Annotated in this window: 127 protein-coding genes, 7 pseudogenes and 1 riboswitch; of the genes and pseudogenes, 34 read left to right on the top strand and 100 right to left on the bottom strand. The window is 36.9% G+C overall.

Features of this window, described 5'->3' with window-relative positions:
* Positions 1-40 precede the first annotated feature (40 nt).
* From JCM12304_RS06235 to JCM12304_RS06195, 9 genes are all read right to left on the bottom strand, one after another.
* The gene (locus tag JCM12304_RS06235; protein WP_060679144.1) at positions 41-1,165 is read right to left on the bottom strand and encodes a Ger(x)C family spore germination protein; all 1,125 of its coding nucleotides are present in this window, start codon (positions 1,163-1,165) and stop codon (positions 41-43) included.
* Between the two features lie 10 nt (positions 1,166-1,175).
* Positions 1,176-2,603 carry a spore germination protein gene (locus JCM12304_RS06230; protein WP_060679142.1) on the bottom strand — a complete coding sequence of 476 codons (1,428 nt, stop codon included), beginning with the start codon at positions 2,601-2,603 and terminating at the stop codon, positions 1,176-1,178.
* Entirely contained in the window at positions 2,600-3,673 is a 1,074-nt protein-coding gene (locus tag JCM12304_RS06225) for a GerAB/ArcD/ProY family transporter (protein ID WP_019378926.1), read from the bottom strand. Before JCM12304_RS06225 ends, JCM12304_RS06230 begins: the two co-directional genes overlap by 4 nt.
* Before the next feature lie 125 nt (positions 3,674-3,798).
* A complete protein-coding gene (locus JCM12304_RS06220) occupies positions 3,799-5,289 on the bottom strand; it encodes a PH domain-containing protein (protein WP_060679141.1) in 1,491 nt (496 codons plus the stop codon).
* Positions 5,286-5,792 (bottom strand): PH domain-containing protein, encoded by a 507-nt coding sequence (locus JCM12304_RS06215; RefSeq protein WP_060679139.1) that lies wholly within the window; start codon positions 5,790-5,792, stop codon positions 5,286-5,288. The genes JCM12304_RS06220 and JCM12304_RS06215 overlap by 4 nt, the downstream gene beginning before the upstream one ends.
* A 119-nt stretch (positions 5,793-5,911) precedes the next feature.
* Positions 5,912-7,405 carry a peptide MFS transporter gene (locus JCM12304_RS06210; protein WP_019378929.1) on the bottom strand — a complete coding sequence of 498 codons (1,494 nt, stop codon included), beginning with the start codon at positions 7,403-7,405 and terminating at the stop codon, positions 5,912-5,914.
* Positions 7,406-7,552: 147 nt separating this feature from the next.
* Positions 7,553-8,155: a Dph6-related ATP pyrophosphatase gene (locus JCM12304_RS06205; RefSeq protein ID WP_060679137.1), complete on the bottom strand. Its 603-nt coding sequence runs from the start codon at positions 8,153-8,155 to the stop codon at positions 7,553-7,555.
* A gap of 78 nt (positions 8,156-8,233) precedes the next feature.
* A complete protein-coding gene (locus tag JCM12304_RS06200) occupies positions 8,234-8,482 on the bottom strand; it encodes a stage VI sporulation protein F (protein WP_019378931.1) in 249 nt (82 codons plus the stop codon).
* A 103-nt stretch (positions 8,483-8,585) separates the two neighbouring features.
* Complete coding sequence (locus JCM12304_RS06195) at positions 8,586-8,816, bottom strand: YppG family protein (protein WP_060679135.1); 231 nt, start codon at positions 8,814-8,816, stop codon at positions 8,586-8,588.
* A 137-nt stretch (positions 8,817-8,953) separates the two neighbouring features.
* On the opposite strand from JCM12304_RS06195, the gene JCM12304_RS19715 reads away from it, so the two are divergent.
* Positions 8,954-9,100 carry a hypothetical protein gene (locus JCM12304_RS19715; RefSeq protein WP_218185772.1) on the top strand — a complete coding sequence of 49 codons (147 nt, stop codon included), beginning with the start codon at positions 8,954-8,956 and terminating at the stop codon, positions 9,098-9,100.
* 73 nt (positions 9,101-9,173) lie between these two features.
* Entirely contained in the window at positions 9,174-9,950 is a 777-nt protein-coding gene (locus JCM12304_RS06190; protein ID WP_060679132.1) for a DUF2268 domain-containing putative Zn-dependent protease, read from the top strand.
* 97 nt (positions 9,951-10,047) lie between these two features.
* Here JCM12304_RS06190 and JCM12304_RS06185 read toward each other — a convergent pair whose 3' ends face one another.
* The gene (locus JCM12304_RS06185; RefSeq protein ID WP_369813140.1) at positions 10,048-10,398 is read right to left on the bottom strand and encodes a hypothetical protein; all 351 of its coding nucleotides are present in this window, start codon (positions 10,396-10,398) and stop codon (positions 10,048-10,050) included.
* Between the two features lie 196 nt (positions 10,399-10,594).
* Between JCM12304_RS06185 and JCM12304_RS18990 the strand changes: the two genes are divergently transcribed.
* Together JCM12304_RS18990 and JCM12304_RS20310 are read left to right on the top strand one after the other, a co-directional pair.
* A complete protein-coding gene (locus JCM12304_RS18990) occupies positions 10,595-10,699 on the top strand; it encodes a YjcZ family sporulation protein (protein ID WP_019378935.1) in 105 nt (34 codons plus the stop codon).
* Positions 10,700-10,783: 84 nt separating this feature from the next.
* A pseudogene (locus tag JCM12304_RS20310) lies at positions 10,784-10,867 on the top strand (YjcZ family sporulation protein); the annotation flags it as partial.
* 79 nt (positions 10,868-10,946) lie between these two features.
* Here the strand turns inward: JCM12304_RS20310 and JCM12304_RS06175 are convergent.
* Positions 10,947-13,670 carry a UPF0182 family membrane protein gene (locus tag JCM12304_RS06175; RefSeq protein ID WP_060679131.1) on the bottom strand — a complete coding sequence of 908 codons (2,724 nt, stop codon included), beginning with the start codon at positions 13,668-13,670 and terminating at the stop codon, positions 10,947-10,949.
* Positions 13,671-13,865: 195 nt separating this feature from the next.
* Between JCM12304_RS06175 and JCM12304_RS06170 the strand changes: the two genes are divergently transcribed.
* Together JCM12304_RS06170 and JCM12304_RS06165 are read left to right on the top strand one after the other, a co-directional pair.
* Positions 13,866-14,099 (top strand): TM2 domain-containing protein, encoded by a 234-nt coding sequence (locus JCM12304_RS06170; RefSeq protein ID WP_060679129.1) that lies wholly within the window; start codon positions 13,866-13,868, stop codon positions 14,097-14,099.
* An 86-nt stretch (positions 14,100-14,185) separates the two neighbouring features.
* On the top strand, positions 14,186-15,178 hold the full coding sequence (locus JCM12304_RS06165; protein WP_326480896.1) for a sodium:calcium antiporter: 993 nt from the start codon (positions 14,186-14,188) through the stop codon (positions 15,176-15,178).
* Positions 15,179-15,281: 103 nt separating this feature from the next.
* On the opposite strand, the gene JCM12304_RS06160 is transcribed toward JCM12304_RS06165, so the two are convergent.
* The 6 genes from JCM12304_RS06160 to JCM12304_RS19510 all read right to left on the bottom strand — a co-directional run bounded on the left by JCM12304_RS06160 (position 15,282) and on the right by JCM12304_RS19510 (position 21,127).
* Positions 15,282-16,520, bottom strand: coding sequence for a metal-dependent hydrolase family protein (locus JCM12304_RS06160; RefSeq protein WP_060679124.1), 1,239 nt, complete (start codon positions 16,518-16,520; stop codon positions 15,282-15,284).
* 15 nt (positions 16,521-16,535) lie between these two features.
* Positions 16,536-17,699, bottom strand: a complete 1,164-nt coding sequence (locus tag JCM12304_RS06155; protein WP_060679122.1) for a hypothetical protein — start codon at positions 17,697-17,699, stop codon at positions 16,536-16,538.
* Between the two features lie 336 nt (positions 17,700-18,035).
* Positions 18,036-18,191, bottom strand: a complete 156-nt coding sequence (sspO, locus tag JCM12304_RS06150; RefSeq protein WP_019378942.1) for a small acid-soluble spore protein SspO — start codon at positions 18,189-18,191, stop codon at positions 18,036-18,038.
* A gap of 57 nt (positions 18,192-18,248) precedes the next feature.
* Complete coding sequence (locus tag JCM12304_RS06145; RefSeq protein WP_256200775.1) at positions 18,249-19,721, bottom strand: alkaline phosphatase family protein; 1,473 nt, start codon at positions 19,719-19,721, stop codon at positions 18,249-18,251.
* A 306-nt stretch (positions 19,722-20,027) separates the two neighbouring features.
* Positions 20,028-20,804, bottom strand: a complete 777-nt coding sequence (ytvA, locus tag JCM12304_RS06140) for a YtvA family blue-light photoreceptor (protein WP_060679119.1) — start codon at positions 20,802-20,804, stop codon at positions 20,028-20,030.
* 161 nt (positions 20,805-20,965) lie between these two features.
* Positions 20,966-21,127, bottom strand: a complete 162-nt coding sequence (locus JCM12304_RS19510) for a hypothetical protein (RefSeq protein WP_019378945.1) — start codon at positions 21,125-21,127, stop codon at positions 20,966-20,968.
* A gap of 182 nt (positions 21,128-21,309) precedes the next feature.
* Between JCM12304_RS19510 and JCM12304_RS18985 the strand changes: the two genes are divergently transcribed.
* On the top strand, positions 21,310-21,417 hold the full coding sequence (locus JCM12304_RS18985) for a YjcZ family sporulation protein (RefSeq protein WP_019378946.1): 108 nt from the start codon (positions 21,310-21,312) through the stop codon (positions 21,415-21,417).
* Positions 21,418-21,513: 96 nt separating this feature from the next.
* On the opposite strand, the gene JCM12304_RS06135 is transcribed toward JCM12304_RS18985, so the two are convergent.
* The gene (locus tag JCM12304_RS06135; protein WP_060679118.1) at positions 21,514-21,951 is read right to left on the bottom strand and encodes an antibiotic biosynthesis monooxygenase family protein; all 438 of its coding nucleotides are present in this window, start codon (positions 21,949-21,951) and stop codon (positions 21,514-21,516) included.
* 117 nt (positions 21,952-22,068) lie between these two features.
* Positions 22,069-22,569: a metallophosphoesterase family protein gene (locus JCM12304_RS06130; protein ID WP_019378948.1), complete on the bottom strand. Its 501-nt coding sequence runs from the start codon at positions 22,567-22,569 to the stop codon at positions 22,069-22,071.
* A gap of 178 nt (positions 22,570-22,747) precedes the next feature.
* Here JCM12304_RS06130 and JCM12304_RS06125 point away from each other — a divergent pair, with 178 nt between their 5' ends.
* Both JCM12304_RS06125 and JCM12304_RS06120 read left to right on the top strand, forming a co-directional pair.
* A complete protein-coding gene (locus tag JCM12304_RS06125) occupies positions 22,748-23,101 on the top strand; it encodes a hypothetical protein (protein WP_256200774.1) in 354 nt (117 codons plus the stop codon).
* Positions 23,102-23,179: 78 nt separating this feature from the next.
* Positions 23,180-23,785, top strand: coding sequence for a C39 family peptidase (locus JCM12304_RS06120; protein ID WP_060679113.1), 606 nt, complete (start codon positions 23,180-23,182; stop codon positions 23,783-23,785).
* Between the two features lie 118 nt (positions 23,786-23,903).
* Here the strand turns inward: JCM12304_RS06120 and JCM12304_RS06115 are convergent, their stop codons facing one another.
* Both JCM12304_RS06115 and JCM12304_RS06110 read right to left on the bottom strand, forming a co-directional pair.
* Positions 23,904-24,320: a universal stress protein gene (locus tag JCM12304_RS06115; RefSeq protein WP_060679111.1), complete on the bottom strand. Its 417-nt coding sequence runs from the start codon at positions 24,318-24,320 to the stop codon at positions 23,904-23,906.
* Between the two features lie 29 nt (positions 24,321-24,349).
* Positions 24,350-25,996 carry a SulP family inorganic anion transporter gene (locus JCM12304_RS06110; protein ID WP_369813139.1) on the bottom strand — a complete coding sequence of 549 codons (1,647 nt, stop codon included), beginning with the start codon at positions 25,994-25,996 and terminating at the stop codon, positions 24,350-24,352.
* A 118-nt stretch (positions 25,997-26,114) separates the two neighbouring features.
* Here JCM12304_RS06110 and JCM12304_RS06105 point away from each other — a divergent pair, with 118 nt between their 5' ends.
* The gene (locus tag JCM12304_RS06105) at positions 26,115-26,297 is read left to right on the top strand and encodes a helix-turn-helix domain-containing protein (protein WP_019378953.1); all 183 of its coding nucleotides are present in this window, start codon (positions 26,115-26,117) and stop codon (positions 26,295-26,297) included.
* Between the two features lie 967 nt (positions 26,298-27,264).
* On the opposite strand, the gene JCM12304_RS06100 is transcribed toward JCM12304_RS06105, so the two are convergent.
* Both JCM12304_RS06100 and JCM12304_RS06095 read right to left on the bottom strand, forming a co-directional pair.
* Positions 27,265-27,462, bottom strand: coding sequence for a hypothetical protein (locus tag JCM12304_RS06100; protein ID WP_060679109.1), 198 nt, complete (start codon positions 27,460-27,462; stop codon positions 27,265-27,267).
* 129 nt (positions 27,463-27,591) lie between these two features.
* Positions 27,592-28,248, bottom strand: coding sequence for a DUF4396 domain-containing protein (locus tag JCM12304_RS06095; RefSeq protein ID WP_060679107.1), 657 nt, complete (start codon positions 28,246-28,248; stop codon positions 27,592-27,594).
* 160 nt (positions 28,249-28,408) lie between these two features.
* Between JCM12304_RS06095 and JCM12304_RS06090 the strand changes: the two genes are divergently transcribed.
* Positions 28,409-28,792 carry a TIGR02328 family protein gene (locus JCM12304_RS06090; protein WP_060679105.1) on the top strand — a complete coding sequence of 128 codons (384 nt, stop codon included), beginning with the start codon at positions 28,409-28,411 and terminating at the stop codon, positions 28,790-28,792.
* 50 nt (positions 28,793-28,842) lie between these two features.
* On the opposite strand, the gene gvpU is transcribed toward JCM12304_RS06090, so the two are convergent.
* The 16 genes and pseudogenes from gvpU to JCM12304_RS06010 all read right to left on the bottom strand — a co-directional run bounded on the left by gvpU (position 28,843) and on the right by JCM12304_RS06010 (position 37,480).
* On the bottom strand, positions 28,843-29,250 hold the full coding sequence (gene gvpU, locus JCM12304_RS06085) for a gas vesicle accessory protein GvpU (RefSeq protein ID WP_060679103.1): 408 nt from the start codon (positions 29,248-29,250) through the stop codon (positions 28,843-28,845).
* Between the two features lie 29 nt (positions 29,251-29,279).
* A complete protein-coding gene (gvpT, locus tag JCM12304_RS06080) occupies positions 29,280-30,068 on the bottom strand; it encodes a GvpT/GvpP family gas vesicle accessory protein (protein WP_060679101.1) in 789 nt (262 codons plus the stop codon).
* Positions 30,069-30,071: 3 nt separating this feature from the next.
* Entirely contained in the window at positions 30,072-30,407 is a 336-nt protein-coding gene (locus JCM12304_RS06075) for a gas vesicle protein (RefSeq protein WP_060679099.1), read from the bottom strand.
* A gap of 63 nt (positions 30,408-30,470) precedes the next feature.
* Positions 30,471-30,755 (bottom strand): gas vesicle protein K, encoded by a 285-nt coding sequence (locus tag JCM12304_RS06070; protein ID WP_060679097.1) that lies wholly within the window; start codon positions 30,753-30,755, stop codon positions 30,471-30,473.
* Positions 30,721-30,999, bottom strand: a complete 279-nt coding sequence (locus JCM12304_RS06065; protein ID WP_060679095.1) for a gas vesicle protein — start codon at positions 30,997-30,999, stop codon at positions 30,721-30,723. Before JCM12304_RS06065 ends, JCM12304_RS06070 begins: the two co-directional genes overlap by 35 nt.
* Before the next feature lie 10 nt (positions 31,000-31,009).
* Complete coding sequence (locus JCM12304_RS06060; RefSeq protein ID WP_060679093.1) at positions 31,010-31,828, bottom strand: GvpL/GvpF family gas vesicle protein; 819 nt, start codon at positions 31,826-31,828, stop codon at positions 31,010-31,012.
* Positions 31,829-31,833: 5 nt separating this feature from the next.
* Positions 31,834-32,094 (bottom strand): gas vesicle protein GvpG, encoded by a 261-nt coding sequence (locus JCM12304_RS06055; RefSeq protein ID WP_019378727.1) that lies wholly within the window; start codon positions 32,092-32,094, stop codon positions 31,834-31,836.
* Positions 32,094-32,858, bottom strand: coding sequence for a GvpL/GvpF family gas vesicle protein (locus tag JCM12304_RS06050; RefSeq protein ID WP_060679091.1), 765 nt, complete (start codon positions 32,856-32,858; stop codon positions 32,094-32,096). Before JCM12304_RS06050 ends, JCM12304_RS06055 begins: the two co-directional genes overlap by 1 nt.
* A gap of 27 nt (positions 32,859-32,885) precedes the next feature.
* Complete coding sequence (gene gvpN, locus JCM12304_RS06045) at positions 32,886-33,794, bottom strand: gas vesicle protein GvpN (RefSeq protein WP_060679089.1); 909 nt, start codon at positions 33,792-33,794, stop codon at positions 32,886-32,888.
* A gap of 22 nt (positions 33,795-33,816) precedes the next feature.
* Positions 33,817-34,076: pseudogene (gene gvpO, locus JCM12304_RS06040) on the bottom strand (gas vesicle protein GvpO).
* Between the two features lie 77 nt (positions 34,077-34,153).
* A complete protein-coding gene (gvpJ, locus tag JCM12304_RS06035; RefSeq protein WP_019378723.1) occupies positions 34,154-34,414 on the bottom strand; it encodes a gas vesicle protein GvpJ in 261 nt (86 codons plus the stop codon).
* A 25-nt stretch (positions 34,415-34,439) separates the two neighbouring features.
* Positions 34,440-34,904, bottom strand: coding sequence for a gas vesicle protein GvpQ (gene gvpQ, locus JCM12304_RS06030; RefSeq protein ID WP_019378722.1), 465 nt, complete (start codon positions 34,902-34,904; stop codon positions 34,440-34,442).
* A 15-nt stretch (positions 34,905-34,919) separates the two neighbouring features.
* On the bottom strand, positions 34,920-35,405 hold the full coding sequence (gvpT, locus tag JCM12304_RS06025) for a GvpT/GvpP family gas vesicle accessory protein (protein WP_060679087.1): 486 nt from the start codon (positions 35,403-35,405) through the stop codon (positions 34,920-34,922).
* A gap of 295 nt (positions 35,406-35,700) precedes the next feature.
* Positions 35,701-36,729, bottom strand: a complete 1,029-nt coding sequence (gene splB / locus JCM12304_RS06020) for a spore photoproduct lyase (protein ID WP_019378720.1) — start codon at positions 36,727-36,729, stop codon at positions 35,701-35,703.
* The gene (locus tag JCM12304_RS06015) at positions 36,722-36,982 is read right to left on the bottom strand and encodes a transcriptional regulator SplA domain-containing protein (RefSeq protein ID WP_060679086.1); all 261 of its coding nucleotides are present in this window, start codon (positions 36,980-36,982) and stop codon (positions 36,722-36,724) included. Before JCM12304_RS06015 ends, splB begins: the two co-directional genes overlap by 8 nt.
* A gap of 111 nt (positions 36,983-37,093) precedes the next feature.
* A complete protein-coding gene (locus tag JCM12304_RS06010) occupies positions 37,094-37,480 on the bottom strand; it encodes a DUF302 domain-containing protein (RefSeq protein ID WP_060679084.1) in 387 nt (128 codons plus the stop codon).
* A gap of 154 nt (positions 37,481-37,634) precedes the next feature.
* Here JCM12304_RS06010 and JCM12304_RS06005 point away from each other — a divergent pair, with 154 nt between their 5' ends.
* On the top strand, positions 37,635-39,281 hold the full coding sequence (locus JCM12304_RS06005) for a CoA-disulfide reductase (RefSeq protein ID WP_060679081.1): 1,647 nt from the start codon (positions 37,635-37,637) through the stop codon (positions 39,279-39,281).
* 140 nt (positions 39,282-39,421) lie between these two features.
* Here JCM12304_RS06005 and JCM12304_RS06000 read toward each other — a convergent pair whose 3' ends face one another.
* Positions 39,422-39,970 (bottom strand): GNAT family N-acetyltransferase, encoded by a 549-nt coding sequence (locus JCM12304_RS06000; protein ID WP_019378716.1) that lies wholly within the window; start codon positions 39,968-39,970, stop codon positions 39,422-39,424.
* Positions 39,971-40,212: 242 nt separating this feature from the next.
* Between JCM12304_RS06000 and JCM12304_RS20305 the strand changes: the two genes are divergently transcribed.
* Positions 40,213-40,299 carry a putative holin-like toxin gene (locus JCM12304_RS20305; protein ID WP_223280644.1) on the top strand — a complete coding sequence of 29 codons (87 nt, stop codon included), beginning with the start codon at positions 40,213-40,215 and terminating at the stop codon, positions 40,297-40,299.
* 222 nt (positions 40,300-40,521) lie between these two features.
* Here the strand turns inward: JCM12304_RS20305 and JCM12304_RS05995 are convergent, their stop codons facing one another.
* The 7 genes and pseudogenes from JCM12304_RS05995 to JCM12304_RS05965 form a co-directional block, all read right to left on the bottom strand.
* Complete coding sequence (locus tag JCM12304_RS05995) at positions 40,522-42,102, bottom strand: peptide chain release factor 3 (protein ID WP_060679079.1); 1,581 nt, start codon at positions 42,100-42,102, stop codon at positions 40,522-40,524.
* 404 nt (positions 42,103-42,506) lie between these two features.
* Positions 42,507-44,018, bottom strand: a complete 1,512-nt coding sequence (locus tag JCM12304_RS05990) for a multicopper oxidase family protein (RefSeq protein ID WP_060679077.1) — start codon at positions 44,016-44,018, stop codon at positions 42,507-42,509.
* A 442-nt stretch (positions 44,019-44,460) separates the two neighbouring features.
* Positions 44,461-46,569 (bottom strand): heavy metal translocating P-type ATPase, encoded by a 2,109-nt coding sequence (locus JCM12304_RS05985; RefSeq protein ID WP_060679075.1) that lies wholly within the window; start codon positions 46,567-46,569, stop codon positions 44,461-44,463.
* Positions 46,570-46,601: 32 nt separating this feature from the next.
* Positions 46,602-47,277, bottom strand: a pseudogene (locus JCM12304_RS05980) (response regulator transcription factor).
* A complete protein-coding gene (locus JCM12304_RS05975) occupies positions 47,270-48,661 on the bottom strand; it encodes a sensor histidine kinase (RefSeq protein ID WP_060679073.1) in 1,392 nt (463 codons plus the stop codon). Before JCM12304_RS05975 ends, JCM12304_RS05980 begins: the two are co-directional and overlap by 8 nt.
* A 15-nt stretch (positions 48,662-48,676) precedes the next feature.
* Entirely contained in the window at positions 48,677-49,408 is a 732-nt protein-coding gene (locus JCM12304_RS05970) for an urease accessory protein UreH domain-containing protein (RefSeq protein WP_060679071.1), read from the bottom strand.
* A 21-nt stretch (positions 49,409-49,429) separates the two neighbouring features.
* Positions 49,430-50,338, bottom strand: coding sequence for a F510_1955 family glycosylhydrolase (locus tag JCM12304_RS05965; protein ID WP_060679069.1), 909 nt, complete (start codon positions 50,336-50,338; stop codon positions 49,430-49,432).
* A 230-nt stretch (positions 50,339-50,568) separates the two neighbouring features.
* Here JCM12304_RS05965 and JCM12304_RS05960 point away from each other — a divergent pair, with 230 nt between their 5' ends.
* The gene (locus JCM12304_RS05960; RefSeq protein ID WP_060679067.1) at positions 50,569-51,777 is read left to right on the top strand and encodes a dicarboxylate/amino acid:cation symporter; all 1,209 of its coding nucleotides are present in this window, start codon (positions 50,569-50,571) and stop codon (positions 51,775-51,777) included.
* A gap of 499 nt (positions 51,778-52,276) precedes the next feature.
* On the opposite strand, the gene JCM12304_RS05955 is transcribed toward JCM12304_RS05960, so the two are convergent.
* Together JCM12304_RS05955 and JCM12304_RS05950 are read right to left on the bottom strand one after the other, a co-directional pair.
* Positions 52,277-54,808 (bottom strand): heavy metal translocating P-type ATPase, encoded by a 2,532-nt coding sequence (locus JCM12304_RS05955; RefSeq protein WP_060679065.1) that lies wholly within the window; start codon positions 54,806-54,808, stop codon positions 52,277-52,279.
* 13 nt (positions 54,809-54,821) lie between these two features.
* The gene (locus tag JCM12304_RS05950; RefSeq protein ID WP_060679063.1) at positions 54,822-55,142 is read right to left on the bottom strand and encodes an ArsR/SmtB family transcription factor; all 321 of its coding nucleotides are present in this window, start codon (positions 55,140-55,142) and stop codon (positions 54,822-54,824) included.
* Between the two features lie 188 nt (positions 55,143-55,330).
* Here JCM12304_RS05950 and JCM12304_RS05945 point away from each other — a divergent pair, with 188 nt between their 5' ends.
* The 4 genes from JCM12304_RS05945 (at position 55,331) to JCM12304_RS05930 (ending at position 57,718) form a co-directional block, all read left to right on the top strand.
* Positions 55,331-56,002: a DsbA family protein gene (locus JCM12304_RS05945; protein WP_060679061.1), complete on the top strand. Its 672-nt coding sequence runs from the start codon at positions 55,331-55,333 to the stop codon at positions 56,000-56,002.
* A gap of 3 nt (positions 56,003-56,005) precedes the next feature.
* Entirely contained in the window at positions 56,006-56,422 is a 417-nt protein-coding gene (locus tag JCM12304_RS05940; protein WP_060679060.1) for a disulfide oxidoreductase, read from the top strand.
* Between the two features lie 178 nt (positions 56,423-56,600).
* On the top strand, positions 56,601-57,509 hold the full coding sequence (locus JCM12304_RS05935) for a YIEGIA domain-containing protein (RefSeq protein ID WP_060679058.1): 909 nt from the start codon (positions 56,601-56,603) through the stop codon (positions 57,507-57,509).
* Between the two features lie 2 nt (positions 57,510-57,511).
* A complete protein-coding gene (locus JCM12304_RS05930; RefSeq protein WP_060679056.1) occupies positions 57,512-57,718 on the top strand; it encodes a capping complex subunit for YIEGIA in 207 nt (68 codons plus the stop codon).
* Positions 57,719-57,749: 31 nt separating this feature from the next.
* Here the strand turns inward: JCM12304_RS05930 and JCM12304_RS05925 are convergent, their stop codons facing one another.
* Positions 57,750-58,568: a ZIP family metal transporter gene (locus JCM12304_RS05925; protein ID WP_060679053.1), complete on the bottom strand. Its 819-nt coding sequence runs from the start codon at positions 58,566-58,568 to the stop codon at positions 57,750-57,752.
* A gap of 214 nt (positions 58,569-58,782) precedes the next feature.
* On the opposite strand from JCM12304_RS05925, the gene JCM12304_RS05920 reads away from it, so the two are divergent.
* Positions 58,783-59,235, top strand: a complete 453-nt coding sequence (locus tag JCM12304_RS05920; RefSeq protein WP_060679051.1) for a YndM family protein — start codon at positions 58,783-58,785, stop codon at positions 59,233-59,235.
* A gap of 124 nt (positions 59,236-59,359) precedes the next feature.
* Here JCM12304_RS05920 and ribH read toward each other — a convergent pair whose 3' ends face one another.
* The 5 genes and pseudogenes from ribH to JCM12304_RS05895 form a co-directional block, all read right to left on the bottom strand.
* Positions 59,360-59,827 carry a 6,7-dimethyl-8-ribityllumazine synthase gene (gene ribH, locus JCM12304_RS05915; protein ID WP_019377264.1) on the bottom strand — a complete coding sequence of 156 codons (468 nt, stop codon included), beginning with the start codon at positions 59,825-59,827 and terminating at the stop codon, positions 59,360-59,362.
* Positions 59,828-59,841: 14 nt separating this feature from the next.
* Positions 59,842-61,036: pseudogene (locus JCM12304_RS05910) on the bottom strand (bifunctional 3,4-dihydroxy-2-butanone-4-phosphate synthase/GTP cyclohydrolase II).
* Positions 61,037-61,104: 68 nt separating this feature from the next.
* Complete coding sequence (gene ribE, locus JCM12304_RS05905; protein WP_060679049.1) at positions 61,105-61,755, bottom strand: riboflavin synthase; 651 nt, start codon at positions 61,753-61,755, stop codon at positions 61,105-61,107.
* Positions 61,740-62,852 (bottom strand): bifunctional diaminohydroxyphosphoribosylaminopyrimidine deaminase/5-amino-6-(5-phosphoribosylamino)uracil reductase RibD, encoded by a 1,113-nt coding sequence (ribD, locus tag JCM12304_RS05900; protein WP_060679048.1) that lies wholly within the window; start codon positions 62,850-62,852, stop codon positions 61,740-61,742. The genes ribE and ribD overlap by 16 nt, the downstream gene beginning before the upstream one ends.
* Before the next feature lie 224 nt (positions 62,853-63,076).
* Positions 63,077-63,224: riboswitch (FMN riboswitch) on the bottom strand.
* A 100-nt stretch (positions 63,225-63,324) separates the two neighbouring features.
* Entirely contained in the window at positions 63,325-64,098 is a 774-nt protein-coding gene (locus JCM12304_RS05895; protein WP_019377268.1) for a cupin domain-containing protein, read from the bottom strand.
* A gap of 194 nt (positions 64,099-64,292) precedes the next feature.
* Here JCM12304_RS05895 and JCM12304_RS05890 point away from each other — a divergent pair.
* Both JCM12304_RS05890 and JCM12304_RS05885 read left to right on the top strand, forming a co-directional pair.
* Positions 64,293-64,577, top strand: a pseudogene (locus JCM12304_RS05890) (hypothetical protein).
* A gap of 161 nt (positions 64,578-64,738) precedes the next feature.
* Entirely contained in the window at positions 64,739-65,248 is a 510-nt protein-coding gene (locus JCM12304_RS05885) for a ferritin (RefSeq protein ID WP_172675259.1), read from the top strand.
* A 141-nt stretch (positions 65,249-65,389) separates the two neighbouring features.
* On the opposite strand, the gene JCM12304_RS05880 is transcribed toward JCM12304_RS05885, so the two are convergent.
* The gene (locus tag JCM12304_RS05880) at positions 65,390-66,364 is read right to left on the bottom strand and encodes an NAD-dependent epimerase/dehydratase family protein (protein WP_060679046.1); all 975 of its coding nucleotides are present in this window, start codon (positions 66,362-66,364) and stop codon (positions 65,390-65,392) included.
* A 342-nt stretch (positions 66,365-66,706) separates the two neighbouring features.
* Between JCM12304_RS05880 and corA the strand changes: the two genes are divergently transcribed.
* On the top strand, positions 66,707-67,660 hold the full coding sequence (gene corA, locus JCM12304_RS05875; RefSeq protein ID WP_060679044.1) for a magnesium/cobalt transporter CorA: 954 nt from the start codon (positions 66,707-66,709) through the stop codon (positions 67,658-67,660).
* Positions 67,661-67,809: 149 nt separating this feature from the next.
* Here the strand turns inward: corA and JCM12304_RS19955 are convergent, their stop codons facing one another.
* The 3 genes from JCM12304_RS19955 to JCM12304_RS05865 all read right to left on the bottom strand — a co-directional run bounded on the left by JCM12304_RS19955 (position 67,810) and on the right by JCM12304_RS05865 (position 68,782).
* Positions 67,810-67,953, bottom strand: a complete 144-nt coding sequence (locus JCM12304_RS19955) for a hypothetical protein (RefSeq protein ID WP_256200773.1) — start codon at positions 67,951-67,953, stop codon at positions 67,810-67,812.
* 89 nt (positions 67,954-68,042) lie between these two features.
* Complete coding sequence (locus JCM12304_RS19950; protein WP_256200772.1) at positions 68,043-68,351, bottom strand: DinB family protein; 309 nt, start codon at positions 68,349-68,351, stop codon at positions 68,043-68,045.
* A 5-nt stretch (positions 68,352-68,356) separates the two neighbouring features.
* Positions 68,357-68,782 carry an RDD family protein gene (locus JCM12304_RS05865; protein ID WP_060679041.1) on the bottom strand — a complete coding sequence of 142 codons (426 nt, stop codon included), beginning with the start codon at positions 68,780-68,782 and terminating at the stop codon, positions 68,357-68,359.
* 141 nt (positions 68,783-68,923) lie between these two features.
* On the opposite strand from JCM12304_RS05865, the gene JCM12304_RS05860 reads away from it, so the two are divergent.
* The gene (locus tag JCM12304_RS05860) at positions 68,924-69,241 is read left to right on the top strand and encodes a DnaJ family domain-containing protein (protein ID WP_256200771.1); all 318 of its coding nucleotides are present in this window, start codon (positions 68,924-68,926) and stop codon (positions 69,239-69,241) included.
* A gap of 140 nt (positions 69,242-69,381) precedes the next feature.
* Here the strand turns inward: JCM12304_RS05860 and JCM12304_RS05855 are convergent, their stop codons facing one another.
* From JCM12304_RS05855 to JCM12304_RS05810, 10 genes are all read right to left on the bottom strand, one after another.
* Complete coding sequence (locus tag JCM12304_RS05855; protein WP_082387991.1) at positions 69,382-70,032, bottom strand: Type 1 glutamine amidotransferase-like domain-containing protein; 651 nt, start codon at positions 70,030-70,032, stop codon at positions 69,382-69,384.
* A gap of 180 nt (positions 70,033-70,212) precedes the next feature.
* The gene (pflA, locus tag JCM12304_RS05850) at positions 70,213-70,944 is read right to left on the bottom strand and encodes a pyruvate formate-lyase-activating protein (protein WP_060679038.1); all 732 of its coding nucleotides are present in this window, start codon (positions 70,942-70,944) and stop codon (positions 70,213-70,215) included.
* 41 nt (positions 70,945-70,985) lie between these two features.
* Positions 70,986-73,238 carry a formate C-acetyltransferase gene (gene pflB, locus JCM12304_RS05845; RefSeq protein ID WP_060679036.1) on the bottom strand — a complete coding sequence of 751 codons (2,253 nt, stop codon included), beginning with the start codon at positions 73,236-73,238 and terminating at the stop codon, positions 70,986-70,988.
* A gap of 283 nt (positions 73,239-73,521) precedes the next feature.
* Positions 73,522-73,941 carry an arsenate reductase (thioredoxin) gene (gene arsC / locus JCM12304_RS05840; protein ID WP_019377279.1) on the bottom strand — a complete coding sequence of 140 codons (420 nt, stop codon included), beginning with the start codon at positions 73,939-73,941 and terminating at the stop codon, positions 73,522-73,524.
* 18 nt (positions 73,942-73,959) lie between these two features.
* Positions 73,960-75,258, bottom strand: a complete 1,299-nt coding sequence (locus JCM12304_RS05835; protein ID WP_060679034.1) for an arsenic transporter — start codon at positions 75,256-75,258, stop codon at positions 73,960-73,962.
* 15 nt (positions 75,259-75,273) lie between these two features.
* Positions 75,274-75,612, bottom strand: a complete 339-nt coding sequence (locus JCM12304_RS05830) for an ArsR/SmtB family transcription factor (protein ID WP_060679032.1) — start codon at positions 75,610-75,612, stop codon at positions 75,274-75,276.
* A 139-nt stretch (positions 75,613-75,751) separates the two neighbouring features.
* Positions 75,752-77,593 carry an LTA synthase family protein gene (locus JCM12304_RS05825; RefSeq protein ID WP_060679030.1) on the bottom strand — a complete coding sequence of 614 codons (1,842 nt, stop codon included), beginning with the start codon at positions 77,591-77,593 and terminating at the stop codon, positions 75,752-75,754.
* A complete protein-coding gene (locus tag JCM12304_RS05820; RefSeq protein WP_060679028.1) occupies positions 77,590-79,200 on the bottom strand; it encodes an aminotransferase class V-fold PLP-dependent enzyme in 1,611 nt (536 codons plus the stop codon). Before JCM12304_RS05820 ends, JCM12304_RS05825 begins: the two co-directional genes overlap by 4 nt.
* Entirely contained in the window at positions 79,197-79,748 is a 552-nt protein-coding gene (locus tag JCM12304_RS05815; RefSeq protein ID WP_060679026.1) for a glycerol-3-phosphate acyltransferase, read from the bottom strand. Before JCM12304_RS05815 ends, JCM12304_RS05820 begins: the two co-directional genes overlap by 4 nt.
* Positions 79,749-79,969: 221 nt before the next feature.
* Entirely contained in the window at positions 79,970-80,533 is a 564-nt protein-coding gene (locus JCM12304_RS05810; protein ID WP_026041397.1) for a GNAT family N-acetyltransferase, read from the bottom strand.
* 189 nt (positions 80,534-80,722) lie between these two features.
* On the opposite strand from JCM12304_RS05810, the gene JCM12304_RS05805 reads away from it, so the two are divergent.
* Entirely contained in the window at positions 80,723-81,616 is an 894-nt protein-coding gene (locus tag JCM12304_RS05805) for a DMT family transporter (protein WP_019377286.1), read from the top strand.
* A gap of 37 nt (positions 81,617-81,653) precedes the next feature.
* Here the strand turns inward: JCM12304_RS05805 and JCM12304_RS05800 are convergent, their stop codons facing one another.
* The 4 genes from JCM12304_RS05800 to JCM12304_RS05785 form a co-directional block, all read right to left on the bottom strand.
* On the bottom strand, positions 81,654-82,157 hold the full coding sequence (locus JCM12304_RS05800; RefSeq protein WP_060679023.1) for a DUF1648 domain-containing protein: 504 nt from the start codon (positions 82,155-82,157) through the stop codon (positions 81,654-81,656).
* Between the two features lie 42 nt (positions 82,158-82,199).
* Complete coding sequence (locus tag JCM12304_RS05795) at positions 82,200-82,427, bottom strand: hypothetical protein (protein WP_060679021.1); 228 nt, start codon at positions 82,425-82,427, stop codon at positions 82,200-82,202.
* Positions 82,428-82,531: 104 nt separating this feature from the next.
* On the bottom strand, positions 82,532-82,960 hold the full coding sequence (locus JCM12304_RS05790; RefSeq protein WP_060679019.1) for a hypothetical protein: 429 nt from the start codon (positions 82,958-82,960) through the stop codon (positions 82,532-82,534).
* A gap of 77 nt (positions 82,961-83,037) precedes the next feature.
* Positions 83,038-84,309: a S41 family peptidase gene (locus JCM12304_RS05785; protein WP_060679017.1), complete on the bottom strand. Its 1,272-nt coding sequence runs from the start codon at positions 84,307-84,309 to the stop codon at positions 83,038-83,040.
* A gap of 224 nt (positions 84,310-84,533) precedes the next feature.
* Here JCM12304_RS05785 and JCM12304_RS05780 point away from each other — a divergent pair.
* Positions 84,534-85,762, top strand: a pseudogene (locus JCM12304_RS05780) (dicarboxylate/amino acid:cation symporter).
* A gap of 562 nt (positions 85,763-86,324) precedes the next feature.
* Here the strand turns inward: JCM12304_RS05780 and JCM12304_RS05775 are convergent.
* Positions 86,325-87,017, bottom strand: coding sequence for a nuclease-related domain-containing protein (locus tag JCM12304_RS05775; RefSeq protein ID WP_256200770.1), 693 nt, complete (start codon positions 87,015-87,017; stop codon positions 86,325-86,327).
* Positions 87,018-87,129: 112 nt separating this feature from the next.
* Positions 87,130-88,347: a formaldehyde dehydrogenase, glutathione-independent gene (fdhA, locus tag JCM12304_RS05770; protein ID WP_060679015.1), complete on the bottom strand. Its 1,218-nt coding sequence runs from the start codon at positions 88,345-88,347 to the stop codon at positions 87,130-87,132.
* A gap of 216 nt (positions 88,348-88,563) precedes the next feature.
* On the opposite strand from fdhA, the gene JCM12304_RS05765 reads away from it, so the two are divergent.
* On the top strand, positions 88,564-88,977 hold the full coding sequence (locus JCM12304_RS05765; protein ID WP_060679013.1) for a GlcG/HbpS family heme-binding protein: 414 nt from the start codon (positions 88,564-88,566) through the stop codon (positions 88,975-88,977).
* Between the two features lie 496 nt (positions 88,978-89,473).
* The gene (locus JCM12304_RS05760; RefSeq protein WP_082387990.1) at positions 89,474-89,809 is read left to right on the top strand and encodes an antibiotic biosynthesis monooxygenase; all 336 of its coding nucleotides are present in this window, start codon (positions 89,474-89,476) and stop codon (positions 89,807-89,809) included.
* Between the two features lie 87 nt (positions 89,810-89,896).
* On the opposite strand, the gene JCM12304_RS05755 is transcribed toward JCM12304_RS05760, so the two are convergent.
* From JCM12304_RS05755 to JCM12304_RS05740, 8 genes are all read right to left on the bottom strand, one after another.
* Complete coding sequence (locus JCM12304_RS05755) at positions 89,897-90,142, bottom strand: GNAT family N-acetyltransferase (RefSeq protein WP_060679011.1); 246 nt, start codon at positions 90,140-90,142, stop codon at positions 89,897-89,899.
* The gene (locus tag JCM12304_RS05750) at positions 90,139-90,414 is read right to left on the bottom strand and encodes a hypothetical protein (protein ID WP_060679009.1); all 276 of its coding nucleotides are present in this window, start codon (positions 90,412-90,414) and stop codon (positions 90,139-90,141) included. The genes JCM12304_RS05755 and JCM12304_RS05750 overlap by 4 nt, the downstream gene beginning before the upstream one ends.
* A 380-nt stretch (positions 90,415-90,794) precedes the next feature.
* The gene (locus tag JCM12304_RS20300) at positions 90,795-90,866 is read right to left on the bottom strand and encodes a putative holin-like toxin (protein WP_367946473.1); all 72 of its coding nucleotides are present in this window, start codon (positions 90,864-90,866) and stop codon (positions 90,795-90,797) included.
* Positions 90,867-91,046: 180 nt separating this feature from the next.
* Positions 91,047-91,217, bottom strand: a complete 171-nt coding sequence (locus JCM12304_RS19325) for a hypothetical protein (protein WP_157360436.1) — start codon at positions 91,215-91,217, stop codon at positions 91,047-91,049.
* Between the two features lie 13 nt (positions 91,218-91,230).
* Entirely contained in the window at positions 91,231-91,401 is a 171-nt protein-coding gene (locus JCM12304_RS19320; RefSeq protein ID WP_157360435.1) for a hypothetical protein, read from the bottom strand.
* Between the two features lie 140 nt (positions 91,402-91,541).
* Positions 91,542-92,561 carry an MFS transporter gene (locus JCM12304_RS05745; protein ID WP_256200769.1) on the bottom strand — a complete coding sequence of 340 codons (1,020 nt, stop codon included), beginning with the start codon at positions 92,559-92,561 and terminating at the stop codon, positions 91,542-91,544.
* Positions 92,561-92,785, bottom strand: coding sequence for a hypothetical protein (locus JCM12304_RS19945; RefSeq protein ID WP_256200768.1), 225 nt, complete (start codon positions 92,783-92,785; stop codon positions 92,561-92,563). Before JCM12304_RS19945 ends, JCM12304_RS05745 begins: the two co-directional genes overlap by 1 nt.
* 16 nt (positions 92,786-92,801) lie before the next feature.
* The gene (locus JCM12304_RS05740) at positions 92,802-93,383 is read right to left on the bottom strand and encodes a TetR/AcrR family transcriptional regulator (RefSeq protein ID WP_060679007.1); all 582 of its coding nucleotides are present in this window, start codon (positions 93,381-93,383) and stop codon (positions 92,802-92,804) included.
* A gap of 188 nt (positions 93,384-93,571) precedes the next feature.
* On the opposite strand from JCM12304_RS05740, the gene JCM12304_RS05735 reads away from it, so the two are divergent.
* A complete protein-coding gene (locus JCM12304_RS05735; protein WP_060679006.1) occupies positions 93,572-94,036 on the top strand; it encodes a staygreen family protein in 465 nt (154 codons plus the stop codon).
* On the opposite strand, the gene JCM12304_RS05730 is transcribed toward JCM12304_RS05735, so the two are convergent.
* Positions 94,031-94,444 carry an NUDIX hydrolase gene (locus tag JCM12304_RS05730; RefSeq protein WP_019377303.1) on the bottom strand — a complete coding sequence of 138 codons (414 nt, stop codon included), beginning with the start codon at positions 94,442-94,444 and terminating at the stop codon, positions 94,031-94,033. The genes JCM12304_RS05735 and JCM12304_RS05730 overlap by 6 nt on opposite strands.
* Positions 94,445-94,826: 382 nt before the next feature.
* On the opposite strand from JCM12304_RS05730, the gene JCM12304_RS05725 reads away from it, so the two are divergent.
* Positions 94,827-95,153, top strand: a complete 327-nt coding sequence (locus JCM12304_RS05725; protein WP_060679004.1) for a four-helix bundle copper-binding protein — start codon at positions 94,827-94,829, stop codon at positions 95,151-95,153.
* 59 nt (positions 95,154-95,212) lie between these two features.
* Here the strand turns inward: JCM12304_RS05725 and JCM12304_RS05720 are convergent, their stop codons facing one another.
* The gene (locus JCM12304_RS05720; RefSeq protein ID WP_060679002.1) at positions 95,213-96,064 is read right to left on the bottom strand and encodes a deoxyribonuclease IV; all 852 of its coding nucleotides are present in this window, start codon (positions 96,062-96,064) and stop codon (positions 95,213-95,215) included.
* A gap of 55 nt (positions 96,065-96,119) precedes the next feature.
* Positions 96,120-96,458 carry a DUF4363 family protein gene (locus JCM12304_RS05715; RefSeq protein WP_060679000.1) on the bottom strand — a complete coding sequence of 113 codons (339 nt, stop codon included), beginning with the start codon at positions 96,456-96,458 and terminating at the stop codon, positions 96,120-96,122.
* An 87-nt stretch (positions 96,459-96,545) separates the two neighbouring features.
* On the opposite strand from JCM12304_RS05715, the gene JCM12304_RS05710 reads away from it, so the two are divergent.
* Complete coding sequence (locus JCM12304_RS05710) at positions 96,546-97,406, top strand: DUF421 domain-containing protein (RefSeq protein ID WP_060678998.1); 861 nt, start codon at positions 96,546-96,548, stop codon at positions 97,404-97,406.
* Positions 97,407-97,532: 126 nt separating this feature from the next.
* On the opposite strand, the gene JCM12304_RS05705 is transcribed toward JCM12304_RS05710, so the two are convergent.
* The 5 genes and pseudogenes from JCM12304_RS05705 to JCM12304_RS05685 form a co-directional block, all read right to left on the bottom strand.
* Positions 97,533-98,531 (bottom strand): M23 family metallopeptidase, encoded by a 999-nt coding sequence (locus JCM12304_RS05705; RefSeq protein ID WP_060678996.1) that lies wholly within the window; start codon positions 98,529-98,531, stop codon positions 97,533-97,535.
* Between the two features lie 208 nt (positions 98,532-98,739).
* On the bottom strand, positions 98,740-99,432 hold the full coding sequence (locus JCM12304_RS05700; RefSeq protein ID WP_060678994.1) for an OmpA family protein: 693 nt from the start codon (positions 99,430-99,432) through the stop codon (positions 98,740-98,742).
* Entirely contained in the window at positions 99,422-101,251 is a 1,830-nt protein-coding gene (locus JCM12304_RS05695; protein ID WP_060678993.1) for a MotA/TolQ/ExbB proton channel family protein, read from the bottom strand. Before JCM12304_RS05695 ends, JCM12304_RS05700 begins: the two co-directional genes overlap by 11 nt.
* 184 nt (positions 101,252-101,435) lie before the next feature.
* Positions 101,436-101,666: a cation transporter gene (locus tag JCM12304_RS05690; protein ID WP_019377311.1), complete on the bottom strand. Its 231-nt coding sequence runs from the start codon at positions 101,664-101,666 to the stop codon at positions 101,436-101,438.
* 354 nt (positions 101,667-102,020) lie between these two features.
* Positions 102,021-103,530, bottom strand: a pseudogene (locus JCM12304_RS05685) (DHA2 family efflux MFS transporter permease subunit).
* 179 nt (positions 103,531-103,709) lie between these two features.
* Here JCM12304_RS05685 and JCM12304_RS05680 point away from each other — a divergent pair.
* Complete coding sequence (locus JCM12304_RS05680; protein ID WP_019377313.1) at positions 103,710-104,594, top strand: TetR/AcrR family transcriptional regulator; 885 nt, start codon at positions 103,710-103,712, stop codon at positions 104,592-104,594.
* 306 nt (positions 104,595-104,900) lie between these two features.
* On the opposite strand, the gene JCM12304_RS05675 is transcribed toward JCM12304_RS05680, so the two are convergent.
* The 6 genes from JCM12304_RS05675 to JCM12304_RS05650 all read right to left on the bottom strand — a co-directional run bounded on the left by JCM12304_RS05675 (position 104,901) and on the right by JCM12304_RS05650 (position 109,441).
* Positions 104,901-106,487 carry a BCCT family transporter gene (locus tag JCM12304_RS05675; RefSeq protein WP_060678991.1) on the bottom strand — a complete coding sequence of 529 codons (1,587 nt, stop codon included), beginning with the start codon at positions 106,485-106,487 and terminating at the stop codon, positions 104,901-104,903.
* A 146-nt stretch (positions 106,488-106,633) separates the two neighbouring features.
* The gene (locus tag JCM12304_RS05670; protein WP_060678989.1) at positions 106,634-107,389 is read right to left on the bottom strand and encodes an STAS domain-containing protein; all 756 of its coding nucleotides are present in this window, start codon (positions 107,387-107,389) and stop codon (positions 106,634-106,636) included.
* Positions 107,373-108,035, bottom strand: coding sequence for a cobalamin B12-binding domain-containing protein (locus tag JCM12304_RS05665; protein WP_060678987.1), 663 nt, complete (start codon positions 108,033-108,035; stop codon positions 107,373-107,375). The genes JCM12304_RS05670 and JCM12304_RS05665 overlap by 17 nt, the downstream gene beginning before the upstream one ends.
* A gap of 29 nt (positions 108,036-108,064) precedes the next feature.
* Complete coding sequence (locus JCM12304_RS05660; RefSeq protein ID WP_060678985.1) at positions 108,065-108,403, bottom strand: hypothetical protein; 339 nt, start codon at positions 108,401-108,403, stop codon at positions 108,065-108,067.
* The gene (locus JCM12304_RS05655; RefSeq protein WP_060678984.1) at positions 108,403-108,708 is read right to left on the bottom strand and encodes an antibiotic biosynthesis monooxygenase family protein; all 306 of its coding nucleotides are present in this window, start codon (positions 108,706-108,708) and stop codon (positions 108,403-108,405) included. Before JCM12304_RS05655 ends, JCM12304_RS05660 begins: the two co-directional genes overlap by 1 nt.
* Before the next feature lie 115 nt (positions 108,709-108,823).
* Positions 108,824-109,441, bottom strand: a complete 618-nt coding sequence (locus JCM12304_RS05650) for a hypothetical protein (RefSeq protein ID WP_060678981.1) — start codon at positions 109,439-109,441, stop codon at positions 108,824-108,826.
* Between the two features lie 152 nt (positions 109,442-109,593).
* On the opposite strand from JCM12304_RS05650, the gene JCM12304_RS05645 reads away from it, so the two are divergent.
* Positions 109,594-110,220 (top strand): metal-dependent hydrolase, encoded by a 627-nt coding sequence (locus tag JCM12304_RS05645; protein ID WP_060678979.1) that lies wholly within the window; start codon positions 109,594-109,596, stop codon positions 110,218-110,220.
* 108 nt (positions 110,221-110,328) lie between these two features.
* Positions 110,329-111,153: an alpha/beta fold hydrolase gene (locus tag JCM12304_RS05640; RefSeq protein WP_060678977.1), complete on the top strand. Its 825-nt coding sequence runs from the start codon at positions 110,329-110,331 to the stop codon at positions 111,151-111,153.
* Here JCM12304_RS05640 and JCM12304_RS05635 read toward each other — a convergent pair.
* Both JCM12304_RS05635 and JCM12304_RS05630 read right to left on the bottom strand, forming a co-directional pair.
* Positions 111,150-111,806, bottom strand: a complete 657-nt coding sequence (locus JCM12304_RS05635; protein WP_060678976.1) for a DNA-3-methyladenine glycosylase family protein — start codon at positions 111,804-111,806, stop codon at positions 111,150-111,152. The two genes, JCM12304_RS05640 and JCM12304_RS05635, sit on opposite strands and share 4 nt — an antisense overlap.
* 45 nt (positions 111,807-111,851) lie before the next feature.
* Positions 111,852-112,448, bottom strand: a complete 597-nt coding sequence (locus JCM12304_RS05630; protein ID WP_060678974.1) for a class I SAM-dependent methyltransferase — start codon at positions 112,446-112,448, stop codon at positions 111,852-111,854.
* A gap of 137 nt (positions 112,449-112,585) precedes the next feature.
* Here JCM12304_RS05630 and JCM12304_RS05625 point away from each other — a divergent pair, with 137 nt between their 5' ends.
* A complete protein-coding gene (locus JCM12304_RS05625; RefSeq protein ID WP_060678972.1) occupies positions 112,586-113,128 on the top strand; it encodes a DUF420 domain-containing protein in 543 nt (180 codons plus the stop codon).
* Between the two features lie 46 nt (positions 113,129-113,174).
* On the opposite strand, the gene JCM12304_RS05620 is transcribed toward JCM12304_RS05625, so the two are convergent.
* On the bottom strand, positions 113,175-114,269 hold the full coding sequence (locus JCM12304_RS05620; RefSeq protein ID WP_060678970.1) for a hypothetical protein: 1,095 nt from the start codon (positions 114,267-114,269) through the stop codon (positions 113,175-113,177).
* Positions 114,270-114,645 lie beyond the last annotated feature (376 nt).

Genomic DNA, 114,645 nt, shown 5'->3' with positions numbered 1-114,645 from the left:
GATGTTTGTTAACTTCAATACTTAAATTTTCCAAACCCAATTATTTAATTTTCCCTGCACCTGAATGCCGTAAATAAACATCTACTTTCGGATTAAGTTTAATCGTTTTCAAATATAGCCCTTCGTTCTTTAACTGCTTCCACAACTTGTAATCTTCCCGGTACAACTCATACTCTAAGTTTAGAAAGTCAACCCCATCCTCTTTGCCCAATTCATAAAAATCAATGATTTCCTTTTTTATTAGAGAAGAAATTTTTTTACTTATTTCATTATTATTTAAAGAGGCTCGATTCTTTTGGTTTGTTACATAAGAATCAAACTTCACGTTATAATCTACTTGAGGCTTTCCTTTTTTCCTATGATATTGTTTGTTAATTCGAATATTTTCTATTACAACAAGCAATTTACTATCTTGATACGGAATTGTGACTGAAGTCCGCTTGGTATCTGGGGTTGCCCACCGTATTGACCTAATTTCATCCAATTCATAATACTTATTAACTCCTTGCTGCCCCATAAAGAAAGCACCATCAAAAGAAAGCTTCGGATCATCTTCCTGATTTTGTTCCCATTGCTTCTTATTTACATAGAGAGAAGGTAAAAAGGTTGTAAAAGCTGGTTCTGTTATTTCTCTTGCGTACTGATGAAGCTTTATAGGTCGAATAATAGAATCCTGTTCTTCAATATTTTCCGGGTTATGCAAAATGGTTTCAGTAGGAGGCTGGTTAAAAAAACCTGGTGTTGACATTATCTCGGTCATATTTCCTTTCACACCAAATATCCAAGGTGTTGGACGGAATTCATGATAGCGAAGAATTCCGTCCAAAATATCATCAAATCCTTCTTTAATCGCTGATTCATCAAGTATAATACTACTTACATGAGACCAGATAATTCTCTCTTGAGCAGTATTATACAAATCAAACAAGGCATCATTAAAAGTTTCCCCAGACGATTCAGAGACAAGAATTTGACTTGTAGCACCTTGCGCACCCTCTACATTCGATAAACTGTTTAGCCCGACCATCTGGACATGAGTAACATATCTTCCTTCTTTGTATTCAATGCCTATTGCAGTAGCATAGTTCATCTTTTGAATTTCTTTAATGTCACTACATCCCATAAGCAACAATAAGCAAATACAAACTATAATTAGCTTCTGCATATTCCATACCTCATTTCTTATTATGAAGAGTATTTGGCTTTCTTTTTCTTAACAATGTAAAGAAGATTGAAGAATTAATTTTTTTCCAGTTAATCTCAGTAATTGGCTGTACATAAGATATACCGAATGACTCCAGTCTACACAAATAGACTAAAATACTTATTAATCCAAGAATAAAACCATAAACCCCTAAAATAGCTGATGTTAGAATTAGATAAACGCGCAGTATACTCACACTAGCTACGAGCGATTGGTTTACTAATGTATAGGTGGAAACAACAGAAACAGCAATTACTACAATTAAAGTTGGGGAAGCTAAGCCGGCTCTAATAACCGCATCACCAATAATTAAACCTCCAACCACTGTAATCGTTTGCCCAATAGGCTTAGGCATTTGAATACCTGCTTCTCGTAAAATTTCAAACAGTACCAGGATGAAAATAAATTCTAAAGCAAACGGTAACGGCATTCCTTGCCTGGATTCCACTATTGTGGCCAATAAATTAAGAGGAAGTTGATCTATGTTAACTGAAGTGATGCTTACCCAAAATCCCGGCAAAAAGATTGCCGCAAATAGCCCCATAACTCTAAATATCTTTTGAAATATAATTATTTGAAAGGAATAGTGAATATCTTCTGGTGAATTTAATAATTCGAGCAAATTAACTGGCCCAATTAACACTAAGGGTGAGCCGTCCACGATAAGTATAAACTTTCCTTTTAATAAAGACTCGACAACAAAATCCGGACGGGCTATATAGTCAAATAAAGGAAATAGGGAAAATGTACGGTCAGACAACCATTGCTCCAACTGCCCACTACTTATAATACTGTCTACTTGTATTTTTTTGAGACGGTGATCTATTTCTTTAATAACTTTAGAGTTAGCCCTATTCTTCAAATAAAGCAAAGATACCTTCGTCTTACTTATACTCCCTAATTCAAATGCCTGATTATACAGTTCTTTTGATTTTAATCGTTTTCGAATTAATGAAACATTTACATTAACTTCTTCAGTAAAGCCATCTCGCGGGCCTTTAATCGATATTTCTGAGGTGGATTCCTCTGGCTCTCTTTTAGGTATCTTTGAAATATTAACTGTATAAAAGAATGTATCTCCATCTTTATATAAAATTAATAAACCAGAGAACAAGCTCTCAATCATTTCATCCAATGAAGTCAGAGAGGAAATAGGCGGTAAGTTTTTACTGGCTTTCTCCAATTTATTGTCTAAAATAGCTTGCTCAACAGCTTCCGAAAACTCATTAAGCTGCGTAGAATCAATCATACCTTCTGCATAGTACATCGAAACCTTTCCTTCAACCGTTTGAACATCAGCATAATTAACAAAAAACCGCTGAAGATCTGCTGATTTTAAGCGGCCTTTGGTCAGGGCTTGATTAAGCTTAGTTAAACTGGTTATTTTTTGGTTGCTCATGAGCTAGTTCCTCCTCTTTTAAAGTAGCTTGCTATTAGAAGAAAAACAGTGATAAAGATTGCGAAGATGAACGAATAGAAATAAAAATATCTCTCCATAATTGTCTGTAAATACACATCAGCATTTGGATGCATCATAATAATTAAAATGAAGATAGAATAAGCTCCAATTAGAATCCGCCTAAATTTTAGAGAAGGATTCTCCCAGATACTCCACAATAGATAAATGCTTAACGCCATGCGAATGATCGAACCAGCCAGTAATTGAAAAACAGCTAGAAAATCAACATGTGAAATGGTCTCACCAATACTAACCAATCGCCATTGTTCAAAAGCAGGAAAACGCATTTCCGATGCAATTTCCGGACCAAAAGCTGCGATTGCGCCAGTGGTTGGTCCTATAACAAGAATGATTAGAGTAGTTATTATCACAAAAAAATCCAATGAAGAATATTCCTTTTTCATCTGGTTTTGAATGAGAAATAAAAACAAAATGTCCGCATTCGCTCCAACAACCATAATAGCGCCTTTAAAAATCGGTTCCATCCCATTTGTAAAAATAGGGAATAATAAGGAATAGTCCTTTTCCGCCATTGTTGATAAAGCTACAAACAACCCGAGTATGATAACCAGTGGAGATAGTATTAGAGCCAAGTAAACAAGCGTTTTAAGATTTTTATAAGCAATACACACAGATAATAGAAGGAAGGCCAAGCCTGTAAAAAGAATTGGGGTTCTTGGTAAAAAATATATTTGTATAGTGTTTACCAAATCATTAAATGTTATTAAGCTAGTGATTACTATGTAAAAAGAAAATAAAGATAAGAGTGTATAAGTGATAACCCTCCCCATTTTCTTTTGTGACCATACGAGCAAAGAGTTTCTGTTCATTTTTTTCAATATAAACTTTAAAATAATTCCCCAGACTAACAGAAAAAAGTATGCAATTAATGAGGCGATCCAAGCATCTCTATTTGAAACACTAATTAAATGCGGCAATAAGATGACATGATTAGAAATTCCAACATACAATATAATTAAAAAGAATAATTGAAACCGAGAGAATTTCATATAGAGCCTCCAATAAGACTAAAATTCTCTACATAGTATTTTCTAATACCAAATGTTTATTCAAAAAGTTTCAAAATCAAAATAAAAAAGCTACCAACGATTGGCAGCTTTTTTATTTACTTAAATTATTCATGCTCTACTTCTTTTTCTCTTTCCATATACCAAGAATAAAATAGTGTAGAAAAATTTACCGGAACATCAGTAAGGGTGTTATGATAAACTGGTTTAGCTCTATTTACAGTAGTGACAGTAGCGAGACCTAAAAACTGTTGAATTAAATTACTAGAAACCCCAACTTCGATAATTTTATCTCTCCGTGACAAAAATGTGGTAGTTGTAAATCCACCTTTTCTGAACTGAATAAATCGCCCTTTGACTAAATATCCTGTGTGATAATAATCCAATATCCTCCCAAATACAATAAGCGTCAATAATAGAATGGAAAGAATTAACCAGGTCATTTCCATCTGAAAGAAAACAGGATGAAAGTAAAATAACGCACCAGTTGCCATTACCCAAAACCAGCTCGGTTTTAACAATCGAATACCTAGCGATTTTTTAGGCAGAGAGTACAAATGCGAAGCTACTTCGTATGTTGGCAACAGTTCTGTAATCAGATCATACGCTCTATTTAATGGTAGGAAGGGATATAATGTATTCACTTCGAGTTCTTCCCCACCACTGAAACTTCCTGAACTTGTAAGTTTCACTTCAGCAAGACCAAGCAACCGCTTCATAAATGATTGTGTTACTTCCACAGCCTGCACTCTACTTTTTAGAATGGAAAATTCTGTGGTTTCCATAACTCCTTTTTTTATGTAGATCCTCTCACCATCAGAAGAAATTTCATATTTACCGTATTTTAAAAACGTCCAGGCCATGCCGATTAATAGGGATAGACAGCCAAATACAAGCACAAGAACTACAATCATCCACCAAGCATCCAAAAGATATGACAAATATCCTTCTGCTCTCTTTTCCAAATCAAGTACTTGATTTATTTTAGAATAGATAGAGCCTAATATAGGAATTAAGACCAAAAAACTTAACGAAGTAAAGGATGCTTTTACAATATCCTTTCTTACAGGCTGAAAATGAACTGTTTTCCTGCTGTCCAGATCACTCCTTCCATTAGAATCTAATTCTTCGAATGAAATGGTGCTTCCTGTCCCCTCACCTTTTTCAGCAATATACTCTTCAAGCTGGTCAGCAGCTGTCCGCTTTATTACAGAAAATTTAACACTTGAATCCTCAGCGGTACCTGTCTCGAAGTGTATGGAAGTTACGTTAAACAGACGGTGAAACAGGGAAGTGTGACGATTTACATTTTGAATTTTGGAAAAGGGGATAGTCTGCTTTGTTTTTTTAAATATACCGTGAAATAGATTAAAAGAAGTTTCATTTACCGTGTATTTATTGGTATACCATTTTATAAAAATAGTAATGAATGTAATTCCAATAAAAATCCAAAAAACTATCCTTGCATAATATATAAAGGTAGAATCAGAGCTAAAATTTAAAATATATAGATAAAAAATAGCAAAAAATGAATTTTTCGCAGTCTTCCACATATCGAATACAATCGTTAATGGGTGATAACGATTCAACTCTTTCATTCCTCTGCCTCCTTCACTTTTGCAAAGATGGCAATTTGGTTTCTTACTTCGATGGCTGTTTTCTCAGGAATACCTGGAATAGTGTGAGAAGTCCCCATTGTCATGATTTCGATAGAAAATAACCCATACTTTCTCAGTAGTGGGCCTTGTTTTGTAGAGACAGCCTGAATTTTCGCCATGGGGATAAGTTGATGTTGTTCAAGAATAGCACCTGATTTTAATTGCAAAAATGCTTCATTCAAATCATAACGCCAATTTTTATGTAAATAATAAGGTCTAATAATTACTGACCAAACAGAATAAACGAAAGTAAGCAATAAGAATACTATAAGAATCCAGCCAATCCATGCTGGCCAAGCAAAATAATAGTCTAAATAAAGCAGAACAGCTAGCAGGAGTAATCCTATCCCCTCTTCAATTGCAGCACTCATCCTCCATACCTTCACAATTGAATTTTCCAGCTTTCTTGTTGGTAGTGGAGGGCCTTTTGTTTCTGTGTTCATAATTTCACCTCTATGTTGTGATCATGTTTTAATACGAATTATACCTCCAAAAAGTTTCAAAGAGAAGAACAATTAAAATAAACACCACTTTTAAATAAAAGCGGTGTTTATTCTGAGTTTTAACGTACGCCTCGCATGTATTTTTGAATTAATGGGGCAAATGCGTACAAGATAATACCAAGCAAGATAGAAAATCCACCGATTACACCGAAATAAATAATTTCGGTGGCTGGGTCATAAAATTTCACAATTTGAGCATTGATTGCTTGTGCAGATGCATTTGATAAGAACCACAAACTCATTGTTTGAGCAGAAAAAGCAGCTGGTGCGAGTTTTGTTGTGGCTGATAAACCAACCGGTGATAAACAAAGCTCACCTAATACAACAATAAGAAAGCTTAATACTAACCAAATTGGACTTACCAAAGAATCTGTTCCATGCATAAATGACGGAATAATCATGATGAGGAAAGACAAGCCTGCAAAAAATAATCCAAAAGAGAATTTTTTGGTTGTTGATGGCTGACGATCTCCTAATTTAACCCATAGCCCTGCAAACATTGGTGCCAGAGCAATAATAAATAGTGGATTTAAGGATTGGAACCAAGATGATTGTATTTCAATCCCTAGAAATTCAAGTTGTGTCCGCTTATCAGCATACTCTGCCAAAATAATGGACCCCTGTTCCTGAATAGCCCAAAACATCATGGCTGCTATAAATAAGGGTATATAAGCTATTAAGCGTGATTTTTCGTCTGCATTAGTTTTCGGACTGCGGTACATAACAATAAAGTAAGTAGCAGGAATCAGGATCCCAAGTATACTTATTAAATAGGTAAACCGGTTAATTGTTAAAATACCTGTTGGAATTGTGATTACAGCTAATAGTGCAATAATAGCTGCCCCTATACCAAAACGACTATATACTTTTTTCTTTTCGTCTGCTTCTAAGGGATTAGGCACATACGTACCGGCAAGCCCTAAATTTTTCTTCTTAGTAATTATGAATACAATTAAACCCAAGAACATACCTACAGCTGCGGTACCAAAACCTAAGTGGTAGTTATATTCCTGACCAAGTGTCCCCACTACAAACGGAGCAATAAATGCCCCCATGTTGATTCCCATATAAAAAATACTAAATCCTGAATCACGACGGTTATCCTCTGGAGCATACATGTCACCAACCATATTGGATACATTCGGTTTTAGTAAACCTGTACCAACAATAATAAGCAACATGGAAATAAAGAAAGCTGTTAAACCAGCAGGAAGTGCAAGAACAATATGGCCGGCCATAATTAATGCGCCACCATAAAAGACTGTTCGTTGGGTTCCGAGCAAACGGTCAGCAATCCACCCCCCTATAATACCTGACATATATACAAGTGAACCATAGATCGCCATGATGGATCTTGCTGTTTCATCTTCTATTCCTAAACCACCATAAGCTACCTCATTGTACATATAGAATAGTAATAAGGCACGCATTCCATAGTAAGAAAACCGTTCCCAAAACTCAGTAAAGAACAAGGTAAACAAACCTTTAGGTTGTCCAAAAAAACCTTGTTGAGGAACACTTCTGACAATTTCCTTTTTATCATGCGTATTCATGTTGTTGTCATCCTCTCCGTTAATAACGCAATTGTCTGAAAATATTTTTGCTAACAGAACTATTTTAGACAAATTGAATACCTACGTCAATAAATTAAGTATTCAAAAGGATGAAAATTTAAATTAGTCATTGAAAATGAGAGAAAGTTAATACAATGAATATGTAAAGTTTGGTCCATCGTATACGCGTGTATGATACTCGCCTGATTCTCCTAATGGGCAAACACTCTGCAGTTGCGTGATATCTTTGATAAACAGTTCATCAATTGATCTGCCTACCCATGCTTTAGGTAATTGGTTATTCACTTTTATAATTTCTGCCTTAAAACCTAGTCTAACAAAATCCTTGAGGAGTTCTTTGGCTTGATTTTCATCTCTCCATAGGGGATAAAACGCCTCCAAACCAGCCTTTTCAGCAATACCTTCTCCCCATATGCGGTGGCCCTCAAGGTAAATGTCACCGTAAGCTATTCCATCCAAACCGTATTTATCTTTGACCTCACTTAATTTAAGAACAAATTTTTCTTCATATGTTGAAAAATCAGTCTCAATGGTATGCAATGGAAGCGCTAGAGCATCTGCCTGCTTCCGAATTTGTTCTATATGTTCATTGTGCGCAAAAGTTTTCATTTCCTCTGTCCAAACGGTTGTCAATAGGCATTCGACTTTTACATTCTTTTTTTGTAAATAATATAGTGCCAAACAACTATCCTTTCCACCACTGAAAGATAAAGCAACTTTGTGTTCCATATATATCCTCCTTCAATAAAATACGATGTTATCTCAACAATAACATCGTATCTATTAACAAGCTATTGATTATTAACTTTATTTCTTTAGCATTTTAGAAATAGTAGAAGCATCTACTTTATTCTTTCCATTTACTAATGTGTTAACAATCATATCTTCTGTTTGCTTACTCACCTTTTTATTTGCTAATTTACCTAATTGCCTGACCAATTTACGAATACTTTTCTCATCCTGCAGATCAGAATTGCTTAGTGATTTGGCAAGATTTTGTATATCATTTCCCTTAACACCAGTTTTTTTCTCTACTTGCTTGATAATATCGTCCATCAAACGCACCTCCCTACTGTTTACACCTTATAATATGAAGGGAATGACACAGCGGGTAGGCTTACGCAAGTGTTTTCAATAATTTGGTTTTCTATCCAGCAATTTATTTACCTATTTTTGTAATGAATTTACTTATCATCGGACTTACTTGACCGTATAGACTATGCATTTGTTGCGCAGTACCAGTAATTTTACTCAAATCCAATCCTCCTTCGCTTGTGCGAAAGGCATCGAGTAAATTTTGCTTAGGTTGCGTTTTAGGTACTTGCCGAGGACGTTGAAACATAAAAGGATTCTCTCTTGGCATTGGCCCTCTTGGTTTTCTTGGGAACATATATAATTCACCCCCCTTTTCATCTTGTATATAGTTTATTCTTTACCCATAAAAACGAGAGGGTGTATGACCATTTGAATGAAAGTGACCTTGAAACCCTTTCTTCATCCTTTGCATAATTTATAATATAGAACAAAATGAAGGCGCCTTTGAATAAGGAAGACAGGCTAACACAAACCGATCCTCTGGCAGCATCTATCTGTTCTGGATCTGGAGTTGCATTCAAAGGTCAACAGATACTACCTGAGCTTCATAATCGCTACCAGGAAGTTCTATCCGCCTAAACTGGTCGTTGGAATCCCTTTATAAGGATATGAAAAAGGTAAAATTTATCTTATAAAAAGTAGAGGTGTTTTTATGGGAGTAGTTAAGACAGATAAATGGTTGCTTGATACTCATGAAAAACCAGTTATCCTTTGCGAAAAATTAACTAATTTGTTTACTAACGCAAGTGCTGAAGACATTTACCATCACCTTTCAGCCTACGGAATGTATACACCACCACTCCCCGATGGTGAGGAACTTATAAAAAAATTACAGAAAAAAGGAGTATGGCAAACAATTCAACATGAATATAAAAAATTACAAAGTGAATGGAATGGCCCTGAGGTTCCCATATTTATTTTTCCATCCGATCCGAAGAACCGACGATTAAAAGATGATCATAACGGAAAAGCAGGTTTGACCTTTAAAGATAAGTTATTTCTATTTGTATCAGAGAATAATACAGAGAAGGAACTTCAAGCATTATTAACCCATGAATATAATCATGTTTGCCGGTTATCCAAAGTAGATAGGAAGGAAAATGATTTTACGCTTTTAGATACCATTATTCTTGAAGGTTTAGCTGAAAATGCTGTTCGTGAACGTTTAGGAGAAGAAAATATAGCTAATTGGACTACCTATTACTCTGAATTGCGGCTTCAAAAACTGTGGGAAAATCTGATATTTCCAAAGAAAAATATGAAAAGAACGCATTCAAGTTATTATTCTACTTTATATGGCGGGGCATTCCATCCAAAGATGGCGGGGTATTGCGTTGGATATCAATTAGTGAAAAAATATGCAGACAATAAGAAAACTACTACCAAGGAAATGCTCGATCTCCCTTCAGAAGCTTTCATTCCCTCTTAAGCGTAATAACGCAATTATCTTGCAAGTAAGGAAGCAAGATAAACTCGTCCCATCATAAGGCAAAGATTTGCCTAACCCGGTTTTAATTTCAAGTTTCTTAGGCAATAAGATAGCTGTCGAGGTCCTCGACAGCTATAACATAGAAGTACACTAAATAAGTTATTTCCTCACCAAAGGAAGAAAGGTAGTAAGGCCAGTGTACCGATTGCACCCAAAGCGAGTCCGTACCCAAATCCTGGACGATATCCAAAACCATATCCCCAGCCGGCCCATAAAATCCAAGCCCAAAACCACCTAGATCTCTTCTACCGCCGAGTGGTTCCAGGTAAACTCGTCGCCGGTCTACATGTCTAATTACTCCACGATGAACCTCACCTCGATGGGTTCTTATTTCCACCGCTTTGCCTTTATAACGTTGACAAAGATTATGATAATGTTGAACAGACATATTTTCACCTCCAACATGCTTAGGACATTATATGTAACTAAAAAAGAATCGTATGGGACAGATGCGTTAGGGTGATTGCGGAATTTGTTAAGAAAATCATTTACTATATTTTTTTGTGAAATTGGGATAATGTCCATAACATCGTGAAGTTCTTTACATAAGATACAATGTAAGCAGATATGGAGGTGGTTTACGAATGAGTGGTTCATATGGTGGCTACGGCGGAGGATTCGCCTTAATTGTTGTGCTGTTTATTCTGTTAATAATTGTAGGCGCATCTTATGTAGGATACGGATACTAAAAAATAAAAGGAGGAAGTTATATGTTTGGTAATTATGGATGTGGCTGTGGCGGATACGGCTATGGAGCACCTGTAGGAGGATACGGCGGCTATGGAGCCGGAGGCGGTTTCGCCTTAATTGTAGTATTGTTTATCCTTCTGATTATTGTAGGTGCTGCTTGGTTCTAATATTCAAACCAATAAAAAAGGTGTTCTCCCTTCATGGAGAACACCTTTTTTTTATTTGAATGCTGAAACTTTCCTTTTTTTATTCAACTTCATTTAGTCGGCTCTCAATTTCTTTCATGATCTTGCCGGCTTCTTCCCAGTTACCTTCTGATAACTCCGTTTGATAGTTCTCAAAGAGCTCAGAGAATTCGAGGAGCTTTTCATCCGCGTCTGTTATTGGTGAGGATTGGTCCTCGGTGTCACCTGGGTCTGTTGTATCTTCGGATCCTTGTTCGCTTTCCGGATTAATCAGGGCAAGCATTTTATCCAACGAAGCGTCAAAGGTTTCTTCCATTACAATATGATCCTCATAGGCGATAACAACTCTTTTCACTTCTGGAAGTGATGTTTCATTAGAGGACTCTATATAAATTGGTTCTACATACATAACGGTATCTTCAATAGGAATAGCTAATAGGTTTCCTCTAATTACTTTAGAACCACCCTGAGACCACAGGTTAAGCTGCTGTGAAATGGTGCTATCCTGGTTAATTCGATTTTCAATTTGTTGCGGACCATATATGTTTTTTTGCTTAGGGAAACGATAAACAAAAATTTCACCATAATTCTCTCCGTCATTTCTTACCCCCATCCAAGAGATCATATTCTGACGTTTTTTCGGGGTGTAGGGCATCATAAGAATAAATTCCTCTTCATCGTATTCCGGAAGCTTCATCGTAATGTAATATGGCTCCATTTCTATGTCTTCATTGAAATATTTTTCTGTTGGAAACTGCCAAAAGTCTTCCCTGTTATAGAAAACTTCTAAGTTAGTCATATGATATGTTCCATACTTTGCTGCTTGAATAGAGAATAGTTTTTCAGGATAACGGAAATGTTTTTTTACATCTTCCGGAATTTCTTTAGTAAACAGCTCTGGGAACATATTTTCATATGTCTGTAATAATGGGTCATCTGGATTTACAATATAATAATTGACTTCACCGCTATATGCATCAATCGTTACTTTTACAGAATTACGAATGTAATTTTTGTTCTTCTCGTAGTTTTCTGCGTACGGGTAATTATCAGTTGTTAAATAAGCATCAATCATCCACGCCAGAGTACCATCCTCACGAACGAAAATATACGGATCTTCGTCATATTCAAAGAAAGGAGCAATTCTATTAACTCTGTCCATGATATTTCTGGTTTCCAACAATTGGCTATCGCTTGTTATTTGATCTGAGACAAGCATACGCATAGATCCTTCGCTCAAAGTAAACAACAGTCGGTTTACACCAGACAATTGAATGCCTAAATCCGCTTCGTATCGATTAGCAACATTCTCATCCCCGGAAGGATAGTCAAATTCATCAACTTTTGAATTAACAATCACATTTTCATATTTTTCTTCCCCAAAATAAATTTGTGGTCGACTTATATCAAGTACACCTTCAGGAGGGAGATTTTTCATCATATATTTCGGCTGGCCTTGTTGGGTAACTTGATTAACATGGCTCATTGCCATGCCATAACCATGCGTGTATCTCAGCTTTCGGTTCACCCAGGTCTTCGCCTGTGAAGGAAGATCTCCAGTGCTTAATTCTCTTGCACCAATAAATACTTGTTCATATTCTCCATCGATTTCATATCTGTCAATATCAATATTATTAAATTGATAATACGTACGGAAAGTTTGTAATTGATTGTACACATCCAAAATGGGTCTTGAATCATTTATTCGGACGTTTTCTATCGTTTTTTGATTTCTTTCAATCATCTTTTCATCAAGAGAATCATTACCAGGATGTTCCTTTTCCTTAATTTGATCGAGATCATATGCAGCTCTTGTATATTCAAGATTATGCTTTAAATAAGGCTTTTCTTTAGAAAACTCATTAGGAGAAACAATAAAGTTTTGTACAACCACAGATGCTAATTGTCCTCCTATTACTAAAATCACATACACAATGACAGGAAGCAGCATGGATGAAAGCTTCTTTCTATTAAGAGCTATAATCATCCAAATACTTCCAATTACAGCTACAGCCGCTAATGCATATGATACTGGAATATTTATAATTTTATCTGTATAGCTTATGCCATGAACAACGCTTTCTTGGAAAATATTCACTTGATTTGTCAGCAGCGACTCATATGGTGTAAGTAAGTGCATTCCAGCCAATAGTAAACCAATGAAGCCAAGCGTTGTAGCTAAATGGATCTGAGCTGACCGACTCATACGGTATAAATTAAAAACGGAATATGCGCCAATTTCCAGTAATAAAAAGAAAATAGCAATGCCAAGCAAGATATTAATGACAAACTTTACAAAAGGAAGTATAAACATATAAAAAGATATGTCTAAGTTAAAAAAAGGATCTGTCTCTCCAAAAGAGGCATAGTTTAATAGTTTTAATGCTGGTTCCCAGCCAACACCCTGAACAATCGAACTGCCGAATGCTCCTATTAAAACTGCTATACCAGCTATAATCAGTCTGCTCATTTTTTTGTTTGTTAGAACAGGGGCCAGTTGATGTGCATCAAAATGCCCTGTGTATGTATTTCTAATCCAAGATAAAGTAAAATAGGTTAAAATAAAGTATAGAATGAAACCTACTGCACCGAGTATTACTTTACTGCTTAGAATCGTTGTATAGATACTTTCAAACCCCAAAGAATCCATCCATATATAATCTGTAAACCAACGGTAGGAGAACAAACCGATTAGAGCAATTACAAATAAAGCACCGAGTATTTTGCCCAATCGAGTACCTACCTTTCCCATTCGATTCGTTCTCAGTTTCTCTTTAAAATTCAATGATAAACCCCCTAGTATTTAAAACTATTAACTCTTATACGTAAAAGAGACGTAAAAGTTTCAGTTATTCATATAGACAAGTACACATGCTGAGGAATTCCAGATCACTTGACTATTCATTAATAGGATAACATAATTGATACATTATTAGCTTAACTATATTGATATAAAACTTTTCTACAAGGAGGGGAATAAATGCCTCAAAAAAGTTATGCTTTAGCATATATTTTATGGTTCTTCTTTGGACAAATCGGTGTACATCGCTTTTACACAGGAAGAATAGGCTCCGGCATTGTACAATTGTTAATCGGGTTGATTGGCTGGGCTACAACATGGCTATTGATTGGCTGGCTGCCACTTGCTTTTCTTTGGCTCTGGTTATTTGTAGACATATTTTTAATCCCCGGCATGTGTCGAAATCCGCGCTAAATACGCTTGTTAGTGCTGCTATGAAAAAGATGTTTACTTGGCCATCAAACAGAGAATAGGAATAGGGACTCTATTGATGGGAGTGGATCATCATAACACTTACACTAGGTTTAATCTTTGTAATAGCAGCTTTCATATCTGCTTACTCAGCTATCAAGCTATCTACATATGCAGATAAAATAAGCAGGGAAACAAAGCTTGGCGGAATGATGGCAGGCACCATACTATTGGCAGTAGCAACCTCCCTGCCAGAGTTAACTGTATCTATTTCAGCCAGTATAATTGGCAATGTTAATATTGCTGTTGGTAATGGGTTTGGTAGTATCCTTTTTAATTTCTTCGCACTATTTGGCTTGGATTTAATTTTCCGAAAAAAACAGTTGTTTTTACATGGAGCCAAACACCATGTTTCAACAGGTTACCTTGCACTTCTTCTTTCTATTATTACGATGTTCGGGCTATTTACCAATGATTCTTTTTCAATATTCCATATCGGTTTGGCAAGTTTGTTAATTGTTGCTGCATATGTAATTGGCCTAATTTTTATTTCAGTCATACAAAAAAAGGAAGAGAATAATGAAATAGCTGATCAAACAACCACTTCCGTAAAAGGAATCAGCAAAACATTGATCAAATTTTTCCTATTCTCCATTGTTATTTTAGTGTCTGGAAGCGCATTGTCTCTTTCAGGTGATCGATTGGCTGCTGAAACTGGGCTTAGCGCAACATTTATTGGCAGTATTTTAGTTGCTATGGCTTCTTCCATTCCTGATACATTAAGTGTTTATACTGCTTTAAAATTAGCTAACATTAACATGGCTGTAGGAACAATTCTGGGAAGCAATTTGTTTAACATTTTAGTAATCGCTATTTCAGATCCCTTTTACCAAAACGGAACATTGTGGAAGCAGGCAAATGACCAGCTCATTATCCTTTCCGTTATTGGCTTTTTCTTAACCATTATCACGATGCTTGTAACAAAGCGAAATGTCACAAGGAATCCATTTACGTATATGATCCCTTCTTTAACTGTAGTCATAAGTTATGTAGGGGTTGTTGTATATATTATATTAAGCTGACTACTTTCTATATTCTAAAATAAAATGCATCGGTTTCATGTCCGATGCATTTTATTTATTTTAGGGTTAAAGCATAGCTCAACCTTCATATATATTTTTCTTTTTACAATATGTTTTTCTCTACCTGTCCATTCTTTACAACAACTTTTATAGTATCATTATTTGCTAAGGAATAAATATCCTCTAATGGATTTTTTCCAACAATAATAATATCTGCCAATTTTCCTTCTTCAATCGTTCCCAATTCATTTTGCCATCCTAAGCATTCTGAAGCTGTTTTTGTTGATGCAACAATTGCTTCCATTGGCGTCATGCCAGCTTCAGTCATTAGTCCAAGTTCCCTTAAATTCGTACCGTGTTTCATAACACCAGCATCAGTTCCCATTGCAATCTTCACTCCGGCTTTATAAGCTTTTGCAATACTCGCTTTGTGTTGTTCAATTACTTCTTTAGACTTCTGAACAGCAGTAGCCGGCATACCTGTTTCTTCTGCAGTTTCCAAAACAGCTACAGGGGCAAGCAATGTCGGAACCAAATAAGTACCGTTTTCTTTCATCAATTCAATAGCTTCGTCATCTAGAAAAATTCCATGTTCTATCGAATGAATTCCTGCTTTCACCGCATTTTTAATTCCTTCAGCACCTTGAGCATGGGCCATTACCTTAACCCCTTTGCGGAATTGGCCTTCTTCAACAATCGCTTTTAATTCCTCTAACGAGAATTGAGTAAACTCAGGATGATCTGTCGCACTTAGTACTCCACCAGTAGCATGTACCTTAATAACTTCCGCTCCCGCACGCAGCATTTCCCGTGCTTTTTTCCTTACTTCTTCTACCCCATCACATTTACCATTCGGCATACCAGGGTAATCTGATGGTAGAATATCCATTGTATTACCGGATACAGTATATCCATCTCCATGCCCTCCAGTAATTGTTAGTGCATTAATACTTAGCTGGAGACGTGGGCCTGAAATAAGTCCATCTTCTACAGCTTTCTTCACACCTAGATCCGTTCCTAGTGCATCCCGTACAGAAGTTATTCCTGCATGAAGAGTTGTTTTTAAATATTTTGCTGCTTGATAATACATGAACGAAAAAGGAGTAGCCAATCGATCAGCAATTGGTGAGAATTCCATCATCATATGTACATGTGTATCGATTAAGCCAGGTAGAATCGCACCTCCTTGAGCATCAATAATTTGTTCCTCTCCAGTTAAAGAGTAATTTGCTTCTTGACCAACATAGATAATTTTATTTTCATCTATGACAACTACCAAACCATCTACTGGGGTTCCACCATTTCCATCGATAAGTAATCCATTTTTAATAATTTTCTTCATTCAAGACTCCTCCTCTTATAATGTTTGTACTAATACACCTGCAATTACTACGGAGGCTACCGTAACCGTTGCAAACCCTCCAATTAGCATAGGGGCCAAAAGTTCATTAAATATGATTTTTTCTTCTTTTTCGTTTCTTGCAACACTTCTACTTACTTCTTCACAAAGTATATAATCTCCCGGAAAGCCGAATAATGCAGTTAAAGCTACTGGCATACCTTTATACGGATGCCACTTAACAATTTTTGCCGTTATGAATCCACCTAAACAAATACCAAAAGTCCCCAGCACTAAAATGGTTAGAATGCTAGGTAAATTACTAATTACTTGTTGCGGAGTAACGTCTGCCATAGTTCCAATAACGACAAAAATAATTCCTAACATTGTGATTGTAAATGAATTTGCTTTCTCTAATGAACGATTTTCAAAAAAACCAAGCTTTAACCCAATAATTCCTATTACTAAACACCACAAACTATAGTGTATTGGTGTAACTTCTCCTAGAGAAACTCCAATTGCTGCACCAACAAAAACAAAGAATAATTTTAATGTAGTACTTTTTTTCCATGCAGACTCTTTTACAGCTGATTTTTCTGTATCTGCACTAGTTCCATCTGTTGCAACAAATACTCCATCATCTAACTGATTTTGTATCTTTATTGCATATCTTCGCATGAAATTAAGAGCGATAGGCATACCAAGCACACCTTGAAAAGCAACGATTAGTGCTGGAATTACTACAAGGGCAGACTGGCCAATTTCCGCCAACTTCTCTGAAGTAATAATCAAAGCAATAATCCCTCCACTAAGTGGGCCCATTCCTGCTACAGCTGTTGGATAATTAAATAATAGCGTTATCGTTGGTAATACTATAATAGCAGCTCCCACGATTCCACCTAATGCAATAAACACCGCCTTCAGTGGACTTTTCAACATAGAAAATGGAATTAATGTTCCCATATGAACAATAGCCGGCCCGATTAAAATAGCCCCTAAAGCAGCAAAGGTTGATTTTTCCAGGATATCTGCTGGAAAAATACCCGTCCATGTCATAAGCAAAAAACCTAACATTGCAGTTAATAACATCGGGATCCTTGCTCTGGAAATAATGGATATCCATTCTCCAAGTGCGATTAATGAAAATACAAGTACAGTAGCTATAAGTGGATTACTAAGCATAAAGATCCCTCCTCTAAAAATAATATTTTAAAATATAACACCGTTTCTTTAGATTATCCATATGTTATCAGACTATTTTTTCTAGATAGAAAAGTCTTATTTACAAAATACTTCCAATTATAAAAACGTGAAATTGATAATGATTGCTTACAGATAAATAATGTATTCGATTACATTTCTATTGATAGATGAATGAAAAAATATAAAATTTGTACAAAAAAAAATTATATTTTTTTATAAGCTCGCTTGTTAATTGAATAATTTTAAAGAGTAACTTCAAATAATTAACAAAAGCCATAATGGAATTACCTTCCATCATGACTTAAGATATGCTCGTTATTGACGTTTTTTTGTTTTTTTATTATGTTGTCTTTCCATTTCAGTTAATGGCTCATTGGCAAATTCATGATCCATTTTTTTGGTAAGTCTCTTAGCAATTGGCTGGTCACTACTATATGGTGTACTTGTCAATTTCTTTTTGTTTTTACTCATTTCTACACCTCCTCATCTTAGTATGTAAAAATGATAAAAACGTATTCTAACGAAGTTCTAATTAGAATCAATTAAGTTGATAATATAATTTTTCATATCGACAAAACGTCTATGGAGAGGTTTTTCATTTGTACCAGCAATAATTAAAGGCACAAGTGACTCTTGTCTGTGAAGAGAACCATGTGCTGCCCCATTAAGATGAAATGGAGTAGATTGTGCTTTAAACTCATACCCTGGTTTTGCATTAACAACAATAAAGCGGCCTTCATGGGAATGCAAGGCTCCGGATAGTCTCGCCAAAGCATCCGGATAATCACCATAAGATATAAATTGGTTTTTTGTTAGAGTGAGATCAAGTATATCCAACTGACCATTAATACTCCAATTTTGATTATAAATATCCGTATAAATTCCTCCATTCCGGTAGGTAATCATACCTGATTTTATACCTGAAACTACATGAACATCCTCGCCATCTTTCCAAGCAATGACATCAATACGTGATTCTCTTTGAAGCAGTTCAATTAACTTACGAATGGAAATTTTTTTATCTAAAATATAAATATAAGCCATACGCTGGTTTACACAAAATGCAATTTGATCATTATTTTTTGGTCTTCGTTGTATTTGAGCAACCTTGAACTGTTTAAATATTTTTCGTAAATTAATGAGCCCTTTGCGATAACTCGTTCCTGTGGCAGCATGCCCATTATCTCCAATTATCATCCAGATATTCTTTTCTAACGCCTTTTCCCAGCTTGGATACATATTTAATATCTTCTGAATTTCTTTATCGATTTTTTTAATAAGCTTTTTATCTGTAGGTCCTTTTAAATGAATACGTGCATCCATATCTTGAAAAATACAAAAGGTGAAACTTGGCAACTTGTTTTTACGGATCAGGTAACGTAGTTCTTTTGCTGTATACTTACAATTTCCTGCAGCAATTTGTGTTGGGAATCCCTTCTTCCTTATTTTGGAAAAAGTACCCAATGAAAATATGGAAGGAACCTGAGCTGTCCACTCTCCATTTTCAAATTTAGTAAACGTCCGAAGTATTTTCGGTGCTTTTAATTTTTGAGTTTTATTTCCTCGATATACAAATGAATTTATGGAAGCAGAATGCAGTTGCTTCTTTGCTAATTCCTCATAAATAGTTGTAACTTGTGAGCTTAAATGTTCATGATTTAGTTGGTAAAGCATGTTATGAATGGAACGACGCCATCCAATTCGAAACGTTTCCCTCAAGCCTGTCCCATAATTAATAAACTGCAAGTTTCGGGTGTCAAACCAATGTAAGCCTGGAATTTGGTGCTTATCAGGATAAGTCGCTGTTAAAAGTGAACTGTCAATCGTTACAGACATAGTAGGGAAAGAGTTGACCATATTTGAAAAATACATTCCATTTTCCATTAAAAATTTTAAGGCTGGCGTTTGATCTGTTTGTACAGCTATCTCAAGAGGTTGAGGCATCAAGGAATCGATATTCAATAGAATTACGGGTTTATTTGACGATTTATCTTTTTTCACAATTCTCCCACCATCTTCCAAATTCATTGCTGGAACCACTATCCTATTAATTAAATTGTACAAGTTAAATGGTTCTATACATTATTTGAAGATGAAGAGGGAATAAGAATACAAGTGCAAACGTTGCAAGTAAGAAAGCCGTCCTAGCCTCATCCTTCTTAAACAGTTGCAGCTATACCAACAATAAGCATTCTGTTCGCCGGATCTTGGCAGGACTATTAAGTATAACAACATAAATAGCAGAAACAAAAATAACCGTTTGTTATAAAAAAAGCTCTGCAGGTCAACTGACACTGCAAAGCTTTTTTACTTTCTTTGTAAATATTCAATGGCTGTTTTTACGTTATGAAATGTAGAGAGGTTAGTAAAGCTTCCTTGGATACTTGTTGTTTTAGCTGCCAATTCAGGCCGCATACCTGCTACCACCAACTCTTTTCCCATTAAGGAAACAAGCTGTTGTAATTTCAAAAATTTAGAAGCTATGTACGTATCTACTTCATGCAGGCCGGACAAGTCTACTATAAGATAATCCTCTTCTGCTGTTTCCAGATAGGATGAAACTTTATTAAACATAATCTCATACCGATTATCATTAAAGTCTCCTATAATTGGTAAGATAGAAGCATTATTAGTGATTGGAACAATTGGAGTAGATACAAGTTCCATTTCCTTTAATGTATTGTCTAATAATCTTGATTGTTCTTTTTCAATTGTTACATCTTTTTGCACACCAACAAAATAAAGTTCCTGTTCCTCTTCTAACCACATGGTATCAATTGACAACTCGTTCCAAAAACCTGTACCATCTTTTTTATAATTATAGAGCTGTATAGTGATGGATTGTTCATTTTTAATTGCATCCCGAACTTTTTGCACACTTTCTGTATCCGTATCAACACCTTGTAAAAACCGACAATTATTTCCTACTATTTCTTCTTTCGAATATCCAGTCATGTTTAAAAAACCTTCATTGACAAAGATAATCGGATTATCTTTCTGAGCTGGGTCTGTAATAACAAGACCAACCTTGGTAAAATTTAATGCCTTTTCAAACAAATGAAGACTTTTTTTGTGCACCTCCACTTTCTCCCCCTTTGACGTACATTCTATATGTCTTCCTATACTAGCATATACTTCATTCTTTACACAATGGAAGTAAGCTTTAAATCTCTTGGCTTGCAGTTAGCCGTTACAATTAAAAAGCCGGAATACTATGCATATCCCGGCTACCAAAAAAGCATATGTTAATCTTTATTTCTTCCGCTACGTTTATTCTTCTTGTTATCCAAATTCAAAAACTCTGTATCCTCAGCGATCTCTACATCGTATTCTCGTTGTTTATTAAACTTATTTCGATTATTCTGTTTGTTTTTATCTTTATTGCGGTTTTTATTAGCTTCAGACATGATTAATATCCCTCCTGTTATCTATGACTCAAAATTATTATCCCCTCGATCAAAATAACTATGTAAGGAAGACATGCCTAAGCATTTTACGCTATTCTTATATTGTTGGTACATCCGCCTATATCACATCTGACAGTGAATACATATATTGCTATTATCCTGAGAAAAAGGAGGTTTTCATTATGGGTGCAAATGCAGGATATGGCTACGGTGGAGGCTTTGCCTTAATCGTTGTCTTGTTTATTTTGTTAATTATTATTGGTGCTTCTTATGTAGGCTACGGCTACTAAAAGTGCCGGTAAAAAAGTGAAGTGAAGATAAATATCTTCACTTCTCCTTAAAAATAACGTGTTAAATTTACCCCATTCTCTGATGTACAAGAGAAATTAACTGCCCACTTGATAAACATGGTAGTTTGTTTTTCTTTTGAGAACATTTTTTTGCTGATCAATACCCTGTTTTGTCCCCCTATTTTTATGAGCATGTTGGTATGCTTTTGATTCTTGCCAGCTCCTAAAGGACGATTCTGAATCCCATTGAGTCATAATCGTATAAGTATCTCCTTCCAACGGTCTCATAACTCTAATAGAAATAAATCCATCCACCGCTTCAATCATTTTGGGTCTATTAAGAAACCGTTGCTCAAACTTCTCTCTCGCCTCATAAAACACCGGTACATTATTCAATACAATAACCCCACTATTCTCCAATACGCCTGATTGATCAATAATTTCATATACGGCATCATTTATTGAGATATGATTGTCTCTTTCTCCAATAACTACTTTTTCATCTCTTTCTACAGAATTTATAATTATTTCCAATTTTCATTTTCCCCTTTTCATGCTTATTATTTTATAAAACTAATTGTTTTTTTCTTAATTGGGAGATCCATAGTTAACAATAATTACGTGATATTATAGCTCTACTCACTTTCTTTTTTATTTTACTTCTTTACTAAAAAATTCAATTTCCGCGTGAATATTTTTATCAATTTCAAGAATCCCATATGAAAAATAAGGCAAAGCACGCTTAGATGTAGGAGATCCTGGGTTCATTAATAGAGTATTTTTAAAATAACGGATTAAAGGAATATGCGAATGGCCAAAAATTATAGCATCCGGGCTTTCTTCTGTAAAAGCTTGTAATGCTCTTTGCTCGGTCGTCTTTTTTTCCCCGTGTCCATGCACAATCCCTATTTGGAATCCATTTACTTCTATTAATTGTTTTTCAGGAAACTTTGAAGTTATGTCATATGAATCAACATTACCATAAACACCTTTAATTTCCGCATACTGACGAAGCAAATGATATACCTCCATGGACTTCCAGTCGCCAGTATGAATAATCAGATCGGCCGATTTGCAAGCATTTATTAAATTTAGTGGTAACTGTACTGGTTCCCCGGCGATATGTGTATCTCCTGTAACGATAATTTTCATTCTATTCCGCCTTTCAATATTGAACCATAAAATTGAAAAGAGAGCTATTCTGTATGACTTTTCATCTTCAGTTAACACTAAACAAGAATAATTTTCAATAACAAAGACATTACAACATTAGCAGTAAGGGGGAATATAATCATTGTTTTCTTTTAGAGGGGATGCTCATAAAATTTATTTGCAATTAAAGAACAAAAACAGTAAAACACATAAAGACATTTCAGAAACCGCAGAAATTAAAGCTTATTATGAAAGTCTTAATCGGGAGACGCTACAGCTTATTTACTATAGAATGATAAAAGAACAGAATGGCACAGGAATAATACCTATTTATGTATCCGCTATTCCTTGGCTTTTATTTCTCTTTTCTGGAAAAGTGGAGGAAATATTATTTGGAAACGGAAACCTTTTATGGGTCAGTTTTGCTTCTGTATATATGATTTTATTGACTCTAAGTGTACTATTTCATTTTAAAGAGAAGGCGTGGGCTGCCTTCCACCTTGAAATAATAAAAGACATATTAGAAAGCTAACTTGTTACTTTTCATTCGCTTTCCAAAAAGTGATTATTAAGATAATCTGAAAGTAATATCTTATAAGGGGAAGATGAAATGAGCAAACAAGAGAGTAGTATAATTTCCAGCGTACCTATTGATTATCAGTATCCGGATTTGCCAACAGGATGTGAAGCAACGGCACTCTCCATGTTGTTACGTTGGGCTGATGTCAAGATAGATAAATTCTTGGTCGTAGATACATTAAAAAAAGGTGAAAAAGTTCATATGGTTGATGGGGTATGGTATGGGGCCAACCCAAATGAAGAATTTGTAGGAGATCCCTATTCCGATGATTCCAGTTTTGGCGTTTTTGAGAAACCGATTCTAGAGGTAGTAGAAAAATTCCTCTCCGGTAAAGGAATTAATTTAACTGGAAAGCCATTTAATACCTTAATCAATTATTTGGAAGAAGGTCAACCAGTTATGGCTTGGACTACACTTAAACAGCAAAAAACCTTCCATAGCAAATCCTGGTATGATAGAAGTGGTCATAAAATAGATTGGTATCGATACGAACACGCCGTAACGATGGTCGGGTTTAACGAAGAGTATGTATTCGTTAACGACCCAGATACAGGTAAACAAGAAGCGTATAATCGAATTACCTTTGAAGAAAATTGGATATCTCTTGGCAGGCGAGCAATTAGTGTTGCTCCTTAAATAGATAGTCACTTTTCAAAAAATAACACTATTAAGTACCCTACTGCTACTATTTGTGAATCAAAAAAGCCAGGCTCTTTAATATGAACCTGGCTTTTTGAAATTAACATAACTTATTCTACTTTACGATAAGTACAGGACAGGTGACACGTTTAGCTACTTTATGACTAACGCTACCAAGGATCATTGTCTGTAATTTATTGAGACCTCTGCTTCCGATTACAACACAATCCACATCATGTTCCTGAGTAAACTTAATAATGGTAGGGCCTGGCTCTCCGTGAAGAATATGAACCTCGTATTCTACCCCTGACTGCCTAAGCAATTCTTCCACCTTATGAATCTTTTCTTTCCTTCTTTGTTCAATTTCGAACTTACCATTGCTATGCAATACATCCTCTTTGGAGGTTTGGCTGTCAACCACATAAATCACCTTAATGATACCTGAAAAATTGTTCGCTAACTCAACTGCATAATTTGCAGAGCGAATAGAATTTTCCGAGCCATCGGCAGCTAAAACTATCCGTTTGAACATATTCTTCACCTCGTTTTAAAATTATAAAATTAATGTCCTGATGCCTTTGATAATCCACCTATTTGCTTTTTCAAATGCATACTTTCTTCATTTAATCCTCGGTAAGAAACTTGGATACCATTCTGTTCAAACTTCATTTCAATTCTATCTAATGCACCAACTGCAGAATCATCCCAAAGATGCGCATTACTTAAATCTATTTCAACATCTTTAACTATATCCATATAATTAAACTTTTTTGGAAAATCGTTTACAGATGCAAAAAATAATTGGCCATTCACATGGTAGATTTTTTTCTGATCATTGTCCACTAATTCCTCTGTCACTTTTACGCGTGAAATTTTTGCTGCAAAGAAAATAGCACTTAATAACACACCTGCCAAGACACCAATGGATAGGTTATGAGTTGCAAGTACAATTACTACAGTTGTCACCATTACAAGTGCATCAGTACGTGGAAGTTTACTTAAATTTTTCACAGAAGCCCAGTCAAAAGTACTGATAGATACCATAATCATTACACCAGCCAACGCAGCCATTGGTATCTGTACTACAAGCCCTCCCATTACAATTATGAGAAACATAAGGAATCCACCTGCCACTAAAGCAGATAAACGTCCCCTTCCACCTGATTTCACGTTAATAACTGATTGACCAATCATCGCACAACCGGCCATTCCGCCAAAGAACCCAGCCACAATATTTGCAATACCTTGACCACGGCTTTCTCTGTTTTTGTCACTTTCCGTATCCGTCGCATCATCCACAATGTTAGCAGTCAACAAAGATTCTAATAGACCAACAATCGCTAATGACAAAGAATAAGGAAGGATAATCATTAAAGTCTCCCAAGTAAACGGAATAGAAGGAATCAGGAAAACAGGTAATTCCTGTGTAAGTGCACCCATATCTCCCACAGTTCCTACATTTAAATTCCCATAAATTGCGATAGCTGTAACAACTATAATAGCTACAAGTGTTGAGGGAATAGCTTTAGTTATTCGTGGAAAAATATAAATTATTGCCAATGTCAATGCAACTAATGCATACATAATCCAGCTTTCTCCTACAAAATGTTGTAGCTGAGCCGTAAATATTAATATTGCAAGTGAATTAACAAAGCCGACCATCACCGAACGTGGTACAAACTTCATAACTCTAGCAAGTTTAAAAACTCCAAATAATATTTGAAAGATTCCTGTTAAGATTGTTGCGGCAAATAAATATTGTAAGCCATGCTCGGCAACCAATGTAACCATTAATAATGCCATGGCACCTGTTGCTGCTGATATCATTCCTGGACGCCCACCTACAATTGCAATCACCACTGCAATACAGAAGGAAGCATACAATCCAACCATAGGATCAACACCTGCAATAATGGAAAATGCAATAGCTTCTGGTATAAGTGCCAATGCTACAACAATACCTGATAGGATATCTCCCCGTATATTGCCAAACCATTCTTGTTTTAATTGTTGCGTATTCAATACAGCACCTCTTTTTCCTATAATAGTTGTCTTTTGTGCATCACAAAAGCGTGTTCCGTGTACAACAAAATGAATCATACCATATAGCAAGAGGTTTACCAAATGGCTATAAAGCGCTGTCATTGTAAGAATACATCTATTTTCTTTTATTTTCTCCATATAACGACTAAATTTTATTAAACGCATAAAACCTTATACTCATTTATAATCATTTATAATGGAGTATATTTACTTATTATTTTTGTAAAAAGATAAGACTTTTATGATATGATATCTATAGGTTAATTGTTTGGAGGCGACCTAAATGACACCGGAAATCATGACTGTTTCACAGGTGGCTGAATATCTGCAACTCAGTGAAATGACGACATATAAGCTTGTTCAGGAAGGTAAGATTCCTGGATTTAAAATTGGAAGACATTGGAGAGTAAAAAAAGAGGACTTAAATGAATTTATCGAACGATTGAAAAACGGCGAACGTCTATAGGGAGATGTTCCCTTTTTACAGGATGGAATTGACGAGGAAGGCAGAAAGCACTGCCTTCTATTTTTATTAGGCAAAGCTTCGTTTATTATAGACTGAAGAATCTGTTTATAAGTGCGGTGGATTAGCTTGTATTACTGCCGATTATCTATCCGGTTCTAATATATATGTAAGGGCTATTGAATGATTCTGAAAATAGATAAACGAAGTAACTTTGTGGGATTGTAAATTGCCGTTTCAGAATATACACTTTGCTCTTGTGCTCGGAGATATGAAAGTATTCAACTTTTAGCAGGGTTATGGGTACGAATAAGTAGTCTAAATACCCTTAGATGATCACCTACCGCCATTGATTTTCGTTGCATGCGGACGCTTTCACACCTCCGGGTACAAGCGCGACATCTGTTCGTTACCTCACAGTGTCTTCTTTGCCGCCGGCATGGCTTCAGCCGCTTCCTCCGCTACGCTGCGTGCAGGGTCTTCAGCTCATGCTATTCCGGCAGGAGTCGCCGCATTCCACTCCAATCAATTGGTATATGCTTGATTAATTAAAGAGGCATGTAATAACAGAAAAAATTTTCTCCACTCTTATCGTTTTATAAATATACCTTAGCGAAGGAAAAATGCGAAGACTCCTGGGGGAGATGAGGCATCGGTGAGACCAAGGAATGCGTTATAGGGGCTGGAAGGCTAGAGTCGCGACGTCCTGTCGCAACGCCTTCATGACCAACATCGTGTTGGCCCGAGACTCATCAGCCGCCCCCGGAAAGCGCAGTATTTTTCCGTAGCGATGTTATTGAGCTATTCCACTCTTGTTCGCAGTTTCCTCCAACTATGAATGAACAAAATACCTTTGTACCCTAACATTTGCAAAAGTATTAAAAATCATAAGGTTAAGCTGTAGTAATAAAATATAAAGCCAATCATCTTTCATAAATAATGATTGCCTTCATAAGCTCCCACCGCTTTTTCATGTAGATTTGTTGTCCATGGATTCCTGATTCTTTATTTTCACTTCTTCCACATCGGTATTACTATAAATGTGGGTACGATGACCACCAGTAGTTTTAGCAATAAATTCTTTTGCTTGGTTGTAAGTTAACCCTGATTTCTGTGCTTGTTTCATAAGTGTATTAACGGTCAAATCAGACATATTTTCTTCTCTCACATTAATAACCTCCATTTATGGAGTATCTTATCCATCCAAATAAGATTCATTCATAACAAAGCTGTTTGTGGAAATGATAAATATGATGTAAAAATCTCATCGGGAAAATTCCCCAATGAGATATGTTACTTACATTGCTTCTTTAATTCCTTTTTTAACTAAAAACCAGTTAGCTGGATAACTAGTTAGGAAACCAAGTATCATAGCAATTTGCATCATAAACCAGTATGTGGCTTCAGTAGGTTTCGGTGGTTGAGCAAATAAGCCAAAATGAACAATTGCCATCCAACCAAACATACCGATTTCAAACATAATTAGTGACAATGTATCAGCTTTAATAGCATTTTTTAAATTTTGCATTACTCCTGCTTTTTTGTTCATTGGATAGATAGCATAAAATTGAAAAAGAATCCCGAATATATATGCTAAGGTAAACTGGACCACATAGTGTGCGAATAAGGTTGTGCCAAGCAATGTAAAACCTGTCAGCATAACGATCGGAACACCTGCAGCGTCGCCAAGCGTACAGCCTGATGAACAATGACTTGTTGACATGAACACCTTGGCACCTCTGCCTCTGTTATCTTCTCCATCATAATCCTTCGCCTTTAATCTACCCCACTTGAAATAACTCCATATAGCAAACGGCCCAAAAAACCAGCCATTAATTGGCCACACCACATTCATAATGGTCATCATTTGCGGATGTTTTACTACATCAATCATAATGATAATGGAGCTAATTATACCGATTCCTAAAGCAATCCACGAAATCGTTGTTAGCAAACGATCACCTCCATACTATGATTAAAATTAAGTACAATAAAAGATACCCGTAAATTATATGATTAAACGTTGGTCTTATAGGGTATTCTCTATATAGCTAATAATTAACTATGTCAAAACATAAGTAACTATCAACAAATATATATAAGGAGAATGCAGGATGCGCCTTTGGCATGAAGATTTAATTACATATTTGCCTCGTCAGCAATTACTTGGCCAGCATAGAGAATGCTGCGCTCTAAGAGGGAATGGGTGGGGAAAGAAACATAGTACAGTAAACTATGTGTTCAACTATTCACCATATCTGCTGTACAACTATCATATGAAGATTATCACTGAAATGAAAGGCCGTGGTTATCAAATTGACCGTTTATGGGAACATCCGGCATATCGAGGCAAAAGTTGCTCACCTTATGATGAAACAGAAATAAAAGAACAACATCAGACAGCAAACTCTCCTATATATCGTGAGCATAACCAAAAATATTTACAAGAATGTATTGAAAATCTAAAGGAAAAAGGAATTGAGTTGGATTTTAACTAATCTTTAACTTTAAAAACGCACCTCCCTTAGTAGCGGAGATGCGTTTTTACTTATTTATCATTATTTTTGCTTTTGGATTTAGGTTCAGCTATTCTCCCCAAGAAGAAACTATCAACTTCCACTAGCTTTCCACGCCATAATATTTCTCCTTTTGAAGGAGTTGGCTTACTGTCACCACAATAAATTTTAGTATTTTTCAGATGGATAAAATTTACTTCTTGTTGATTACCAGAATCAGCTGATTCTCCTGCTTGTGAAAGCTGCTGACTTACTTTCTGGGAGATATCGCTGCCATCCTCAAAGGATTGACTCATATTATCAAAATACTCCGTGGCAGAAATTAGAGTACCCGTTACAATAGCACCATGAACCAACAAAGAAATATCCAATTCAAAATCATGTTTATTTGCAGCTGCTACGAAAAATTCTAAAATATTATCCTTTGCATTTTCACTCATTGCTATCTCTCCCTGCTATATTTATAATATTAAGCTGAAGTGTCATCATTTTTAGTTAATGCTGTTTCTTCTTCCTCATCGTCTGATTCTTTTGTTTTATTGTCATCTTTTTTGCTTACTTGTTTATCGCTCTCTTCTTTTTGCTTGTCTTTCTTTGCTTTTTTATTTGTGCTAGATTTCTTATTAGTAGTTTTTTCATCCTTTTTATTTTCTTTTTTCTTTGTAGCTTCCTCTTTATCTTCTTCATTATCATTCTCTTCAGAGGAGTCCACATCCTCTTGTTCTTGCTCTTCTTCAGAAGATAAATCACTTTCTTCAGTTTCCTCATCTGAATTAGATTCCGATGTGTCTTCTGAATTAGCATCACTTATTTCCAATAGCTTGTTCATTTTTTCCTCTAAGTTATTCAAACGATTTGTCAGTTGCTGATTCTCCTGTTTTAAATCTTCGTACGATTCATCATTTTCTTCTGCTTGATGATCAGATTGATCCTGCAACTCTTCATTCCCTTGATCGTCTTCCTGATTTTTATTAGAGAACATATTTACAGTCGATGTTTTTACTCCCTTCAAAGCCTGGCTTGTTTTATCTTTGCTTGAATCTTTTACCTGCTTCCACTTCGTTTTTGTTTTCGATCCCAATTCGGAACTTTTCTCACCCACCACCTTGGTTAGTTTCTGACGGTTCTCTTCAGCAGATATATAGCCAACCGCGGCACCAAGTATACCACCGGCTGCAGCTCTTCCTACAGGGTTCGTTTTTCTACTTGTTTCCTCATTGTTCAGGTTTGAATCGTTCTGGTTGTTTTCTTCAGTCATTTTTTATCCCTCCGATTTTGATTCTGTTGTAATTCTATTGTTGGTATTCACTTGACTTTCCAGTGCATCAAGTCGATCTTTTAATAATTTATTTTCTTCTTCTAATGCTTGTGTATTCTCATTTGCCTTGGAGCTTAAATAAGGATCAGTTTCCCACCAGTCCATACCGATTTCTTTCGCTTTATCTACAGAAGCTACGATTAAACGTATTTTTATTGTCAGCAGTTCTACATCTGCAATGCCTACACGAATATCACCAGCTATAACCACACCTTTATCCAAAACCTTTTCAAGTACGTCTACAATCGTGCTCGATTGCATAGGATGTTCAACAGCCATGATTATTCCTCCCTTCTTTACCCTTCCATTAATAAACAAAATAGACTTTACATTTTTTGTAGTTTATAATAGATTTCCTAACGGGCCGAGATCTATATTTAAGTCTTCTGCTTCTAAACCAAATACTTCCTTCAGCTCTTCCATCTTGTCTTCCAAATTCATCAGAGCAACTCCGAGATCTTCAATTTGCTGATCAGAGAGTGTGCCACCTTCCACCCTTCTCATCGCATGTCTTTCTACTATCTGGCGGAGTAATTCAATAACTGTCATCACAAGCTGTGCTAAACCATCTTCTGGATTATCAGGATCCAAATTAATCCGTCCATTTGTTTGGCTGGCCGGTTGCATCAACTAACGCCCTCCTTTCGTCATCGAACTGGTCAGAAGTAACATCTTTTCGATTATTCTCATAAGATTGCACCAGAGTTTCTACGGATGAAATTAATACCCGCAAATCAAGATAGACGAGATCTACACCGGCAATGGAAATAATGAGATCCCCTTTAATTGCAACACCTTTATCAAGAATGACGTCTAAAATATCAATTAATCCTACTTCTTTGTTTTCAATTGTTTCTCGTACAGAAGGCATTTCTATCTCCTCACTTTTTCATCTGACCCAAACGGGAGAAATGATATGCCGGCCATGGACCAGTAGCTTCCATTTGCAAGCCTAGTTCCCCCATCTTCTGTTCTTGTATCTTTACTTCCTCCAAAAACCGATTTACTTCGTTTTGTTCCAATAAATACACACTGTTCCAACTCATGTTCTCTTTTCGACCTGTCGCTTTTTTATCCCAGTTTTTTTTCACGTCTGCTTGAACCGCATATGCTGTTAATTCGTCATGAATGTGTACACAAAGCTGTTCTCTTTCTTTCTCTAATTCTCTTTCCACTAGCTGGTCCAGTTTCTTTTTTTCAAAAAACTGTTTTCCAGGTGGCAAGCTGCTTATTTCTTTCCTTTTTGCTTCTATAGTTGAATTACTATCGCTTACTTTCTTTTTAAGTATTTCATCATTGGAAAAGACTTTCACGTTCCATTCTTCTTTTCCATATATTCTAGAAATAGATTCTGTAAGCTGATCCATTTGGGATGAAATAGATGTAATTAAACTATCTTCATTGTTGTATATCGTGCAAAAAGATAGTGGAATAACTGTATAGAGTTTATTTAGTAACATGAGCACCTCATGGTGATGAAATGCTTTTTTTTGCAGCCATTCCAAATCATTGTTCATTTTTTCTTCAATAAATGACTCTGTATATGCGTTGCTGTCAAGTTTACATAGTATTGCTGCGATTTCACCCATAGGTAAAGCGTGTATTACCTCTTCATCATCAAAACCTCTCTTCTCAGGTAAAACACTTTCTTCATATTCACTCGTGGGAACCAGACCATATAAATATACTTTTTTCACCATTACTATCACTCTTCCTTAGGTTTCGTTAAAGCTTCCCATTGTTCCAGCTCTTTCCTTTTAGCTATTTCGTATCGTTCCAGAAGCTCGGCTTCCTTATGCTTATACTCTTCCTCCGACATCTCCTGCAGTTCATATTTCATTTGTAGCTGTACCAGTTTCTTTTGAATGGTTGGAAGATCATATAACTCCTTATCCGCTTCTTCCTGTATTTTTTCGCCTACTTTTTTCACCATATTCAAAGGTCCGGTAACTAGTTTGTGAAGCATTAGGCTTCCTCCACCGTCAGACGTATATTTATAAAATTATAAGCAGGCCATGGACCTGTATAATTAAATTCAACCTGCTCCTTCCAACGCTCGTGCGCTTCATTCACCAATTCATCAAATTCTTCTTCTTTCTCTCGATCTACTAAAAAAGAAGCGTTTAAAAGCATTGTTTCACTAATAGGATCATTATCTTTAGCTGCTTCAGCTTTTTCCTCTAATTGCTCAAAAATATCTGTTTTGACTTCACTTTGTAGCTGATTAAATAATTCTTGAGCTTTTCCACCCAATTTTATGCGATCATAATAACCAGCCTCTTTTGACTTAGCTTGAACGGTTCTAGTCATTTCATCAATCTCTGGATGTTGATTTACCCGTTTTTCCAACCATTCTTTCTTTCCAATTACTTTTAGGCCCAGTTCTATTTTCCCTTTTATTTTAGGAAACAGTTCAGTAAACTGTGGGTGAAGGTTTTGCAAAAGAACTTCTACATCACCCTTCGAATTGAATACATTCCCAAAACTAATAGGAATTACCGTATCATTCTTATCCATAACTCTTGAAATAACTTGTTGATGCATCATTAGGTTTTCCTTGTTCGGGTGATATATTTTCATAGGTACTTCCGTTGCAACCATGGCTGCATTTTCGTAATGAATTGTAAAAATAGCTCTTTTCTCACCTTCAAATTCTACATGTCCAAAACCTTCCTCATTGGTTGCTTCCACCCCACAAAAAATATAAATGCCCGTTTCTTGCTGTTCCATTATTCTCTCTCCTCTTGTTAGCATCTTTTACTCATTCAATTCTTCCATAATTATATTTTCAGCCTCTTTTAGTGCTTCATCTGCATTCACACATTGACTTAGTGGATACGTTAAAATGTCTAAACACAATTGTTGAAAATCCTCATCTTTTGATTCGATAGGTATGTCTTGCTTTGAAGCAAGCTTTGCTAACATTAGCGAGGACCTTAGGCTTGGTCCTTTGCCATCATTATGACTACATTTCCCTCTTAGTTTTGCTACCAATTGACTGATAAACAGAGCATCTTCTTTATCGAGTTCGCTTTTCTCAGCCACGATCCGCGCTTCTTCTTCAGGATCTTCATACGAGATAGGTATCGTAATTAATCGATCCAATAATGCATCTTGTGTTTTATAAACACCAGCATATTCAGCTGGATTACTTGTAAAAATCACTGAAAAAGATGGATGAACACGAGCGAAGGGTTCTTTTGACTTCGTTCCATAAAGGGGAATAATTCCTTCTTCCAAGATGGAAAGAAATAAATTATTCGTTGTTGGTTGGGAACGGGTAAATTCATCATATACAAGTGTATATCCATTCAATACAGCTTCTAACAAGCGGCCATTCTCCCACGTTTCTGAAACACTTTCTTCTTTTTTATATACTGTGCGTACGTATTGATCTATTACTTTTTTACTTGTGTAACCAGTAAAGTCACCAATTAGATCCTTGTTATTCATTTCATGATTCCCATGAATTAACATCACAGGTCGCTTTCTTTTTCTAGCAAGAGCAAGTGCAATCGATGTCTTACCAGTACCAGCAGGACCAGTAAAATGAATAGGATAGCCGGCTTGTAAATAATCGAATGTTCGCTTCAGCAACATTTTGGTGTTATCACTTTCAACCAGCTGATTGGATCGCTTATTTTTACTTTCCTTGATAAAAGACATTCTATATCCTCCAGTCACTCCTTTAGTTTTGTATTTTACTACGGTAACGAATATCTAACCGTTTAAAAGAAGTAACTTCCTTATTCTTATTAACTGCTACCTCATAAATTCCCAACATTTCGTCTTTGGCATATTTTTTCATGTACTCCTTCTCTTCGATTACTTCCAGTGTGATGTTCCACCCTTCCTCTTCACCAGCTTCTACTGCAGTAATTTTATGAGGAGGAGCTACATGCTCTTCAAAAAATCATTTACATTTTCCATGACTTCTTTAATCTCCATTGTCTTCCTCCTGATTCGTTATTCTTAAAAGTTGAAGGGATCACCCTGTTAGGGAAGATCCCTTCATAGGAACTACATTAAATACTGAACTGTGCATTTCTCTCATTGCTTTGCTGTGGTAATCCTTCTTCTTCTACCTCGTCACGAAGCAAGCCAACAGCTTCCGCATAACGTAACCAAGTGTCCACACTCGCAATAACCACTCTTGCTTCTACAGTTAAAATCTCAATACCTACCACGGATACTCTTGCATATGCATCAATAACAATTCCTTTGTCCAGGATACGATCAATCACCTCTGCTAAACTTGAACTATCTGCAGTCTTTTGTACAGCCATGTTTCATTCTCCTCTCATCATGTGTTTATCCAATTTTTTTAATTGATGTAATAGATTTTACATCTGATGATTTTTTTACATTTGCAGGACCTTTAATAGTAGTTGCACTTTTTATACTTGATACGCCTTTTATTTGATGTGCACCTTTTACTTTACTTCCTTTTTGCTCATCATTAGAGGAGATTTTTTCTTGAAATTCCTCTCCTGCCTCTTTCGCTTTTTTTAATTTTTCCTTTAAAGTTAACAACGCATCCTGAGTTTTTTCCTTTGCACTCTCGGCACTACCTTGGACCTTTTCAGCATTTTCCTCTTTAACCTCAGCAAGGTTATTTGATGCTTGAGTCACTTTGTCCTGCACTTTATTCTCTATTTTTTCGACTGACTTTTCTTTTGCTTCTTCTTTTATTTTTTCTTTCCATTCATCTGGAGCTTTCTCCACTGCGGTTTTCGCTAATTTTCCGGCAGTTTTTTTTATAGGACTATTGCTCATCATCCACCTCCTTTATTACTTATCCAACGCCTTTAGCAACGTGTTTAATTTATCCTCAATTCGCTCAAGATTATCGTTTAACTCCTTATTCTCCTGCTTTAATTCCTGGTAACGATCGTCTCCATCCTCTGAGCTGCTTTCTTTATTTTGATTATTTGATGGGCTTGTCTCCTGACTTTCACCCAATAATTTTTGTTGATACTTACTTAAGGAGCTTGTGGCACTTTGCTTTAACATAATCATCGCTTGTTCGGTTACCATTTCCTGAGCTGTGCGACGTAACTCTCTTCCCGCACTTTGGAGGACTTCTGATTGCCCAATTCTTCCAGCAACCTTCTTACTGACTTCCGGACTGGCAAGCAATCCTACCCCTGCACCAACAACTCCTCCAATAACAGCAGGATATAACCCATTTTTATACTTTTCATCTGACTGGTTATTCTGACTTGTAACCTCATTTGATTGATTGTCTGATTCTGTTTCTAATGATTCATCAGCCATTAGATCACCTGCTTTCCGTATTATTAAAAATTCATTTGATAATATTAAATTTTATTAGTGAATAGCCTTTTACCGGACAGCACAAACCTCTGATAATTTTAAAAAGCAATTTCTTACCATTATTTTCACCTTATATAACAAGACTACAGTTTTCTGTAACAATAAAATCCTTTAAATAATAGAGGTTTCATAAAGATTTGGTTCCCTCTGCAAAAATATTACGTTCTGATTACCTTTTGATTACACACCTGTAATATCTGTTTTAAAATAAAAAACGCCACCATAGTGACGTCTTTTAAGTAAAATATTCAATTTTAGCTTCTGGAAAGTAAGTATGGATGTAGCTGCCTAATGTATCCTTGATATCTTCCTGTTCTTCATTCGTATACACGTACTTACCAATACCATAACGCCCCCATTTCCATTTACGTTTAGATTCATCGAGTTCCAATTTTGTCATAGGATAATTTTCTTGAATAACTCGCTTAGCAGGCTTCGTAAATCGATGTTGGATCAGTTCAAAGGTCAAATCTTTTTTTGCGTTTGAGGGCAGAGCTGCTTCCAGCTTCTCAAACATTTCCTTATACCCTTCCTGCCATCCTTCATGAAGATAAATGGGAGCAACAATAAATCCTAATGGATAGCCTGCTTCTGCAATTTTAACTGCAGCTTCAATTCGTTCATTTAGTCTCGAAGTACCTGGCTCAAAGTATTTAATAATATATTCATCGTTTACACTAAAACGAAACCTCGTTTTTCCATTATGTTTTGCGTCCAGCAGATGATCTACATGCGCAAACTTTGTAACAAATCGAAGCTGACCATATTCGGACTTACCAAAATACTCAATAGCTCGTTTTAGTGTGTGTGTTAAATGGTCAATACCTACAATATCTGATGTACAGGATGCCTCAAATCGAGTTGGTTCAGGCGCCCGTTCTTTCATATATTCTTCTGCTGCTTCAAAAATTTCTTCAACGTTCACATACGTTCGTATGTAAGGCTTGCTCCCCATGGTTGTTTGGAGATAGCAATAATGACAATGCCCCATACAACCTGTTGCGAAAGGAATAGCATATTCAGCGGAAGGCTTGGAAGTATCAAATTTTAATGTTTTACGTAGCCCTACTACCAACGTAGATTTTGCAGTACGATATTTTTGAAAATGATTATCCCCTGGTAAATTACGAATCTGATTATGAGAAGTGGTTTGACGAATTTCAATTCCCATACCTTCGAATTTTTCAATCAACTTCTTTCCTAACGGATATTCCAATGCTTTTGGCTCCACGTATACGAGTTGCGGGACAAACGGTTTAACCATAGAATTCCTCCCCAGAATCTACTGTACCAAATGCTTGTTGGTAAGCTGCTTCAGCTTCTTCCTCTGTTGAGAATACCGCATATTCTTCTGTTAAAGGAAAGTAATTTTCATGAATAAACAAAGCTAATGAATTAGCATCTTCCGGGTTTTGCACGACAGCTGCCTGCTGAATATGAGCAACGTCTTGAGCATGAGGATTACGAATAATAATATACACAATTTCACCTGGATTGAATGATTGATTGATTTCCAAGTTTTTCACCTGTCTTTCTTATAATCTACTCTCATTCTTCCTCAGTAATTAGAAATTATGTAAAAAGAAAAAACCGTTGCCTTTAAATTAAGCAACGGTAAATTAAAAATATTATGCAATGCTATTATCCATACATCGAATTAAACGTTTTTCTATATTATTTGCAAAATCCTTAAGTTTATCATCGTCAACCATTTCAATAAGTTTTGTTGGACGAGGCATGCCAATCTTCGTTTCTCCTGCATCTTCATAAACTACAATCTTACATGGAAGAAAATATCCAGCCATTTGATTACGTGATAGAATTTCTTTCGCCTCTTTTGGGTTACATACTTCTAAAACATGGTAAGACTGGTCATATTCAAAACCTTTATTTTGCAATGTTTCCTTAATATCGAAATTCCAAAGGACCCCAAATGATTCTTCCTTTAAACTTGTTTCAAGTGACTTAATAGCTTCTTCCACCGTTTGGTTTGTATTAATTGTATAATGAAACATTTATAAAACATCCCCTCAAAAATTGATTTCTACTTATAATATACCCCTAATCGTTTTTTTGATAAACATGTGATGTTTATCACAGATTTTTATTGTAAATCGAGTATACTTTAATTATAATATACCCACAGGGGTATTAAAAGGAGTGGTAATAATGACAGAGAAAATAATTATTATTGGTGGTGTTGCAGGAGGTTCAACTGCTGCAGCTCGTTTAAGAAGACTCAACGAAGAATCTAATATCATTATATTTGAAAAAGGAGAGTATATCTCCTTCGCCAACTGTGGTCTTCCTTACTATATTGGCGGTACAATTACAGACAGAGATAAGCTTCTGGTGCAAAATGTAAAAGATATGTCATTAAGATACAATTTGGATATTCGAATTTTTAGTGAGGTTATTAAAATTGACAGGCAAGCTAAAAAAGTTTTTGTAAAGAATGTGCAGTCAGGAGAAATTTATGAAGAAACGTATGATAAAATCATTCTTTCACCAGGAGCTCGTCCTGTTGTCCCACCAATCCCAGGTATAGACAAAGCAAAAACACTCTTCACGTTACGAAACATGGAAGATACGGATAGAATAAAGTCATTCATTGATAAGCACCTACCTCGTAAAGCAGTGGTTGTCGGCGGAGGATTTATAGGTCTTGAAATGGCTGAAAACCTTCATGATCAAGGCATAAAAGTAACAGTAGTAGAAATGTCTGAACAAGTCATGGCTCCACTTGACAAGGAAATGGCAGCAATTATTCACAATCACTTGCAAGAAAAGGGAATAGAACTTATTTTGGGTGACGGAGTCAAGTCTATTGAAAATAATGGTAAATCAATTCTTACTCAAAAAGGCAACAAAATGGAAACAGATTTAATACTGTTATCTATTGGAGTCAGACCTGAAAATGAACTAGCTCTACAAGCCGGCCTAAGTACTGGCAAACGAGGAGGCATACAAGTAAATCAAAAACTTCAAACGAATGACCCTTCCATTTTTGCTATTGGCGATGCTATTGAAGTGAATGACTTTACCAATAAACAACCAACAATGATTCCACTTGCATGGCCGGCAAATAGACAAGGTAGATTGGTTGCGGATATTATTAACGGTAAAGACGTCCAATATAATGGGACACTTGGTACTTCTATTGCAAAGGTATTTGATTATACAGTAGCTTCGACTGGAAATAATGAAAAGATACTTAATCGCCTTGGTAAACCATATGAGGTGATACACATTCACCCCGTTTCACACGCCGGTTACTACCCTGGTGCAGTTCCTATTGCACTAAAACTGATATTTGATAAAACGAGTGGGACTATTTATGGAGCTCAAGCAGTAGGAAAAGATAGTGTTGACAAGCGAATTGATGTAATTGCAACTGCAATAAAGGGTGGATTAACTGTTAAGGACTTGCCTGATTTAGAATTAGCTTATGCCCCTCCTTATTCTTCAGCAAAAGATCCTGTAAACATGGCAGGATATGTTGCAAGTAATATCATGGAGGGAGAAGTAGATACAATTCAGTGGCATGAAATTGATCGTATTTTAGCAGATGGTGGAACGTTAATAGATGTTCGTAGGCCTGAGGAATGGGAAAACGGGCATATTACAGGTGCCACCTCTATACCCTTGGACGAATTACGTGATCGACTAGATGATTTACCTAAAGAGGAAACTATTTACGTGAATTGTCAAGTAGGACTTCGCGGTTATATAGCAGCAAGAATCTTAGCAGAGAACGGATTTAAGGTGAAAAATCTGGATGGTGGATGGAAAACATACGAGACAGCATTACAGTAAAAAAATAGAACCGTCCGAACAACTTCCTTGTAAAAATGCAATAAAAAAGTCAGGTAACTCAACTTCCCGTAGAGGTATTACCTGACTTTTTTATCACTGTCAAAATCATGCTAAAAAAAAGCTCGTCTTATTCTATTTTTTTATGCCCTAGCATCCCATTCATCATTTAGCAAAGAAAAGATATACGCATCATGAGACTGATTATTTTGGTAAAGATAACGTCTTAGTAGACCTTCCTTTTGAAAACCAAGTTTTTCAAGCACAGCAATTGATGCTATATTTTGCGGATAGGTAACTGCTCCCATTCGAACTAATGCCAGCTCGGAAAATGCATAGTTCAATACTGATCTCGCAGCTTCAGTAATTATCCCTTGGTTCCAATAATTAGGATGTAATTCGTAACCTAGTTCAGCTTTTTTACTCCATAGACTCAAATTATTTAAGCCTAACGTTCCAGCAAATTCTTGCGTATCCCTTATAATGATTCCCCAACGGATACCACGTTTACTTTCATAGTTATGACGAAAAGAGTTTATCATGTTTATAGCGTCGCTTTCCTTTTCCAGAGGATCCATTCCATAATATCTAGTAACCTCATCCATTGATAATATATTGTAATAATGGACTATATGTTTCTTTTTGATTTCTACTAATTGAAGGCGTGGAGTTTCCAATTCGGGAAATGCCATTTAACTTCTCTCCCTCTTTAAAATATATAACATCTTACTTCTCTATATATTTCAAAATTCCTCTTTTTTTAAAACAACATATTAATAGATGCTAATTTTGCAAATTTATAAGTAAACATATACTTTTTTATAGGAACATATGATCGGTTGTGTTATAATTAGACATACAATAGACTAGCTTCCATGGATGGGTATGGTACACGTCACCTCTCAGGTATTCTGTATGAAGGGGGTGATGCGGGATGGATGTAGAATCAGTTTTAACTTTGATGATTTCTTTTGGGGCTTTGATTGTTTTGATTATGGCCCATAAAAATGACAAAAACTAACCCCTCTAGCTTTTTAGAGACTCCAGAGGGATTAGTTCAACGTTGTGCCACCCTTTTATTTAAGGTTAGCTATTGTACCGTTCCATGTTGCAGCATGGGGCGGTATACTTTCAATTTCTATTATATATCATATCATGAATTAAGACTTTTGACACTATTTTGGCATGACTTAGGTCAAAATGCTCGTTATTAATTAGCTGCAAAGTAACTTTAGAATAACTATTACGTTGTCTGATCATAGCTGTTTACTTCAAACAGATCAATCAGCTTCATATCGGGGTGTTTTTCTTGAAACCAATTCAAGGCAAATTCGTTACGGAATAATACCAAATGATTTTCTTCCCGATCACGCACCAGCAAGTTACCTTCATCAAACAGAGACTCATCTATTTGTTCTGCCTGTAACCATCTTGGAATCCGTTCACCAATAGATTCCAACATCACTTCCACGTTATATTCATTCTTCATACGATACTGAAATACTTCATATTGTAATTCACCGACTGCCCCAAGAATATAAGATTCTGTCCTGTGACGTTTAAACAATTGGATGGCGCCCTCCTGAACAAGCTGCTCAAGTCCTTTTTTAAATTGTTTTGCCTTCATTACATTTTTAGCAGTAACTTTCTTAAATAACTCGGGTGGAAATTGTGGAAGTTCATCATATTCAAATTTATCCTTACCTGTAACAAGTGTGTCACCAATACGATAAATATTAGGATCATAAATACCAATGATATCTCCAGCATACGCTTCTTCTACGGTCCCTCGAGAGGATGCTACAAATTGTTGCGATTGAGCGAGTTTAATTGTTTTTCCTGTTCTTGATAGCTTTACTTCCATTCCACGTTCAAATTTCCCAGAACATACACGCACAAACGCAATACGGTCTCTGTGTGCAGGATTCATATTCGCCTGTATTTTGAATATAAAACCAGAAAACTCAGGGTGATCTGGACTTACTACACCTTCAGTCGATTTTCTTGGACCTGGAGCTGGTGCCATAGATACAAACGTATTAAAAAATGTTTCAACACCAAATGGAGCTAATGCACTTCCAAAAAACACAGGCGTCTGTTCCCCAGCAAGAACATCGTCTAATGAAAAGTTATCTCCAGCCTCATCCAACAGTGCAAGCTCTTCCTTCGCATCCTGGAACATTGCATTTTCTGTAAGGTCTGAATGCGCGTGCAGTTCAGTATAAGGAATAATTGTTTCTTCTTCATCTCCGTTATACCGAACAAACTCTTCTTTTTGACGATTGAATATACCAAGAAATCGTTTACCCATACCTGCGGGCCAATTCATCGGACATGTCTGGATATCCAAAACTTCTTCAATTTCATCTAATAACTCAAATGGATCTTTTCCTTCTCTGTCCAGCTTATTAATAAAAGTGAAAATGGGAATACCGCGCATCCGGCATACTTTAAATAGTTTCAACGTTTGAGCCTCAATACCTTTAGTAGAATCAATAATCATAACTACGCTATCCACCGCAGTTAATGTACGATATGTGTCTTCACTAAAATCTTCATGGCCTGGTGTGTCAAGAATGTTAATTTGGTGACCTTGGTAAGGAAAGTTCATTACGCTCGATGTAACAGAGATACCTCGCTGTTTCTCAATTTCCATCCAGTCAGACGTAGCAAACTTACCAGATTTTTTTCCTTTTACAGTTCCAGCAGAACGGATTAAATTTCCATACAATAATAATTTTTCCGTCATGGTTGTTTTACCCGCATCCGGGTGAGAGATAATTGCAAATGTTCTTCGTTTCTTCATTTCATCTTGCAGTGTCATATAAATGTCCCTTTCATAAATAATATTGAGTTGTGAATATGCGTATTTAAATAGATTTTACATGAAAGGGATGCTCCTTTTCCGTTAAATTAGTATGTTAAAAATATAGCACTATGTGCGGTTTTTTTGCAACAAGGGGGATGTTATAACTACAGTTTATTCTTCTATTAGCCACCTACCGTGTTCTAGTTTACGCATTTAATCGTACTGAATATAATCTTTTCTAACATTTAAAACAGCGATTCGATTTTTATACGGTCTCTTACCTCTACATAAAAGATTGGGACAAATACACTTTTATATATTGAAAATCCGAACCGATTCAAATTAATGCTGAATCATAGTTCGGATTTCTTCTTGTAACAAGTTGGTGGAGTAAAAACGCACCGACTCCTCGGAAATGTTTATTCTGGTTGGTTATCTACTTTTCCAGTATCTTCATAGAACGGTTGAAAGTTATTATATTTCACCATTGTTACCATTCCATTGGAAGCATGATGAAGATCATGGCAATGAAATAGCCAATCACCAGGGTTATCTGCTAGAAAAGCAATTTCATACGTTTCACCTGGCTTTACATTTAAGGTATCTTTAATGATAGGAGCACCTTTTAATGGTTCTCCATTTTTACTCAGAACCTGAAAAAAATGTCCATGTAAATGCATGGGATGCGTTGAATTATCTCTGCTGTCATTTTTCATGGTTACCTTTACCTTGTCATTCTTATTTACCTTAAATGGCGGAACTTCTGGAAAGGTTTCCCCATTTATCGTCCAAGCCATTCCCATATCCCCTTCACTCATATCCATGGTTGCATTCAAATCCATTTCATATTCAATATCAAATTCATCATCTAGTGAAAAAGGAGCTGTTGCACCTTCTCCAAGTTTAGTAATATCCACTGTTTCTAAGGAATTCGTATGATTTAGCTTATTAGTAATGGATTCTTCTTCATAAACAACATCCATTCTCATCTTATGATTAGCCTCTGATTCGCCATGCCTATCAATGGTAAAGTTACCTTCTCCATCTGCTTTAAATTCAATATCATACCGCTCTCCTGGAGCAATCTCCAGTAATGTCCCTTCCTTCTTACGAGGTTCATTTACTTTTTGTCCATCCACATGGGTCACTCGATAATCTACAGGAATATGTAATTTATGTACCATATATCCAGCGTTAATAAATCGCAGTTTTACTCGATCCCCTTTACGCACAATCAGGGGCTTACTATTATCATATGTTTTTCCGTTTATCGTATAGATATCGTAAGAACTCATATCATGTTCCATCATGCTACCATGGGTATCACCCATATGCCCATCATTACTTTCTTCCTCTTTTTCTCCAGATTCCCACTCATCTACAACCAGTGTATAGTCACGGTCAACATTTGTTCCTTCTTTTGATTCCACAATAAGCGTGCCATATAATCCTTTGTCCATTTGTTCTACACCGTTTTGATGGGTATGGTACCAGTACGTTCCAGGGTGATTAGCTACAAATTCATACGTATAGGTTTCCCCTTGTGGAACAGCATCTTGAGTCACTCCGGGAATCCCGTCCTGTTTATTCGATAACGGAACTCCATGCCAATGTATGGTAACAGGCTCTTTTATCGTGTTTTTCAAGTGAACCTTAACAACTTCTCCTTCTTTCACTCTAATTTCTTCCCCAGGTACAGTCCCGTTATATGTAAGTGCCTGAATCGTTTTATCGGGGCTTAACTTCCACTCTTTTTCCTGAGCTGTTAGCGTAAATTCATTTATCTTCTTTCCCTTGGTATTTTCTTCTTTCGCATATACCTTTTCCGTTTTTTCGTTTTGTTCCGAGCTTTCTTTCATCGTCTCTTCCTGCGTACAACCTACTATCAAATATGTAAGAACTATGAACGTAATTAACAAACTTTTCTTCATGTGCTTTTCCTCCTTTGTTGTTTTAGCATACAAAAGAAATGTGAATTTTTTATCGAGAGGAGTACACAATGATAAAAAAGCACAAATAACTTCCACCCAGCAAAAAGAGGCTGGGACAAAATAAATTTTATACATTAAAAACCCGAACCAATTCACACTACTAATGAATTATGGTTCGAATTTATTTTTTGCAACAAATTAGCGGAGGAAAAACGCGCAGACTCCTCGGAAATGAAGTACACATTTCCTTCGTGCGATGTATCGCTGTCGCAGCTTTCCTTGTCCTGTGGGAGGAAAAGCCTAGCTAAGACCCCGGAGTGCATCGCACGAGGAGGCTTAGCAGCGCCCACGGAAAGCGAAGCGTTTTTCCGAAGCGGGGTTCCCACATTTTAAATAGTTCGTCTTTAGAATAGCGTTGTTTAGTTATGTCCCAACCTTCTGTCTATGCCTTTAATAGCTTGGCATTAATTGCAACAATCACAGTGCTTAAGCTCATTAATACAGCTCCTACAGCCGGGCTTAGTACAATTCCAACAGGAGCTAGAACACCTGCCGCCAGTGGTATGGAAAAAATATTATAGCCTGCAGCCCACCATAGATTTTGCACCATTTTTCTATACGTTTTCCTAGATAGGTTGATTATAGAAACGACATCTTTCGGATTGCTTTTCACGAGCACAACATCAGCCGTTTCCATTGCCACATCTGTTCCTGCGCCAATGGCAATTCCAAGATCCGCTGTGGCAAGTGCAGGTGCATCATTAACACCATCTCCTGTCATAGCGACTTTCCAGCCTTTATTTCTAATATCTTTTACTTGATTTGCTTTATCGTCAGGAAGTACTTCAGCATAAACCTCATCTATTTCAAGCTGCTTGGCAACCCAGTTGGCCACTTTTTGATTATCACCAGTAAGCATGATGGAATGAATTCCATCTTCTTTTAAAGCAGCAATTGCCTCTTTAGCTGTTTCTCTTACGATGTCAGCAAGTGCAATCATACCAACTAAGCGATCGTCCACAAGCACAAATACAACTGTCTTTCCTTCCTCAGACATTTTGTTGAATGCATCTGTATCATAATTAAGCCCATTGCTTTTTATATAGCCAGGGCTAACTACATTAATTTGTTTCCCATCTACTTTCCCTTCAATTCCTTTACCAGTGATGGAAGTAAAATCCGCTACTTTTTTTAAGGTAATTTCTTGATCCTTACTATGCGCAACAATTCCTGCTGCTATCGGGTGTTCTGAATGTGCTTCGAGACTAGCAGCCAGCATTAATATGTCTGCTTTACTTTCTCCTTCCACAGGAACAATTTCCGTTACACCGAACTCGCCCTTCGTCAGCGTACCCGTTTTGTCAAAAACGACTGCATTGAGATTTCTTGCGCCTTCAAAATTCGTCCGATTTCTAATTAACAGTCCTTGTTTAGCTGAAATAGATGTAGATACGGCAACTACAAGTGGCGCGGCAAGCCCAAGTGCGTGAGGACAGGTTATTACCATAACGGTAACCATTCGCTCTAATGCTACATCGAAGCTATAACCAAGTGCAAGCCAGATAAACAATGTAGCAAACCCTGCTAGTAAGGCAAGGTAAAATAGCCATTTAGCGGCTCTGTTTGTTAAATCCTGTGTTTTGGATTTGGAATCCTGTGCCTCTTTTACCATGGTGACTACTTGCGAAAGATAAGATTCCTCTCCTGTCTTCTCTACCTGTACTGTGATGGAACCTTCCTTATTAACAGAACCTCCAATCACTTCATCATTTTTATATTTTTCAACAGGTACAGATTCCCCAGTGAGCATGGACTCATCAACGGCCGTTTTTCCATCCAATATAGTGCCATCCACAGGTATCTTCTCTCCTGGTTTTACAAGTACCCTGTCTTTATTCTTCAGTTCAGCAACCGGTACATCTACCGCCTCGTCATTCTCGTCCAATTTATGTGCCTCATTTGGCATCAGTTTAACAAGCTCCTCCAATGCATTAGAAGCCCCCATTACCGAACGCATTTCAATCCAATGGCCGAGAAGCATAATGTCTATTAACGTGGCAAGTTCCCAGAAGAAATCCTTTCCTTCCCAACCAAATACCGTTAAAGAGCTATAACCATATGCGACGAGAATAGCAAGACCAATTAAAGTCATCATGCCAGGATTCTTTTTCTTTAATTCTCCAATAGCTCCAGTTATAAAAGGCCAGCCACCATAAAAGAACACAAAGGTAGCAAGAATAAATAATACGTATTTATCAAACGTAAAACGCCACTCTATCCCAATAAAGCCTTGGATCATTGGTGACAATATGAGAATCGGTATGGTAACTAGCAAAGAAATGTAAAAGCGTTTTTTAAAATCATTTACCATATCGCCATGATCATGTCCATGGTGCCCATGATGTCCATGCTCTGCATGTTCATTGTCTTCCATTTTATGTTCGTGATTTTCTTCGTGTTCATACTGGGCATGATGATGCGAATGCCCACCTTTTTGATCCGTTTTTTCATTATCATGCTCAGAAAAATGCCCTTCGTTGTTTTTCCCCATGAAACTTCCTCCTTTCAAGAATATAAATCAAGCTATTTGGATTGTACCCACTTATAGCCAACTCCCCACACTGTTTTAAAATAAGCATCAATAGGAAATCCTGACTGGCGTATTTTCTCCCGTACATTCCGCACGTGAGAATCGACCGTTCTCCCTTCTGTATGGCTGGCAAATCCCCATATAAGATCAAGCAATTGTTCTCTGGCAAAAACCTGATTTGGATGTCTCATCAAATGACCCAGCATAGAGAATTCTTTTGGCGTAAGCTTAATATGTTGATTTTCATATGTAAGCTCAAATTTTGACTCATCAGATTAGTCCAGCAACCTTTATTACAGCGGAATCTGAGATACTCCTCCGCAATAATGCCTCCATTCTTGCTAGAAGCTCTTGCTCATCAAATGGTTTGGTAATATAGTCATCTGCTCCCAACCTTAATCCCTTAACTATATCCTCCTTTTGATCCCGAGCAGTAAGCATAATAATTGGAACATCAGATATCTTTCTAATTTGCTCGCATAGTTCCCATCCATTTACCTGTGGCATCATTACATCAAGTAGAACAATATCAAACGTTTCCTTCTGAACATTTTCCATAGCAGTAGCTGCATCTTGAGCTTTTACACAGTGATACTGGTGTGGGTGCAAATACAATGCAAGCAGGTCCAGCATGCGTTTTTCGTCATCGACAAGAAGTACCTTATACATTTTCTCTTCCACCTTTTCTTAACCTAATACGAATTGTAGTTCCTTTTCCTATTACACTACTTGCCTCTATTGTACCGCCGTGTGATTCGATAATTTCTCTTGCTATGGAGAGCCCCAACCCTGTACCTCCACTATCCCGAGATCGGGATTTTTCCACTCGATACAATCGATCAAATATATATGGCAGATCTTCTGGAGGAATCCCTTCTCCCTCATCTTGAATAACGATCCAAATATCGTCCTCTTTTTGTTTTACCGATAAACTCACTCTGCCTCCCTCAGATGAATGCTTTCTTGCATTTTCTAAAATATTGAAGATAACCTGTTGTAATCGCGCCGGATCTACATCAATAACAAACTCTTTTTCACACAAATAAGAAAATTGGATAGCTGACTTTTCAAAAGCCGGTTGTACACGCTCCGCTATTGTACGAGTCAATTCACATAGAGAGATCGGCTCCCGCTTTATTGTGAAATTATTTTCATCCATTTCAGCCAGATCAAACAGGTTCTTTATGAGATAAGTTAAATGTTCAGCTTCTTCACGGATTATTTTCGTATATTCTTTCATCTCTTCTTTTGGTGTGTCATCCCGACTAATAATGTCTGCATATCCCTTTAAATAGGTGAGTGGCGTTCGTAACTCATGTGAAACACTTGCAAGGAACTCATTTCTAGCCATTTTCATTTGCTCCAAGTCATTCGATAATTTGGTTATTGAATTAGCCAATTCGCCTAGCTCATCTGTACGTTCCGTATGCAAGGCAACTCTATGATCTCCTTTACTCAGCTGCTCCGTAGCTTCCTTCATTCTAATTAACGGGATGGCAATAAATTTTGACAGAAACATGATTACAATAATAGTTAAAGATATCGTAATAATGCTCACCATCAGAAATTGGTCACTGAGCTGATCTATTATTTTTTTCACATTATCCGTATCAGCAAACATAAAGACATTTCCCTCATGTTTGCCGTCTATTACTATGGGACTGTCTGTCGCAATAAATGCTGTTTCTTCCCATCTTTTTTCCACTATTTTGCCCTTCTTTGGGATCTTTTCCTCTTTTACCCGATCGATAATGTGACGCATTTCCTTATTAATAGGATCGGAATTCACAAGCACTTCTCCTGCTTCATCGGTTATTACTACTGCAAAGTCAGATGCTGATTCCATAATAGCCACATGTTCAATAGTCGATGTTTGGAAGTTTCTTTCAAGCACTTCCCTATGTGTATTCCCACGACCCAAAAGATTTTCCATGACCTCCTCAATTCGATCATTGGCAAGGTTCGAATATAAAGTGAAAAATAAAAACGCTTCTATAATTAGAAAAAAAACAAAGAACAATATACCAATTTTAAACGATAGCTTATTAAACATGTAAATTCCTTTCTTCTATAACCAATAGGTGACAGTATCAAAAAAACCTATAATAATTATTACAATACCTGCTAAGGTTTGTACAAGTTGACCAATTTTTCTACTTTTTTTCAAAATGGCTCCACTTGCCCCAAAATACCAAATTAAAAAGATAATCAACAAAAGAGGTAAGGAGGTGCCGAGAGCAAAGAAAGCAGGTAACACGGCACCATAAGGACTAGAAAGCACAATTGGTATCAAGGTAAGAAAAAACAACACAAACATAGTTGGGCAAAAAGCGATCGAAAACGTAATTCCAAGGAAGAAACTACCTAATAAAGTTCTATTATGGGTACTCCTCCGCAATAAATAAAATGGCCATATACGCCTAATATGAAACATTCCCATCATAAATAAGCCAATGAAAATTAGCATTGGCCCGATGATTTTTCGAAGAACAGGAAATACTAGCGTGAGGCTACTATGTATGTCCTTACCCATTACCCAAATCAAAAAACCAAGAACACTAAATACAATTAATTTCCCTATAATAAAGACCCACACATGTAACCATGGTACCTTGTAGGTAAGTGACCTATTGCCATAGATCGTAATAGCACTAATGTTACCTGTCAACTGACATGGAGCTACTGCCCCAACCAATCCAAGAAAGAAAGCAAACAAAATAGGTAAATGCTCCCAACCATATGCGAGCTGCTGTATGGGACGGCTGAAAAGACTTGCAATTTGGTTATATAGTTCAAACATATTAGTCTGTCCACGCTTTCTTTAATTTATCACATGTCCATTATCTAAAATCTGCTCCCAACTCTTCATCCCATCTTTTGAAATAAATGCCTGCCCTTTTATAGTATAAATAGCAAACACTTTTTCCTCCTGTGGATTCTTTGCAATGTAAACTGGGCCATCTTCATTTAGTTCAGGTAGCTCAACTTTTTCTTTACTGGCGTCTGAAAGAGTATACTTTGTCATTTCAGGGCTTGATGTAAAAGAAGCAAAGTAGAGATTTTCCTCATCAAAATAAACAGACGTACCAGTTCCATCACCACTAATTAATTCAAAACGTTCCCCTGCGTCTTCAGAAAGATAAATTCCATTACTAGTAGCTGCAGCGACCCAGTTGGAATCAGATGGATGTATAGCCAGGTGCAGAAGTTCTCCTGCCAATCCAGCTCCAGCAGCTTCGTCCCATGTATCTCCATTATCTACGCTTCTATAAAATCCCTGGTCCAGTTTTGAATTTTTTTGGGGATTCATTAAGAAGATGTCATGGCTGGAGAAGCCAACAGCCATTCCGTGGAAGTCTGTTTCTCCTGCAAAATCAATCTCATCAAGACTTTTGCCTCCGTCGGCGCTTCGCTGAATTCCTATTGGATTTGGTAAGTCCGAATCTTCACCGGGGTGGCCAGAAGTGTAAAACCCATCATCAACTGCATTAAATCCCATATAGTCATTATGGTTTTTAGATGTTTCCAACCATTCTCCATCTCTATATATTTTTAGACCTGTATGGGAAGCAAAATGTAATCCGTTATCTTTACCTGCATAACCTATGCCATGAACATGTTCCATTTTCCCATCAAAAGGAACTTCAAAAGCCTGTTTTTTTCCAGAATCGCTGCACCCAGCTATAAATAGACCCGTGCTAAGTATTCCAATTAGCATTACTCTTTTCATAATCCACGCCCTCCATCACTCTCTATGTATTAAAGTTATTTTATATAAAATTTATCCAGTTTTTGTGCAGGATCTTTATAATAATTGAACTTTTAACAGAATTATTAATATGTCACCGCCCTAATCCCATTTCCATGTTCTTAATTTTCAAACAAGTACATACATATTTAAAAACGCGCGTTTGAATAGTAAAGATTTTTGAAAGTCAATGAATTAAGGAGGTTTGGTACATGCGTATTGGTTTACTTCCCCAGATTTTAATCGCATTTATAAGTGCTATCATATTTGGTATTATTTTTGGCCAAAACATGGAAGTCGTGCAACCATTAGGCGACTTATTTCTTAGACTTATTAAATTCGTAATTATCCCTTTAATTGTTTCATCTTTAATTGTAGGAGTAGCAAGCACTGGTAACATGGAAACACTTGGGAGAATCGGCGGAAAAACTATTTTTTATTATGTTGCCACAACACTTCTTGCTGTTACGATTGGATTGATTTCAGCTTTCCTTTTTTCACCAGGAAAAGGAGTGGACATTTCCTCTACAGGAGAAATACCGGAAGCCACCGAAACTGGTGGTGTAATTAATGTGTTTCTTAACATCATTCCAACCAATCCGATTGAAAGTCTTTCTAGTGGTAACATTCTCCAGATTATATTTTTTGCTATCTTCATTGGTGTGGGGATTACCATGGTGGGCGAAAAAGCTCAACCTGTTTATCGATTCTTTGAAGGTTTGGCCGAAATTATGTATAAAATCACCTGGATTATTATGAAGCTTATCCCATTTGGAGTCTTTGGTTTGCTAGCTCCTATTATCGGACAATATGGGCTTTCTGTTTTGATGCCTTTAATAAAGCTAGTTGCAGTTGTAGCATTTGCTTGCATTGTTCACACACTCGTAACCTATTCATTTGCAGTTAAAAGCTTCGGAAGTATGAATCCACTGAAATTTTTCAAAGGAATTGCCCCAGCTACGCTTGTTGCTTTCAGTACGCAAAGTAGTTCCGGAACATTGCCTGTTACTATAAAATGTACAGAAGATAACTTAGGAGTCTCCCAAAGAGTGTCCAGTTTTGTTTTGCCACTAGGAGCTACAATTAATATGGATGGAACCTCACTCTATTTAAGCATAGCAGCCCTGTTTACTGCACAAGCTTATGGCATCGAGCTTTCTTTTATTCAGATATTAACGATTGTATTAATTGCAACATTAGGTTCCATTGGAGCAGCTGGTGTGCCTGGAGCAGGGCTAGTTATGCTGACACTGGTTCTTACAGCAGTTAATCTCCCATTAGAAGCCATCGCCTTAATTGCTGGTGTGGACCGCTTTATGGATATGTTCCGTACTGCAGTAAATATTACTGGTGACGCCTCTGCTGCTCGTGTTGTTCAACAATCAGAAAATAAGAGAAATGAAGCTTCACTTGAAATATAATTCTCATATACTTTCCATCGATTTAATAAAAGGTTTAACTTTAAATTTTAGGTTACAAACATATTTAGTTATTTCATAGTTGGAGGAAACTGCGCAGTAACTATTCGTGTTTAGATTATGTAAAATAACTGCGTTGCTGGAAAGCTCATTGAAATCGTTGAAGAGGTAGGTAAGCCGCATTGATTTCCGTTGCATACGGACGCTTTCACACCTCCGGGTACAAGGGCGACATCTGTTCGTAACCTCACAGTGTCTTCTTTGCCGCCCGCGGAAAGCGAAATATTTCCCCGTAGCGGTGATTTACGCAGCCTCTATATTCTTAGTTACGTCGCAGTCTATCTACTTTCCGAATCATTGAATAATCCCAACATATATATTAGAACTAGTAAAAGCAGCTCTACATACAAGATGCAGAGCTGCTTTTAAGCATTCTATTAAGTTTTAAACCTGTAAAATTTTATCACTGAAATTGTCACTTCCAGCTCTGACACGTATTCTACTATTCTGATCGCACCCGTAATAATCGTAACGCATTCAATATTACAAGTACTGCTGCTCCAGTGTCACTTAGCACAGCCATCCATAGGGTTAGCCAACCCGGAAAAATCAGGATTAGAGCCGCTAGTTTTATAAGCAATGAAAAAGCAATATTTTGTTTGATAATAGATAAAGCTTTTCTACTTAGTCTAATTGTGTATGGCAGTTTCTCCAAGTTATCTGCCATAAGCACTATGTCCGCTGTTTCCATTGCGGTATCTGTGCCTGCACCGCCCATGGCTATTCCCAGCTCTGAAGTCGCAAGAGCAGGGGCATCATTTATGCCATCTCCAACCATAGCCACGCTATGGCCTTCTTCCTGAAGCTTTTTAATTGTGTCAACTTTATCTTCCGGCATAAGTTCAGCAAAATACCGATTTACCTTTGTTTCTTTGGAAATCATTTTTGCAGTCCCCTCATTATCTCCAGTAAGCATCACAATTTGTTTCACACCAATATTATCTAACTGCTGCAAAGCATTTACTGTTGTAGGACGTAGCGAATCACTTACAGCAATCATACCTAAGATCATTTGCCTCGTTCCAATTAATACGATCGTTTTACCATGACCTATAGCCCTTTTAATAGAATCAGCGACAGGCTTTAGGTCTACCCCCATTTCTTTAAATAGCTTAGGGTTTCCAGCATAATATGTTTCATCATTTATCATTGCTTGGACGCCTTTACCGGCAATGTTGGTAAAATTCGATGCTTCTATCGTTTCAATCTCTTGCTTTTTAGCATATTCCACAATCGTATGAGCAATTGGGTGAGTAGAATATTCTTCTAGCGTCCTCGCAATGGCAATGAGTTTCTGTTCAGATCCATGAGAAGTATGAACTTCTGAAACATTTGGCTTCCCTTCTGTCAGTGTTCCTGTTTTATCAAAAGCAATTGCGTCTATTTCTCCAGCTTTTTCTAAAAACGTTCCGCCTTTAATTAAGACACCTTGTTTGGCTGCATTCCCAATCGCAGAAACAATTGCTACAGGAGTAGATATGACGAGCGCACATGGACAGGCAACGATAAGTAATGCAAGACCTTTATAAATCCACTCATTCCATCCACCTAAACCAAGCAATGGAGGAATAATCATTATTCCGAAGGCAAGCACGAACACAATTGGAGTATAAATACTAGCAAATTTATCAATAAACGCCTGAGCTGGTGCTCTTTGATCTTGTGCTTCTTCGACCAAATGAATAATCTTAGCTATGGTTGTATCTTCTACCAGTTTTGTTACTTTTACTTCTAAGGATCCATGTTCATTAATTGTACCGGCATATACTTGAGCACCGAGGGTTTTATTAACCGGAATCGATTCTCCCGTAATAGGGGCTTGGTTAATACTGGAGCTTCCTTTTACAATCTCTCCATCTAACGGTATACGTTCACCTGGCTTGATAATAATGAGAGAGTTTAGACTGACTTGCTCTGCTGGTACCCTGCTCATTCCATTACTTGTTTTTAACCATGCTTCTGCTGGGGCTAAATCCATAAGCCCACGAATTGATTTTCTTGTTTGTTCCATCGAATTGTTTTGCAGTACATTACCAAGAGCGAATAGCCAAACAACTGTAGCTCCTTCAAACCACTCACCAATTAGAGCCGCACCAATGGCGGCAGCTGACATGAGTACATTCATATCAAGAGAGCGGTTTTTCAACGAATAAAAAGCAGCTTTAATTGGTTTATAGCCATTAATCGCAATAGCAGCTGCATACAAGAAGACGCCTATAAGATTGGAAAGTCCATAGAATGAGCCGAAAAACGCAATGGCAATTAAACCACCTGAAAAGTAAATAGAGCTCATTTCTTTACTTCTTTGATTGTTAGAAGAAATATTATTTGCGGTTCCATTTACTAATACAGCTTTGTACCCTAGTTTTTCTACTTCTTTCATCATCTCATTATCTTTGTTAGTATGTGAAAGTTTCATCTTTCCGGTGGAAAAGCTAACTGTTACGTCTCTGACACCCTGAAGTCGTCTCATGTGTGATTCAATGCTCTTCGCACAATTTCCACAATCCATTCCTTCAATTTCATAAATAGAAGTAAATCCCCCTCTATCTTCCATACTGGCAGTAAAGCCTAATTTATTGACTTCTAATGGTACAGCATCCAATGCTTTCTCCGTACCTGCCGCCACAAGCTTGGCAGTATTATAGTTTAACTTAATCATTTCCAAACCATCAATTTTATTTACCGCTTTTTCAATTGATGCCGCACAGGAAGGGCAATCCATCCCTTCAATCACAAAAGTACGCTTATTAGAGCAGTCATTTTCAGCTTTGTCTTCTTTAATTTCCGAGTTACCAGAACAGCAACCCGATTCGGACTCTGTCTCGGAATGGTCCTCCTCTGCCTCGCAGCTTACCTCGTTCGACATTGTTACTGTATCTTGACCGTTGTTTTGTTCCGTTCCTGTTGTCTGCGAGCAACAGGAATTGTTCGAATGATCTGCTTTATTTGATCCACAACATGATTTACCCAAACTATTTCTCCTCCTACTCCACCTCTTTTTTACAACAAGCTACCTCTTCTTCTACTTCTTCAAGAACCTCGTCAAACATTGTCAATAAGTCTCTGACCTTCTGGTTCCTTAAACTGTAATAAATATATTTCCCTTCCTGCCTTCCAACAACCATCCCACATCCTTTTAAACAAGCAAGGTGCTGAGAAATGTTGGACTGACTTGCATTTACGGTCTGAATAATTTCAGAAACCGTTTTTTCATTGTGCTTTATAGCTTCAAGTATTTGAATTCGTGTACGATGTGAAAAGCCATGTAAAAATTTAACCTTAACCTCTAAATCTGAAGTTATCATTTTTGTCACCTCACATATTCATTTATACTAATATGTTATATGTTCATCATATTAGCAATAACGAATATGTGTGTCAACGAAAGATTGCTTACTTTTATGACTATTATTTGAACAAGTTAGATATTGTTCAACTTTAAGATTAATTAATGGTACTATATCATTACATAAAAAAATAAAGAGGTGTTTTAATGAAAGGTAAAAATTCTCCTATCAAAATCACCGTAATTATTACTTTGGTAATTATTGCGTTAATTGTTGCTATTGTGGTGCTTACTAACAATGGCACAGGAAAGGACACGACTACCGGAAATCAACCTTCCATTGAAGGACAACCAGTCATGGGAGAAGAAGATGCTCCTGTAACTATTGTAGAATTTGGAGATTTCAAATGCCCAGCTTGCAAAGCTTGGGGTGAACAATATTTCCCTCAAATAAAACAAGATTATATTGATACTGGAAAGGCTAAATTTGCTTATATTAATGTACTGTTCCATGGAGAGGAATCCAAGTTAGGCTCTCTTGCAGCGGAATCAGTATGGGCACAAAACCCTGATGCATACTGGGATTTTCATAAGCAGTTATTCGCTCAGCAACCAGCAGAAGATCATGATACCAAATGGCTGACAATGGATACTATAACAAAAATAGCTGATAACATGGAAGAAATTGATGGAGAGCAACTAAAAGAGGATATTGAAAATAACACGCATTTGGACGCTGTAAATAAAGATACGGAGTTAGTCACAGAGCACAATGTGGAGTTAACTCCTTCGATTATGGTTAATGACAAAATGATCGAGGATCCTTTTGACTATGCAGCTATTCAAGCAGCAATTGAGCAAGAACTGGAAGGTAACTAATAAATGACAAATAAATCCAGGAAACAACTTTATCTCTATTTCGCTTGGCTGGTTTCAGTTATAGCAACACTTGGGAGCCTGTATTTCAGTGAAATTCTTCACTATATTCCTTGTGAACTTTGCTGGTATCAACGAATTATAATGTATCCATTAGCTTTAATTCTTGGTATTGCTACATTTACGAACGATATTAATGTAAAAAAGTATGTACTGCCTCTCAGTTTAATCGGCTGGTGCATCTCTCTTTTTCACTATCTGGAACAGAAGGTACCTGGCTTTGCAAAACTAAAGGCTTGTGCTGATGGCGTACCATGTGATGCAGCGTATATTAATTGGCTCGGTTTTATTACGATTCCTTTTCTTGCGCTCATTGCTTTTACATTGATTAGTATTTTTATGATTATATTAAGAAAAAAATAAGTAAATGAAGAGCCTTTCTTTTTAGGATGGCTCTTTTTACATTTTAAAAAAACACTCAATTTCGGTTCTTTTTTTAAGTTCTAGTTTATTTCCATGTCCTTTATATTAATTGGGGTAAATTCATTTATCTTGCACATACTAAGTTCACATACATAGTAGTGAATGGAAGGTGATCAAGGTGGAAGGAGCTCAAATTCTGTCTACCGAAGATTTAAGTATAATTGTAGGGTCTATTTTGGTAGGTACCCTTTCCAGAATTCTCATCCTAAAAGAAGATTATCGACAGTATCCTAGTTATCCCAACGGGTACTTAATTCACATGATCACTGGATTCGTCGCTGCAGCTCTTGGGGCAGTTGCTCTTCCAGCTTTATTCAGCAAAAATTTTGTAGCAGTCACATTCTTGACTTTGGCTCTGCAACAATTCCGTGATGTAAGAAAAATGGAAAAAGAAAGTCTGAGTGATTTAGAACATACAGAGTACACCTACAGGGGTGCGGCTTATATTGATGGTATTGCAAAAACTTTTGAATCAAGAAACTATATTGCATTTATTACTTCTTTCCTCGCCTCTATAACAATGATGGTACTTCCCTATGCCATATGGATTAAACTGATTGGTGGTTTCTTAGTAGGATTTGCTGCATTATTCTTATTAAAAAATTTCACTAAAGGAAAAAGCATTGGTGACATTGCCCAGGTAGAAGAGGGAACAATCGAAGTGAAGGATTCCAACCTTTATGTCAATGGCATCTTTATAAGTAATATCTTAGGAACGGAAAATGCGGAAAAACTTTTTCAGGAAGAGGGCATGGCTGTTATTATTACTCCCAATGAAAATCATTACCGAATTAATTTGGACAACTTTGGACAAAGACAAGCTGCCTTATTTGAAGCAACAAGAGCCCTGGGAAATAAACGATATGCTTTTACGAGAAAAGATTATGAGAAAGGTAGAGTAGTTATTACACTGATACCGATTAAACGGGATTTAGATGCACTGATTGAAGCCGTGAAAAAATGTCCTTTATTGGAAAGTGCAAAAAAATCGCATGCTGTCTTGAAAACAAATCTGAAAGGGGATTAGTTATGGGAAGGGAATCCAGTTTGAGACCAGAGTATCAAATTTTGGCATATGTAACCTTAGCTAAAGAAAGAGTTATTTCAAGCAACTGCCTTTGTCTTCTAGCCAAATCAGAAGATGAGGCAAAAATATTAACAGCAGATGTTGCCAAAGCAATGAAGGCAGATGTTACAAAACTAACAAATGGTGACTATGTAATTATCCGTGTATAACAAAAGACGAGAGACATTATCCCCTCGCCTTTTAACCTAAAGCCACATCCAAGATCATCATAATTGTAAAACCAATCATTAAACTCATGGAAGCGAGATCTTTATTTCCATTTTCCTGTGAACCTGGAATTACTTCTTCCGCAACTACAAAAATCATTGCGCCCGCTGCAAAGCTAAGTGCATAAGGCAACAAAGGCTGTATTAAAGTTACGGCAAGTGCACCTATTATACCAGCAATAGGTTCCACCATGCCGGAAGCCTGCCCATACATAAAACTCTTCCTCCGGGACATCCCTTCTCTTCGGAGAGGCATAGAAACTGCTAAACCCTCAGGAAAGTTCTGAATACCTATACCAACAGCAAGTGTTATGGCCCCAGCTAAAGAGGCGGAAGGTAAATCCGCAGCAATTGCGCCAAACGCCACACCTACAGCTAGACCTTCAGGAATATTGTGTAACGTAATTGCCAACACAAGTAATGTACTTCTTTTTTTGCTTCCCGGATTTATTCCTTCTGCTTCATTTATAGACGAAGAAGATGGATGGAGGTGTGGTAGTATTTTATCAGATATCCACAAAAATACTCCTCCAAGAATAAACCCTACCGCTGCCGGGACCCAGACTGGAACTGGCCCTCCTTCCGCCATATCCAACGCAGGAGAAAGCAATGACCAGAAACTTGCAGCTATCATAACACCACCAGCAAAACCTAACATACTGTCCATAAAGCGTTGGTTAAAACCTTTTGTTGCAAAAACTAAAGCTGCTCCCAAGGCTGTCATTCCCCATGTAAATAAGGTTGCTAAGGCTGCTTGGGCTACCGGATCTAAATTCAAAAAATAGTCAACCATCATGCAATGCTCCTTTGTTCAAAAATTAACTCTTTCATTTAGATTACTTCATCTATATTCCCACTTTTACTTGTGTAAACCATATTTTTAAATCTATTTGTGATTATAGTTAACCATTTTGCGTGTGGCAAACATTATGCCTTATAAGTTTATGTAGGGAAATAATAATTGTGAATAGAACAGGGCAGTCTATTCATAAATTGGAGGTGATAAAATGGAACATTGGAAGGCAGTCTTTATGAAGTTTATTATGTGTACCGGGATATTGGGGCTTGTTTTAGGTTTATTTTTTGGTGTATCCTTTCCCAATATCTTCATTCTAAGTGTCCTGCTTACAGTGGTTTCCTATATAGTTGGAGACGTTTATTTATTACCAAGGTTTGAAAATTGGGGAGCAACTTTATTTGACTTCATTCTCGCCTTTGTGGCCATCTATTTATTAGGTTCTTTTTTATTTGAAATGGAAATCCCCCTCGTAACTGCTTCACTTGTATCATCTGCATTTCTCGCAGTTGGAGAGTACTTTTTCCATAAATACATGGCTAATCAAGTGTTGGATGGCCATGCTATCCGATCTGGTGAAGAAAAGGAACTTATTAACCAGAAACTTCAGGCTGAATATAGCGAAGAGCTGAATCAAGGTATTCCGGAAGATAGAGAGGAATGATTATTGGCTAAGCTGAAAATAAGAGGCACTGGTCTGTGCCCCTTATTTTTATAGTAATGAATGAACGAGTTCTGTTCACAGAAATTAACAATATAATAACTGTTGCAAAGTTATTTAAATACCTCTATTTCAATTGTTTATACAAGTTAGCCATTTCAATTGCCGTAACAGCAGCTTCTGCACCTTTATTTCCTGCTTTGGTGCCTGCCCGTTCAATAGCTTGTTCAATTGTGTCGGTTGTCAGCACTCCAAAGATGACAGGAATTTCGCTTTGCATTCCAGCATTAGCAATTCCTTTCGCTGCTTCTCCACTGACATAATCAAAGTGAGAAGTAGCACCACGTATAACTGTACCAAGCGTGATTACCGCATCATACGTTTCTGACCCTGCAAGCTTCTTTGCAGCAAGCGGCAGTTCAAAAGCTCCAGGCACCCAGACAACAGTAATATTATCTTCTTCCACACCATGGCGTTTAGAAGCATCAATTGCGCCTTCCAGCAGTTTCCCAGTAATAAATTCGTTAAAGCGAGAAACCACTATACCAAGCTTTAGTTCTGTACCAATCAAGTTACCTTCAATTACTTTTTTCATTCTAAATCTCTCCTTTAGTATGTTAATAAATGTCCAAGTTTGGTTTTCTTTGTTTGTAAGTATCCTTCATTTTCCATTTTTACAGGCATCTGTAAAGGAACCCGTTCTACAAGCTGCAGTCCATGTCCACTCAAGCCTGCTATTTTACGTGGATTATTTGTAAGTAATCTCATTTTAGTCACACCTAAATCTCGTAAGATTTGAGCTCCCGACCCCGTAATCACGAAGATCTTCAGCGAACCCTAATTTTTTGTTGGCTTCCACGGTATCATAGCCTTCTTGTTGCAATTTATAAGCCTTTAATTTATTGATTAAACCAATACCCCGGCCTTCTTGACGCATATACAACAAAATGCCCCTACCTTCTTCTTCAATCTTCATAAGCGCCCTGTGGAGCTGTGGACCGCAATCGCAGCGATTGGATGCAAAGACATCACCTGTAAGACATTCAGAATGAACTCGAAGTAGAATAGGTTCCTCCCCTGTTATATCCCCTTTTATAAGTGCTATGTGTTCTTTCCCATCTATTGTATTGGAATAACCAACTGCCCTGAAATCACCAAACTCTGTCGGCAGTTCAATCTCAACCTCTCTACTGATCAAAGATTCATGCTGCAAGCGATATTCTATTAATTGTTTAATGGTGATCATTTTGATACCAAACTTTTTGGCAACTTTTTCAAGGTCTCCTACTCTAGCCATTGTTCCATCCTCATTCATAATTTCACATATTACCCCAGCTGGAGAAGCCCCTGCTAGTACAGCTAAGTCAACCGCTGCCTCTGTGTGTCCTGCTCTTCTCAATACACCACCAGGCTTTCCCACCAAAGGAAATACATGACCAGGACTTGAAAAATCAGTAGGCCTTGCATTTGTTTTCACCATTTCTTGTATCGTTTTTGCTCTTTCAAATGCACTAATACCAGTCGACGTCTCTTTATGATCAATACTTATTGTGAAGGCTGTTTCATGACTGTCCGTGTTATGGGTAGTCATTGGATTAAGTGCAAGCTTCTCGCCGATTTTTTCTGCGATTGGAGTACAAATTAGCCCCCTACCTTCTTTAGCCATAAAATTGATTGTTTCCGGTGTAGCATATTCGGCAATCGCCAGAAAGTCCCCTTCATTCTCCCGGTCTTCATCATCACAGACAATAATCATTTTCCCTAACTTTAAATCCTCCAAAGCATCATTTATTTGACTGAACATCCATTTCCCCTTCTTCCTATATTTGAATACTGACATGTTTACTCTTACATACTTATAATCTATGAAGCCTAGAATCCGTTCTTTTGTAAAAATTGCTCTGTTATCTTACTTTCAAATTTCCCTTCTGCTCTCTGTTCATGTACAAAGGAATACAAATACTTTGCCAGCATGTCTGTTTCCAAATTAACTTGATCACCTGTGCCTTTTCTTCCAAGCACTGTCTCTTTTGCAGTATGTGGGATAATTGAAACGATAAGTGTATCTGCTTCAATTCCAAAGACAGTCAAAGAAATGCCATCTATTGCAACAGAGCCCTTCATAACAATATATTTAGAGAAATCCGTAGGTATAGAAATATGAAAGTAAATGGCGTTTTCAGTAGGTTCTTTCTTTAAAATCTCTCCTACACCATCTACATGACCTGTTACAAAATGACCATCAAATCTACCTGTTGCAGGCATTGCCCTTTCCAGATTCACTTCAATACGCTCTTTAAGTGTGGATAAAGAAGTGCTACGGAAGGTTTCAGGCATGACATCAACAGAAAACTCGGTTGAAGTTAATCTAGTAACAGTGAGACATATCCCGTTTACAGCAATACTGTCACCAAGCTTGATTCCTGGCATTATTTTGGTAGCGTGAATTGTAATTTCCATTGCTCTTCCTTGCTGTGCTACTTTCTTTACACTGCCTAATTCTTCAATTATTCCGGTAAACATGGTGTAGATCCCTTCCTTCTTGGTCTCGCTGTAATTTTTAAATCAGAACCGACTTGTTTCAATTCTATGAACTCAAGTTCGTTTGCCTGTTCAACAAGTTGTGCTCCGCTACCTCCGACACACGGTATAGCTTGTTTTCCACCAATTATTTTTGGTGCCATATAGAAAATAAGTTGTTGAAATGCATTTTCTTCAATAAAAGAAGCGTGTATCTCAGAACCGCCCTCGACAAGTAAAGTCACTATATTTCTATCACCTAAATCTTTTAATACATCTTCAATAGAAATTACATTTGAAACCAATTGAACAACTTCAACGAATTCATTACTAATTTTTCTCATTTTATCTGAATCTGCATCTTTACCAGTATAAATAATTGTTTTTACAGCTTGATCTGTAAGAACCTTTGCTTCTAGGGGAATACGTAAATGCGTATCCAAAATAATTCGAATGGGATTTTTTCCACCTTGGGGCAATCTGGTGGTTAAACGGGGGTTATCTTGAATGATGGTATGTATGCCTACTAATATAGCGTCATGTTCATGTCGTAGTTGATGAACGTCGCGTCTGGATTCTGGAGAAGTAATCCATTTGCTGTCACCAGTTGCTGCAGCGATTTTTCCGTCTAATGAGGTCGCTGCCTTTATCGTTACAAAAGGTTGTTTATTTTTAATAAAGTGAAAAAAAGGTTGATTCAGTTCAACTGCTTCTTTTTCCAGAAGGCCTGTTTCTACTTCGATACCTGCCTTCCTAAGTTTCTTTATCCCCTTACCTGCAACAAGCGGATTGGGATCTAGGGAAGCAATATACACACGTTTTATTCCCGCTTGTATAATAGCATCTGCACACGGAGCTGTTCGGCCAAAATGGCTACATGGCTCAAGCGTAACAAATATATCAGCACCGAAAGCTTGCTCGCCGGCAGCTTGAATAGCATGAATTTCTGCGTGTGGTGTTCCAGCTTTAAAATGTGCACCTGTGCCAACAATAAAGCCATCCTTTACAATAACAGCTCCAACAAGTGGATTTGGACTTGTCTGCCCTTTGGCTGCTAAGGCCATCGAGAGCGCCAATTTCATATATTCCTCTTCCTGCAAAGTAGTACTCCTTCCTCTATTTTATTTCTCCAGTAAAATTATTTCTTAAATACGACAAGCCCCGTACACCAATAAAGGCAGTACGGGGCTATAACATGACGAATAACAAGCATTTAGAATTAACAATTGAAAAAGATGGCGTTAAAAGAGTACAGGACATCGGAAGCATCCTGCAATTTCATAGATCGCATCTTTTTTAATAGTTACTAATACATATTTTCCAGTCATTCCTTCTCCCATCCAGACTATACTGTCGGCTTTGGAATTTCACCAAATCCACCGTTTTCATTGCAGAAACCGGGTCACGGACTGAGAGGGAACAAAGCCCTCATCACCGCCGGTAGGGAATTTCACCCTGCCCCGAAGGAAATACCATTATGAATTTGTTGACTAGTATATAACAAAGTTTGTTCTTTCGCAAGATAAAATCACTTTTTACAATATGCAATCCTAATAAAACTTTTAGCTCATGCTACATATTTTTACTTTGCTGAAGAAGCTTGGATTCTCCTGTACGTTCCCATTCTTCTACGGTTTCATAAGCTTTTTCAGGTGAATATCCTTTACCGACAAGAACTCCCATTAGTATAAATTCTTGAAGAATATGTGTTGCATTTATACCTCTTTTAACGTCTTCCAGGCCTTCATTCACTAGATACTCTGTATGCATTATCCATTCATCTGGCGTCATACCAAAAACATTTATATCCTTATTACTATTATTGTTTTCGGTAGTTGAAGATGACTTACTAGCCTGAACAGTCCCGAATGGATGATTAGGTGGGGCATAGATAGAGTACAGTTTTAAAGGTTTATTACCAGTATTAATTACGTTATGCCACGTGCCAGCAGGGACGAAAATTGCCGAATTGTCATGGATCTGCTTCTCGAAATTTAAATCTTCTTTGCTCCCACCCATTCTTACAATTCCCTGTCCTTGCTCTATTCGTAAAAATTGATCTGTATTCGGATGGACTTCTAAACCAATATCATCACCAACATTAATACTCATTAGAGTTACTTGTAAATGTTCTCCTGTCCAAATCGCAGTGCGGTACGTCTTATTTCTTATGGAAGCTTCTTTAATATTAACCACAAATGGACTTCCTCCATAGTCTTTAATACGTAAGTTTTCATTATTTTGAATATGGTTACGCATCATGCTGTTAAAATAGAGCTGTCTTTCGTCTGGGTAAATATACATATTATTATAATATGGATTTGGATAGCCATAGAAATAGTACACTTTTATCATTCCTTTCAAAAAACTTATAAATAATATATGTATAAATCTGGGGTAAGTGTCTAATAAAGAATATTTGACCAGAATAGACATAGAAAGATTGTACAGAATTGAATTATCAACGTAAGTAATGGTTAAACTTACTTGTACAGCTTACATCAAAATTTTTTGTGAAAAACGTGAAAGGATTGATCCCCATCGATTTTCCAACAATTCATACCAATATATGGGATAGTGTTATTGCAGTACCGGTTATAGTGTTGCTAACACAATGCTTTAAACTATTTCCGATACCACATCAATAATTTCCATCTATTGCAAGCATCCTAGGATTTATTATTTCAATATTCATTAGCCATAAAGGAGATGTATGGGCGGGTATTTTTATGGCGGCTTTTTATGGTGCAGCAGCAGTAGGTACTTATTCCTCTCTTAAGACTACATGGATCGCTTTTAAAAGGAAGAAAAATAGCCAGCACTAAGGAGAAATGTTTTATAAATTATAGCCTTTTTTCAATCTGTGAAAGACCCGTTTTAATTTAAAATTAATTATTAAGGGATTAATAATTTACTCTATTTCAGTAACTTATGATCATTCTGGGGCATAACCTTATTGAAATAAGGATGAAACGGAGTGTGTAAATTGATAAAAGAGCAAGTTCAACAACTTATTAACAACTTAATTCAAATTGAACAGGTCTCTACCACTTTATATTTAGCAATGGCAGCTTACCTGGATCGCAAGAATTATACGGGTATGGCAAACTGGTTACGTGTACAATCGGAGGAAGAAAGAACCCATTTATTAACTCTAATCGATTATTTAACCGGGAAAGATGGTGTAGTTAAGCTAGGCCAAGTGCCAGCTCAAAAGGATGACTTCGGAACTCCTCTTCAAACTTTTGAAAGAGCGCTCGAGCACGAACAATATGTAACAAATGCCTATCGTCAGGCGCATGATTATATAAAGAATGTTGATCCTCAGACAGTCGTAATCGTTCAAGACTTTTTAAGAGAACAGATTGATGAGGAAGCTCAAACATTAAACATTGTAGAAAGACTAAAGATTGCGGATGAAAATTCATCAGCTTTATTACTTTTAGACCAAGAGTTAGGGCAGAGACAACCTGCTACCGCAGCTGCAGGAGGATAAAAAATTTAATAGAGAGGGTGCCTTGCACCCTCTCTATTACTTAATCGAATAGCTTTCTTAAATTATAATGTTTTGTAATTTTCCTCTTTTAAAATCTATCAAGTATTGATTCAATTTTAAACAGCCATCTGAAAAGCTTTTTTAGCAATTTACCGCTTTTTTAATAGATTCAATAATCGCTTCTTTTATATCATCTTCTTGGTAATTTAACACGGGCATTGTTTCTTTAGGATCAAGATATGCTCCTCTATTTTGCATTTCTGCAGTCTGAGCTGCATGGATCGCTCTTTCTTTTCCTTCATAAGCCAGTTTTTCATCAGCTTTTTGAAACGAAGGCTTCATTTGCTCTAGTGGTACTACTTTTATCTCTGTATCTTCTTGTTCAAGCGCTTCTGCTATAATTTTATAAAACTCAGCATAGGACATATTTTCACCACATATAGCATAACTCTTCTTGTGCTCCCCATTTTCCAAAGCTCCAACCGTTGCTTCTGCTACCTGCTTCACTGTAACCATAGCTGTTCCACCTTGCAATACAGGCACAACATCTTTACCCTCTACCTGAGGTAAAAACATCTTCCAAAGCGGCGTACGCCCAGGCATTGTGCCGAAAATGTACGGGAGGCGTAATGCCATGACTTCCATTTCATTTCCACCTTCCATAAAGGCGATCTCTTCTTGAAGTTTTCTTGTTCGCGGGTATGCCTCTGTTTCAAAAAGATTTAGATCCTGCCATTTCTCAGCAAATTCCACGTGATATGATCCATGAATCACAAATTTTTTAACACCTGCTCTTTTGGATAGCCGTGCGAGACGTTGGGTTGGCAATACATTCTGTTCATAATAAAATTTCTCAGCTGGTGCCTGCGGAATTGTTCGTTCATCAACTCCCGCTGCATAAACAAAGCTGTCACAATCCCGAAGCAGCTCCACTATTTCCTCATCTGATAATGTATTAATATCTCCTAAATGTTTCTCCACTTCCTCAGGCATCATCTGATTCATTAGTTTTTCTTTTCTTGCTATTGTTTTTACTTCATACCCTTTAGCTAATAATTCTTTAATCGTTTGAAAACCGAGCAGTCCTGTACCACCCAGTACAAAAGTTTTTGCCATTTGTTACTCCTCCTTACGGGCATAATTTGCCCTCTAGGATTATTCCACCCTTATAAAAAAGTTAATCCTTCTATTAAAAAACGACAGGAGAGCAATAGTCCTAAATTACTTAATAATTATGCAGAAACGCAACACTTAATATAAAGGCCTAGCCCTTCAAAACAATAACGAATTAGGTTTTCGGTAACCTTTGTCTGCATATTTTACCTTCCCATTTTAACAAGTTTAAACAATCCTTGTTAGTAAAAGGTCTATATTTTTTCTTTCTGTAAGCCGATTGTTTTGGATTTAAAAAGGGTAAATAGTTAATGATAATCACTGAAGAGGGAAGGAGCATTTATATTGATCCATCTATATGGAGTAACTGCACAAGGAAAACTAGAAAAAAACATACCAATAACATCTTTTCATTTTTCTAATTATAAATGGATCTGGGCAGATTTTAACCAGCCCACGGAAGAGGAAGTTAACTACCTGACAACCGTATTTCAATTTCATCCACTCGCTATTGAAGATTGTATGCACAGATTACAACGTCCTAAACTGGATTATTATACGGATTATACGTTTTATGTTACCCACAGTGTGCGGGTGGAGAAGGATGAACTCATTAAAGAAGAACTGGACTTTTTTGTAGGTGAGAATTTTATCGTTACTTTTCACCGTGAACCATCTATAGAAGTAACTCAAGTTAAAGACAGACTCCTCGGACAGAACGGAACGGAGAACTGGGATACGTATGATGTATTCCACCAAATTCTTGATAAAATAGTAGATAATTATTTTCCGTTAATTTATGACATTGAAGATGAATTGGATGTCATCGAGGATAATAGAAATAACAGAACGATGAATGACTTGGTTACAGAACTATTTGATATTAGGCATATGCTGGTAAATCTTAGACATACCGTCAATCCAATGCGGGATTTACTATATCGCATGTTAAATTCCCAGCACCAGGCTGGTGTGAGGGAAAGGAAAGAGTATTTTTCTGACATTTATGATCATTTATTGAAAATTTCAGAAATGATCATGTCCAATCGGGAAATTACTGCAGATATTAGGGATAGCTATTTATCTTTAAACGCACACCAAACAAACAATGTTATGAAGGTTTTGACTATCATCACATCGATATTTGTTCCCTTGACTTTTATAGCAGGTATATATGGAATGAATTTTACATACATGCCTGAATTGACATGGAAATACGGCTATTTTGTTTCTCTTGGTGTCATGGGAATAATTGCCGTGGCTATGTACATGTGGTTTAAGAAAAAAGGCTGGTTTTAATGCCAACATAGCATAAACTTCATTGCAAATCTTTATAATTAAAACAAAGGGGTAGGGCAGCTAAAACTGGCGGCCCTACTATACTTTTCTGTTAACAGATTTAGGTCATAACCTTCATTTCTTCTTTTAAAATCATTTTATCTAAATACTTATGGGTTAATTTGATTCCTCTCCAAATGTTTACGAATAATACGAATCTGCCCCCTGTGATTTAACTCGTCTTCAAAAACATGAAACCAGCGAAAGTAGTTGTTGGCTAAGTGATCTGGACCAAATGGAGACACTTCATCCAACCAATCATCCTCTTTTTCTTTAAATCTCTTAAATGATACTTCTCGAACAGCATGTAATCTATCTGTATAATATGCCAGTTCATTTCCCCTTATCTGTTGATGCGCATCTTCACCAAGGTTAAGCCTAAGTGGAGCCTATCCATCTCCTTCTCGTTAGGTCCTCTGCCATCAAATGTTATAATTTGATAGACCTCTTCCACACAGCTCATATGATATAGCAAACAGCCTATCGAATTCCCTTGATCATCAATACGATAGTCCAGTTCTTCTTTCGAAAGATTAGCGGCCGCTTCTACTGTTGTCATCCTAGTGTATTCCATCATCGAAAGTAATCTCCCTATGTTTGGTGAATACCCTTCCATTTCATCGATCATATAACGATCTGTATTTTGCATCATTGCTATCATCTGCTTTCTGCATCATTTTTAGTATCATAAACTACACGTGTACCGGCAATAAAATCATGAATAGCACGGTTATCCTCTCTTATCCCTACCATAAAAGCACTTACAATAACCCCCACACCCAGTGTTAGCCCGTAAACTACTCCGCTAACGATATACCAAAGAAACATAGTCCATAAGGTTACTTTTTCTCCTGTCATTTTAATAATATGAATATGTGTCATTCGTTTTCCCAGCGTATAACCTCCCCATATCACTGGAAGTAATAAGTTGTATAACGGTTCGATAGCATCAACCCACCTAAGTTCGTCTTGAAAAGCTACTCCAAATAAAAAGTAAGAAAGAATACCAACCGTTACGGTAATAATAATAACATCTAAAATAGTAGCCAAAAACCTGACTTGGAAACCAGCTGTATCTTTCACTATGCATTCTCCTTTATTGCAGCTTCACATTAATTACAAAGTTTTCCAATTATAGTTTTCACATTACCATAATTACCATATAATTGAAATATCTTATAATATGAATAACACATACAAAAAAATGAATAGGAGTGTAAATCAATGGATAAGAAATACAATGATTTGATTGGTGACATTCTGGATGCAGCGGGGGAAAAAGATAACTACAGTGGACCTGGAAAAGGAAAGCCGATTCCCAAAGCCAATACAAAATACGATTTATTTCAAAATTTCCAAAGAGTAGCTAAGGAAAATGGCTATCTACCACCATGGTTAAAGCTTCAAAAAGAAATAACACGGTTGATTCATACTGCAGCTACCGAACAAGATATCAAAGAAATCAACAAAAAAATAAGCGCCTACAACCAACTTTGCCCCTCACCATTGCAAAAATCCCCCCGTTCATCCAGACAGACTTGATAAAGCAAAAAAAACCTGGAATATGTAGGGTGAAGCGGGTATAGCTTAAAAAGAAACGACTACTCAATCTATGCAAAGAGAAGCACACTTTTCAAAGACGGATGGACCCTTGTCTCATCCGCCTTTGCTAAAGAGAAAAATTATAACACTTGTGCTTTTCTTTCAACATAAAAACCTTCTCCTTCTATCTCTTCAACCTTTCCATCTCTAAAATAAGCTGCCGTTCCATCATCCAGGCCGTAACCGACTGATACGTCAAGTTCCTCCACATTTGTCTTTAAATTTTTATCTTCCTGCCATTTTGAATAATGTACACTAATTACTGCATCGTTTAGGAAACCCATTCCTTTAAGCAATAGTTTTTCCCCTCTTGTATTGTCAATTGGAGGAATAATGCAATGTGCTGGACATAGTAGCGCTCCTGCAGAAAAGCCTGCAACAGGGACTCCCTGTTCATAAAGTATGTTTATTTGTTTACCAATGGATGTATTTACTATTCTTTCCTGATATTTCTCTGTTTCACCACCACTGATAATAATTCCGGAACAGTTTACCAATTTATTGGTATTCTCCTCTTCCAAATCTTCCGTAAGAGGTAGGTACTCAAATTTACTGTGTCCATAAGCAGCTAATGTAGCAGTATAAATGCGCATATACTGCTTCCATCCGTCCCTCGGGATAAATAAGATGGCAACCTTACCTTGTTCAGATAGAGCCAATTCTGCAAAACGTTTACCAAATCGTTCTCCGAATGGAGGACTTCCGCCATATAAAAATAGATGTCGTTCCATCATTTGTATCCCCTTTCTAAGAAAAGCGCAAAGCTCGTTAAAAGTCTGATCTTCCTTAAAATTTCTATATGAACCTGTAAAACTCCTTTCTTAATCCTATTATTTTTGTAAATGATACCTTTTCCAGACGATTAATACTAAAAAACAGAGGAGCTAAGCTTCTCTGTTTTTTTATTCTTTTTAACTTTCCCTTGCCAAAATACGTTCCGCGTTCGCTATTCTTTCCTTGGTCGGTGGCTTCGTATCTTGTAAAGTATACTCAAGTCCAAGTGCCTCCCACTTATATACACCCAGCTGGTGATAAGGGAGCACTTCTACTTTTTCCACATTTGGCAACATATCTATAAACTGTGAAAGCTTCTCCAAATCTGTATCAACATCTGTGACTTCAGGAATAAGCACGTGGCGAACCCATACAGGCATCTTCTTTTCAGCCAAATAGTTCGCAAAGTCTAGAATATGATCATTGGAAAGACCGGTGAGCTTTAAGTGTTTCTCAGGATTGATTTGTTTCAAATCTAGTAAAACAAGGTCCGTTACTTCCATTAACTCATCCAATGTTTTCAAAAATGTAGGGGAGTGGGAGAAGCACCCGCCTGAAGTGTCAATGGCTGTATGAATACCACGTTTTTTTAATTCCTTGAATAACTCTACCAAAAATTTAGCCTGTAATAATGGCTCTCCTCCACTTACAGTGACTCCCCCATTCGTTGACTTAAAAAATGGAAGGTAGGATTCGATATCTGAAATGAGCTCATCTACCGTTACCTGTTTACCGTCACCGATTTTCCACGTATCCGGATTATGACAAAATTGACAGCGTAACAGACAGCCCTGCATAAAGACAATATACCTTACTCCTGGGCCATCCACTGTACCGAATGTTTCAACGGAATGGATTCTCCCCTTCATATTTCATCATTCCTTTCCAAAAGCTTGCTTTTACCAGCTGACTATCTACTTTCATGGAATGTTCGATTTATAACATCAATTTGCTGTTCCCTTGTAAGCTTTATAAAGTTAACAGCATATCCGGATACACGAATAGTCAGCTGCGGATATTCCTCCGGATGCTCCATTGCATCAAGCAATGTTTCTCTATCAAACACGTTTATATTTAAGTGATGGCCGCCTTTGATCATATACCCATCTAACATACCAGCTAAGTTACCCTTTCTTGTTTCCTCATCTTTTCCAAGGGCTTTAGGAACAATGGAGAAGGTGTTACTTATTCCATCCAAAGCATTTTCATATGGCAGTTTGGCTACTGAGCTTAAAGATGCCAATGCGCCTTTTGTATCCCGTCCATGCATTGGATTGGCACCTGGAGCAAAAGGTTCACCCGCTCTTCTTCCATCCGGTGTGTTCCCTGTTTTCTTTCCGTATACGACATTAGAAGTGATAGTTAGTACCGATTGAGTTGGTACGGAATTACGATATGTTTTATGATGCTTTATCTTACTCATAAAACGTTTAACGAGATTAATCGCGATTTCATCTGCCTGATCATCATTATTTCCATATTTAGGGAAGTCTCCAACGATTTCAAAATCAATTGCATAACCTTGCTCATCTCGAATTGGCTTAACAGTAGCATGTTTTATTGCACTCAATGAATCAGTGACCACAGACAATCCAGCGATTCCGCATGCCATTGTTCTTACTATTTCTCTGTCATGCAATGCCATTTCCAGACGTTCATAACTGTATTTGTCATGCATAAAATGGATAACATTTAATGTGTTTACATATAAGCCTGCAAGCCAATCAAGCATCTTGTCATATTTCTCCATAACCTCATCGTATTGGAGTACATCAGATGTAATTGGTGCATAATTTGGGGCTACCTGTGCAAAGGTTTTCTCATCAACGCCTCCATTAATGGTATATAGCAAAGCTTTAGCAAGGTTGGCGCGTGCTCCAAAGAATTGCATTTGCTTACCAATGGTCATTGCAGAAACACAGCACGCTATACCGTAATCATCCCCATAAATTTCCCGCATAATATCATCATTCTCGTACTGAATGGAGCTTGTTTTGATAGACATATTTGCACAGTATTTTTTAAATTTCTCTGGCAGGTTTTCAGACCATAGCACAGTTAAGTTTGGTTCAGGTGCTGGTCCCAAATTATCTAAGGTATGAAGCATACGGAAGGCGTTTTTCGTAACAAGTGATCTACCATCATTTGCCATACCACCAATAGATTCCGTAACCCATGTTGGATCACCACTAAATAGTTCATTATAATCAGGTGTACGGGCGAATTTAACGAGACGGAGCTTCATTACAAAATGATCAACTAATTCTTGAGCTTCCTCCTCGGTTAGCAATCCGTTTCTTATATCTCTTTCCATATAAATATCTAAGAATGTGGAAACGCGTCCAAGACTCATTGCAGCTCCGTTTTGTTCTTTTATTGCTGCTAGGTAGCCAAAGTACAACCATTGAAATGCTTCATGTGCATTCGTTGCTGGTTCTGAAATGTCATAGCCATAAATTTCAGCAAGCTGCTTTAATTCTTGTAATGCACGAATCTGTTCATTTATTTCTTCACGATCACGGATAACTTCCTCGCTCATTACCCCATTGGCTCCAACTCCAGCCAATGCTTCTTTTTTATTTTCTATGAGACGATCTACACCATACAATGCTACTCTGCGATAGTCGCCAATAATCCGTCCTCGGCCGTATGCATCAGGTAATCCAGTAATAATCCCAGCTCTTCTCGCCATTCTCATTTCTGGAGTGTATGCATCAAATACGCCTGCATTATGTGTCTTTCTGTAATCAGTAAAGATATGCTGTACTTCCTCATCCACTTTATAACCATACGCATTACATGCATCCACAGCCATCCTAATCCCACCAAATGGTTGTAGGGAACGTTTAAATGGACGGTCCGTTTGGAACCCAACAATTTTCTCTTTATTTTTATCAAGATAACCTGGTCCATGTGAAGTGATCGTCGATACAATCGCAGTATCCATATCAAGTACTCCACCATTTTCCCTCTCTTGTTTGGTTAATTCCATTACTTGATCCCACAAAGCTTTCGTCGAATCAGTTGCATTAGACAAAAATGATTCGTCACCAACATACGGTGTAACGTTTTGAATGATAAAATCGCGAACATCTATTTCTTTTTGCCATTTCCCTTTGGTAAAATGATCCCAAGCTTTATTAGCCATTTTACTAACCTCCATAACGAAAAAAAGTTTGTGAAGTAATGAACAATACTTCTTATATATATAATAACATATAAAAATTGGAAAATATTCAGTAGGTGTTACGGATTTATGACGATCAGAGACACTCACCTTAAAACCTGTCTTTTACTAGAGGAAAAAATCTTAGTTAATAATCCCCAACCAGTATAATTATCCTTTCATCTTTTGTAACAATAAGATTTGTAAAGTTATTAAAAACACTAAAAAATCAGATCTTCCATCCATACTTGGTAACTGGACTTGAAGGTCTGACTCTCTATTATTCCCCGGTTTCCTCAAACTGCTTTATTCTTTCCCCAATTTCATCTCTTACACGTTGAAATACCTCCCAACGCGCTTCTTCCGTCCCTTCTGCTTTAGCAGGGTCATCAAATCCCCAATGCTCACGCCTTACATGTGGTGGTGTCATTGGACATTTATCTGCTGCATCTCCGCAAAGTGTTACAGCCAAAGTTGCATTATTTAAGGTCTCACTATCTATGGTCTCAGATTTCTGGTCTGAAATATCAACACCAACCTCCTTCATTGCCTTTACTGCATTTGGGTTTAAGCCGTGCGCTTCGATTCCTGCACTTTTTACTGTCCATTTATCACCCAGAACTTTTTTTGCCCATCCTTCAGCCATTTGACTTCTGCAGGAATTACCCGTACATAAAAAATAAATTGTTTTTTCCTTCATTGTTGATCCTCCTTTTTATTATAAAATTACTAGCGTGAGATAAAGCCCGATTAATGTAATAAGTAGAATGGGAATTGTTAATGTGACTCCAATCTTAAAATAAGTCCCCCAGGAAATTTTAACTCCCTTTTGAGCTAACACATGCAACCATAAAAGAGTAGCAAGGGAACCAATTGGCGTAATTTTAGGCCCTAAATCCGAACCAATTACATTTGCATATATTAAAGCTTCCTTCATCACACCAGTTGTATTTGTGTCTGAAATAGCAATTGCATCAATCATAACAGTCGGCATATTATTCATAATGGAAGATAGAATAGCTGCGATAAAACCCATTGCAATCGTAGCTACAAATAATCCTTGTTCTGCACTTTTTTGTATAATATTTGCCAAGACATCAGTAAGCCCCGCATTTCTTAAACCAAATACTACGACATACATACCGATAGAGAAGAACACAATTGCCCACGGAGCACCTTTTATAACAGCTTTTGTGTCTACTGCATGACTGTTCCCGGCCATTAAAATAAAGAAAATCGCTACAATTCCTGCCACAATGGAAACAGGCAGGTTAATAAACTCACTTATAAAATATCCAATCAGTAGTATGCCAAGAACTATCCAGGACAAGTTAAACATCTTCCTATCCTTAATTGCTTCCACTGGCTTTTTCAGTTGCGCCATGTCATAGTGTCGTGGAATACTCTTTCTAAAATAAACCAAAAGCACAAGTATGGTTGCTATTAAAGAAAAAAAGTTAGGGATAATCATTCTTGTTGCATACTCTACAAAACCAATGTCAAAGAAATCTGCTGACACAATATTAACCAAGTTACTAACAATTAATGGAAGTGATGTGGTATCAGCAATAAATCCACTTGCCATGATAAATGGGAATATCATTTTTTCTTGGAAATTCAAGTTACGAACCATTGCTAAAACAATTGGTGTTAAAATTAGTGCTGCACCATCATTAGCAAAAAAAGCTGCAACAATAGCTCCTAATACACTCACATAAATAAACATTTTCAATCCATTGCCTCTGGCGGCTCTAGCCATATGTAATGCTGCCCATTCAAAAAATCCAATTTCATCTAAAATTAAAGAAATCAAAATAATTGCTACAAATGCCAATGTTGCATTCCATACAATCCCCGTAACTTCAATTACATCCTGAAAACCGACTACTCCAGCTAGTAAAGCGAGTAAAGCTCCGCAGCAAGCAGACCAACCAATGGACAAACCCTTTGGCTGCCATATAACCAAAATAAGTGTGAGTAAAAATATACATGATGCAAGCAGAACAGATGATGACAATTTACTTTCCTCCTTTTAACAACAAGTAATTCGTAAACCTTGTTCTTCTAATTCTTTTAATTTACCATCCTGACTAGGCAATTGATTCAGGATCTGCTGAATAAATGAATAATATTCACTCTCTTTTTGCAACGAATAAAATATCCATTGACCTCTTCTCTCCTCTTGTACAAGGCCTAAATCTCTTAGCTTTCGAAGATGTTGGCTTACAGAAGATTGACTCGTTTTGAAGATTTCCACAAATTCGCATACACAACAATCATGATTATCCAATATTTTCACCATCGTTAAGCGTGTTTTGTCACCAAGCAACTTCAATAAAGGGGCCGCTTTATTTATATCCAAATTTTCCACAATGTTCACCTCCTACAAACATATATAAGTATATTACGATTTGCTTATATATTCAAATGCAACGAGGCAGTTTTACGTTAAAACATAAAACTGCCTCGTTAACTAGCATAGATGTATTACGCTAAAAAGGCTTACTATTTTACTCAACAAATCGTAGTAAATCACCAAATATTAATTCATCAGAAAGTTGGAGTTCCTGGCGACCTATTTCTAAATATTTTTCACATGTAGATGTCTCAATTACTTCCCCTGATTCTTTGTTGTAGCATTTGCGATCAATAGAAGCATATTTTTCTGTTACAATATCCCCATTTCGAAACACGACAGGCTGTTCTTCGTTTCTTGTAAAAAGATTTCTGCTTAAAGTAATGTGTTCCTCAGCAGGAATTCCTAATAAATCAAGAAGTGTCGCATGAATATCTATTTCCCCTCCGACAGTCTTTATCTCTTTCCCGGTTTGCCCAGGTATATGGATAATAAGTGGGATTTTTTGTAGATCTAAATGATTTAATGGGTTCTGTTCTTGTCCAAGCAATTCGTGTACACCTTGCTCATATTTTCTTGAAATCCCATAATGATCTCCATAAAACACAAAAATGCTATTCTCGTATAAACCTTTTTCTTTCATGGAGGAGATAAATTGCTCCAATGCTTTATCCTGATAATTTACTGTCGTAATATAACGGTTAACCACTTCCACACTTGTATCAGCAGGGGAAATAAACTGATCTTTATCCTCAAGTAAAAACGGAAAGTGATTTGTCATTAGAATAAGCTTTGCCATATATGGTTCTGGTAAATTGTTCATCTTTTTTAGTGACTGTTTTAAAAAAGGTATATCTTTTATCCCGTAATTAACTGAATTCCCCTCAGTTACTTCATAATCTTTTTTCGAAAAATAACGATCATAGTCAAGCGATTGGTACATTTGATCCCTATTCCAAAATGAAGCATCATTTCCATGAAAAGCAAAAATCTTATAATCACCTGTCCGCTTGAGCACTTTTGGCAAGGATTCGAAATGATTATCAGGCCGTCTGACATTTACAGAACCACTTGGTAAAGGGTAAAGACCTGTATCAACCATAAATTCTGCATCGGAGGTTTTCCCCTGTGCTGTCTGATCGTAAATGTTAGGAAAATAAAAGCTTTCTTTTACTAAATCATTTAAAAAAGGGGTAATTTCTTCCCCATTTATCTGCTTGTTGATTACAAAATTTTGCGTTGATTCCAGACTGATGAGCACTAAATTTTCCCCCTGCGCAAGTCCAAAGTTTTCCGACCTCCTTATTCCATCAGGCTGAACATCTTCTGCTGTTTTAATAGCAACTTTTTCATCTGCGGCTACTTTCATTAATGGTGCTTGAAGTCCATCAATTAAATTAACAATCTGGTAATTATACAAGCCTATTTGCTGAACCATTTGATCCCTGTCATAACCAGTTGTTAATAAATATGGATTATTCCACATTGCAATACTGAAGGTAAGCGCAATAAACACCAAGCCTGTCATTGCATAATTTCTTTTTTGGGGCATATGCATTGTCTTGTTTTTTCTATACATCCGTATTAGTAAGTAAATTATCACACCAATATCTGCAATAATAAGCAAGTCAAATGGTGAAATGAGTTCAGCTGTACTTGGACCTAATCCCCCTACATTACTCAATTGCAGCAAGACGGAGACAGTTACAAAATCAATATAAAATCGGTAATAAAGCAAATTGGCATAGAGCAAGCTACTTATAAGAAAATATGCAACAATAAAAATAACCGGACGAACTTGCTTTGAAAATAAGAAGCTTATCCCCATAAGTATCATGATGATTCCTAATGGCCCCATTATTAAAAGGAGTACATCCTGCCATGTGTTTAACGTTACATCAAATTGAGTCCAGGTTATAATTACTGTTTTCAACCATAAAATCACTACAGAAATAGCAACAAGGTGGCGAGATATAAAATTCAAGTCTTTTTTCATTGGAAGCTTCCTTCCTTTTTCTTAACAGAACGATACAAACGAATAAGCAAGTCAACTGCCTTCATTACGTCATTATCAGGTTGTGCCCCCATAAATGCGAGTTGAATCCAATTACGCTTCAGTAAATAACTGCTTTCGTAGCTTATATACACTCCTCGTTGCCTCAGCATTTCACCAAATTTTATTGAATCAATGAAGTCAGGTAATCGTATCGTTAGAATACCTGGTGAATAATTCTCTCCCCATATAACATCCATTCCCTCATGTAGGAATCGATGAGAAATTCGTGCAGCAAGCTCTCTTGATGCTGGTTGGGTCTGTTTAAGCGCTTCATGAAGTGCTAATAAGCCATTAGATGAATGCGTAAACGGCACTCCGTTCTTTTGCTGGTACAATCCTATGTCCAAATAACTGGGAATACAAGTATGAGGTTCTAGTTGGTCTTCATGAAAAACAAAAGCTAATCCTGGATAGGAGCCGATTCCTTTGCCACTTACGCTTGCCGTCAGATAAACATCCTTTAGATCTATGGGAAGGACGCCAAGACTACTGCATGCATCCAGGCAAAGCCTTACTTGATTCCTTTTACAATGAGATTTTAATTCTTCTATAGGAAAAACAAAGCCCGTGGAAGTCTCACAATGCACCGTCCACAGCCAGTTAATTTCCGGATTCGTTGCCAACCTTTTTTTCACTTCATCTGCTGTAATTGGCATATTCCATGACTTCTGAAATGTTTCAAAGTCCAGCTGCCACCTGTTCGCTTGTTGAATCAATCTGTCACCAAATTCCCCATTGGAAAGGATAAGCCCCTTACCCTTTATTGTTGATAATTGTGCTGCGACCATTTCATTGGCAATTGTTCCAGTTCCTACTGCAATTTCCACAAACGAAGAATTAGTCAAGCTGCATAATTTCTTCTGTACATCCCGAAAAATTTCCAGAAACCTTTCTGAACGGTGAGAAATCGCCGGTTTTTCAAATGCTTTTTTTACGTTGCCTGAAATAGAAACCGGGCCTGGCAGAAAGGAATGGTTCATTGTATTTTTTTCTCGTTTCATTAATCTTTCAAAGGCCGGTGTTGATTTTTCAAAGCATTCAACTGTTAAATACATCGGTTGATAAGGAGCTTCCTTCGTGCCTACAAGCGGACCGAATGGTTTAAAGCCAATATGCCTATAAAGCTTTGTTTGTCTCGTGGTCCCTGAGATAAGTGCCATATTAAAGCCTTGCTCCAAACAATAGGAAACTAACTTTTTACATAAACCATAGAATACGCTACCACCCCTGTACTCCTTTTTTATGGACAATAAACGAATTTCACATGGAACGGCATCTGCTGGTAGATATTCATCTAAATTGCTAAGCTTTTGATCAAGGGAAAAGGGTCTCTCACCTCTTACAGTGATCATTCCAATTACTTTCCCGGCAAGCTTGGCAATAATGTATGTGTTTTGTTCATGAAAACGGTCCACCAATATTCTTGTCGTATTTTTCTCGTGTTGTGGTATCTCTTCAACAAATGTTTCGTAGTTTAGTTGATGAATTTGATCTAACTCTGCTTTGTTATCAGCCAGCTTATATAAAATCGATGTACACTCATTCATGTTCCTTCCCCATTTCTATGTAAAAAAATCACAATAAACAATAGGATACTGAAAACTGCTGCAAGAATAAACTCTGCTTTAATAAACAGCGTGACGGGTATGACAAAAAATCCTATTAAGCCAGCGATGGTGATGTCTTTCTTTAGTATGAAAAGTATAAATACAACTATTCCTGTTATTAGTAAAGCCAAAGGTGCAAGAACTAATGCTGCCGCCAAATAAACGACAACTCCCTTCCCGCCTTGAAACTGTAGCTGTACTGGCCAAATATGGCCCACCATAACTGCTCCTGCTATCAATCCCAGAATCAGCGGCCGCTCTCCAAATAGATAGATTACTATAGCTAGAGGAACGACAGTCTTCAAAGCATCAATGAGTACAGTATAGATAAATGCTTCTCGCCCAAATACCCTGCCAGCATTTCTAGCCCCTGCATTAGAACTACCCAATTTTCTTACGTCACTATTTGTAAGCATTTTTCCTACGTAATAGGCCCCGTTTATGCACCCAAACAAATAAGCTCCCACGATGAATAGGCAAACAAGCATATTCATTTCCCCCTCTCTAAGGCTAATAAGAAAATATAATATTGAAGTCACAATATATAAGGTTATAATTCTACAACTCACTCAATATTGGCATAAGCAACCAAAAATATTATCTCAAATTTCCATTATTTATACAATTTTATCAATACTTCTTAATTTATAACATTTTCTATATATGGTCATAAATAATCCCAAGCTAACTATGAGCTTGGGAAAGAAACTTATACTGAAACTTTGGCATAGATGCAAGTATCCCTTAATTCAGGACGATCTACTGCAGTATCCTCATTTTGTAAAATGCCTTCTAATTTATACCCAATTCTCTCAGGTATTGCTCTGCTTTTTAAATTTCTACTGTCACAGCGGATCTCCATTCGCCTGGCTTTTAGTTCAGTAAAGGCAAAATTAGTAATACCTGTAACAGCTTCTGTAACATACCCATTACCTGTAAAACGTGAATCAGCCCAATATCCCACTTCAAATTTAGGTACCTGCCAATTAATCCGATGTAAACCGGAAGAGCATACAAGTTGCCCAGTTTCTTTTAAAAAAACGAGTAACCGTAAATCTTCACGCTTAAGAAAATTAATATGGGCTTCACGAATATTTGCTTCTGTTGCCTCTTCTGACTGCTCATAATGAGCAAAAGGCATCCAGGGTTTAAGTTCCGGGAGGGAAGCTTGAACAGAATTAAACACAATATTCCCGTCTCCTGGTAACGGCATTCGTATGTGCAGCCTCTCTGTCTCAAATTCATGTGGAAACTCGATTAATAGTGGATTCACAACAAGGCACCTCGCTTTATATTCATAAAATAAACTATATTCTATCATACCCCACCTAATCTGGATAGATTTTCTATCAATATAAAGAAATTACATGCAATTGAGTGCGTCAACCCTCTCTACTAGGCAAAATAAAACTTTTGTACTAATATAGGTAGCGGTAAATAACATGAATAAATGGAGGAGCCTATGAGTGACAAAAATAAGGGGATCATTTTATTACTATTGTCGGCAATGGGATTTTCTCTCATGGCAGCTTTCGTGAAACTGTCTGGAGATGTGCCTACCGTTCAAAAAACCATGTTTCGAAATGCAGTATCCATGGTCATAGCATTTGGGTTTGTAAAATACTATAAAGAACGATTATTTGGTAAGAAGGAAAATCAGAAAATTTTATTGTTACGATCTTCACTTGGTGCCATAGGTATTGTTCTATATTTCTATGCTATTGATCATTTGGTTCTTTCAGATGCAGACATGTTGAATAAAATGAGCCCATTTTTAACGATTATTTTTGCTGCCATATTTTTAAAAGAGCATGTGAGAAGATTTCAGATCGTCGCAATTCTTATTGCCTTTGCTGGTACACTATTTATTATAAAACCAGAATTCGACGTGGAAACCATTCCCTATATGGCAGGATTCCTATCAGCTGTATTTGCAGCTGGTGCATACACCGTTTTGCGTGTACTTGGAAGTAAAGAACAGTTTTATACAGTTGTTTTTTATTTTTCCTTTTTTACAACAATGATTTTACTTCCCTTTGTCCTTATTTTTTATGAACCAATGTCCATGAAGCAATGGATTTATCTTCTTGCAGCAGGTGTCTTCGCGACAGTGGGTCAATTTGGGATAACCGTTGCTTATAAATATGCGCCCGCAAAAGAAATTTCAATTTTCTTCTATTCTACTGTCGTGTACTCAGCTTTAATCAGTATTGTCTTGTTTGGCCAAATTCCTGACATGTGGAGCATCATTGGTTATATCGCTATCTTTGGAGCATCATTTTATATGTTTTTGAAAAATAACTACGATAATAAAAAACTTGCTAAAATTGCTAAAGAAAAACACCAGCATACGTAAATTGCTGGTGTTTTCTAAATTAAAAAGAATATACAAATCAGTCATCTAGCTGGTCATGCTGACGGTGTTTTTGATAAAGAATACCAAAAAATACTCCTATTGTCGTAATGAGGACAACGATAATCAAGGGAAAAAAAACTTCTCCAAGTTGATTTCCAGCCATCGTAAATGATAAATAGGTGAACATAACCACCATTTCAAAATTAATCACTGTCATGAATAGCTGTGCTAACGGATAGATGCTTCTTGCATTTCCTTCTGTTACTTTAAACGGATAATTAAATACGTGCGGGTGTTTGCTTAGAAAATATAGTGGGACGTAAAGTATCAAAGCAATTAAAGGCATAAGAATAATGGTAGCTTTACTTCCCCAGTTATCCGGGTCCCCCGCTGCATTGAAATGAATTGGGATTTGATCCGGCAGCTCTTTATAAATAGTAAAAACATAAATAAACGAACATATTATAAAAAATAACGAGAGCAAGTTCAAAACCGCATTCCATTTACTTACAGTAAAATCAACTTTCGGATGGTTTTTCATGGCTTCCCCCCTTGCTAATTTGTATGGATTTCTCACTTTAAATTAAAAGAAATATGGCAGCACGACAAGGAATACAAGTACAAGACCATTCCCTATTAAACCAATAAATTTGTATCCACTCGGAGAAGAAAAAAGCCCAGTCACCACACCCCCTGTTGCATAAAATACACTTTGTTCTGAAAAACTTGTTACGTCTACATATATAGGCAACCAAGAAACCAATGCCATTAAAAACAGAACAGAAGAGATGATGCCTAAATTTTTCCGCACATTAGCCCCTCCAAAAAAACCCTTTCTCTATTGTATTTTTTTGAAGCAGCTAATATGTAGGTGAGTTTAAAGTCTGAACGAAGCTATTCTCCAGATCCGCTATCTTATTGCTTTGAGCTGATAGATTTTATTAGTAAACCGACTGGAACCCCAAAAATAGCATGTCCAATTGTCCAATAAAACCAAGCTGCTGCATTTGTATAAGCTGGTGGCGTCTCTGTAAATGCACTTAAGAAAAATAATATACCTCCACCAATCGTATACACAGCCACATAAAGACTGGCTACTTTTTCCCGTTTGAATAGTTTGAGAATATAAAACAAGCCAATAACACTCACAATACATGTAATAAAATGAAAGAGCATTCCTGCTCCCGGCACATTATTCCATTGCTTTAGTACAGGTATATAATCCATATTATATAATAAAATATAAGCTGGATTTCCAGTGGTGATCTGAATTATTTTTAAGCTTAAGGCAAGTATAACACCTGCTATTATTGCTGTTGTTATTAGCCTGACTATCTGTTTCATCGAGACCCTCCTGAATATATATACAATTGCTTTTACCACAGCTTGACAATTGTAAACATTTTGAGGGTTTGCCTTTATTAATTTATTGCATATATAATTTCCAGAGCTCTTTTCATATCTAGATCTTCTTGTAAATGAGCAGGCGTCCATGGAATATAAATATCCGGCTTGATTCCTATTCCAGTCATACCCTTCCCGTCATCCACGTTGGAAAGCTTAGAAGTGGGATACCATAATTCAAATTTATTATTCAGTTTCATAATTGCCAGATTAGCGTAATCATTCAGCCCTAAGGTTGGTCTGCCAACGACCGTTACTTTGGGTGAATGCTTACAAATCTCTACAAAGGAGTCACCAGAACTACCACAATAAACATCTGTCAATATGATTATTTTTTCAGGTCCCCTTTTTGTTGCTAAAACAAAGCTATCTTCTTTTGTACCGAAATCGAGCTCTACAAAACCTGCACCTCGATTCCTCTTTAATTCCTTAATCAGTTCTTTAATTTGCAGTACTGTTTCTTTATCCTTCACTCTGTCCGCAGCAATTTTTAAAAGTTCTACACGTAAATCCACATTACGTTTTGTACAATTTGTCAGCATTTTACCATCATCAAAATCAGCCAAATTGATTTTTTCATCTTCAAATAAATAAGGAAGTATTTTCATAAAGGCCAAATCACTTCCACCATTGTTTATCCTTACATCAATAACTAAATTTTTAATAGAAGAAAGTGTTTCTTCATTTTCACGGATGAGTTCTGAGATGGCATTTTCGTCCATAAAGTCAGTTAACACCATTAAAGCAAGGTCACTAGCAATTTTATTAAAAGAGTAAATAGGAGGAACTGGTTGCTTTGGAGTTTTTTGCAATTTTAAGGATTGTACCTCTCCACTCACTTTCTTTACTGTTGCATTCGCGTAGAGGAGTAAAATCGATTCCCAATTCTCCCTCTCTGCATCGGTTTCCATCAACTGCCGTTTGTGTCGTTGGACTAACTCCAAAATACCTTCCTCATCCAAAGCAATGATTTCATCCCCTGGCACCAATCTGTTCTCCATATCACATCGTGTTACTACCAAGGATTCACGAAATCTTCTTACCTGAAATCCTGCGTTTAATTTGGAAGCAGCTGCACCCGCTTTACCAAAGTGCATATGGCGATCCTGAAAATCGAGTAAGTAATCATTTACTATTTCAATAAAAAGCTGATCATTCATACCAGTCTTATCTAACTCAAAAATCCTTTCCCGGAATAAATCAGGCCGGTCGTGTCCTGCTTTATCCAAACAACCTGCATAATCTTCATGCATGATTCGTACTATTTCGTTAAAAATAGATACATACATACCTCATCCCTCCATTAGATAGATTATATTTTCTATCCTAACACGTTATTTAAGGTTAAACTCCCCTAGATTTCATATTGATGTTAGGTTAGAGCATTGTTTTTGACAAGTGGGCTCTATATACTATATTGTTAGGAAACAATTCCGAGTAATTTGATGTACATTATCTCAATTATTGATCATTGTACTTTTATTATAAAAGGGGGAAGTAAAAATTGAAAAGAATGTGGAAGAAATATGTAGAATCTTCACTTATTTTAAAGATCAGTCTTGCTCTGGTTCTAGGAGTAATTGCTGGATTAATATTTGGAAAAGATGCTGCTATTTTAACACCATTTGGTGATTTATTATTACGCCTATTGAAATTCATGATTATTCCACTGGTTACCTTTACATTAATCGTTGGAGTTAACCAGACAAAAATAGGTAATCTGGGAAGAATGGGTGGTAAAGTTTTCTTGTATTATGTGATAACTTCCGCTCTGGCTATTATTGTAGGTATTACAATTGGCAGCCTTTTTGAACCAGGAACGGGTATGACAATCGATACTAATGAAAAAATTGAAGTACCTGAAAATCCAGGTGTTATGAGTGTACTACTAAGTATTGTGCCAGATAATATCTTCACAGCCTTTACCGAGTTAAACCTGCTCGGCATTGTTTTTACCGCATTGGTATTCGGAATAGCTATTTCTGCTTTGCGTTCCTCAGAAAAATGGGGCGAAACAGGGGAACTTGTCTACAATGTAATTGAAGGTTTAAATGAAGCAACATTTAAAATTATGCAAGCTATCTTGCTATATATACCTATTGGGATTTTTGCTATTATAGCTAAAACAGTTGGTAATCAAGGTGTGGAAACATTAACATCACTTGGCAACATGGTTCTCGTATTGTATGTCGCGTTACTTGTCCAAGTGGCCGTTTATATCCTATTTATGCTCTTCACCAAAGTTTCTCTCAAAAACTTTTTCACACATGCCAGAACACCTATACTAACAGCATTTGTTACCCAGAGCAGTTCAGGCACATTGCCATTAACATTGGATGCAGCCAAAAAATTGAATCTTAATAAAGGCTTGTACGGGTTTAGCCTCCCATTCGGAGCTACAGTAAATATGGATGCGCTGCCATACGAATTGCCATTTCTGCAGTTTTTGCTGCCAATATTATTGGAGATCCATTAACATTCACAGATATGCTGCAAATCGTTATTGTAGGAACCTTGGCAACTATTGGTACTGCAGGTGTTCCAGGGGCTGGAATTATAATGATCGCAACTGTATTTGCCCAAGTCGGCTTACCGATGGAAGCAGTCGCTATCTTAACAGCAATTGATGCACTTGTTGGTATGGGAGCGACTGCCCTAAATGTAACTGGTGATTTAGTTGCAACAACAGTTATTAATGAAACAGAAAAAAAGCATCAAGCAGAGCCAGCATATCAGGAATAGAGTATGTGAAACTACCCACCATCTGAAGGATGGTGGGCTTTTTGTCGTGAATGGTGTGGAGGGGGAACTTCATTTCGCTTGAACGGTAGCCATTGGGAGGCTGTTTTCTCGCTGCAATGTCTGTCATCCTTTGAGTGATAGACATTTAAGGGTGATTTCCCTCTCGCAATGTCTGTCAGCATCCTTATAATAGACATTCAGACACGATTTTCCTCTCGCAATGTCCCTCATCATTCTTATAATAGACATTCAGACACGATTTCCCTCTCAGCAATGTCCGTCAGCATCCTTATGATAGACATTCAAGACCAGATTTCCTCTCCCAATGTCCGTCAGCCCAATAATCAATTCTTTAGAGAGTTACTTATAGAATGTCCATTGTCGAACTCCTTCTTTCTAAAAATTACTTTCCAAATATCTCGAAATCCGTTTTTTACATGTGACTATTTTACACCAATCATGAATGATATTCGTTGTTATTTTTTCTTTGGGGAAAAGAGTCGTGAATTCTTCGACACTTCTTAATACAGCTAAGGAAACTAGCTCTTTGTGATTGCATAAATTACAGGAGCAGTATTTCCTTTCTACATTTATCACATTTTTGGCAGGTAATACCTTTACGTAGTAGTTGATAATCATAGTGAGGAACATGTGGATAAAGAGGTTCTGCTATATGTCGTTCTACTAATTGTTCAGCAATATTTTTATGATAATTAGTCAATCTAGAGTGGGTATTACTTAGATTACTCATGTGTCTTTTCAGTTGACCTGGGAAAATAATAGGTTTTCCTATCGGGGCTTGATAAAGCGTAAAGTCGGGGTTAACAAAAACTACAAATGCTTCTATAGGCATTTTTATTTGTAGTTTGATGAGTAATTGACTGAATAAGGAATTGCTTCTACCTACTTGATGTAATGGATTAACAATTTCCCGCTGATTTCTGGTGAATAACTTATCTTCCTCGTAATAAAAATCTCCTCCAAAATTCTTCACCTCGTACAATTGAATCTTCTCCTGGGTAATAAGGAGTGAATCAATTTGAAAAACTGTATGATTTACTTCCAGCAATAAATCATTCAAAATAATACATTCTTCCTTAAGTTCATTGATAAATGTATCAAAAAATAACTCTCCTTCATATCCCTTTTTCAAACTTACATATTGTTGCATTGTTTTGCTATCAATGGACATACGCTTGCTTAAAAGTTCTAACATTCTTAATCCAATTGGTTTATCACGCCGTTTATGAATCATAATTAACCTCCAAACTAGTTGATTAAAGTTAATTATAATAGATTACTTGATTTTTTCCACTAATATAAAAAACTCCCTCTTTATCAACAAACAAAGAGGGAGCAATCTTAACCTATTTACTTAACGACCCATGTGGATCGATGACAAACTTCTTAGCTACCCCACTGTCAAAATCAGCGTAACCCTGTGGTGCTTCATCCAAAGAAATAACTGTTGCATTTACAACCTTTGCAATATCAGCTTTACCATTTAAAATGGCATTCATCAGCTGACGTTGATACCTCATTGCTGGAGTTTGTCCTGTATGAAGTGAATGAGCTTTAGACCAACCAAGGCCAAATCTTACTTTTAAAGAACCTTGCTTCGCATCCTTATCTTTGGCGCCCGGATCCTCTGTGACATATAGACCAGGGATACCATATTGTCCACCTGCTTCCACAACATCCATCATTGTATTCAACACTGTTGCAGGTGCATCATCATGGTCTGTACCATGACCATACGCCTCAAATCCAACTGCATCAATCGCACAATCCACTTCTGGTTCGCCGATTATCTGTTCAATTTGTTCACCCACATCATCATGCTCTTTTAGATTAATTGTTTCACACCCAAAGCTTCTTGCCTGCTTTAACCGCTCTTCTTTCAAATCTCCTACGATCACTACCGCAGCTCCGAGTAATTGGGCTGAATGAGCTGCAGCCAGGCCAACTGGACCCGCTCCTGCAACATAAACCGTTGAACCAGTAGTTACACCGGCCTTAATTGCCCCATGATACCCTGTTGGAAAAATATCAGAGAGCATTGTAAGGTCTAAAATTTTATCCATCGCTTTATCTCTATCCGGAAATTTCAATAGCTGAAAATCCGCGTAAGGAACCATAACATATTCCGACTGGCCACCTACCCAGCCACCCATATCTACATAGCCGTATGCTCCTCCTGGTCTTTCCGGATTAACATTTTGGCAAATATGCGTATCCTGTCTGCGACACATTTTACAACGACCACAGGCCACATTAAATGGCACAGATACAATATCTCCTTTTTTCAAAAATTCTACATCCCGTCCAACTTCTAGAATTTCACCGGTAATTTCATGGCCAAGTACCAAGCCTTCAGGTGCTGTGGTTCGTCCACGCACCATGTGCTGGTCACTTCCACAAATGTTAGTGACTATATTTTTAATAATTACCCCATGTTCACACTTTCTTCCTGCATTCGATTTAGGTACCCCAGGCCCATCATGTAATACTAAATCCGGATATGAAATATCCTGAACCTCCACTTTTCCATCCCCTACATATACTACTCCACGATTCCCAGCCAATTTAATACCTCCCTTAAATGTTAGAAACATACAGGGATCTCATAAGTTTATGTAGACCCACTGTTAGTTCTCTTCCCGACAAATGGTTTTTAAAACTTAAAAAAATTGATTTTTTCAATAATTGAATAGTTTTTATAATATACGTTTAATTGATTAGCAGCAGGGAATCGAATTAATAGAACAATTTTTACTTTGAAAAAGAAAGGTTGTGTACAAATGGAAAAATTAAACTTGGAGATGGCGAAAAAATTAATTGACGCTGCCGAGGCGGAATCAAGAAATATCGGAGTACAGATGGTGATTACGATCGTTGACGATGGCAGTAATCTAGTCGCTACACACCGCATGGATGATGCATGGTTGGCGAGTGTGGACATAGCGCACAATAAAGCATGGACGTCCGTTGCTTTAAAAATGCCTACATCCAATCTGGAAGAAGCTACAGTCCCTAACTCTGAATTATGGGGGTTGAATACAACGAACCAAGGTAAAATTGTCGTATTTGGTGGTGGTCTTCCTCTTGAGAAGGAAGGCAAAGTCGTCGGAGCTGTCGGAGTTAGCGGTGGGGCTGTCACACAAGATGTACAAGTGGCAGAAGCAGCCCTAAAAGCTTTTGAAAATGAAAAATAATAATATAAAAAGCGCTAGTGCTCTTTTTTGAAAAAAAAAATTTAAAAAGCCTCCAACAGTGGAGGCTTTTCTTAATGTAATTTTTCAAAACTCTGACAATGTAGTTTCCCCATCCAACTTCTCCAATAATAAAAGTTACATTTGGATGAAACCGAAAACGGAAGATCTAAAATAACGAAATGTCGGTAAATGAATTAGAAATGTGACATAGGAAACAATTTGTTCTTTTATTCGAGGATACACTCGAATATTAGTTCAGTCTTCTTACACTAATTCCCTTATTAAATATAAATACCACAATCCTCTATGAATAATTTGCTTACATACCAGCTGGAAGTTTTGAAGTTTATAAAGACTTTCACTATAAACAAAGTGTTGACATTGATAATCGTTTTCAACTACAATACAGTTAATTGAAAATGATTATCAATATTAAAAAACTAGCAGAACCAGTGTTAAACTACTTGCAAACATTACTATCCAAGGAGGCTATAAAATGACAATGATGAAAGCAATAAACACGCTTCGTATTAAAAAAGGGAGAACTGAAGAAGTAATTACAAGATTTAAAACTGCTAAATCCGTACATACATTTGACGGTTTTATATTAATGGAAGTACTAAAAAAAGAAAATACAGAAGAACATGATGAATTGCAGATCTGCACAACTTGGCAAGATCACTCCTACTTCAATGCGTGGCGAGAAAGCAGGGCATCTGAAAAAGCTCATGCAGCAAAAGAGATAGATAAACAAGAATCTGGGGATAATCCAATTTTAGGTTCGGAGCTATCCACATTTGAGGTTTGTATACAGCATCACCCTGCGAGATGATATGCTGAGTTCACCCATGGTGGGCAGCAATACCCCCATTTATCCGGTTTCCCCCCTTTCGGCCATGAGTGGGGGTATTGCTGCCCATCAACATTTATATTCTTTGTTTAGAATCTCCCAGCACATAATTTCTTCTGTAGTACTCACATGTTCCATCCCTATTTTCTCAAGTACACGCACCGAAGCAATATTAATTGGGGAGCACTTTGCTGAGATCCCTCTCAGCTCTTTTTCCTGAAATGCCCACTGAACCACAGCATTCGCCATCTCTGTTGCATAACCTTTCCCTTGATAAGCTGGAACAATATCATATCCTATTTCCCCGTGCTTCATCTCATCTGGGGAGATTTAAACCCCATAGTACCAATAGCAACCTTTTCAGACTTGTTCAAAATTACTCCGCTCCACTGTCCATAGGAAGCATCCTTTTCCAAGTTCTTTAGTAAATCCGGTAATACATGCTGTCTTACAGGTTCATTGGGGAAATCTTCCGGAATCCGCGCATCAAGTAATTTCCCGAGTTTCTCTTTATCCTTCATAGCTGCCATGACAAGCGCTTTGTTCCATGAAATCATAAATAAATTTTTAGTTATTATGTCTGGCATTTTATTTATCCCCTTCCTAAAAGTACACGGATATTCCTTTCCGTGTTCAACTTAATCAGCTATCTTATAATAATTATTTCCCCCAGCATAATCCTAACAACAAATAATGCTTCACCTATATTCCCCTTTTACAACTCAGTAACCTTAAAACTTACCTCACTATAATATTAAATCGTTTTATTTGTAGACTGTTGCCCGGCCTATACGAGGCTTGATTTTACTCTAAAATAGGGTATACTATAAATAGAATGTTCATAAAATAAAAAAAGGCTTAATGGTGCTGATACACCATTAAGCCTCCGTGTAATAGCCCTTCAAGGGGGCAGCTCACAAAAAGGTGCATAAAATGACCACCCTAATTGCTTGCTAGGCTTGGGTGGTTATTTTTTTTCTGACAATACGGCAACAATCAATGTTGCAAACGAGATCATTAAAACTAATGTCTCAAACACTGTCAAAAGGCATCACCCCCTTTCGGAAGGGAGTTGAGCCACCACCCATGATAAGCCTTATCACACTATTATCAGTATACCAAACAATTTGCTGATAAAAAGTGTCTACAATACATTTCTTGAATTTTTCCAATATGTATTTCTTTCAGGATGCATTTATAAGTTAATGCCAACATTTTCTTAATCCGTTTTTGTCCTATTCAATTTCTCGACTTCATTCTCCAAATACCTTACTCTTTTTTGTAAATCTCTATTTGGCCCTGTAACTCTTCTCATAACGAGAGATGCAATCCCCATAATTATAATCAGCACACCAACAAAACCAACGACAAATAAAAGTATTATATCCATTTTAAAACTCCCTTTAATTTAGGACTACAACAAAGATAATTGATAGTATGAAACTGATTAATAGTGACATCAACCAGTCAACTTTTTTTGTTGTTTTTAAGAATATATTTAAAAGAGAACTAATAGCCATCATAATTACAAAAATAAATAGCACTTGAACAATTCCTTGCATTGCTTCCTTCACACCTTATTACATCATTTGAATTTATGACTTTCACATGATTACTAACTTTCTCTAATTATTTCAAAATACTAACATTAATACAAGAATAATATTCCTTTTTTGTGATGAGTTACACAAAAAGATTAATTGTATTGCTGTAACTAAACTAAAGTTTTTGATTTTCCTGAAGCATGAGCTTCTTTATTATTTACCACAATCTTCATCAGTAGCACACTTGTAATTCCTATAAGAAAAAATAGCACACTCATTATATAAGAAGGTAGAACTGCTCCCAATGTAACAGCTGCTCCTCCGATGATCATAGTCCCCTGCCCTGAGAAGCTATCAAGTGCCAAATAGGAACTTCGATTTGATTCTTTTGTCATATCAGCCAAGACACTTTGGCGTACCGGTATAAACATTAGCTCACCAATAGAAACAAATAGCATACAGATAATTAATAACATAGGCATCGTCGTGTAACTTAATAATGAATAACTGATTACGTATAGGAACATCCCGCCAAGTAACATACTATTATCAGACTTCTTATTTGCTAACCAAGCAACTAACCCCACTGCAAGTACCACAAGCAAAGTGTTTTCCGCCTGCAAGATCCCAATCATTCTCATCCCATCCACATCAAGAAGACCGAATAATTTTTGAGTATGAACGTTACTCTCCAAATAAATTGCAATGTAATTGGTTAAATGAGCTTCTAATGAAAAGACACATAGACTTGAAATTAAAAAAACCATATATAACTTATCCTTGAAAACAGCTGTATAATTAGCATATATGGAAAGAGAAGAAGTATTCACTTTCTTTGGGAAGTATGTTTCAGCTATAAACAGATAAGTTATGCCTGCAGAAGCGAAGGAAATCATTCCAACCACAATAAATAAATAAAAATGATATCTCTCAAATAAAAATGCGCCCGTTATACTTCCAATTGCTGTAGCCAAATTAGACGCCCAGTACAGAGCAGTAAAAACAAAACCGCGTTCCTTCTTTTCTACAATATCGTAAATCATTGAGCTGGAAACTGGTACATAGATTCCATTGCAAAACATATTTACCATAAATAAAAGAAAACTGATATAAGGCATAACCGCCCAAGAAGAATTAACTGTTGCAATTAAAAGAAAAGTGAAACCAATACCACACTCAGCCTTAACCATTAATTTTTTCGACCCATTTTATCAGACCAATACCCTCCTAATAACCCCCCAGCAATACCTGAAAGTAATACAAGAATGACTAAAACCCCTGTGATCGCGGCGCCTACCAGGTTACTAAAATAAATTGCAATAAAGGGCAAGATGGTCATCGTAGTCACATTTATTGCAAACTGAAGTAGTAAGCGTATTTTAATGGTTCTGTGGAGTTGATGAAACTTGTTCATCCCTTTATTCCTCCCGTCAATTAATTCCAAATAAACGAAGCGCTTGCTTTTCTAAAGCATTCGTTAACCTCACATTTGCTTTATTTGTATAGGTTAAACGGGCTCCGTTTAGAAATGCCAAGTATCCGTACCCAACTTCAGTTGGATTACTCTCTGGAAGGAAACCTTTCTTCATTCCTGCAAGCACCACCTCTTCTATAAATAGAATAAATTCCTCAGCAAATTCATCTAATAACTTCATTTCTGAGAAACGTTGTGGTTGCCCAATAACATACTGGATTAGCCGTATATAGCTTTCTTGCTCCCAGAAATAGTGGAGGTGTTCAGCCACCATTTTGGTTAAGGAATCAACTGTCAATTCTTCCAAAAATTCGCGAGGTAGTAAAAATCGTTCCTTCACTTCCTCTACCGGTCTAGCCACACAGGCATAAAATAAAGATTCTTTTGTATCAAAATATGTAAAAACGGTACCAAAACTTACGTCTGCTTCTTGTGCAATTTCCTTAATAGTTGTTTTAGAAAAACCATTTTCAGAAAAAAGCTTTAAAGCCGCTTGGAAGATTTGTTCCTCTTTTTGATTTGATTTAGGTTTTGCCAAGATTTCCACTCCCATTAAATGATTGATCAATCAATCATTATTGTATGTTATCTCTTTATTATTTGTCAATATATAATTTTCAGTCAAGATACAAAAGTTGTTTGCTATACACTTTTTGTTCTTATTTCCACACCCTTATAGAAAGCGAAACATAGAATGATACTATCCTACTTTTCAGGAGGTAAAAAATGTCTACCATAAATCTAAAAAAATTAAGTGTTCGTTATATTCCGCCTGCTGATTTTAACCAACCAGTTTCAAATCGAAAATACACGCTGACTCATTCAGATACGACTGGACAACTATTTTTGGATATTGGTTATGTTTATAATTACGAAGCAATTAATCCGGCACAAAAAGATGAAGTTTTAGCAGAATGGAGAAATGATCCATCCATGTGTATGTATTTAGCTGGAACTGTAGATGTGGATGGGAGTCAGGTAATCGAAGCAACATCGGCAAAACGCTTTGAAATCTTCAACAGAGAGATGAATACTGCACTGCAAGGAATGATATATGGTGATCTTCCCTTTTACTCTTATCATCCATTCCTGATTAATGCTCCAATTTTCATTTCTTACAACTCTGCGTTTCCACAGTACAGACAGGTTAAATACTATGGTACACCACGTTATTATATAGATAAGTTATAAAGCACTTCGAAGCATTCGAAGTAAAAATGGTCTATCTTCGGGGTAAGATAGCTTGAGTGCTTTTAGTCTTTCTAAATTTATCCACGCAATATCATAGATAAGGCCGTCCGAATCCTGTATATTTCGGTTACCTCCAATAATCTTGACCAAATAGTAATGTACTTCTGCTTTTACTTGAATAGCCTCGTAGCATTTTCTTTTTACACTTATTTTCTTTCCAATCTCTACGATATATCCTGTCTCTTCTGCCAATTCTCTACTGCAGCAAATCTGAAAGGTTTCTCCATCCTCTGCTTCTCCTGAAGGTACAGACCAGGTTTTCTCTTCTTCTGGTTTCCCTTGTTGAACCATAAGTAACTCACTATTCTCATTTATACATATACCTGCTGCTCCATACCATGTTTCCATTTATATTCTCCTTCCCTTTTATTCTTACATCCTTTTACGTTACTTCTCTAATGCAAGCAATATTTCCTTCTGAGGATCTCCAAATTTCCCATGTAACATTTTCCCCCAAGCTTCCCATGGATGATTCCTTCATTCGTATTCAATAATCATTAAACTGATACGTTCTACTCTGAGAAAGTAGACTTTATTTTAGTAAAAAATATCAAAATCTATTTTCCCAAAAGTACTTTAATTAAATATACTACTCTATTTATCAATAGCTACAATCAAAAGATTGTATATTACAAAAGTATGCAGATTCTATGGAATTTATAAATTTCCGTTTAACCCCAGGAGTTTTGGGTAATTTAAAAACTAAATCATAATTCAGGAGGTTGTTAAAATGTCTCATGAACAGCATCAACAATTATTAAACGTTTTACATGAATGTATGGAGGCTTGTAATCATTGCTACAATGCTTGCTTACAAGAGAACGATATTAAAATGATGGCAGATTGTATTCGGTTGGATCGAGAGTGTGCAGATATTTGCGGTTATTTGGAACAGGCAATTTCAAGAGGAACTCCTTTTGTATCTGAGTTGGCATCTGTTTGCGCAAAAATATGTGAAGCCTGTGGGAATGAATGCAAAAAACATGACCACGATCACTGTCAAGCATGTGCAGAAGCTTGCCTTAAATGTGCAGAGGAATGCAAGAAAGTTGCATAAATGTAAATACTCTTCAGCCTGGGTAAAAGTCCCAGGCTTTTTGATTGTTAGTAGACACATCATTTAGCGTTCCTATTAGTACCCCACTTCTCTTGGAGTAGCTGTAATTCTTCTTTATGTGAAATCGTCTCTTTAGGTGTTTCCAGGATAAACGGCACTCCTTTTAAATGGGGAGTTTGAATCAAATCTTCAAACTGATTCTCATTAATAAATCCTCCAGAAAAAATATTAGCATGACGATCTTTTCCATAGCCTGTGTCGTACTTAGAATTGTTAAAGTGAATAACTTCCAGCTTGTCAAAAAAATGAAGTTTTATTGCATTATCCATGACAGCTTTCCAATTGTCACCCGTCCAAAGGCCGCTCGCAAAAGCATGGCAGGTATCTAAGCAAAAACCTATTTTTTCCGGATAATCACTGAGCTTCCGAATCATTGCCAGCTCTTCTAACGTCGTTCCCATTCCTCCAGGTAATCCTGCACTATTCTCGAGCAAAATCCTACCCCTTCCATTCCATACGCTCAATATTTCATTTAATGTATCGATCATTAAATGGTAGCTAGCAACCGGATTATTAACATGAATTTGCTTACCAAAATGGACAACTACTCCCTTGCTACCACAAGCTTCAGCAATTTCAAGGTCATTCAACACAGAGGAAATAACCTGTGCTCTTCTCTTTGCATCACGTGGTGTAAGTGTAGTTGGGTATGGTGCATGTGCTACAGATTCCAGTCCATTCTCTTGGCAAAGCTTTCGGCATAACAGTGCATCATCCTGGTTAAATTCTTTGATAGACAAGCTTCGCGGATTCTTAGGAAAATATTGAAAAGCTGAGGCTCCGTATGCTTCAGCTATTTTTGCAGCCCCTGCATAGCCATCTTTTATGGATAAATGGCATCCAAATTTCATTCTATCCCTCCGTTGCGCGCAAGTTATTACCCGCCTTCCTTTGCTACCACCCCCATTAAAGAGAATAAATATCTTTAATAAGCGATTTCACTGTTGCAAGTTCTATTTTAGATTCCGGATTCGCTTCTTCCCTTATTGTCACCTTTAATCTCTGAATCCCTTCGTATAGTTTCTCATATTCACCTTCATCACCCAGTAACTGAATTTTCCATCTGTTACCCTTATAAAGCCGTTGTAGTTCATCTGTATGTTCCTCAGCTAACTCCCAATCCTTTTGGTCCAAAGCCACTTCAAGCGTTTTTATATTGTTGAGTAATACTTCCTTACCTGTAATCTGTGAACAACCTGATAAAATTATAAGAATAAGAACTGCAAGATAAATTCTTTTAACCAATTTATTTTCCACCTTCTGTTTTGACGTATGGTTATTCCTATCTTGCCCAATAATAGGAAAAGCATCTATTGATTGGAGGAGTTTTACATGCCAGAGTTAGTAGTAATCTTAATTCGTTCTGTCTGGGCCTTTCTATTATTATTACTAATGACTCGAATTATGGGTAAAAAGCAGCTTTCCCAACTAACCTTTTTTGATTATTGTGTTGGAATAACAATTGGCTCCATTGCTGCAACTATGTCTGTGGATCAGAATGTAAAAATAGCTAACGGTTTAATTTCTTTATTAATTTGGGGGCTATTCCCAATTCTATTGGCGGTGATTGGATTAAAATCCAGATCATTCTTACATATAACCGATGGAAAACCAGCGATTGTTATTAAAAATGGAGAGATTCTAGAAAATAGTATGAAAAAAAATCAGTTAGCAATTGATGAATTAATGATGCTATTACGAGAGAAAAGTGTTTTTAAAGTGGCAGATGTAGAAATGGCAGTGTTAGAAACAAATGGAGAGTTAAGTGTCATGAAGAAAACAGAACAAGAACCAATCACACCTTTTATGTTAGGGATGAAACTGGAAAAAGAACATGCCCCAACGCTTCTTGTCGCAGATGGGCATGTTTTATCTAAAAATCTCCATACATTAGGTTATACAGAAGAATGGTTAATGGGTGAAATGGAAAAACAAGGAGCTTTTCGAATCGAAGATGTATTTCTAGCACAGGTAGACTCGACTGGCAGCCTATTTATCGATATGTTTAAGGAACAATCGAAACAAAACACAGTGAGATCAAAACCTTTATTGGCAGCAAACCTTAAAAAGCTTCAAGCTGAATTGGAGAGCTATGCTATTGAAACTCAAAATCAGGAAGCGAAAGATATGTACGCACAACAAGCATCCAAGTTGCAGCAGGTAATTGACCAGACACTTCCATATTTGAAGTAACTCTATAAATAATCTGAATGGATTATCAGCTCTTATAGTCACTTATTTTGATTTACCATAACTGAGCAACTGCCTTTTAAGATAAAGGAGCTTATTTAGTGGACGGCAAAGGTAAGTGAGAGGACTCTACTTACCTATTCCATAAACTGTATCTCCCTGCATCCAATCTTCTTCGTTTTCCAATTGTATACGAATTGATTTTCCTTTTTCTAAGTCAGGTAAATCACCCACATGGAAATGAATATGAGGTTCACTGGAGTTTCCTGAATTACCAACCTGTCCAAGTAATTCTCCTGCTTGAACATGATCTCCCGGTTTCACTTTAACAGATCCTTTTTTGAAATGAGCAAGAAAACTGAACTCCTCATGCCCATGATCAATGATGACATAGTTCCCTGCTGGGTCAGCTGCATTCATACTGCCAACCGGATCGTTATCCTTTATAGCATTTTCGACCTCTACAACATTGCCATCGGCAGGCGCAAAAACATTTTCCCCAAAGGCATAGTAACTTTCATTTTTGGAAGAGTCCCCTTTATAAGATTGGTTATCAATCATTTTGATTAGATCATAAGCATACCGTTGGTTTTTATATTCATAATGGTAATTTACCAGCTTGTTTGTTCCACCCCAAAAGACAAACCAATCTCCTTCGAACGGCTGCTGAAAGACCGTTTTCGTGTACTTGTTATCCGTTTCTTGGAAGGTTTCCAAAGGCAAGATTCGCATACCTGTTATTACTTGTTCCTTATCAACCACAGCTACCATACCTTTTGTTTCCTGCTTATCTGCCCAAACATACTGAACAGTATCCTCCGTTAATGGCAGCTCAGATAACAAATAATAAGCTTCTACCCCATGATTGAAATTTTTACCTGTTTTTTTAAATTGCTTTAACGATATCTCATTTTGAAACGGTTTGCTTAAATGTGTATATATCTGTTCATAATCACCATCAAGAAATACATCAGCAATACGTTTCGGTTGTAGTTTCTCTTGAGCTTTCATATTTGTTTCCCTTTCTTCCGCTTTAATTTCGGAGGTTTCTTCCTGGGATGGACTACACCCTAATAGTCCTCCAATAATGATGCTAGAAAATAAACAAAAAATAAATCGCAAACGCAAATTGCTTGCACCCCTGTTCACATTATAAATTATCTACAATAGTAACATAGAAATGAAAAGAAAGAGAGGAGATAGATTATGAGTTTATGGTAAAAATGGCTGAGTAATTCTCTTAAGCAGACTATTTTCCTTTTATGACCAAATAACTTTAGGTTCCCTGTTAATCGTAATATGGATGTCCGATCGCATGGCAAGTTGAAAGAGGGTTTTATTCACCTAAAATCTCTCGTGTTTTATTTAAAATTTCTTCATCCTTAAGTCTGAACTTAAATTCTACACGGCGAGATTCTTCCGGGCTATACTCCCCTTGTTCATTTGTACGATAGTCAGAAAAGGATTTACTATTTACTGTTAACTTCTCCTTCAGGTGCTTCTGAATATTTTTATATGGAAAGCTGTCACTTAAAATGTATTCAGCTACACTATATGCCCGTTCCTGAGCAAGCTCCAGATTATATAAATAGCTGCCATCCCTGTCTGTATGACCTTCAATAATGATTTCTGCTACATATTCCTCATAACCGCTTTTCAGAAGAATATCCAAGTATTTAGGAACAAATTCATCCAGAAATTCAAACGAGGCCGGTTTTAATTCTGATTCGTTATAGGAAAATAATATCTCTGTATTAAAGATAATGGCACCTGTTTTATCATCTACTTCAACGCCAAGGGAAGAATCACTAAACTCAGCCTTCATTTCATTTACCAGTTTTGCCCTCACTCCCATAATCTGGTCAATTGTCCGCTTCATTTCCTCAATTTGTAAGGATTTTATAATCATCATACAAATAAATATAAGCATGAAACAAAGCAGAATGGTTGTAAGCAAGTCCGTGAACGATGGCCAAAAATGCCCCTCATTTTGTTCTTGTTTGAATAACCGTTGATATTTAGTATTCATTACGGCTCATTCCTATACTGTTAATCTGTCTTCTAGCCTGCTGATCGAATGTGTTCAACTGCTGATTTAATGTATGAATTTCTCTTCCCAGTTCCTCCATCATCCTTTGAAATGCCCGCATATTATTCTGCTGTGTATCTTCAGAAATACGTTGCCATTCTTTCATCTCTCTTTTTACCACATCATTTGTACCTCGCATATATTCTCCAAATCCTCTGGCAACCTGATCCAGTCTGTCTCCAAGAGATCCTTCAAGATTTGCGACATAATTAGCAAGTGTGTCTTTTAAAATACTCACACTGGATTCCAACTGATTCTCACGCTGTTGAAAGCCTTGATTCATTTGAGAAATGGTTGATTTTATTTCCTGAATAAGCTGGTTGTTTTTTATTCCTACTTGTTCATAGGAAGTTGTTGCCTGCTGAAGCTGTTTCTCAAATGCGGATGATTCCTTCGTATGTGCATGAAGATGGTTACTAAATACACGGTTAAATTCCTTTAACTCCTCAAAACGATCAGAAAGCAAATGGCGATGCTCATTTTGTGTTCGTTCAATTACTTCAAGCGCATGTGGAAGCTTTGTTATAGAGTCGCCTAGTTGATCAAATTCACGTGAAAGCTCGCTCAAATATGACACAATTCCCCCAAGCTTAGAAGTTAAATCAGAACCAAACACTTGCTTAAATTCTTTGTTATGTGCTTCCATCTTTTTAACTAAATCATTGCTGTGCTGATGAATCTTTTCAAATGTATGTTTTATTGTTTCCTGGCCCTGCAACATAGATGCTGTAAAATCTTTTAAGTCTACGACTGATGCATCAAACTGTGTTAGTGTTTCCAACTGCGTTTCGGCAACTTGTTTTACCTTTTCATATGTTTGTTCAAAGGCAATTGTCATTCGCTCATTGCGTCCATCCATCTTTTTAAAATGAGAAAATAGCGAATCAAAATTTTTATTTAGTTTAGCAGTGCCTTCACTAAATCCGTTTGTTACTTCTTTCATCGAATGAAATAATTGGTTAAATTCCTCCAAATTTTGTGAGAGTCCTTCATTAAATGAAGCCAGATCTTTCGCAGATTGTTGTAAGCCTGTCGTATATTCCTGAAAACCGGAGAAAGCTGCTTCCATATTCTGAAGAGATTGTTGATTGATTTTTTGAAGGTGAATGATAGACTGGTTAATGTCCTCAGACACGTCGATAAGGCGGTTTAGTCCGTGTTGTTCCTCTCCCTCCAGAATCGATTCCGTTTTTAACATGATGTCTGTCAGCATATATTCCGTGTTTAGAACTTTAACCAGAATTGTCATAATTAAAGATAAGCCCATCCCGACAATACTTGTATAAAAAGCAACATCAATGCCACCGAGAACACCTGCCACATTTTCCACTAGCTGATCACCTGTGCCATCAATACTCCCTAGTGAAAAAGTAAGACCAATAAACGTACCAAGTACACCAATTAAAATGAAAATAGAAACAGTCATTTGAATTATTTTGATGAGGCTAATAACTGGTATATGATACATCCGCCAATCAGAAAACTTTTCTTGAATAAATGTCTCCACTTTAACAGATTCTTTCGCTTGTTTTTTCTGAAATTGGTCTTGCATCGTTTGAAGTGGTTCGACGTCCAGTCGATTTGTCGTTTTGATGTGATTTCGAAGGTTTTTTAATCGTTGATATAGTGTAATATGGATAATTAATGCAATAATAAAGGTCACAAACAAGACCATAAAAATGAATTCAATCATGGGATTTGCCAACATAGCTGTTGCTTTTTGCTCACTTGTAAATAGTTTTAGAATTGCTTCTACCATATGGTTCTCCTCCTACTGTCTTGATGCCTGTTTATTAAAATGTCGATTATGACATTCTCTGTATATGCTTATTCATAGCTCGGCCAATTCATGAGGGAAAATTGGAAGATGGTGCTAATTGTGTTTCGGTAACTAGGAAAATAAAAAGCGAACAGTAGCTGGTACTGTCCGCTTTCCAAATTCATTATCGTTTAATTGTATTTACCTCTTGTGCAGTAAAGCCCATTTTTCCAATACGTTCGGTAATTTCGGATATAGAAACCAGATTCCTGTCATAAGTGACGCAACCCTGCTCACTCTTCCAATTAACATCGATTTCAATAATCCCGTTCATTTTAGATACTGATTTTTCCACCTTAATTGGGCAATTGACACAATGCATTCCCTTTATGTCCAAATAAACTGTTTCATTCATGATGCCCCACCACCTTTTTACAATTAATAATACAGTTTATGCTCTCTTAAAATTCTCTAGAACAAATAGATAGAAACTTACTGGCTACTTTAATTAATTCTTTTCCACAGCCATAATCGTCAATTTGTGAACAGCAAGCATCGAAAAACCTGCTGTAAGTTGATTAGAACATGAAAGGAAAATGCAGGAAGTATCTTCTAATTCATGAAACGATCTATGCCAATAAAACCTTTTTTGAATAAAAAGTTTCATCTGTTTCCGGTTTGAGATACAACTACTTTCATTTATTTTATTACAAAAAGCAAATGATCCATTTTTACTTGGACCATTTGCTTTTTATATTTTACTTTTATTTTATTCTTCTACTGTTTCAACAGTAACTTCGGTTGATTTTGGCGGTGTTACCCGTTTAATGAAAAAGGCCAGAATCAATGCAACAATCGCAATTAAGGTGGATATAAAGAATGTAAATTGGATGCCATCCAACATTGCCTGACTACCGAGCTCCATTTTAAATTGGGCTAAAGCATCTGGAGATTGTGGCACATTTCCAGACCCCATTGCCTCTTTATATAATTCCTCACCTGCTGATTCCGTACGTTTATCCATAACTGTTAAAAGCAGTGCAGAGCCAATTGCTCCGGAAATTTGCTGAAGCGTACTATTCATCGCTGTTCCATGTGGATTTTCATGCATCGGCAGCTGATTTAAACCGTTTGTCATGACAGGCATCATCACCATAGAAATTCCTAACATACGTACTGTATAAATAACCATCAACGTGTAATAACCTGTATCAAATGTGATCTTGCTAAGCTGGTACGTAGTGATAACTGTAATTGTTAATCCAATGATTGCTAAAATCCTGGCACCAAACTTATCAAATAAACGACCAGTAATTGGTGACATAATTCCCATTACAATTGCACCTGGCAACATCAGTAAACCAGACTCAAAAGGAGAAATACCTCTAATCGTTTGAACATATAATGGTGTTAGAATCATCCCGGAAAACATCGCCATGGATAAAACAACAGAAATTACTGAAGCTAATGCAAACATCGGATGTCTATAAATCCGAAACTCCAGCATTGGTTCATCGACACGTAGCTGCCTAATAACAAATGCTGTTAGTGCAATTGCTCCCACGAGAATCGTACCATACACTTCTACCGCATCCCAACCCTTGTCTCCAGCCGTACTGAAACCGTACAGGATTCCACCAAATCCAATACTGGATAAAATTAAGGAAGGTACATTTAACCTTACTTCTTTATTTGGTGTTATGTTTTTTAGTTTAATTAAAAGCATAAATCAATGTAAATATCGCGAAAGGCAACACAATACCAAAAAGCACTCGCCAATCATGATGTTCCACAACATAGCCGGACAATGTTGGGCCTATGGCAGGTGCTGTAATCATTGCCAAACCAAAGAATCCCATTGCCGTGCCTCGCTTCTCAACTGGAAACGCAGTAAGCATTACATTCATTAAAAGTGGCATCATGATAGCTGAACCTGATGCCTGCACCATGCGGGCAAATACAAGAACACCGAAAGTCGGTGATAGCATAGCTAATGCTGTTCCTAAAGAAAATAGCATCATAGCAGTTAGGAATAATTTTCTGTTCGTAAACCTTTGGATAAAAAAAGCACTTGCCGGAATTAATATACCATTTACTAACATGTAACCAGTAGTGATCCATTGAACGGTAGATGGAGATACTTCAAATTCTTCCATAATCGTCGGTATGGCTACATTTAATAATGTATTATTTAGTAATGCAACAAACGCACCTATAAACATAATGATGATCATGCCATATGGTGGATTTTGATGCATTTTTTTTATATCTGCTTCCATTAATATTCCCTCCATTTCATACACTTTGTATAAAATATATACTCTCAGTTCAATACTTTAATATTCTATACCTGTTGTATAAAAATATCAAGGTTTATTTATGTATTTTTTTCAAACATTGATAAGACAAGGCTTGTGATGTAATATAAGAGTATACTATAAGTACAAAAGGTGATTAAATGAATGATCGCAAGCGACAAGTAATATTTACAGCACAACGTCTTTTTATTGAAAAAGGCTTTAGTAATACTTCTGTTCAAGATATTCTAGCTACTTCCAACATTTCCAAAGGTACATTTTATAATTATTTCCCTTCCAAAAATGCTTGTCTGATGGCGATTTTGGAATACGTTAACGAGGAGACATTTGTTAAACGTAGAGAATTTCTGATCGGGAAAGATATCTCTGATAAAGAAGTTCTTGCAAAGCAAGTTGCTATTCGCATGCAAATGAACCGGGAGCAAAATCTGTTTTTGCTTTTTGAAGAAATATTTCATTCTGGAGACCAGGAACTTCGGGAATACGTTAAAAAAAGCCATTTAGATGAATTATTCTGGCTTACGGAAAGACTTGTGGATGTTTACGGAAAAGAAACTGCGCCATATACGATGGACCTAGCTGCTTTAATGCTTGGAATGATGCAGCATGTTATTCATGTTTGGGCAGCAACTGCAAAAGATGTCGGTGACCTTCAAGCACTTGTACAGTTCGTTATTCGCAGGCTTGATTCAATCATTCCGGATATGATAGAGACAAAGGATAAATTTCTTAATGATGAAATATATATATTGTTAAAAAATAATCTCACCCGAAAAGAATATTCAACAGAGGATGTTATTTCACAGCTTGAAGGTTTTTGCGAGAAGCTACCTGCTGAAAGAAATCAGAGCGGACATGAGTATGCGCAATTTCTTATTGAGGAAATAAAAAGTGACCAACCAAGGACTTATTTGATTGAAACGATTACTCGTTCGTTTACAGCCGCCTTTAGTGGCACCTCAGATGAAGCTGAGGCAAGAGAGCTTGCATCAAGAATATGGAGTATTGTCGGGAAAAATGATTAATCTAAAAAAGTTGCAATTGCGAATGCTGGGCGACGAACACTATCTGGTACAGATTTATATTTTATAGCAGGAGGAAATTGCGAATTAGAGTGAGAACAATTAATAACAGAGCAAGGTAATCCGCCGGAGAGCAAATTAATCAGCTGCAGAGCGAGATAATCCGACGGAAATATTCGCAAACTAGCTATATTTTGTTCACTATACGGTATTCTCCGAAACGGCCGCTTAAAGTACTACCAAGTTACTTCGGCGTTCATCCATATTCCGAATCATTCAAAGCACAAAAAAAGCGCAGCCTATTCAAGGCTACGCTTTTTTTCTTGTATTTTCAGGTTTATCTTTTTCCCTTACATTGTTTAACCACGCTTTATCCTGATCCATCATTTTCTTAGCTGCATAGATTGTCAAGAACTGAATGGCAATAATAGGTATCCCCATAATTCCTGATAGTACCTCTAGTGGTGGCAGCCCACCAATTCGCATAAGCAATAATGCCAGTACAGTAATAACTGCTGCAACAATAATACGCAACGTTTTAGATGGCTCTGCTTTACTCATATTCTCAGTACCTGTATAGGAAGCAATTGTGTAGGTAGTTGAGTCAAGTGTCGTAGTTAAAAAGATTGTTGCAATAATGATAAATACAACCATTGCAATGGTTGGCATTGGCAAGGAAGACAAAATTGCCGGAATGGCAGCCATTTTGTCATCACTTACAATGTTTAAAACATCCACTTCACCTGTCAGATAACGTTGAACCCCAAGGCCTCCAAGCACACCAGTTGCTACCCATGATATCAATGTTGGTGCAAGCAAATAAGTAAGGATCATTTCCTTAATCGTTCTACCTCTTGAGATTTTCGCAGCGAAAACACTGTGAAGCATAGCCCATGTTGCACTATAAGCAAACCAGAAAATTAAATGACTTTCAATATGGGTGCTTCCATTTAAGTCTAATGAATTCGTATATAACGCCAGGTCAAAATAATTTGATGCGAGGAAACCTATCGTATCTGTAAAGTAATCAAGAATAAATACTCCTGGTCCAATAAGCACTACGAATAAAGCAAATGCACCTGCTAAATACATATTAGCTGTACTTAATTTCTTGATCCCTCGCTCAATTCCTAAATATGCACTAATAGAAAATAGAAATACCCATATTAAAGTTACAATTAAAGTAAGGATAAAATTAACTTCTATGTTAAATAACTCAGCAACATTATACGTAATTATTGGTGTGCCTAAACCGAGCGTTACTGCAGCACCTGATAGAATACTTACAAGAAAAATAATATCTAAAATCTTGCCACCGATTCCGTCGGTAAATTTGTCACCAAATATTACTCTGCATGCCTCAGAAATACGCATAAACGGTCGCTTACGCACATGTAAAACATATGCCATTGCTGGTGCGGCCATAACGAATATAGCAAATACTTGAAAACTCCACATGAACATCCCATATGTGTTCCCCCACATTAAGGCCTGCGTAGAACCAGGGTCAACTCCAAACGGCGGGTCATTCGCCACGGCTGCCCATTGTACTAAAGCTGTTCGCATAATTGTAGAGCCAAGCCCCATAGCAATTAGGATAGAAGCATATTCAAACATCGTAAATCTTGGCTTTTCCATTGGATCACCAAGGACCACATTCCCATATTTGGAAAATGATAAATATAGTCCAGCAACTACAAGAACGATAGTATACCAAATATACCCCCATTTAAAATTGTCTACAATGGAGTCAAAGACTCCATTCATCACTTCTAATGATTCTTTTTCGTTCATTGCAAATGGAATACAAATTCCAATGATTATAAGTAACGAAGGAAGGAAAATTCGGTAATCTATCAATCTCTTGTTGATGCCTCCCTGTTTACTTTTACTCATATTTGACCTCCTAAACATTTTTTACAGTACTCTACTAATTTCCGCTAACTAGCTTTGTTAAACGTAATTAGCAAATAAAATAGCGTAAAAAAATGCAAAGTTGGTCCCTTTGCTAATCCCTAAAATAACTTATTCAATTCAAAAGGTTATTTCGTAAGCTTTGTGATTGCCTTTTGAAGTGATGGTAAAAAATGAATATCCATCGGTACACCTAATTCATGAAATGTTTTAGCATGACGCGGCCCGACACCGGTAACGGTTACCTGCTTTCCGAGCATCTCCAATGAACGAAATAATTTATTAAAACCCTTTAGGCCATCTCTATCTATTCTACCAATCGCAGTGAAGTCAATAATTAGCTTTGTAGCAATGGCGTCATAGGCATTTTGAATAATTAATTCACTTATAATCTCACTTTTCTCCGTATCGATCTCACCGAATATGGGAATGAGTGCCAATTCATTCGTTACTTCAATAAATGGTGCAGATAATCGATTGTTTTCTTTCAGAACTTCCTCTGCTTTCTCCTTTTCTTGAAGCAATTCCATATCTGTTGCTTGCAATCTGGATTGAAGCTTGTTTAAACTTGTACTCACTCTAGTTATTGTTGGATCCTTTTTTAGAAAGAGTAATTCTGCATGAAGCTCTCCCTGCCAGCCAGCATAGCAATCTACCAATAATAATTCCCCAAATTTGTCTACAATATTTACTTCAAATGTATTTTTCACCTTGGAAGGATGAAGCATTTGCAAAATTTTTTCATGACTTCCTTCATCTATAATTTGTAGAAGCGTCTGTGGCTGGCCAAACCACTCTGTCGCTTCTCTCGTACACCCAAGGATTTCCAGGTTTTTGTCTACCTTAAAAATAGGTACAGGAATAACACTATCCACTTCTTGCATCAATAAACCTCCCTCCTTTTTCCATAACATTCAACCAATTTTGTAAGGCATGTAAATTATTCATAGAAAACACTTGGTTTGCTAATTCATTCGGTATTGGAAATTTATCTGCCATTCGGCCGCCAAGGACTATAAATGGTTTGTTATCGACCAGTGACAATCTTTGGACAGTCTCTGTTAATTTAGGTAATCGATATGACAACGCAGCAGACAAGCCGATTACAGTTGGTTGCCACGTATTTACTGCTGTGATTGCATGTTCCAACGGGAGGTTCGGTCCCAAATAACGCACTTCCCAACCATTTTCTTTAAATACATTTGCTGCCATTTTAAGTCCAATATAGTGTTCTTCCTCTTCCACTGCAAATAACATTACTTTTGTGTGAAGGGGATTGGAAGCATCATTATTATGATTTTCCATCATGGAAATAACGAAATCACAAGTTGCGGTAGCTAAATGCTCATCGGCAACGGATATTTCATTTTTCTCCCATCGTTTACCTATTATATACATTGCTGGAGTTAAAAAATCCTCATATAAGGAAAGCTGTTTATTTGCTTCTAAATAATCGGTAATATACGTTATCGTGCCTTGCTCATCGCCTGCTAACAAAAACTCCGCAATTTTTTCGGGGTGTTTATGCATCCTTTAAATCCCCCTTTCTTTTACTTCATCTATTTAAGCAATGTTAAAGCATTGTTTAAATATGAACTATACATCTTTTCTTCTTCGTCTTCTCTCATCTGAGAGACTAATCGCTCATAATTGTCTATAATTAATTCTGTTCCTACATTTCTAGTTGTTAGCACCTGCTCCAACCATTTTGTATAATCCATAAAAAATTGTTGGTCATTCATATAAAAAGCTGTTTCTAGATGATTTAAGTGGTGATAATTATCTTCCGTTGTTCGCTTGTGCCCATTATCGCCAAATTTATCCCATAGAGTAGGATAAGCATCATAAATTTGTTTAACTACTTCTGTAACGATTTGATCCTTTCTTGCTTTATCCATTATTTAGCAACAACCTTATATTGAGTTACGCGTGGAATAATAGCTGCAAGTTCCTGATCAGGGTATTTTTTCTCAAGTTCATGAATTTGTTTATACTCGTCGCTTCTTGCCCATTTTAAATAATTTTCTCTAGTATCCCATTCCAAGTGTACTGTGAGTTCAGAAGGCTTTTTTTGATTTTGCAGTAATTGAAAAGATAAAAATCCTTCTGCTTTATCTACCATTCTGGAACGATCGCGATATATTTGTATAACTTCCTCGGCCTTATTTTCTGGAACCGATACCGTAGAATTTACTATATACATAAAAGTCTCCTTCAAATTCAAACTGTATCTACAATTCTATCATATAATTTGCAATACAAAAAAACATCCGTTCACATTAACGGATGCATGTCAAACTATCTTTATTTAATAGGCTTTATCCCACGTAACCTTCCAATGTTTCTTCTGTGAAATATTCTTTAATTCCGTTTTTATTCATTAAATATTTGATCACTTCTTCCTTGCTCATTCCAAGTTCTTTTAATCCTCTTATAATCATAGAAAGATAGGCTATTGATGGTCTATTATAGGTTGTCTTGTTCTGGGACTCCTTTGAATTCAATGTAAAAGTAAACATAGGATATCCATTTTCTTTTCCAAGATAAACGATTTGACCATACCATCCGTCCGCCATACTTAAGCTTCCTTCTTTAATGACTTTTTCCAAATCAATCTCTACTGTATGCATATTATTTTCCTGTGCAACTACATCATAAAATTGCTCTGCTGTTATAAGATACTTCCTACCGAAAGTGGGCTGATCTTCTGTACGTTCTTGGTCGATAAAAGCAACCCCGCCTTCTCCCCACTTACTACGTTCCTTAGCAAAGAAAAGAGAGTATGGCAGCTCTGCTTTACCAGTTTCAATAGGTGGTGTCTTATCGATACAACCTCTTTCTCTTTTCGTTGATCCCTCAGGTATGTCTCCATTTATGTAACATAAAAATCGTTCTTCACAAATGTTGGAGCCATAGCTTACATACCAAACATTCATTGTTTTTGCCTCCTAAACCCTGTCTTTCTATTATAGTGCCATAAACAAAAGATTTATCACAGTATAATTATCTGCGTTCTTCCTCTAAACAGAACATACATTTTGTTGTAGAATAGGAGAAGTATAGAAAAACATAGAAAGGAAATAATGACGTGAATGGTACAGCACATGCAGCAATTGGAGCTGCAGCCGGATTTATTATCGCAAATAAGTATCAGACAGACCCGACAACAACGATTTGGCTGGTAGGAATCGGTGGAGTCTCAGGATTAATTCCCGATTTGGATATTGATGGAAAGCTTCGAGGTAAAATTACACTCTCCCATCATGTATTTCGTACGATCGCCCAATTAATTGCAATTTTAATCATGGGATATAGCTTTTATGAAGGAACAGATACAGAGAAATATGTAGGTATTGGTATTGGGCTTGTCCTGCTTGGTATCGCCTCATCCATCAAACAAAAACACATGCTGCTGTTGACAGGAATTGGTGTTCTCGGAGCTGGCGCAACTTTACAGGAAACGTGGCTTATGCTGCTTGGGATATACATATTAATTGCTTCCCTTGTGGCACACCGAAGTTACACACACTCATTACTTGGACTCATTTTCTTTGGAATTATTGCCTCCAAGCTCGAAGTATCTCTTGGAAAGGAAGGAATCTTTTTGACCTGTATGGCTGGGTATATTAGCCACTTACTTGCAGACAGCAAGCTATTACCGATCAACAAACGAGGAGTGAAGCTATTTCTCCCTCTTTCCTCAAAAGAGTTTTAAATGACAGAAACACGTGTACAATAATTATAGGTAGAAATTTCCAACAAAAATATACGAGCTAACGCTTGTAACCTAAAATGTAACCAAGCTTAAATAGGAGGCACTCCCATGGAGGAAAAAAATTATAAACAAAAGCATATCCAATTACCAAGTGGAGAAACCTACGCAGAATATGTTCTTAATGATAAGCCACCAATTCTGCTCCTTCATGGATTTGTTTCCTCTACATATACGTTTCATCAGCTAATGCCCTTATTAAAGGAAAAGTTCTCTGTTATTGCAATCGATTTAATTGGCTTTGGTAAAAGCGAAAAATCTACCAGCTTTATTTATTCTTATGCTAATTATGCCAAATTGATTAAAGAGTGTATGGACTACTTTGATATAAAAAAAATCAGCATTGCTGGTCACTCTATGGGTGGACAAATCGCGCTCTATACCGCCAAACAATATCCGGAAAAAATAGATAGATTAGTATTACTTGCAAGTTCCGGCTATCTTCCAAGAGCTAAAAAGCGACTGATTTTTGTAAGTTACCTTCCTTTTTTTCACCTGTTTGCCAGAAGGCATGTACAAAAACAAGGTGTTGCAAGTACACTAAAAAATGTACTGTATAACCAGGAATATATCACCCCAGAATTAATTGACGCATATGGGGCTCCGCTTAAAGAGAAAAATTTTTATAAAGCTTTGATTCGGTTACTGCGCTACCGGGAAGGCGACCTTAATCAAGAAGCTTTAAACCAAATAAAACAGCCTACCCTTTTAATTTGGGGGAAAGAAGATAAGGTTGTATCCCTTCGAGTAGGTATGCAGCTTGAAAAGGATTTGCCACATGCCACTCTAATTAGTTACCCAGACACTGGTCATCTGGTTACTGAGGAAAGACCTGAGGAAGTTTACAGAGATATTATTTCATTTATCAAACATTAGTCGATCTTTGGGTGGATCACTTCTTCTTTATCCTTCCTTATATGATCATCATCAATAACGCGCCATAAATAAAAAGATGCAATGGTTTGATAAGGCTGCCATTGGATGGATTTATCCAGGAGCAGACTTTTGCCATCCGTTTCGTTATTTCCATAAAGCCATTTTGCAGCTCGTTGTAACCCAACATCGGCAAGTGAGAGTATGTTCATTCGTTGCATGGAGAAAATGAGAAACATCTCGGCTGTCCATGGTCCAATTCCTCTAATGGCAGTCAATCTACTCATAATCTCTTTATCTGAGAGGTAATCGAGTTCCTCCAAAGGAAGTTCTCCATTTTGCACGCGTTCAGTTAAATCGCGTAGTGAGGCAATTTTTTGTTTGGAAAAGCCTAACTTTTTTATTGTTTGATCATCCATCCTGTCTATTTTTTCAGGCGTAATTTCTCCATTACATGCGTTAAATACACGTTGCCGAATGGTGTTTGCTGCTTTCACGGAAATTAGCTGACCAATAATAGATTGAACAAGTGAGCTATAATAATTTTTGCGTGTTTGAATTTGAATATCTCCGATCAACTGAATAACTTTAGCCAGTTCACGATCGTTCTTACATAGGTACTGAACCTCTTGGCTATCCACGTTTATTAGAAGCATGATTATTCCTCCCAGCTTTTACTGTCATTACTAATTTTAGTAGATTTATTTTGGATTTGTACATTTAATCATTAAAAATAACCCTTTATAATGCGGATTAATGCATTCCACTTGTAATCCTGCCTGTCCTAGAAAACTTACGATATCCCTATTTAAATGACATCCATCACATATGTTTTTCCAAGCAGGTGTTAACATATCTTGTGCTTGAGCAAGAAGGGGCTGCTTCATCCGCACATGTTCAAAAAACAATATTGGTGCTCCAGGTTTGCTGACACGCCTTATTTCTTCCAAAGCTTGTAATGGGTCAGGAATTGTACAAAATACTAATGTAGAAACAACAGAATCAAATACATTTCTCTCAAATGGAAGCTGCTCTGCCGTTGCTTGATATATGGTAATCGGCACATTATTGGTAGAAGCAATATTTTTCTTTGCTTGTTGAATCATTTGTTGATTTGGTTCAATTGCATCCACACAATCTACGTGCTTATAATATGGAAAATTCACTCCCGTCCCCGAACCAATCTCTAATACTTGGCCTGTCGCATGGGACAGAAGCTCTCTTCGGATAGAGTTAAATTTAATTTTTTCGAATGGTTTCATGATAGGATCATACAAACGTGCAAATAGCTTGCCCATGTTTTCACCTCATTTCCTAATTTCTATAATTATAGAAATTTGCCACTTTGTAAAATGGTTAGTTGTTGCTTGCCCTTTTTCCCCACAACAATTATGCTTAATAATGAAGCATATGAGTTGAAGGGGACATAGATCTAATGACAACAAATGATATAAAACAAAAAAATTACACACCACTAATTTGGATTTTATCCATCGCCATCGTTGCTGTTATTTTAGGAACAAATCTGTTGCCTAAAAGTAAGGATGGAACTATATTCGGGATGGAGCTGACTGTATTACCAGGTATTAATGCTTTTTTGAATAGTTTCACGTTTCTGTTCCTAATTGGTGCTCTCGTTATGATTAAAAAGAAAAATATTCAGGCACACCGTCGATTTATTGTTGCTGCTTTTGTGAGCACATTTTTGTTTTTCATATCTTACTTAACATATCATTCTATGGCAGAGTCAACAACCTATGGCGGTGATGGCATACTTATGTATGTGTATTACTTTGTATTGATAACACATATTGTGTTAGCAGCAGTCATTGTGCCATTAGCATTAATTACATTAAGCAGAGGATTAAATATGCAGGTGCCGAAGCATCGAAAAATAGCTCGTTGGACGATGCCACTTTGGCTATATGTCAGCTTTACAGGCGTACTTGTATATTTCATGATTTCGCCATATTATTAGATAATATAAATAAAATGAGATGGAGCAAATAGCCCCATCTCATTTTTTATTGATAATTAACAATTGCTGGAGCCGGGTCTAATTGCAGTACTTGCTCTGGTGTTAATACAGGCTTATCATTTTTCTTAAATACTTTAAAGCCACCGTACTGAATTGGTTGGTCTTTTACCAGCTTTCCATATGCACTTAATTTTATTGCTGCATCACCAAAGCCATCATAATTAAGTGGTACTTGGACATGTTCAGTTGGATGAATCTTTTCTTTATTTTTAATAATGCCATTACCAAATTGATGGACAAGCACTAATTTATCCGGTAACTGGTTTTCCTCCACAAGCTGATCAACATATTCTACAGCTTTTTGGACATCTGCCCCATTTACCTGCCCTAGATCCTCTCCTGGAACTTCTCCCTCTTGTACACTATATTCTGTATCAATGGCAAGATGGACATATGGCAATTTCAAATATTTTTCGATTGCCTTTACTTCCTGCATGACTGTAGCGCGACCGAGCTGTATATCCAACAGGAGTAGAGCTCCATGTTTTTTGGCAAGCTTTGCATATTCTTCAATTACTTCTTCATTTGGCGGAGAAACGTATAAGCCATCCGGGCCCGGATCACGATTTGCTACCGTAGCAATCAGTTCGATTGTCGGTATAGCGGGACGCTCTGGGTCTAATTCAGAGTATGCTTTTGTGTGTTCCTTTAACTTTTTCATCATTTCTTCTGGGCCATACTCCCCAAGGATACCCATATTTTCGGATAAAGGTGTCCCATAAAACGCCACGAGTCGATGATCTTTCAATGGACCATTCGTTTTATCCTCTTTTCCTTTTTGCAATGTTTGACCAAGTGGTACACTTCTCTCTCTTTCTCCACCATGTGCCTCATTTGCAGGCATGAGTTTTTGCTCTTCCTCTGTGTAATTTTTTTCAAGTGCAACAGCCTCTTTAGACGGTTGAATCGGTTTATATGCTTCTATGTATGGTGATTTCTTATCCTGCTTTTGATTCTCCTCCTTTTTTTCATGGTTTTGGGCTTCTTTGTTTTTTTCTTCCGCTTGATCTGCCGAATCGCTGCATCCGGCAAGAAGCACCAATCCTATAAGTAGGATAAATAAAAAATTTTGTTTTTTCATGCTGCTTTCTCTCCCATCATTTCTCCTGTTTTGGAAATAATACCCTTAGAGAGCCTCAATGAAACTCTTCTTTTTATCTTAAGGCCTCTATTATGCAGAATTGCTGCTTGGGGATGGGAAGTTTGTCTATTAGGGCGACTCTGTTGGACACTTATGCTGCTTGGGCTGGCCGTTCTGTCTATTAGAACGGCTCTATTGGACACTTATGCTGCTTGGGAAGCGTGTTCTGTCTATTAGAACGACTCTATTGGACAAATATGCTGCTTGGGGTGCGCGGTTTGTCTATTAGATTGGCTCTAATGGACATAATTGCTGCTCGGGGTGTGCGATCTGTCTATTAGAACGGCTCTATTGGATCACTTATGGCTGTTTGGGG

Origin of the sequence: Virgibacillus halodenitrificans JCM 12304 (assembly GCF_001310895.1) — a bacterium.
GTDB classification, from domain to species: Bacteria; Bacillota; Bacilli; order Bacillales; family Amphibacillaceae; genus Virgibacillus_Q; species Virgibacillus_Q halodenitrificans.
This window is presented reverse-complemented; position numbering and strand designations above follow the sequence as displayed.

Coding starts and splice junctions, on each gene's coding strand:
- JCM12304_RS05920 (WP_060679051.1), top strand. CDS start 58,783: ATGGAACATTGGAAGGCAGTCTTTATGAAGTTTATTATGTGTACCGGG.
- JCM12304_RS05855 (WP_082387991.1), bottom strand. CDS start 70,032: ATGGAACGACATCTATTTTTATATGGCGGAAGTCCTCCATTCGGAGAA.
- gvpJ (WP_019378723.1), bottom strand. CDS start 34,414: ATGGCTGTACAAAAGACTGCAGATAGTTCAAGTTTAGCAGAGGTGATT.
- JCM12304_RS06070 (WP_060679097.1), bottom strand. CDS start 30,755: ATGCAACCGGCCAGCCAAACAAATGGACGGATTAATTTGGATCCTGAT.
- JCM12304_RS05680 (WP_019377313.1), top strand. CDS start 103,710: ATGAATGATCGCAAGCGACAAGTAATATTTACAGCACAACGTCTTTTT.
- JCM12304_RS05635 (WP_060678976.1), bottom strand. CDS start 111,806: ATGCTTCTAATAAACGTGGATAGCCAAGAGGTTCAGTACCTATGTAAG.
- JCM12304_RS05815 (WP_060679026.1), bottom strand. CDS start 79,748: ATGCTTGTTTGCCTATTCATCGTGGGAGCTTATTTGTTTGGGTGCATA.
- JCM12304_RS06220 (WP_060679141.1), bottom strand. CDS start 5,289: ATGAAAGAGTTGAATCGTTATCACCCATTAACGATTGTATTCGATATG.
- JCM12304_RS05985 (WP_060679075.1), bottom strand. CDS start 46,569: ATGGGGAAAAACAACGAAGGGCATTTTTCTGAGCATGATAATGAAAAA.
- JCM12304_RS19945 (WP_256200768.1), bottom strand. CDS start 92,785: ATGAACAAGTTTCATCAACTCCACAGAACCATTAAAATACGCTTACTA.
- JCM12304_RS06130 (WP_019378948.1), bottom strand. CDS start 22,569: ATGAAAATTATCGTTACAGGAGATACACATATCGCCGGGGAACCAGTA.
- JCM12304_RS05695 (WP_060678993.1), bottom strand. CDS start 101,251: ATGGTAGAAGCAATTCTAAAACTATTTACAAGTGAGCAAAAAGCAACA.
- JCM12304_RS06235 (WP_060679144.1), bottom strand. CDS start 1,165: ATGCAGAAGCTAATTATAGTTTGTATTTGCTTATTGTTGCTTATGGGA.
- JCM12304_RS05970 (WP_060679071.1), bottom strand. CDS start 49,408: ATGTTTGAACTATATAACCAAATTGCAAGTCTTTTCAGCCGTCCCATA.
- JCM12304_RS05975 (WP_060679073.1), bottom strand. CDS start 48,661: ATGTTTAATAAGCTATCGTTTAAAATTGGTATATTGTTCTTTGTTTTT.
- JCM12304_RS06200 (WP_019378931.1), bottom strand. CDS start 8,482: ATGGACGATATTATCAAGCAAGTAGAGAAAAAAACTGGTGTTAAGGGA.
- JCM12304_RS05735 (WP_060679006.1), top strand. CDS start 93,572: ATGTCTACCATAAATCTAAAAAAATTAAGTGTTCGTTATATTCCGCCT.
- ribE (WP_060679049.1), bottom strand. CDS start 61,755: ATGTTTACCGGAATAATTGAAGAATTAGGCAGTGTAAAGAAAGTAGCA.
- JCM12304_RS19325 (WP_157360436.1), bottom strand. CDS start 91,217: ATGGATATAATACTTTTATTTGTCGTTGGTTTTGTTGGTGTGCTGATT.
- JCM12304_RS06215 (WP_060679139.1), bottom strand. CDS start 5,792: ATGAACACAGAAACAAAAGGCCCTCCACTACCAACAAGAAAGCTGGAA.
- JCM12304_RS06050 (WP_060679091.1), bottom strand. CDS start 32,858: ATGGAACAGCAAGAAACGGGCATTTATATTTTTTGTGGGGTGGAAGCA.
- JCM12304_RS05860 (WP_256200771.1), top strand. CDS start 68,924: ATGGATAAGAAATACAATGATTTGATTGGTGACATTCTGGATGCAGCG.
- JCM12304_RS05755 (WP_060679011.1), bottom strand. CDS start 90,142: ATGAAGCACGGGGAAATAGGATATGATATTGTTCCAGCTTATCAAGGG.
- JCM12304_RS05670 (WP_060678989.1), bottom strand. CDS start 107,389: ATGCAAGAAGTGGATAGTGTTATTCCTGTACCTATTTTTAAGGTAGAC.
- JCM12304_RS06055 (WP_019378727.1), bottom strand. CDS start 32,094: ATGCTTCACAAACTAGTTACCGGACCTTTGAATATGGTGAAAAAAGTA.
- JCM12304_RS06105 (WP_019378953.1), top strand. CDS start 26,115: ATGACACCGGAAATCATGACTGTTTCACAGGTGGCTGAATATCTGCAA.
- JCM12304_RS05775 (WP_256200770.1), bottom strand. CDS start 87,017: ATGATTCATAAACGGCGTGATAAACCAATTGGATTAAGAATGTTAGAA.
- JCM12304_RS05630 (WP_060678974.1), bottom strand. CDS start 112,448: ATGGGCAAGCTATTTGCACGTTTGTATGATCCTATCATGAAACCATTC.
- JCM12304_RS05880 (WP_060679046.1), bottom strand. CDS start 66,364: ATGGCAAAAACTTTTGTACTGGGTGGTACAGGACTGCTCGGTTTTCAA.
- JCM12304_RS05750 (WP_060679009.1), bottom strand. CDS start 90,414: ATGCCAGACATAATAACTAAAAATTTATTTATGATTTCATGGAACAAA.
- JCM12304_RS06005 (WP_060679081.1), top strand. CDS start 37,635: ATGACAGAGAAAATAATTATTATTGGTGGTGTTGCAGGAGGTTCAACT.
- arsC (WP_019377279.1), bottom strand. CDS start 73,941: ATGAAGGAAAAAACAATTTATTTTTTATGTACGGGTAATTCCTGCAGA.
- JCM12304_RS06230 (WP_060679142.1), bottom strand. CDS start 2,603: ATGAGCAACCAAAAAATAACCAGTTTAACTAAGCTTAATCAAGCCCTG.
- JCM12304_RS06110 (WP_369813139.1), bottom strand. CDS start 25,996: ATGCGTTTAATAAAATTTAGTCGTTATATGGAGAAAATAAAAGAAAAT.
- JCM12304_RS19950 (WP_256200772.1), bottom strand. CDS start 68,351: ATGATGCAAAATACAGATCGTTATATGATCGATGAAATGGAAGGGTAT.
- JCM12304_RS05625 (WP_060678972.1), top strand. CDS start 112,586: ATGACAACAAATGATATAAAACAAAAAAATTACACACCACTAATTTGG.
- JCM12304_RS06065 (WP_060679095.1), bottom strand. CDS start 30,999: ATGCCTTCTGTACGAGAAACAATTGAAAACAAAGAAGTAGGATTAATT.
- JCM12304_RS06010 (WP_060679084.1), bottom strand. CDS start 37,480: ATGTTTCATTATACAATTAATACAAACCAAACGGTGGAAGAAGCTATT.
- sspO (WP_019378942.1), bottom strand. CDS start 18,191: ATGAGTAAAAACAAAAAGAAATTGACAAGTACACCATATAGTAGTGAC.
- ribH (WP_019377264.1), bottom strand. CDS start 59,827: ATGAAAAAAGTAATTGAAGGTAACTTGATTGGTACAGAACTAAAGCTT.
- JCM12304_RS05820 (WP_060679028.1), bottom strand. CDS start 79,200: ATGAATGAGTGTACATCGATTTTATATAAGCTGGCTGATAACAAAGCA.
- JCM12304_RS06225 (WP_019378926.1), bottom strand. CDS start 3,673: ATGAAATTCTCTCGGTTTCAATTATTCTTTTTAATTATATTGTATGTT.
- gvpN (WP_060679089.1), bottom strand. CDS start 33,794: ATGTCTTTTATCAAGGAAAGTAAAAATAAGCGATCCAATCAGCTGGTT.
- JCM12304_RS06190 (WP_060679132.1), top strand. CDS start 9,174: ATGGGAGTAGTTAAGACAGATAAATGGTTGCTTGATACTCATGAAAAA.
- JCM12304_RS05960 (WP_060679067.1), top strand. CDS start 50,569: ATGCGTATTGGTTTACTTCCCCAGATTTTAATCGCATTTATAAGTGCT.
- JCM12304_RS06115 (WP_060679111.1), bottom strand. CDS start 24,320: ATGTTCAAACGGATAGTTTTAGCTGCCGATGGCTCGGAAAATTCTATT.
- JCM12304_RS20305 (WP_223280644.1), top strand. CDS start 40,213: ATGGATGTAGAATCAGTTTTAACTTTGATGATTTCTTTTGGGGCTTTG.
- JCM12304_RS05665 (WP_060678987.1), bottom strand. CDS start 108,035: ATGCATAAACACCCCGAAAAAATTGCGGAGTTTTTGTTAGCAGGCGAT.
- JCM12304_RS05650 (WP_060678981.1), bottom strand. CDS start 109,441: ATGAATGTTTGGTATGTAAGCTATGGCTCCAACATTTGTGAAGAACGA.
- JCM12304_RS19715 (WP_218185772.1), top strand. CDS start 8,954: ATGAAGGCGCCTTTGAATAAGGAAGACAGGCTAACACAAACCGATCCT.
- JCM12304_RS06185 (WP_369813140.1), bottom strand. CDS start 10,398: ATGTCTGTTCAACATTATCATAATCTTTGTCAACGTTATAAAGGCAAA.
- JCM12304_RS05995 (WP_060679079.1), bottom strand. CDS start 42,102: ATGACACTGCAAGATGAAATGAAGAAACGAAGAACATTTGCAATTATC.
- JCM12304_RS06090 (WP_060679105.1), top strand. CDS start 28,409: ATGCGCCTTTGGCATGAAGATTTAATTACATATTTGCCTCGTCAGCAA.
- JCM12304_RS06210 (WP_019378929.1), bottom strand. CDS start 7,405: ATGAATACGCATGATAAAAAGGAAATTGTCAGAAGTGTTCCTCAACAA.
- JCM12304_RS19510 (WP_019378945.1), bottom strand. CDS start 21,127: ATGTCTGAAGCTAATAAAAACCGCAATAAAGATAAAAACAAACAGAAT.
- JCM12304_RS05730 (WP_019377303.1), bottom strand. CDS start 94,444: ATGGAAACATGGTATGGAGCAGCAGGTATATGTATAAATGAGAATAGT.
- JCM12304_RS05950 (WP_060679063.1), bottom strand. CDS start 55,142: ATGATAACTTCAGATTTAGAGGTTAAGGTTAAATTTTTACATGGCTTT.
- JCM12304_RS18985 (WP_019378946.1), top strand. CDS start 21,310: ATGGGTGCAAATGCAGGATATGGCTACGGTGGAGGCTTTGCCTTAATC.
- JCM12304_RS06205 (WP_060679137.1), bottom strand. CDS start 8,155: ATGGAACACAAAGTTGCTTTATCTTTCAGTGGTGGAAAGGATAGTTGT.
- JCM12304_RS05675 (WP_060678991.1), bottom strand. CDS start 106,487: ATGAGTAAAAGTAAACAGGGAGGCATCAACAAGAGATTGATAGATTAC.
- JCM12304_RS05765 (WP_060679013.1), top strand. CDS start 88,564: ATGGAAAAATTAAACTTGGAGATGGCGAAAAAATTAATTGACGCTGCC.
- JCM12304_RS05940 (WP_060679060.1), top strand. CDS start 56,006: ATGACAAATAAATCCAGGAAACAACTTTATCTCTATTTCGCTTGGCTG.
- splB (WP_019378720.1), bottom strand. CDS start 36,729: ATGGTTAAACCGTTTGTCCCGCAACTCGTATACGTGGAGCCAAAAGCA.
- JCM12304_RS06075 (WP_060679099.1), bottom strand. CDS start 30,407: ATGGCTGTTGAACATCCTATGCAATCGAGCACGATTGTAGACGTACTT.
- JCM12304_RS06170 (WP_060679129.1), top strand. CDS start 13,866: ATGCCTCAAAAAAGTTATGCTTTAGCATATATTTTATGGTTCTTCTTT.
- JCM12304_RS05700 (WP_060678994.1), bottom strand. CDS start 99,432: ATGAATACTAAATATCAACGGTTATTCAAACAAGAACAAAATGAGGGG.
- JCM12304_RS05655 (WP_060678984.1), bottom strand. CDS start 108,708: ATGTATATAGTAAATTCTACGGTATCGGTTCCAGAAAATAAGGCCGAG.
- JCM12304_RS05690 (WP_019377311.1), bottom strand. CDS start 101,666: ATGAATGAAACAGTTTATTTGGACATAAAGGGAATGCATTGTGTCAAT.
- JCM12304_RS05620 (WP_060678970.1), bottom strand. CDS start 114,269: ATGAAAAAACAAAATTTTTTATTTATCCTACTTATAGGATTGGTGCTT.
- JCM12304_RS05725 (WP_060679004.1), top strand. CDS start 94,827: ATGTCTCATGAACAGCATCAACAATTATTAAACGTTTTACATGAATGT.
- JCM12304_RS05930 (WP_060679056.1), top strand. CDS start 57,512: ATGGGAAGGGAATCCAGTTTGAGACCAGAGTATCAAATTTTGGCATAT.
- JCM12304_RS05990 (WP_060679077.1), bottom strand. CDS start 44,018: ATGAAGAAAAGTTTGTTAATTACGTTCATAGTTCTTACATATTTGATA.
- JCM12304_RS05790 (WP_060679019.1), bottom strand. CDS start 82,960: ATGAAACAGATAGTCAGGCTAATAACAACAGCAATAATAGCAGGTGTT.
- pflB (WP_060679036.1), bottom strand. CDS start 73,238: ATGGAGGTTAGTAAAATGGCTAATAAAGCTTGGGATCATTTTACCAAA.
- JCM12304_RS06060 (WP_060679093.1), bottom strand. CDS start 31,828: ATGGTGAAAAAAGTATATTTATATGGTCTGGTTCCCACGAGTGAATAT.
- gvpQ (WP_019378722.1), bottom strand. CDS start 34,904: ATGAGCAATAGTCCTATAAAAAAAACTGCCGGAAAATTAGCGAAAACC.
- JCM12304_RS05805 (WP_019377286.1), top strand. CDS start 80,723: ATGAGTGACAAAAATAAGGGGATCATTTTATTACTATTGTCGGCAATG.
- JCM12304_RS06120 (WP_060679113.1), top strand. CDS start 23,180: ATGAGCAAACAAGAGAGTAGTATAATTTCCAGCGTACCTATTGATTAT.
- gvpU (WP_060679103.1), bottom strand. CDS start 29,250: ATGAGTGAAAATGCAAAGGATAATATTTTAGAATTTTTCGTAGCAGCT.
- JCM12304_RS05720 (WP_060679002.1), bottom strand. CDS start 96,064: ATGAAATTTGGATGCCATTTATCCATAAAAGATGGCTATGCAGGGGCT.
- JCM12304_RS05945 (WP_060679061.1), top strand. CDS start 55,331: ATGAAAGGTAAAAATTCTCCTATCAAAATCACCGTAATTATTACTTTG.
- JCM12304_RS05925 (WP_060679053.1), bottom strand. CDS start 58,568: ATGGTTGACTATTTTTTGAATTTAGATCCGGTAGCCCAAGCAGCCTTA.
- JCM12304_RS05745 (WP_256200769.1), bottom strand. CDS start 92,561: ATGGTTAAGGCTGAGTGTGGTATTGGTTTCACTTTTCTTTTAATTGCA.
- JCM12304_RS05785 (WP_060679017.1), bottom strand. CDS start 84,309: ATGTATGTATCTATTTTTAACGAAATAGTACGAATCATGCATGAAGAT.
- JCM12304_RS05660 (WP_060678985.1), bottom strand. CDS start 108,403: ATGGATAAAGCAAGAAAGGATCAAATCGTTACAGAAGTAGTTAAACAA.
- JCM12304_RS06000 (WP_019378716.1), bottom strand. CDS start 39,970: ATGGCATTTCCCGAATTGGAAACTCCACGCCTTCAATTAGTAGAAATC.
- JCM12304_RS05710 (WP_060678998.1), top strand. CDS start 96,546: ATGCCAGAGTTAGTAGTAATCTTAATTCGTTCTGTCTGGGCCTTTCTA.
- JCM12304_RS06195 (WP_060679135.1), bottom strand. CDS start 8,816: ATGTTCCCAAGAAAACCAAGAGGGCCAATGCCAAGAGAGAATCCTTTT.
- JCM12304_RS05760 (WP_082387990.1), top strand. CDS start 89,474: ATGACAATGATGAAAGCAATAAACACGCTTCGTATTAAAAAAGGGAGA.
- JCM12304_RS05825 (WP_060679030.1), bottom strand. CDS start 77,593: ATGAAAAAAGACTTGAATTTTATATCTCGCCACCTTGTTGCTATTTCT.
- JCM12304_RS05800 (WP_060679023.1), bottom strand. CDS start 82,157: ATGAAAAACCATCCGAAAGTTGATTTTACTGTAAGTAAATGGAATGCG.
- JCM12304_RS06160 (WP_060679124.1), bottom strand. CDS start 16,520: ATGAAGAAAATTATTAAAAATGGATTACTTATCGATGGAAATGGTGGA.
- JCM12304_RS06155 (WP_060679122.1), bottom strand. CDS start 17,699: ATGCTTAGTAATCCACTTATAGCTACTGTACTTGTATTTTCATTAATC.
- JCM12304_RS18990 (WP_019378935.1), top strand. CDS start 10,595: ATGAGTGGTTCATATGGTGGCTACGGCGGAGGATTCGCCTTAATTGTT.
- gvpT (WP_060679101.1), bottom strand. CDS start 30,068: ATGACTGAAGAAAACAACCAGAACGATTCAAACCTGAACAATGAGGAA.
- JCM12304_RS05640 (WP_060678977.1), top strand. CDS start 110,329: ATGGAGGAAAAAAATTATAAACAAAAGCATATCCAATTACCAAGTGGA.
- pflA (WP_060679038.1), bottom strand. CDS start 70,944: ATGAAGGGGAGAATCCATTCCGTTGAAACATTCGGTACAGTGGATGGC.
- gvpT (WP_060679087.1), bottom strand. CDS start 35,405: ATGGCTGATGAATCATTAGAAACAGAATCAGACAATCAATCAAATGAG.
- JCM12304_RS05965 (WP_060679069.1), bottom strand. CDS start 50,338: ATGAAAAGAGTAATGCTAATTGGAATACTTAGCACGGGTCTATTTATA.